This is a genomic window from Curtobacterium sp. MCBD17_019, assembly GCF_003234555.1.
Lineage (GTDB): Bacteria > Actinomycetota > Actinomycetes > Actinomycetales > Microbacteriaceae > Curtobacterium.
Window position 1 is genome coordinate 1 of record NZ_QKTT01000008.1, and the last position, 115343, is coordinate 115343.

The 115343-nt window shown below is 72.6% G+C and carries 98 protein-coding genes, 1 tRNA gene and 1 pseudogene (1 of these 100 running past the window's edge); 39 read left to right on the forward strand and 61 right to left on the reverse strand.

All coding sequences use genetic code 11. From position 1 onward, the window contains the following. Positions 1–289: 289 nt before the first annotated feature. From DEI82_RS08960 to DEI82_RS09030, 14 genes are all read right to left on the reverse strand, one after another. Complete coding sequence (locus DEI82_RS08960) at positions 290–1060, reverse strand: fumarylacetoacetate hydrolase family protein (protein WP_111013411.1); 771 nt, start codon at positions 1058–1060, stop codon at positions 290–292. Between the two features lie 9 nt (positions 1061–1069). Beyond that, complete coding sequence (locus DEI82_RS08965) at positions 1070–2272, reverse strand: branched-chain amino acid aminotransferase (protein WP_111036559.1); 1203 nt, start codon at positions 2270–2272, stop codon at positions 1070–1072. A gap of 44 nt (positions 2273–2316) precedes the next feature. Further along, positions 2317–3378, reverse strand: a complete 1062-nt coding sequence (locus tag DEI82_RS08970) for a 3-isopropylmalate dehydrogenase (RefSeq protein WP_111036560.1) — start codon at positions 3376–3378, stop codon at positions 2317–2319. Positions 3379–3406: 28 nt separating this feature from the next. Beyond that, positions 3407–4996, reverse strand: a complete 1590-nt coding sequence (gene serA, locus DEI82_RS08975; protein WP_111036561.1) for a phosphoglycerate dehydrogenase — start codon at positions 4994–4996, stop codon at positions 3407–3409. Between the two features lie 93 nt (positions 4997–5089). Next, positions 5090–5491, reverse strand: a complete 402-nt coding sequence (locus DEI82_RS08980) for a hypothetical protein (RefSeq protein ID WP_111013415.1) — start codon at positions 5489–5491, stop codon at positions 5090–5092. After that, positions 5488–5943 (reverse strand): hypothetical protein, encoded by a 456-nt coding sequence (locus DEI82_RS08985; RefSeq protein WP_111036562.1) that lies wholly within the window; start codon positions 5941–5943, stop codon positions 5488–5490. The genes DEI82_RS08980 and DEI82_RS08985 overlap by 4 nt, the downstream gene beginning before the upstream one ends. Further along, entirely contained in the window at positions 5940–7115 is a 1176-nt protein-coding gene (locus DEI82_RS08990; RefSeq protein WP_111009595.1) for a mannitol-1-phosphate 5-dehydrogenase, read from the reverse strand. Before DEI82_RS08990 ends, DEI82_RS08985 begins: the two co-directional genes overlap by 4 nt. A gap of 204 nt (positions 7116–7319) precedes the next feature. Beyond that, on the reverse strand, positions 7320–8345 hold the full coding sequence (ilvC, locus tag DEI82_RS09000) for a ketol-acid reductoisomerase (RefSeq protein ID WP_111009593.1): 1026 nt from the start codon (positions 8343–8345) through the stop codon (positions 7320–7322). A gap of 74 nt (positions 8346–8419) precedes the next feature. Further along, complete coding sequence (ilvN, locus tag DEI82_RS09005) at positions 8420–8926, reverse strand: acetolactate synthase small subunit (protein WP_111009592.1); 507 nt, start codon at positions 8924–8926, stop codon at positions 8420–8422. Next, the gene (locus DEI82_RS09010) at positions 8923–10743 is read right to left on the reverse strand and encodes an acetolactate synthase large subunit (RefSeq protein ID WP_111036564.1); all 1821 of its coding nucleotides are present in this window, start codon (positions 10741–10743) and stop codon (positions 8923–8925) included. The genes ilvN and DEI82_RS09010 overlap by 4 nt, the downstream gene beginning before the upstream one ends. Positions 10744–10820: 77 nt before the next feature. Further along, a complete protein-coding gene (gene ilvD / locus DEI82_RS09015; protein WP_111009590.1) occupies positions 10821–12515 on the reverse strand; it encodes a dihydroxy-acid dehydratase in 1695 nt (564 codons plus the stop codon). A 66-nt stretch (positions 12516–12581) separates the two neighbouring features. Further along, positions 12582–13358, reverse strand: a complete 777-nt coding sequence (gene otsB / locus DEI82_RS09020; RefSeq protein ID WP_111036565.1) for a trehalose-phosphatase — start codon at positions 13356–13358, stop codon at positions 12582–12584. Then, positions 13351–14940 (reverse strand): alpha,alpha-trehalose-phosphate synthase (UDP-forming), encoded by a 1590-nt coding sequence (gene otsA, locus DEI82_RS09025; RefSeq protein WP_111036566.1) that lies wholly within the window; start codon positions 14938–14940, stop codon positions 13351–13353. The genes otsB and otsA overlap by 8 nt, the downstream gene beginning before the upstream one ends. Positions 14941–15134: 194 nt before the next feature. After that, positions 15135–15899 carry a fructosamine kinase family protein gene (locus DEI82_RS09030; protein WP_111036567.1) on the reverse strand — a complete coding sequence of 255 codons (765 nt, stop codon included), beginning with the start codon at positions 15897–15899 and terminating at the stop codon, positions 15135–15137. Positions 15900–16017: 118 nt separating this feature from the next. Between DEI82_RS09030 and DEI82_RS09035 the strand changes: the two genes are divergently transcribed. Further along, the gene (locus DEI82_RS09035) at positions 16018–16986 is read left to right on the forward strand and encodes a magnesium transporter CorA family protein (RefSeq protein ID WP_220035637.1); all 969 of its coding nucleotides are present in this window, start codon (positions 16018–16020) and stop codon (positions 16984–16986) included. Between the two features lie 46 nt (positions 16987–17032). On the opposite strand, the gene DEI82_RS09040 is transcribed toward DEI82_RS09035, so the two are convergent. Further along, on the reverse strand, positions 17033–18190 hold the full coding sequence (locus DEI82_RS09040) for an SLC13 family permease (RefSeq protein ID WP_111036568.1): 1158 nt from the start codon (positions 18188–18190) through the stop codon (positions 17033–17035). Between the two features lie 95 nt (positions 18191–18285). Here DEI82_RS09040 and DEI82_RS09045 point away from each other — a divergent pair, with 95 nt between their 5' ends. Beyond that, positions 18286–18483: a hypothetical protein gene (locus tag DEI82_RS09045; RefSeq protein WP_111009585.1), complete on the forward strand. Its 198-nt coding sequence runs from the start codon at positions 18286–18288 to the stop codon at positions 18481–18483. Here the strand turns inward: DEI82_RS09045 and DEI82_RS09050 are convergent. Further along, positions 18458–19714, reverse strand: a complete 1257-nt coding sequence (locus DEI82_RS09050) for a mechanosensitive ion channel family protein (protein WP_111036569.1) — start codon at positions 19712–19714, stop codon at positions 18458–18460. The two genes, DEI82_RS09045 and DEI82_RS09050, sit on opposite strands and share 26 nt — an antisense overlap. 114 nt (positions 19715–19828) lie before the next feature. Here DEI82_RS09050 and DEI82_RS09055 point away from each other — a divergent pair, with 114 nt between their 5' ends. Continuing rightward, positions 19829–21385: an amino acid permease gene (locus tag DEI82_RS09055; protein WP_111036570.1), complete on the forward strand. Its 1557-nt coding sequence runs from the start codon at positions 19829–19831 to the stop codon at positions 21383–21385. Here the strand turns inward: DEI82_RS09055 and DEI82_RS09060 are convergent. Further along, positions 21382–22209: a DeoR/GlpR family DNA-binding transcription regulator gene (locus DEI82_RS09060; protein WP_111036571.1), complete on the reverse strand. Its 828-nt coding sequence runs from the start codon at positions 22207–22209 to the stop codon at positions 21382–21384. The two genes, DEI82_RS09055 and DEI82_RS09060, sit on opposite strands and share 4 nt — an antisense overlap. Positions 22210–22363: 154 nt before the next feature. Between DEI82_RS09060 and DEI82_RS09065 the strand changes: the two genes are divergently transcribed. From DEI82_RS09065 to DEI82_RS09085, 5 genes are all read left to right on the forward strand, one after another. Beyond that, the gene (locus DEI82_RS09065; protein ID WP_146242874.1) at positions 22364–23686 is read left to right on the forward strand and encodes an extracellular solute-binding protein; all 1323 of its coding nucleotides are present in this window, start codon (positions 22364–22366) and stop codon (positions 23684–23686) included. Beyond that, on the forward strand, positions 23683–24645 hold the full coding sequence (locus DEI82_RS09070; protein WP_111036573.1) for a carbohydrate ABC transporter permease: 963 nt from the start codon (positions 23683–23685) through the stop codon (positions 24643–24645). The genes DEI82_RS09065 and DEI82_RS09070 overlap by 4 nt, the downstream gene beginning before the upstream one ends. Before the next feature lie 2 nt (positions 24646–24647). Beyond that, a complete protein-coding gene (locus DEI82_RS09075; RefSeq protein ID WP_111013425.1) occupies positions 24648–25550 on the forward strand; it encodes a carbohydrate ABC transporter permease in 903 nt (300 codons plus the stop codon). Positions 25551–25689: 139 nt separating this feature from the next. After that, the gene (locus DEI82_RS09080) at positions 25690–26727 is read left to right on the forward strand and encodes an SIS domain-containing protein (RefSeq protein ID WP_111036574.1); all 1038 of its coding nucleotides are present in this window, start codon (positions 25690–25692) and stop codon (positions 26725–26727) included. 5 nt (positions 26728–26732) lie between these two features. Further along, complete coding sequence (locus tag DEI82_RS09085; protein ID WP_181435164.1) at positions 26733–27650, forward strand: ROK family protein; 918 nt, start codon at positions 26733–26735, stop codon at positions 27648–27650. Between the two features lie 84 nt (positions 27651–27734). Here DEI82_RS09085 and DEI82_RS09090 read toward each other — a convergent pair whose 3' ends face one another. Beyond that, complete coding sequence (locus DEI82_RS09090) at positions 27735–28325, reverse strand: TetR family transcriptional regulator (RefSeq protein ID WP_220037254.1); 591 nt, start codon at positions 28323–28325, stop codon at positions 27735–27737. Between the two features lie 75 nt (positions 28326–28400). Between DEI82_RS09090 and DEI82_RS09095 the strand changes: the two genes are divergently transcribed. Next, entirely contained in the window at positions 28401–29162 is a 762-nt protein-coding gene (locus DEI82_RS09095) for an SDR family NAD(P)-dependent oxidoreductase (RefSeq protein WP_111036577.1), read from the forward strand. Between the two features lie 22 nt (positions 29163–29184). On the opposite strand, the gene DEI82_RS09100 is transcribed toward DEI82_RS09095, so the two are convergent. The 4 genes from DEI82_RS09100 to DEI82_RS09115 all read right to left on the reverse strand — a co-directional run bounded on the left by DEI82_RS09100 (position 29185) and on the right by DEI82_RS09115 (position 32748). Continuing rightward, entirely contained in the window at positions 29185–29745 is a 561-nt protein-coding gene (locus tag DEI82_RS09100) for a hypothetical protein (protein WP_111036578.1), read from the reverse strand. 255 nt (positions 29746–30000) lie between these two features. Continuing rightward, positions 30001–30846 (reverse strand): FAD:protein FMN transferase, encoded by an 846-nt coding sequence (locus DEI82_RS09105; RefSeq protein WP_111036579.1) that lies wholly within the window; start codon positions 30844–30846, stop codon positions 30001–30003. Beyond that, complete coding sequence (locus tag DEI82_RS09110) at positions 30843–31325, reverse strand: FMN-binding protein (RefSeq protein ID WP_111036634.1); 483 nt, start codon at positions 31323–31325, stop codon at positions 30843–30845. The genes DEI82_RS09105 and DEI82_RS09110 overlap by 4 nt, the downstream gene beginning before the upstream one ends. 13 nt (positions 31326–31338) lie before the next feature. Then, entirely contained in the window at positions 31339–32748 is a 1410-nt protein-coding gene (locus tag DEI82_RS09115) for a ferric reductase-like transmembrane domain-containing protein (RefSeq protein ID WP_146242875.1), read from the reverse strand. 210 nt (positions 32749–32958) lie between these two features. Here DEI82_RS09115 and DEI82_RS09120 point away from each other — a divergent pair, with 210 nt between their 5' ends. The 5 genes from DEI82_RS09120 (at position 32959) to DEI82_RS09140 (ending at position 40636) form a co-directional block, all read left to right on the forward strand. Further along, positions 32959–33846 (forward strand): siderophore-interacting protein, encoded by an 888-nt coding sequence (locus DEI82_RS09120; protein ID WP_111036581.1) that lies wholly within the window; start codon positions 32959–32961, stop codon positions 33844–33846. Between the two features lie 62 nt (positions 33847–33908). Then, positions 33909–35627: a DHA2 family efflux MFS transporter permease subunit gene (locus tag DEI82_RS09125; RefSeq protein WP_258372021.1), complete on the forward strand. Its 1719-nt coding sequence runs from the start codon at positions 33909–33911 to the stop codon at positions 35625–35627. Between the two features lie 8 nt (positions 35628–35635). Continuing rightward, positions 35636–36544, forward strand: a complete 909-nt coding sequence (locus DEI82_RS09130) for an alpha/beta hydrolase family protein (RefSeq protein WP_111036582.1) — start codon at positions 35636–35638, stop codon at positions 36542–36544. 127 nt (positions 36545–36671) lie between these two features. Next, a complete protein-coding gene (gene cofG / locus DEI82_RS09135; RefSeq protein ID WP_111036636.1) occupies positions 36672–39131 on the forward strand; it encodes a 7,8-didemethyl-8-hydroxy-5-deazariboflavin synthase CofG in 2460 nt (819 codons plus the stop codon). Further along, positions 39128–40636 carry an NAD(P)/FAD-dependent oxidoreductase gene (locus DEI82_RS09140; RefSeq protein WP_220037255.1) on the forward strand — a complete coding sequence of 503 codons (1509 nt, stop codon included), beginning with the start codon at positions 39128–39130 and terminating at the stop codon, positions 40634–40636. The genes cofG and DEI82_RS09140 overlap by 4 nt, the downstream gene beginning before the upstream one ends. Before the next feature lie 14 nt (positions 40637–40650). Here DEI82_RS09140 and DEI82_RS09145 read toward each other — a convergent pair whose 3' ends face one another. The 5 genes from DEI82_RS09145 to cofD form a co-directional block, all read right to left on the reverse strand. Further along, positions 40651–42189 carry a reverse transcriptase family protein gene (locus DEI82_RS09145; protein ID WP_111036583.1) on the reverse strand — a complete coding sequence of 513 codons (1539 nt, stop codon included), beginning with the start codon at positions 42187–42189 and terminating at the stop codon, positions 40651–40653. 43 nt (positions 42190–42232) lie between these two features. Beyond that, the gene (gene cofC / locus DEI82_RS09150; protein ID WP_111036584.1) at positions 42233–42814 is read right to left on the reverse strand and encodes a 2-phospho-L-lactate guanylyltransferase; all 582 of its coding nucleotides are present in this window, start codon (positions 42812–42814) and stop codon (positions 42233–42235) included. After that, a complete protein-coding gene (gene cofE / locus DEI82_RS09155) occupies positions 42811–43647 on the reverse strand; it encodes a coenzyme F420-0:L-glutamate ligase (RefSeq protein ID WP_258372022.1) in 837 nt (278 codons plus the stop codon). Before cofE ends, cofC begins: the two co-directional genes overlap by 4 nt. Next, positions 43644–44615, reverse strand: coding sequence for a TIGR03557 family F420-dependent LLM class oxidoreductase (locus DEI82_RS09160; RefSeq protein ID WP_111009641.1), 972 nt, complete (start codon positions 44613–44615; stop codon positions 43644–43646). The genes cofE and DEI82_RS09160 overlap by 4 nt, the downstream gene beginning before the upstream one ends. Positions 44616–44770: 155 nt before the next feature. Next, a complete protein-coding gene (gene cofD / locus DEI82_RS09165; protein ID WP_111026169.1) occupies positions 44771–45787 on the reverse strand; it encodes a 2-phospho-L-lactate transferase in 1017 nt (338 codons plus the stop codon). Positions 45788–46124: 337 nt separating this feature from the next. Here cofD and DEI82_RS09170 point away from each other — a divergent pair, with 337 nt between their 5' ends. Then, positions 46125–47015 carry a DUF2382 domain-containing protein gene (locus DEI82_RS09170; protein ID WP_111036586.1) on the forward strand — a complete coding sequence of 297 codons (891 nt, stop codon included), beginning with the start codon at positions 46125–46127 and terminating at the stop codon, positions 47013–47015. A gap of 150 nt (positions 47016–47165) precedes the next feature. Continuing rightward, entirely contained in the window at positions 47166–47516 is a 351-nt protein-coding gene (locus DEI82_RS09175; protein WP_111026171.1) for a hypothetical protein, read from the forward strand. 16 nt (positions 47517–47532) lie between these two features. On the opposite strand, the gene DEI82_RS09180 is transcribed toward DEI82_RS09175, so the two are convergent. From DEI82_RS09180 to DEI82_RS09200, 5 genes and pseudogenes are all read right to left on the reverse strand, one after another. After that, positions 47533–48681, reverse strand: a complete 1149-nt coding sequence (locus tag DEI82_RS09180; protein WP_111036587.1) for an FAD-binding oxidoreductase — start codon at positions 48679–48681, stop codon at positions 47533–47535. 41 nt (positions 48682–48722) lie between these two features. Then, positions 48723–49672, reverse strand: a pseudogene (locus tag DEI82_RS09185) (endo alpha-1,4 polygalactosaminidase). A gap of 29 nt (positions 49673–49701) precedes the next feature. Further along, positions 49702–51039 (reverse strand): alpha-amylase family protein, encoded by a 1338-nt coding sequence (locus DEI82_RS09190; RefSeq protein ID WP_111036588.1) that lies wholly within the window; start codon positions 51037–51039, stop codon positions 49702–49704. Between the two features lie 60 nt (positions 51040–51099). Then, positions 51100–51792 (reverse strand): response regulator transcription factor, encoded by a 693-nt coding sequence (locus DEI82_RS09195; RefSeq protein WP_258372023.1) that lies wholly within the window; start codon positions 51790–51792, stop codon positions 51100–51102. Then, a complete protein-coding gene (locus DEI82_RS09200; protein WP_111036589.1) occupies positions 51785–53275 on the reverse strand; it encodes a sensor histidine kinase in 1491 nt (496 codons plus the stop codon). Before DEI82_RS09200 ends, DEI82_RS09195 begins: the two co-directional genes overlap by 8 nt. A gap of 218 nt (positions 53276–53493) precedes the next feature. Here DEI82_RS09200 and DEI82_RS09205 point away from each other — a divergent pair, with 218 nt between their 5' ends. Further along, positions 53494–53745, forward strand: coding sequence for an SHOCT domain-containing protein (locus tag DEI82_RS09205; protein ID WP_220035635.1), 252 nt, complete (start codon positions 53494–53496; stop codon positions 53743–53745). A 46-nt stretch (positions 53746–53791) separates the two neighbouring features. Here DEI82_RS09205 and DEI82_RS09210 read toward each other — a convergent pair whose 3' ends face one another. Both DEI82_RS09210 and DEI82_RS09215 read right to left on the reverse strand, forming a co-directional pair. Beyond that, positions 53792–54244 (reverse strand): MarR family winged helix-turn-helix transcriptional regulator, encoded by a 453-nt coding sequence (locus DEI82_RS09210; RefSeq protein ID WP_111013444.1) that lies wholly within the window; start codon positions 54242–54244, stop codon positions 53792–53794. Positions 54245–54446: 202 nt separating this feature from the next. After that, positions 54447–54522: transfer RNA gene (locus tag DEI82_RS09215), tRNA-Lys, on the reverse strand. Between the two features lie 99 nt (positions 54523–54621). On the opposite strand from DEI82_RS09215, the gene bcp reads away from it, so the two are divergent. Then, positions 54622–55092 carry a thioredoxin-dependent thiol peroxidase gene (bcp, locus tag DEI82_RS09220; protein WP_111009565.1) on the forward strand — a complete coding sequence of 157 codons (471 nt, stop codon included), beginning with the start codon at positions 54622–54624 and terminating at the stop codon, positions 55090–55092. Positions 55093–55102: 10 nt separating this feature from the next. Here the strand turns inward: bcp and DEI82_RS09225 are convergent, their stop codons facing one another. Beyond that, a complete protein-coding gene (locus DEI82_RS09225) occupies positions 55103–55477 on the reverse strand; it encodes a hypothetical protein (protein ID WP_111009564.1) in 375 nt (124 codons plus the stop codon). Positions 55478–55781: 304 nt separating this feature from the next. On the opposite strand from DEI82_RS09225, the gene DEI82_RS09230 reads away from it, so the two are divergent. Next, positions 55782–56030: a WhiB family transcriptional regulator gene (locus DEI82_RS09230; RefSeq protein WP_066515941.1), complete on the forward strand. Its 249-nt coding sequence runs from the start codon at positions 55782–55784 to the stop codon at positions 56028–56030. A 135-nt stretch (positions 56031–56165) separates the two neighbouring features. Here the strand turns inward: DEI82_RS09230 and DEI82_RS09235 are convergent, their stop codons facing one another. Next, on the reverse strand, positions 56166–57659 hold the full coding sequence (locus DEI82_RS09235) for a sensor histidine kinase (protein ID WP_111009563.1): 1494 nt from the start codon (positions 57657–57659) through the stop codon (positions 56166–56168). 139 nt (positions 57660–57798) lie between these two features. Here DEI82_RS09235 and DEI82_RS16385 point away from each other — a divergent pair, with 139 nt between their 5' ends. Next, positions 57799–58392 (forward strand): Rv3235 family protein, encoded by a 594-nt coding sequence (locus tag DEI82_RS16385; protein WP_220037256.1) that lies wholly within the window; start codon positions 57799–57801, stop codon positions 58390–58392. Between the two features lie 140 nt (positions 58393–58532). On the opposite strand, the gene secA is transcribed toward DEI82_RS16385, so the two are convergent. From secA to DEI82_RS09280, 8 genes are all read right to left on the reverse strand, one after another. Continuing rightward, the gene (gene secA, locus DEI82_RS09245) at positions 58533–61346 is read right to left on the reverse strand and encodes a preprotein translocase subunit SecA (RefSeq protein WP_111009562.1); all 2814 of its coding nucleotides are present in this window, start codon (positions 61344–61346) and stop codon (positions 58533–58535) included. A gap of 223 nt (positions 61347–61569) precedes the next feature. Further along, on the reverse strand, positions 61570–62271 hold the full coding sequence (gene hpf / locus DEI82_RS09250) for a ribosome hibernation-promoting factor, HPF/YfiA family (protein WP_111013447.1): 702 nt from the start codon (positions 62269–62271) through the stop codon (positions 61570–61572). A 90-nt stretch (positions 62272–62361) separates the two neighbouring features. Further along, entirely contained in the window at positions 62362–63054 is a 693-nt protein-coding gene (locus tag DEI82_RS09255) for a ComF family protein (RefSeq protein ID WP_111013448.1), read from the reverse strand. A gap of 101 nt (positions 63055–63155) precedes the next feature. Beyond that, positions 63156–64826 (reverse strand): LpqB family beta-propeller domain-containing protein, encoded by a 1671-nt coding sequence (locus DEI82_RS09260; protein WP_111036590.1) that lies wholly within the window; start codon positions 64824–64826, stop codon positions 63156–63158. Then, positions 64823–66475, reverse strand: coding sequence for an MtrAB system histidine kinase MtrB (mtrB, locus tag DEI82_RS09265; RefSeq protein WP_111036638.1), 1653 nt, complete (start codon positions 66473–66475; stop codon positions 64823–64825). Before mtrB ends, DEI82_RS09260 begins: the two co-directional genes overlap by 4 nt. A 72-nt stretch (positions 66476–66547) precedes the next feature. Beyond that, complete coding sequence (mtrA, locus tag DEI82_RS09270) at positions 66548–67225, reverse strand: MtrAB system response regulator MtrA (protein ID WP_111009558.1); 678 nt, start codon at positions 67223–67225, stop codon at positions 66548–66550. A 133-nt stretch (positions 67226–67358) separates the two neighbouring features. Next, positions 67359–68837, reverse strand: a complete 1479-nt coding sequence (gene ahcY / locus DEI82_RS09275; RefSeq protein ID WP_111036639.1) for an adenosylhomocysteinase — start codon at positions 68835–68837, stop codon at positions 67359–67361. A 105-nt stretch (positions 68838–68942) separates the two neighbouring features. Further along, the gene (locus DEI82_RS09280; protein ID WP_111009557.1) at positions 68943–69152 is read right to left on the reverse strand and encodes a DUF3499 family protein; all 210 of its coding nucleotides are present in this window, start codon (positions 69150–69152) and stop codon (positions 68943–68945) included. Between the two features lie 42 nt (positions 69153–69194). Between DEI82_RS09280 and DEI82_RS09285 the strand changes: the two genes are divergently transcribed. After that, on the forward strand, positions 69195–69647 hold the full coding sequence (locus DEI82_RS09285) for a metallopeptidase family protein (RefSeq protein WP_111009556.1): 453 nt from the start codon (positions 69195–69197) through the stop codon (positions 69645–69647). A gap of 14 nt (positions 69648–69661) precedes the next feature. Here DEI82_RS09285 and DEI82_RS09290 read toward each other — a convergent pair whose 3' ends face one another. The 5 genes from DEI82_RS09290 to manA all read right to left on the reverse strand — a co-directional run bounded on the left by DEI82_RS09290 (position 69662) and on the right by manA (position 76744). Further along, entirely contained in the window at positions 69662–71077 is a 1416-nt protein-coding gene (locus DEI82_RS09290; RefSeq protein ID WP_111036591.1) for a DUF5719 family protein, read from the reverse strand. Then, the gene (locus tag DEI82_RS09295; protein WP_146242876.1) at positions 71074–73908 is read right to left on the reverse strand and encodes a glycosyltransferase family 2 protein; all 2835 of its coding nucleotides are present in this window, start codon (positions 73906–73908) and stop codon (positions 71074–71076) included. The genes DEI82_RS09290 and DEI82_RS09295 overlap by 4 nt, the downstream gene beginning before the upstream one ends. 102 nt (positions 73909–74010) lie before the next feature. Further along, positions 74011–74334, reverse strand: coding sequence for a WhiB family transcriptional regulator (locus DEI82_RS09300; protein WP_111036593.1), 324 nt, complete (start codon positions 74332–74334; stop codon positions 74011–74013). Positions 74335–74537: 203 nt separating this feature from the next. Then, positions 74538–75500, reverse strand: a complete 963-nt coding sequence (gene galE / locus DEI82_RS09305) for a UDP-glucose 4-epimerase GalE (protein ID WP_111009553.1) — start codon at positions 75498–75500, stop codon at positions 74538–74540. Between the two features lie 38 nt (positions 75501–75538). Continuing rightward, on the reverse strand, positions 75539–76744 hold the full coding sequence (gene manA, locus DEI82_RS09310; protein WP_111009634.1) for a mannose-6-phosphate isomerase, class I: 1206 nt from the start codon (positions 76742–76744) through the stop codon (positions 75539–75541). Positions 76745–76812: 68 nt separating this feature from the next. Here manA and DEI82_RS09315 point away from each other — a divergent pair, with 68 nt between their 5' ends. Next, positions 76813–78195: an O-antigen ligase gene (locus DEI82_RS09315; protein WP_146242877.1), complete on the forward strand. Its 1383-nt coding sequence runs from the start codon at positions 76813–76815 to the stop codon at positions 78193–78195. Between the two features lie 52 nt (positions 78196–78247). Continuing rightward, positions 78248–79681: a hypothetical protein gene (locus DEI82_RS09320; protein WP_111036594.1), complete on the forward strand. Its 1434-nt coding sequence runs from the start codon at positions 78248–78250 to the stop codon at positions 79679–79681. Here DEI82_RS09320 and DEI82_RS09325 read toward each other — a convergent pair. After that, entirely contained in the window at positions 79635–80384 is a 750-nt protein-coding gene (locus tag DEI82_RS09325; RefSeq protein WP_111036640.1) for a polyprenol monophosphomannose synthase, read from the reverse strand. The two genes, DEI82_RS09320 and DEI82_RS09325, sit on opposite strands and share 47 nt — an antisense overlap. 129 nt (positions 80385–80513) lie before the next feature. Between DEI82_RS09325 and DEI82_RS09330 the strand changes: the two genes are divergently transcribed. Next, a complete protein-coding gene (locus DEI82_RS09330) occupies positions 80514–81809 on the forward strand; it encodes an O-antigen ligase family protein (RefSeq protein ID WP_111026185.1) in 1296 nt (431 codons plus the stop codon). Positions 81810–81882: 73 nt separating this feature from the next. Here the strand turns inward: DEI82_RS09330 and DEI82_RS09335 are convergent, their stop codons facing one another. From DEI82_RS09335 to DEI82_RS09345, 3 genes are all read right to left on the reverse strand, one after another. Next, a complete protein-coding gene (locus tag DEI82_RS09335; RefSeq protein ID WP_111036595.1) occupies positions 81883–83208 on the reverse strand; it encodes a hypothetical protein in 1326 nt (441 codons plus the stop codon). 150 nt (positions 83209–83358) lie between these two features. Next, positions 83359–85503, reverse strand: a complete 2145-nt coding sequence (locus tag DEI82_RS09340) for a hypothetical protein (protein ID WP_111036596.1) — start codon at positions 85501–85503, stop codon at positions 83359–83361. Between the two features lie 162 nt (positions 85504–85665). Continuing rightward, positions 85666–86688, reverse strand: coding sequence for a glycosyltransferase family 2 protein (locus tag DEI82_RS09345; RefSeq protein ID WP_111036597.1), 1023 nt, complete (start codon positions 86686–86688; stop codon positions 85666–85668). A 111-nt stretch (positions 86689–86799) separates the two neighbouring features. Between DEI82_RS09345 and DEI82_RS09350 the strand changes: the two genes are divergently transcribed. From DEI82_RS09350 to DEI82_RS09375, 6 genes are all read left to right on the forward strand, one after another. Beyond that, complete coding sequence (locus DEI82_RS09350) at positions 86800–89358, forward strand: glycosyltransferase (protein WP_220037257.1); 2559 nt, start codon at positions 86800–86802, stop codon at positions 89356–89358. A gap of 68 nt (positions 89359–89426) precedes the next feature. Next, positions 89427–90362: an ABC transporter permease gene (locus DEI82_RS09355; protein ID WP_111009546.1), complete on the forward strand. Its 936-nt coding sequence runs from the start codon at positions 89427–89429 to the stop codon at positions 90360–90362. A gap of 26 nt (positions 90363–90388) precedes the next feature. Next, the gene (locus DEI82_RS09360) at positions 90389–91633 is read left to right on the forward strand and encodes an ABC transporter ATP-binding protein (RefSeq protein ID WP_111009545.1); all 1245 of its coding nucleotides are present in this window, start codon (positions 90389–90391) and stop codon (positions 91631–91633) included. A gap of 2 nt (positions 91634–91635) precedes the next feature. Further along, positions 91636–92751: a glycosyltransferase family 1 protein gene (locus DEI82_RS09365; RefSeq protein ID WP_181435165.1), complete on the forward strand. Its 1116-nt coding sequence runs from the start codon at positions 91636–91638 to the stop codon at positions 92749–92751. After that, positions 92748–93614 (forward strand): glycosyltransferase family 2 protein, encoded by an 867-nt coding sequence (locus DEI82_RS09370; RefSeq protein ID WP_111009544.1) that lies wholly within the window; start codon positions 92748–92750, stop codon positions 93612–93614. The genes DEI82_RS09365 and DEI82_RS09370 overlap by 4 nt, the downstream gene beginning before the upstream one ends. Before the next feature lie 48 nt (positions 93615–93662). Next, positions 93663–94817 carry a glycosyltransferase family 2 protein gene (locus tag DEI82_RS09375; protein ID WP_111036598.1) on the forward strand — a complete coding sequence of 385 codons (1155 nt, stop codon included), beginning with the start codon at positions 93663–93665 and terminating at the stop codon, positions 94815–94817. Between the two features lie 93 nt (positions 94818–94910). Here DEI82_RS09375 and DEI82_RS09380 read toward each other — a convergent pair whose 3' ends face one another. Together DEI82_RS09380 and DEI82_RS09385 are read right to left on the reverse strand one after the other, a co-directional pair. Beyond that, positions 94911–96491, reverse strand: coding sequence for a glycosyltransferase family 39 protein (locus DEI82_RS09380; protein ID WP_111036599.1), 1581 nt, complete (start codon positions 96489–96491; stop codon positions 94911–94913). Next, positions 96478–98385, reverse strand: a complete 1908-nt coding sequence (locus DEI82_RS09385) for a glycosyltransferase (RefSeq protein WP_146242878.1) — start codon at positions 98383–98385, stop codon at positions 96478–96480. The genes DEI82_RS09380 and DEI82_RS09385 overlap by 14 nt, the downstream gene beginning before the upstream one ends. Before the next feature lie 109 nt (positions 98386–98494). On the opposite strand from DEI82_RS09385, the gene DEI82_RS09390 reads away from it, so the two are divergent. From DEI82_RS09390 to DEI82_RS09400, 3 genes are read left to right on the forward strand one after another with little or no spacing between them, the layout of a single operon-like run. Then, positions 98495–99424, forward strand: a complete 930-nt coding sequence (locus tag DEI82_RS09390) for a glycosyltransferase family 2 protein (RefSeq protein ID WP_375334619.1) — start codon at positions 98495–98497, stop codon at positions 99422–99424. Then, positions 99414–100967 carry a DUF2142 domain-containing protein gene (locus DEI82_RS09395; RefSeq protein WP_111036601.1) on the forward strand — a complete coding sequence of 518 codons (1554 nt, stop codon included), beginning with the start codon at positions 99414–99416 and terminating at the stop codon, positions 100965–100967. The genes DEI82_RS09390 and DEI82_RS09395 overlap by 11 nt, the downstream gene beginning before the upstream one ends. Continuing rightward, positions 100964–102604 (forward strand): DUF2142 domain-containing protein, encoded by a 1641-nt coding sequence (locus DEI82_RS09400; protein ID WP_111036602.1) that lies wholly within the window; start codon positions 100964–100966, stop codon positions 102602–102604. The genes DEI82_RS09395 and DEI82_RS09400 overlap by 4 nt, the downstream gene beginning before the upstream one ends. Before the next feature lie 77 nt (positions 102605–102681). On the opposite strand, the gene rfbA is transcribed toward DEI82_RS09400, so the two are convergent. Next, a complete protein-coding gene (gene rfbA, locus DEI82_RS09405) occupies positions 102682–103545 on the reverse strand; it encodes a glucose-1-phosphate thymidylyltransferase RfbA (protein WP_111009537.1) in 864 nt (287 codons plus the stop codon). A gap of 5 nt (positions 103546–103550) precedes the next feature. Further along, positions 103551–104156 carry a dTDP-4-dehydrorhamnose 3,5-epimerase family protein gene (locus tag DEI82_RS09410; protein ID WP_111036603.1) on the reverse strand — a complete coding sequence of 202 codons (606 nt, stop codon included), beginning with the start codon at positions 104154–104156 and terminating at the stop codon, positions 103551–103553. 107 nt (positions 104157–104263) lie between these two features. Here DEI82_RS09410 and DEI82_RS09415 point away from each other — a divergent pair, with 107 nt between their 5' ends. The 3 genes from DEI82_RS09415 to rfbD are packed head-to-tail and all read left to right on the forward strand — an operon-like array spanning position 104264 to position 107701. Next, positions 104264–105826: a DUF2142 domain-containing protein gene (locus DEI82_RS09415; protein ID WP_181435166.1), complete on the forward strand. Its 1563-nt coding sequence runs from the start codon at positions 104264–104266 to the stop codon at positions 105824–105826. 40 nt (positions 105827–105866) lie between these two features. Further along, a complete protein-coding gene (gene rfbB / locus DEI82_RS09420; RefSeq protein WP_111013465.1) occupies positions 105867–106853 on the forward strand; it encodes a dTDP-glucose 4,6-dehydratase in 987 nt (328 codons plus the stop codon). After that, the gene (rfbD, locus tag DEI82_RS09425; protein ID WP_111009533.1) at positions 106850–107701 is read left to right on the forward strand and encodes a dTDP-4-dehydrorhamnose reductase; all 852 of its coding nucleotides are present in this window, start codon (positions 106850–106852) and stop codon (positions 107699–107701) included. The genes rfbB and rfbD overlap by 4 nt, the downstream gene beginning before the upstream one ends. Before the next feature lie 94 nt (positions 107702–107795). Here the strand turns inward: rfbD and DEI82_RS09430 are convergent, their stop codons facing one another. Then, a complete protein-coding gene (locus DEI82_RS09430; RefSeq protein WP_220037258.1) occupies positions 107796–108890 on the reverse strand; it encodes a glycosyltransferase in 1095 nt (364 codons plus the stop codon). 63 nt (positions 108891–108953) lie between these two features. Here DEI82_RS09430 and DEI82_RS09435 point away from each other — a divergent pair, with 63 nt between their 5' ends. Together DEI82_RS09435 and DEI82_RS09440 are read left to right on the forward strand one after the other, a co-directional pair. Beyond that, positions 108954–109967 carry a lysylphosphatidylglycerol synthase transmembrane domain-containing protein gene (locus DEI82_RS09435; RefSeq protein ID WP_146242879.1) on the forward strand — a complete coding sequence of 338 codons (1014 nt, stop codon included), beginning with the start codon at positions 108954–108956 and terminating at the stop codon, positions 109965–109967. A 91-nt stretch (positions 109968–110058) separates the two neighbouring features. Beyond that, entirely contained in the window at positions 110059–111201 is a 1143-nt protein-coding gene (locus DEI82_RS09440) for a glycosyltransferase family 1 protein (RefSeq protein WP_111009531.1), read from the forward strand. A gap of 71 nt (positions 111202–111272) precedes the next feature. Here the strand turns inward: DEI82_RS09440 and purE are convergent, their stop codons facing one another. The 3 genes from purE to DEI82_RS09455 all read right to left on the reverse strand — a co-directional run bounded on the left by purE (position 111273) and on the right by DEI82_RS09455 (position 114994). Then, complete coding sequence (purE, locus tag DEI82_RS09445) at positions 111273–111740, reverse strand: 5-(carboxyamino)imidazole ribonucleotide mutase (protein WP_111009629.1); 468 nt, start codon at positions 111738–111740, stop codon at positions 111273–111275. 162 nt (positions 111741–111902) lie between these two features. Continuing rightward, entirely contained in the window at positions 111903–113609 is a 1707-nt protein-coding gene (locus DEI82_RS09450; protein ID WP_111036605.1) for a glycoside hydrolase family 6 protein, read from the reverse strand. A gap of 200 nt (positions 113610–113809) precedes the next feature. Further along, complete coding sequence (locus DEI82_RS09455; RefSeq protein ID WP_258372024.1) at positions 113810–114994, reverse strand: 5-(carboxyamino)imidazole ribonucleotide synthase; 1185 nt, start codon at positions 114992–114994, stop codon at positions 113810–113812. A 62-nt stretch (positions 114995–115056) separates the two neighbouring features. On the opposite strand from DEI82_RS09455, the gene DEI82_RS09460 reads away from it, so the two are divergent. Then, positions 115057–115343 carry the 5' portion of a GtrA family protein gene (locus DEI82_RS09460; RefSeq protein ID WP_111009529.1) on the forward strand. 193 nt of this gene lie beyond the right edge of the window, so 287 of the gene's 480 nt are visible here — the first part of the coding sequence; its start codon is at positions 115057–115059; the stop codon falls past the right edge of the window.

A 115343-nucleotide genomic window follows, 5' to 3' on the forward strand; every position in this document is an offset into this window, starting at 1 on the left:
CGCTCCGGGACACTGTCCCGGCCGCTCCGCCGCACCTTTGGGGTGACGAGTGATTACTTTACGCACCACCCCACCACCCAGCAAACCACCCCACATCCCGGGCGTGTCGCGAAGTTGTCGCATGCAACCGCCGGGCTGTCCGCTCCTGGTTCCGCGCCCCGATCGTGGTCTGCGGAGCCGCGAACGCCGCGACCCCGGCACCGTGGCGGTGTCGGGGTCGCGGGCCGGGTCGGCCGGCGTCGGGGCTCGGTTCGGCGGCGTCGGGGCTCGGTTCGGCTGCGTCCGCGGGTCAGCGTCGCGCGAGGACCGGGTTGGTCAGCGAGCCGATACCGGACACCGTGACCTCGACGATCTCGCCGTCGTTGATGGGGCCCACGCCCGCGGGGGTCCCGGTGAGGATGAGGTCCCCGGGCAGCAGGGTCCAGATCGAGGACACGAACTCGATGAGACTCGGGATGTCGTGTATCATCTCCGAGGTGGACGCCGCCTGCCGGATGTCGCCGTCCACGCGGGTCTCCAACCGGACGTCGGACGGATCGAGGTCCGTCTCGATGACCGGGCCGATCGGGCAGAACGTGTCGAAGCCCTTCGCCCGGGTCCACTGTCCGTCGCGGGCTTGGAGATCACGGGCGGTCACGTCGTTGGCCACGGTGTACCCGAGCACGACGTCCGCGAAGTCCTCGCGACGGACGTTCTTCGCCAGGGACCCGATCACGACGGCGAGCTCGCCCTCGTGGTCGACCCGCCCCACGTCCTGCGGCAAGCGGATCTGGTCGTTCGGGCCGATGATGGCCGTGTTCGGCTTGAGGAACACGATGGGGTCCTCCCCCGCGCGCTCATCCATCTCGGACACGTGCTCGGCGTAGTTGAGCCCGACCCCGATGACCTTCGACCTCGGGATCACCGGAGCGAGGAGCGTCGCGGTCCGCAGGTCCACCCGCTCCCCCGTCGTCTCGAACCCCTGGTACAGCGGGTCGCCCGCCAGGACCACGAGCGCTCGCTCGTCGAGGATGCCGTAACGGGGGTCCTCCCCCGGGGTGCTGAACCGTGCGATCTTCACGTGTCGACCCTACTGAGCCGCTGCCTCGTCGGTCCCGGACTCCGCGGAGCGGAGGGCATCGTCGCCCGCGTCGCCGACGGACGCCGCGCCCGATTCGGTGAGCTGCACCATCCACCCGTGCGGGTCGGGGCGTCGCCCGTACTGGATGTCGGTGAGCTCCTGTCGCAGGGACATCGTGAGCTCGCCGGCACCCTGGGTCGGGGACCCGATCGTGATGTCCTCGCCCCGCAACTCGGCGATCGGGGTCACGACGGCAGCCGTTCCGCACGCGAAGGCCTCGGTGATCGTGCCGTCGGCGACCCCGTCGCGCCACTCGTCGAGGGCGACGCGACGGCGCTCGACGCGCAGGCCGCGGTCCTCCGCGAGCTGCAGGATCGAGTCCCGCGTGATGCCCTCGAGGATGCTGTCGGAGTCCGGGGTGACGAGCGTGCCGTCGGACCGGACGAGCACGACGTTCATCCCGCCGAGTTCCTCGAGGTACCGCCCCTCGACCGAGTCCAGGAACATCACCTGCTGACAGCCATGCGCGTAGGCCTCTTGCTGCGGCAGGAGCGACGACGCGTAGTTCCCACCGGTCTTCGCCGCTCCCGTGCCGCCCTTGCCCGCGCGGCCGTACTGCGTCGACAGCCAGATCGAGACCGGCTTGGGACCCGAGGTGAAGTACGCCCCGGCCGGCGAGGCGATCACGTGGAATTCCACCTGCTGCGCGGCGCGCACCCCGAGGAAGGCCTCGGTCGCGATCATGAACGGCCGGAGGTACAGGCTCGTCTCGTCCGCCGACGGCACCCACTCGACGTCCGTCGCGACGAGGTGCCGGATGGCCGACACGAAGTCCTCGACCGGGAGTTCCGGCAGCGCCAGGCGTTCGGCGGACCGCTGGAACCGACGAGCGTTCGCCTCGGGTCGGAACCCCCAGACCGAACCGTCGGCGTGCCGGTACGCCTTGAGGCCCTCGAAGATCTCTTGCGCGTAGTGGAGCACGCTCGCGCTCGGGTCGAGCACGAGGGGCCCGTACGGATGGACGCTCGCGTCGTGCCAGCCGGACTCGACCGACCAGCGGATGGTCGCCATGTGGTCCGTGAAGAACTTGCCGAACCCCGGGTCGGCGAGGATGGCCGCCCGTTCGGCCGCCGCGCGGCGGTCGGCGGAGGGGACCGTCCGGAACGCCGTCGCGAACGCCGTGTCGGTGCTGGTGGGTGTCGTGCTGGTCATGGTCTCTCCTGGGGACGGAGCGGTCGGTTCGGCGGACGCCGGGGTCAGGCCGCGGTGGTACGCGCGACGGCCGCGACGATCGCGTCGCCGATCTCGGCCGTGGAGCGCGACGTCGCGCCGCGGCCCGCGATGTCCGCCTCGACCGCCCGCGTGATGGTCTCGGCCTCGGCCGTCCGACCGTGGTGGTCGAGCAGCAACGCGACGGACAGGATCGCGGCCGTGGGGTCGGCCCGCTGCTGACCCGCGATGTCGGGCGCGGACCCGTGGACCGGTTCGAACATGCTGGGGAAGGTGCCGTCCGGGTTGATGTTGCCCGAGGCCGCCAGACCGATGCCGCCGCTGATCGCGCCGGCGAGGTCGGTGATGATGTCGCCGAAGAGGTTGTCCGTGACGATGACGTCGAACACACCGGGCCGCTGGACCATGTGGATGGTCACGGCGTCGACGTGCTGGTAGTCCACGGTGACCTCGGGGTACTCGGCCCCGACGGAGGCCACGGTCCGCTGCCAGAGGTCGCCCGCGTGCACGAGGACGTTGCTCTTGTGCACGAGCGTCAGGTGGTGGCGAGGGCGACGACGGGCGAGGTCGAACGCGTACCGCACGACGCGCTCCACGCCGAACGCGGTGTTGAGGCTCACCTCGGTCGCGATCTCGGCCGGGGTGCCCTTGCGGATCACTCCGCCGTTGCCGACGTACGGCCCCTCGGTGCCCTCGCGGACCACGACGAAGTCGACCTCGCCGGGATCGGCGAGGGGGGAGGCGACGTCCGGGTAGACGCGCGTCGGTCGGAGGTTCACGTAGTGGTCGAAGGCGAACCGGAGGCGCAGGAGGAGACCGCGCTCGATGATCCCGCCCGCGAGCCGCGGATCGCGGGGGTCACCCCCGACCGCGCCGAGCAGGATCGCGTCGTGCCGGGCGATCGCGGCGAGGTCGTCGTCGGTCAGGACCTCCCCCGTCTCGAGGTAGTGCCCGGCCCCGAGGGTGTACTCGGTCCGTCGGACCGCGTCGGGCCCGACCGCGGCGTCGAGGACCTTGAGGGCCTCCTCGACGACCTCGGGGCCGATGCCGTCGCCACGGATCACGGCGAGGTCGATGGTGTCCGTCATGCGGGGCCTCCTGGTCGTGCGACCGCGGTCACAGGGTGATGTCGATCTCGCGCAGCGACTCGGCGTCGATCGCGGCACGGACGCGCTCGAGGATCGGGCTCGGCACGGGCGAGTCCACGGTGAGGACGCTCAGCGCCTGGCCGCCAGCGGCACGCCGGGCGATCTGCATCGCCGCGATGTTGATGCCCGCCTCCCCGAACTCCTTGCCGTACACCGCGACGATCCCCGGACGGTCTGTGTAGACCATGACGACGTGGTGCTGCGCGAGCGGGACCTCGATGTCGTAGCCGTTGACCTCGACGAGCTTGGCCACTTGCTTCGGACCCGTCAGGGTCCCCGAGACGCTGATCGCCGGACCGTCGGACTGGGCGCCGCGGATGGTCAGCACGTTGCGGTACTCGGCGGTGGCGGGGTCCGTGATGAGCCGCACCGTGATCCCGCGCTGCTCGGCGAGGAGCGGCGCGTTCACGTAGCTCACCTGCTCGCTGACGATGTTCGTGAAGATGCCCTTGAGCGCCGCGAGCCGGAGGACGCTCACGTCGAACCCGGCGAGCTCGCCGTGCACCTCGACGTCGACACTCGTGATCGAGGTGTCGGCGAGGCTCGCGAACACCTGCCCGAGCTGCTCCACGAGTGGGATGCCGGGTCGCACGTAGGGGTCGATGACACCGCCGGCGACGTTGACCGCGTCCGGCACCAGCTCGCCGCCGAGTGCGAGTCGGACGCTCTTCGCGACCGAGACGCCCGCCTTCTCCTGGGCCTCGTCCGTCGAGGCCCCGAGGTGCGGTGTGACGACGACGTTCGGCAGCGCGGTCAGGGCGTCGTCGGTCGGCGGCTCGGTGACGAAGACGTCGAGGCCAGCGCCGGCGATGGTGTTCGCGGTGAGCGCGCGCCGCAGGGCGGCCTCGTCGATCAGGCCGCCGCGGGCGACGTTGACGACGAACGCGGTCGGCTTCATGAGGGCGAGCTGATCGTCCGAGATCATCCCGACGGTCTCGGGGGTCTTCGGCATGTGGATCGTCACGAAGTCGCTCCGGCGGAGGAGGTCCTCGAGCGACACGAGCTCGACGCCGAGCTGCTGCGCGCGGGCCGGGGTGACGTACGGGTCGTAGGCGATCACGGAGACGCCGAAGGCCTGCAGCCGTGCGGTGATGAGGGCGCCGATGCGACCGAGGCCGATGATGCCGACGGTCTTCTCGTAGAGCTCGACACCCGTGTAGGCGGAACGCTTCCACGCCCCCTGCGACAGCGATGCGTGGGCCGCTGGGATGTGCCGGGCGAGGCTGAGGATGTGACCGACCGTGAGCTCGGCCGCCGAGATGATGTTCGACGTCGGCGCGTTCACCACCATGACCCCGGCAGCCGTGGCGGCCTTGATGTCGACGTTGTCGAGACCCACCCCGGCGCGGGCGACGACCTGCAGGTGCGGCGCAGCAGCGATCGCCTCGGCGTCGACCTTGGTGGCGGATCGGACGAGGATCGCGTTCGCGTCGGCCAGCGCGGCGAGGAGCGCGGGGCGGTCGGTGCCGTCCACGTTCCGGACGTCGAAGTCGGGCCCGAGAGCCTCGACGGTCGCTGGTGAGAGTTCTTCGGCGATCAGGACGACCGGCTTTGCCACAGGTGGGTTCCTTCGGGGAGGGGGCGGTGGGGTCGCGACGCGGGACGACGCGCATCCCATGCTATCGACGGGCCGAACGCGTTACGACGGGTGTCAGCCGCCCACGCGCAGCGTCGCGGAGACGTACTGGAGGACGTCGAACCAGAGCGCCGCGACCGCGCAGAACGCCGCGAGGAACACGACGACCGTCCGGACGAGGTCCGTGCGCCGAGTGACGAACCACGCCACCGCGTACAGGACGGGTGCGATGGCGACGTCGATGACGAGGGCCACCCAGGGCACGCTCGTCTGCAGTGCATCGCCCCCGTTGCGCCGGAGGAACGCGTTGTTCGCCGAGAGGGTGGTCGTCACGCCCACGAAGTTGCCGATCGCCTGCCACAGCACGTACGCGAACAGGACGGCGGCGACGACCCACACGACGACCTTGCCGAGCGTCACGCCCGTGGTGTCCGGAACGGCCGACGACGACGTGTCGTCCGAGGGCACCGCGCTCACCCGAAGCTCCTCGTCAGGACGAACGGCCACGGGAACAGCACGAGCGCCCCCGCGACGAGCCAGAGGACCCGCGTCCGCGGACGCCGGCCCTGCCCGAGCCACAGGGTGGCCGCGAACCACAGGGCCGGGGCCATGATCGCGAGGACCCGGAGGCCCTCGGAGAAGACGGCCGCCGCGGACGTGCCGGGATCGACCGGCAACGCGCCCGCACTGACGAGCCACGCCACCGTGTACAGCAGGTACACCCCACCGAGGACGCCCAGACCGACGAGCGATCCGGACGCGAGGGGCTCGTCACCGGTGCGGGCCCGCGGCGCCCTCGGTGTGCGCAGTTCGTTGGCCGGTGCGTCGACGTAGGTGGCGTCCTGCTCCGCACCCCAGCTCAGGGCCTCGGCGTCGTCGTGGTCCGCACCGCCGTCCGGCGGGGACCCGACGTCCTTCGGGGTGGTCATGACTCCAGTGTAGAAGCGACCACCGAACGGACCGCCGGGAACAGGGGGTGGCTCTCCATGAGTCCCGTGAGGATCTCGGTGAGGGCGTGGGCGGTCGCCCCCGACCGCAGCAGCGCGTGCAGCTCGAACGACTCCGGGTCGTCGGGGTCGTCGAACTCGAGGGCGACCCGGACGGCGCCGAGCAGGTGGTCGACCGGCATGCCGCGTTCCGCGAGCTGAGCGGCGGGACCGATGAAGCGCTCACGACGCCCGAGCTTGCGGAGCGGGTTGCGTCCGACCCGCGCCGTCGTGTCCGGGAGGAGCGGGTTGGCGATGCGGACGAGGTTCGCCTGGACGTACCGGCGGTGCTCCTCCGGGTCGAAACCGTGCTTCGCGACGAGCAACGCGGTGGTCTCGTCGAGGACGCCGTCGACCTCGGCCCGGACCAGGTCGTCCTCGAGGGCCTCGCGGATGAGCCGGATCCCGCGGACGAAGCCGTGGTAGGCCGCGGTCGCGTGGGCGGTGTTCACCGTGTAGAGCTTGCGCTCCACGAACGGCTGCAGGTCGTCCACCCACGTGACGCCCTGGATCGCCGGGGGCTCGGCGTCGACGCCGGAGAACGGCGTCCGCTCGATGACCCACTCGTAGAAGGGCTCGAGGACGACGTCGAGGCCGCCGGACTGTCCGAGCACGCCGGTCTGCTCCGGCACGATGCGGTCGATCGCGCAGTTCGCGAACACCGCGTCGATGTCGTGGTCCTCGAGGGCGGGCGATCGCCGGACGCTCGCGTGCAACGAGTCGGTGGCGTTGATGGCGTTCTCGCATGCCACGACGGTGACCACGCCCGCTCCGGCCGGCCGCGCGGCCAGTCCCTCGGCGATGAACGGCGCCACGAGGGGCAGTGTCCGCGCGCCGACCGCGGTCGTGACGACGTCCGCGCCGGCGATCGCCTCGACCACGCGGTCGCGCTCGCGCTTGCTGTTGAGGGCGGCGAAGCCCTCGACCACGCGGTCGATGGGGTCGTCACCGACCTCGTGGACGACGAAGCGGCCGGACTCGTTCAGGGCGCGGACGACGCGGTCGTCGACGTCGACGAAGGTGAGGTCGTACCCGCTGGCTGCGAGGAACTGGCCCACGAATCCGCGCCCGATCTTGCCGGCGCCGATGTGGACCGCCCGTCTCGTCACCGCCATCCGAGCATCTTCCCATGCCGGGAGGCCGCGACCGACCACGACGGACGACCCAGCGGGTGCGATCGGTGCGCCGAGGACGCCGGCCGGAGGGCGGCGTGCGCGGGGGTGCTGGAGGAGAGGAGCTGCATGTCGTTCGGGTCACGTCGCGAGGCGACGGTGCGCGTGGTGCGCACCGTCGCCTCCTCGTCGAGTGCTGGCAGGAGCCTAGCGGGCGGCCGAGCCGTCGACGTAGTCGCTGTCGGTCTGCTTCCACGCGAAGAGCTTGCGCAGCTCGCGACCGGTCGCCTCGATCGGGTGCCCCTCGCCCTTCTCGCGCAGCGCCGTGAACTCCGGCGCACCGGCGTCCTGGTCCTCGATGAAGCGCTTGGCGAAGGTGCCGTCCTGGATGTCGGCGAGGACCGCCTTCATGTTCTCCTTGACGTGCGGGTCGATCACGCGCGGGCCCGAGACGTAGTCCCCGAACTCGGCCGTGTCCGAGATGGACCAGCGCTGCTTGGTGAGCCCGCCCTCCCAGATGAGGTCGACGATGAGCTTGAGTTCGTGCAGGACCTCGAAGTAGGCGATCTGGGGCTGGTAGCCCGCCTCGACGAGGGTCTCGAACCCGTACTGGATGAGCTGCGAGGTGCCACCGCAGAGGACGGCCTGTTCGCCGAACAGGTCGGTCTCGGTCTCCTCCGTGAACGTCGTCTTGATGCCGCCGGACCGCAGACCGCCGATGGCCTTGCTGTAGCTCCAGGCGAGGTCCCACGCCTGGCCCGAGGCGTCGACCTCGACCGCGACGATCACGGGCACGCCCCGGCCGGCCTCGTACTCGCGGCGCACCGTGTGGCCCGGGCCCTTCGGCGCGACGAGCACGACGTCGACGCCCTCGGGGGCCTGGATGTAGCCGAAGCGGATGTTGAAGCCGTGCCCGAACACGAGCGCCTTGCCGTCGGTCAGGTTCGGCTGGATCTCGTCCGCGTAGACGTGCCGCTGCACCTGGTCCGGCGTCAGGATGACGATGACGTCGCCCCAGGCGGTCGCCTCGGCCGGGGTGTGCACGGTGAACCCGGCCTCCTCGGCCTTGCTGCGGCTCTTGGAGCCCTCCTGCAGGCCGATGACGACCTCGACGCCCGAGTCGCGGAGGTTGAGCGCGTGCGCGTGGCCCTGCGAGCCGTAGCCGATGACCGCGACCTTCTTGCCCTGGATGAGCGAGAGGTCGGCGTCGGCGTCGTAGACGATGTCAGTCACGGTGGTGGTTCTCCTTGTCGGTTCGGTGTGTCCGGTCCGGGGGTCCGCGGTGTGCCGCCCCGGGGTCATGTCGACTACGCGCGGGGGACGCGGTCGGTGATGCTCTTCGGGCCTCGGCCCATGCCGAGGAGGCCCGCCCGCGCGAGCTCCTTGATGCCGTACGGCTCCAGCACGCGCAGGATCGCCTGGATCTTGCCGGGGTCACCCGTGACCTCGATCACCAGGGAATCGGTCGCGACGTCGACGACGCGCGCCCGGAACAGGTTGACGGCCTCGAGTACCTGGGAGCGCGTCTGGTTGTCCACCCGGACCTTGACGAGCATGTGCTCCCGCTGCACGGACTGCGAGAACTCGAGCTCGACGATCTTGATGACGTTGACGAGCTTGTTCAACTGCTTCGTCACCTGTTCGAGCGGCAGGTCCTCGACGTCGACCACGACGGTGATGCGGGACAACCCCTCGACCTCGGTGGATCCCACCGCGAGGGACTCGATGTTGAACCCGCGCCGCGCGAACAGGCCGGCGACGCGCGTGAGCAGACCCGGCTTGTCCTCGACGAGGAGGGACAGGACGTGGCTCATGCGGGCCTCCCGGTCATGTCGGCGTCCTCGTCGTCCCAGCTCGGGGCGAGGTCGCGTGCGTGCTGGATCGCGGAGTTGCTGACCCCCTGCGGCACCATCGGCCACACCATGGAGTCGCGGCTGACGACGAAGTCGATGACCACGGGCCGGTCGTTCGTGGCGAGGGCGAGCCGGATCGCGTCGTCGATCTCGTCCTCGCGCTCGACGCGGATGCCGAGCGCACCGTAGGCGTCGGCGAGCTTGACGAAGTCCGGTACCCGTCGGGACGCGTGCCCCGTCTCGAGGTCGGTGAAGGAGTGCCGGCCGTCGTAGAACAGCGTCTGCCACTGTCGCACCATGCCGAGCGACGAGTTGTTGATGATCGCGACCTTGATCGGGATGTCGTTGATGACGCAGGTCGCGAGCTCCTGGTTCGTCATCTGGAAACAGCCGTCGCCGTCGATCGCCCACACGACGCGGTCGGGCTGCGAGACCTTCGCGCCCATGGCGGCGGGGACCGAGTAGCCCATCGTCCCCGCGCCGCCCGAGTTGAGCCAGGCGTGGGGGCGCTCGTACTGGATGAACTGCGCCGACCACATCTGGTGCTGACCGACCCCGGCCACGTACACGCCTTCCGGCCCGGTGAGCTCGCCGATGCGGCGGATGACGGCCTGTGGCGCGAGGAGGCCGTCCTGCGGGGCGGCGTACCCGAGCGGGAACTGCTCACGGAGCCGTCCGAGGCGCTCCCACCAGGCGTCGAGGGACGCGCGGTCGGCGACGGGGACGTCCTGCCACGCCGCCAGGAGGTCGGTGAGGACCTCTTTCGCGTCGCCCACGATCGGGACGTCGGCGAACCGGATCTTCGAGATCTCGGCGGGGTCGATGTCGACGTGCACCACCTTGGCGTCCGGCGCGAACTCGTCGATCTTGCCCGTGACGCGGTCGTCGAACCGGGCCCCGAGCGCGACGATGAGGTCGCTCTCCTGCAGTCCGAGCACCGCCGGGACCGTGCCGTGCATGCCCGGCATCCCGAGGTGCTGCGGGTGGGAGTCGGGGAACGCCCCGCGAGCCATGAGGGTCGTGACCACCGGGACGTGCGTGGCCTCGGCGAGTCGCAGCAACTCCGCCGACGCACCGGACCGGATGACGCCGCCGCCCACGTAGAACACGGGCTTGCTCGACTCGGCGATGAGCTGCGCCGCGGCCGCGATCTGCTTGCCGTGCGCCTTGGTCACCGGGCGGTACCCCGGCAGGTCGACCCGCGGGGGCCAGACGAACAGCGCCGAGTTCTGCTGGGCGTCCTTCGTGATGTCGACGAGCACCGGACCGGGACGTCCCGTCGTCGCGATCTGGTAGGCCGCCGCCAGCGTGCTCGGGATGTCCTCGGGCTTCGTGACGAGGAACGAGTGCTTCGTGATCGGCATCGTGATGCCGACGATGTCGGCCTCCTGGAAGGCGTCCGTCCCCATGAGCGTCGAGAACACCTGACCGGTGATCGCGATGAACGGAACGGAGTCCATGTAGGCGTCCGCGATGGCGGTGACGAGGTTCGTCGCGCCCGGACCAGACGTCGCGATCGCGACCCCGACCCTCCCGGACGCCGCCGCGTAGCCCTCGGCCGCGTGGCCGGCGCCCTGCTCGTGGCGGACGAGGACGTGGCGGATGGCCGTCGAGGCCATGAGCTCGTCGTAGAACGGGATGATCGCGCCGCCCGGCAGCCCGAAGACGTCGGTGATGCCGAGGTGTTCGAGGGACCGCAGGACCGCGCCGGAGCCGGTCAGGACCTCGGGTGCGCGCCGCGTCCCCGCGGCGGAGAGCGGAGTGGCTTCCGTGGGCATGGCACTTCCTCTGGTGTGGAGCGGCGCGGTCCGCGGGGACGGCGCCGCCGTCGTGGTGCGAGGGTGGAGGTCGGCGCTCAGCCCGTGACCGCGCCCTGGGCGGCGGACCGGACGAGCTTCGCGTACTTCGCGAGGACACCGCGGGTGTACCGCGGGGGAAGCGGTGCCCAGCCGTCGTGGCGGGCCTCCAGCTCGGCAGGGTCGACCAGTAGGTCGAGCGTGCGAGCGGCGATGTCGACGCGGATCTGGTCGCCATCGCGCACGAAGGCGATGGGACCTGCGTCCACTGCCTCCGGTGCAATGTGGCCGATGCACAGGCCGGTTGTGCCGCCCGAGAATCGTCCGTCGGTCAAGAGTAGTACATCCTTGCCGAGCCCCGCGCCCTTGATGGCGGCGGTGATCGCGAGCATCTCGCGCATGCCCGGGCCGCCCTTCGGGCCCTCGTAGCGGATGACGACGACGTCGCCCTTGCCGATCCGGCCCTCGGTCAGGGCGTCCATGGCGGCGCGCTCCCGGTCGAACACGCGGGCGGGGCCCTGGAAGACCTCGGCGTCGAAGCCGGCCGTCTTGACGACCGCGCCCTCGGGCGCGAACGAGCCCTGGAGGATCGTCAGGCCACCCGTGGCGTGGATCGGGTCGTCGAGCTTGCGCATGACCTTGCCGTCGAGCTCCGGCGGATCGATCTCGGCGAGGTTCTCGGCGAGGGTCTTCCCCGTGACCGTCAGGCAGTCCCCGTGCAGCAGACCCGCGTCGAGGAGCGCCTTCATCACGACGGGGATGCCGCCGTTGCGGTCGACGTCCACCATCACGTACTGGCCGAAGGGCTTCATGTCGGCGATGTGCGGGACATTCGCGCCGATGCGGTTGAAGTCGTCGAGGGTCAGCTCGACCTCGGCCTCGTGCGCGATCGCGAGCAGGTGCAGGACGGCGTTCGTCGAGCCGCCGAGCGCCATGAGCACGGTGATCGCGTTCTCGAAGGCCTCACGGGTGAGGATCTGCCGTGCGGTGATGCCGAGGCGGAGCATCTCGACCACGGCCTCGCCGGAGCGGTGCGCGTAGTAGTCCCGACGACGGTCGGCCGACGGCGGCGCAGCCGACCCGGGGAGGCTCATGCCGAGGGCCTCGGCGAGGGACGCCATCGTGTTGGCGGTGTACATCCCGCCACAGGCGCCCTCGCCCGGGACGATCGCACACTCGATCTTCTTCAGCTCTTCCTCGGTCATGGTGCCCGCCTTGCAGGCCCCCACACCCTCGAAGGAGTCGATGATCGTGACCTGCTTCTCCGAGCCGTCGGCCTGCTTGACGTAGCCGGGCATGACGGAACCGGCGTAGAGGAACACGCTCGCCAGGTCGAGCCGGGCCGCCGCCATGAGCATGCCGGGGAGCGACTTGTCGCAGCCGGCGAGGAGGACCGTGCCGTCGAGGCGCTCCGCGTTCACCACGGTCTCGACGCTGTCGGCGATGACCTCGCGCGAGACGAGCGAGAAGTGCATGCCCTCGTGGCCCATCGAGATGCCGTCGGACACCGAGATCGTGCCGAACTGCAGCGGGTACCCGCCGCCGCCGTGCACGCCCTCCTTCGCCCCCTGCGCCAGACGGTCGAGGGAGAGGTTGCAGGGGGTGATCTCGTTCCAGGACGAGGCGATGCCGATCTGGGGCTTGTCCCAGTCCGCGTCGCCCATGCCGACCGCCCGGAGCATGCCACGCGAGGTGGTGGCTTCGATCCCGTCGGTGACAGCACGGCTGCGGGGCTTGACGTCGATATCAGGCATGGAGCGAGTCTAGATGCAGTTGGTACACCAACCGGACGCGGGGCCGAGCGCGAGCGGACGGGAGCGTCAGCGGAAGGCGCGGGCGCGCGCCAGCGCCTGCAGCACGGGCGTCAGGGCAGCAGGGTCGGCGACGCGGTGCGCCGCGCGGGTCTCCCCCGGCCCGACCTTGATGCCGACGTCACCGGCGTCCTGGTCGAGCGCCCGGAAGCCGTCCTCGTCGGTGACGTCGTCGCCCGCGAACAGGACGCGGTCGGCGTCGAGGAGCGCACGCAGCCGCTCGACGGCGTCGCCCTTCGTGACGTCGCGCACCGCGAACTCGAGGATGTCCTTACCGTCGCGCACGTGGACGTCGGGGAACGCCGCGAGCACCGTCGCCCGGGCGTCCTCCACGGCCGCTCGGGCCTCGTCCGGACCGACGCGACGCGTGTGCACCCCGAGGCCCGCGGGCTTGTGCTCGATGTGGACACCGGGATGGCGTTCGGCGACCGCATCGAGGAGCGCGCCGATCCGATCCACGGCCGCGAGTTCGTCGGGCGACAGCGCGGCCTCGTCGTGGCCGTCCACCCGCCACTCGACGCCGTGCGACCCGACGAGGGACATGCCGTCGGGAGCGTGCGTCACCCGCGCCAACCCCGCGAGCGGGCGGCCCGAGACGAGGACGACGTGGGTGTCGCGTGCGCGGTCGAGGGTGAGCGCCGCGGCCCAGGAGCCCGGCAGGGCCGCCACCGCTGCCGGATCGTCCGCGAAGGGCGCGAGGGTGCCGTCGAAGTCGAGGGCGACGAGCAGTGACCGCGCCCCGCCCAGCCGCTCGATCGCGCTGTCGAGCGAGGGAGCCTCAGGCATCACGCGCGTCCACCGGCGTGGTCTGCGCGAGTTCGTCGACGTGCTCGTCACCGGGGTCGGTCGCCTCGGGGTCGATGCCGCCGCCCGGCGCGTGCCGATCGAGTGCCTCGATGAAGGACCGCGACCACCGCGCGACGTCGTTGTCCCGCACGCGCTTGCGCAGGGCGCGCATGCGGGTCGCGCGCTCGCGCTGTGGCATCTGCATCGCGCGCACGATGGCGTCCTTGAGCGCGCCGATGTCGTGCGGGTTGACGAGCAGGGCCTGACGGAGCTCGTCGGCGGCACCGGCGAACTCGGACAGGATGAGCACGCCCTGGTTGTCGAACCGGCTCGCCACGTACTCCTTGGCGACCAGGTTCATGCCGTCGCGGAGCGCCGTGACGAGCATGACGTCGGCGGCGAGGTAGAGCGCCACCATCTCCTCGCGCGGGTAGCCGTGGTGGAGGTAGCTGATCGGCTGGTGGCTGATCGTGCCGAGGTCGCCGTTGATGCGACCGACCGTGAGCTCGATCTCGTCGCGGAGTGCCTTGTAGGTGTCGACGCGCTCGCGGCTCGGGCTCGCGACCTGCACGAGGGTGGCGTCCTCGACGTCGATGCGGCCGTCCTCGAGGAGCTCGCCGAAGGCCTTGATGCGGTGTCCGATGCCCTTGGTGTAGTCGAGTCGGTCGACGCCGAGCAGGACCGTCTTCGGGTTGCCGAGTCCTTCGCGGATCTCGCGGGCACGGGCCTGGACCTCGGGCCGTCGGGCGATGTCCTCGTAGCTCTCGGCGTCGATCGAGATCGGGAAGTGCCGTGCCTCGACGTGCCGGACGGTGATGCCCCGTCGCGAGCGCGGGGCGTCCGGGTCGTCCACCGGGACGTCGACGATCGCACCCTTGGTCGTGTGGCCCTTGATGTGGCGCACGGCGCGGAGGAAGTTCGAGGCGTCGTCGTACCGCTGGAACCCGATGACGTCGGCGCCGAGTAGGCCGTCGATGATCTGCGACCGCCAGGGCAGCTGCGCGTAGATCCCGACCGGCGGGAACGGGATGTGGTTGAAGAAGCCGATCGTGACGTCGGGACGGAGTTCGCGGATGAGCTGCGGGACGAGCTGCAGCTGGTAGTCCTGCACCCACACGACGGCGTCCTGGTCGGCGACCGCCGCCGCGGCCTCGGCGAACCGCTGGTTCACGCGCCGGTACGCGTTCCACCAGTCGCGGTGGTACGTCGGCTGCTCGATGACGTCGTGGTACAGCGGCCAGAGGGTGTCGTTGCTGAAGCCCTCGTAGTACTCCTCGATCTCGGCGTCGGACAGCGGCACCGGCACGATGTGGATGCCGTCGTTCTCGAAGGGGTCGAGGTCGACGTCGGGCTGGCCCGCCCAACCGACCCACGCGCCGTCGTTCGCGCGCATCACCGGTTCGAGCGCGGTGACGAGACCGCCCGGGGAGTGCCGCCAGCCCTCGGTCCCGTCCTCGTCGACCACGCGGTCCACGGGGAGGCGGTTCGACACCACGACGAAGCCGAACCGGTCCGTCGAGGCCGTCCGGTCGGGGGTCGGCGTCGTGTCGGTGGGCTCGGCTTCCGGGGGGACTGCAGACATTGGTGCGGGCTCTCCGTTCTGGTCCCGCCGACCGGCGACGGGAGGCGCCGGACGTCGCACGGGCGCGGGAGGCGCTCGGCACCCGTCGCGGCGGCGGGCCGGTCCAGGCTAGCAGCGGGCATCCAGGCTGCCCGGGGCGGACGTCGGGCCGATGGAGCCGGGGCGGCGGCGGGGCGGACGAGGGGCGAGGGACGTCACCGCAGCAGCGCGGCCGTCCGCCGCGCGGCGTCGACGAGCGCGTGCCCGTACGACCGCCCGTAGCCGGCCGCGTGCACCGCGAGCGGGTGCAGCTGGTGCAGCGGGATCCGCTCCCGCCAGCCGGGACGGAGGGGCCGGTGCTCCTGGTACCCCGCCACGACCTCGTCGAGGTGCGGGCAGCCGAAGAGGTCGAGCATCGCGAGGTCGGTCTCGCGGTGTCCGCCGTGCGCCGCGGGGTCGATGAGCACGACGCCGCCCGGCGTGAAGACGAGGTTGCCGTTCCAGAGGTCGCCGTGCAGTCGCGCGGGCACGTCGTCGTCGTCGAGCGCCCCGTCCGCGACGGCCTCGAGCACCCTGCCGACGGCGGCGTGCTCGTCATCCGTGACACTGCCCGCCGCGCGTGCCAGGTCGAGGAACGGTGCAACGCGCTGCTCCGCGTAGAAGCGCCCCCACGACGACGACGGCCGGCAGGACTGCGGCCGCTTGCCTATGAAGGTCGGGCCGTCCCACCCCTCGGGCGGCGCGCCGAACGCCTCAGCGCGGGCGTCGTGCGTGCGGGCGAGGTCGTGGCCGAACCGGCGAGCGGCACCGGGCGACGGCCGGACGTCGGACAGCTCCTCGAGGTCGATGTGGCGCCGTCCGACGTCGAGCACGGCCGCGACCGCGACGCCGCCAGCGGCACCGAGCCACGTCAGTCCCGCCGCCTCCGCCGCGAAGAAGCCGTCGGGAGCGTCGGACCGCCGTTTCGTGAACACCGCCATGCGCCCAGCCTGCCCCGTCCCGGCGACCGACGAGGGCCTCCCGGTCGACACGGGTCTCGCCGTGGGCCCGGACGCGCCAGGCACCGGGCCGCACGTGGGCCTCAGTACGATGACCGGCATGGTGCGGACGCGGATGTGGCGGAACGGGACGGTCGCGGCCGAGGACTTCCCGGTGGAGGACGTGTCCGACCACCTCGAGCGTCCTGACGAGGTGGTGTGGGTCGACTTCACGGACCCGACGGCCGACGAGCTGGCGCGCATCGAGGACGAACTCGGCATCCACGCGCTCGCGAGCGAGGACGCACTCGAGCCGGGGCAACGGCCGAAGCTCGACCGGTACCACGGCGCCCTGTTCCTGGTGGCGTACGACGTGACGTGCTCGCGCGGCGGCACCGACCTGGTGACGCACGAGGTCAAGGCGTTCGTCACCGAACGCGCCGTCGTCACCATGCACGCGCCGGGCTTCGACGCGCAGGAGTTCGTGCGCCGCTGGGACGCCAACGACGACCTGGCCGGCCACGGTGCCGCGTTCCTCGTGTGGGGCGTCCTCGACGTGCTCGCGGACCACGCCACCGCGACCGTCGAACAGCTCGAGGACCTCATCGACCACCTGGAGGACGACCTGTTCGAGGTGTCCGCGCAGACGTCCCACATCCAGCGGCGGTCGTTCGCGCTGCGGAAGGCGCTCGGGACCCTGCGGCGGCTCGTCGGGCCGCAGCGCGAGGTGATCCAGACCCTCGTCCGTGGTGACGCGACGCAGGTCAGCGACGGACTGCGACCGTACTACCGAGACGTGGCAGACCACATCACGTCGGCCACGGAGCAGGTCGACCAGCTCCGTGAGTCGGTGTCGAGCGTGCTCGAGACGAACCTCAACCTCGCGTCGAACCGCATGAACCTGGTCATGAAGAAGGTGACGAGTTGGGCGGCGATCATCGCGATCCCGACCGCCATCACCGGGTGGTTCGGGCAGAACATCAAGTTCCCCGGCGAGGGCGCCTGGTCCGGGCTCGTCGCGTCCGCCGTGCTCATCGTCGTGTCCTCGGTCGCGCTGTACACCGTGTTCCGTCGGCGCGACTGGCTCTGACGCCGACGACGGCACGACCGGCCCACGCCGGGGGTGCCACCGGCGCTCAGCGGGCGACGAGGACCGCCGCGACGCCCGCCACGACGGTGAGCGGGGCGACGACGCACCCGAGCGCCGCGTAGCGACCCCACGACAGCGCGATGCCCTCGGCGCGGAGCCGTGCGTGCCAGAGCAGCGTGGCGAGCGACGCCCACGGCGTCACGAGGCACCCGGCGTTCACCCCGACGAGGAGCGCCGCGTACCGCACGGCCGCGTTGCCCGCCGCCGGCTCGAGCACGAGGTACGCGGGGAGGTTGTCGATCCCGTTCGCCGCCAGCGCACCCGCGCCCGCGAGCCCCAGCAGGGACCCGAAGCCGTCACCGCCGTGCAGCGCCCGGACGAGCGGATCGGTCGAGCCGGCTGCATGCAGTGTCTCGACGGCGACGAACAACCCCGCTGCGAGGATGAGCGGCTGCCACGGAACACGAGCGGGGCGGAGCACGTCGGGTCGGCGGACGGCGGCGACCACGATGAGGACCGCGGCCGCGGCGAGCGCCGCGACCCACACGGTGACGCCGGCGGTCAGCGCCACGACGAGGGCCGCGAGGACCGCGGAGGCCGCGACGAAGAACACGCGGTCCTCCGGTCGGCGCACGGGCGGGGGCGCGTACCCGCCGCGCAGCCGGTGACGGAACACGACGAGCAGCACGACGCACGGCACGAGGACCCCCGCGAGCGCCGGCAGCGCCATGAGCCCCGCGAACGCCGGCGGCCCCGCCAGTCCGATGCGCGAGACGGCGAGCAGGTTCGTGAGGTTCGACACCGGTAGGAGCAACGACGCGGTGTTCGCCAGCCACACGGTCGTGAGCGCGAAGGGCATCGGCGGCAGCTGGACCCGCCGAGCGAGGGCGATGACGATGGGCGTCAGGAGCACCGCGGTCGTGTCGATCGAGAGGAACACCGTGCACACGACCGCGAGCACGACGACGGCTGCCCAGAGCCCGAGGGTCCGGCCACGCCCGACCCGGGCCGCGAGGTCGGCCAGCCGGTCGAACACGCCCGCGTCCGCCGCGAGTTCGGCGACGATCGTGAGGCCCAGCACGAACGCCAGGACCGGGACCACCCGGTCGGCCAGCGCGAGGAGCGTGGGCACGGGCAGGACACCGACCACGACGCACACCGCTCCGGCGACGAGGAGCAGCGCCCCGATCGCGGCCTGACGCACGGGGCCTCCTGGTTCGTCCTGATCACCGTCCGCTGCGGACGGCGCTCCACCATACCCACGGGTAGCGTGGCCTGGAACGACACCAGGAGGCACACGTGCGGAAGTTCTTGTTCAACGGATCGGTGCTCAGCGCGCTCTTCAGCGGGTGGAGCGTCCTGCAGACGACGCGGAAGGGACCGCGCGACTGGCGCCTCGCCCTGACGTGGGTCGCGTGGCTCGCCACGACGATCGTCGCGGTCGGCACCGTCATCGAGGACGACCGGATGATCAAGGGCCGGCAGCAGGTCCGCTAGCGTCCCGCGGGTCGTGGGGCGCCCGCCGGGTGCGCTGCCACGCGGCGTCGGCGGGCGGGATCTGGTCCGGCCGGATGCCGGAGGTCTGGATCGGTCCCGTGAAGAGCGCGGCGCGGTCGCTGCCCTCGTCGCCCCCGAACAGGGCGGAGCTCGTGGCGGTGGACGGCTCGCGCCGCGACCGCGGTCGGTCCGGCGTCGGGTCGACCATCATGACCCGTTGCAGCGGCAGCGCATCGGGGTGCGTGCGCTGGATCCAGGCGATCATCTCCTCGCGGACGTAGCAGCGGAGGTCGAACAGGCCGGGTGCGTCGTGCGCCGTCACGAGGATCCGCACGTGCACGAGTCCGTTCACCGCGTCGGTGACCTGCAGGACCTTGGTGCGCCCGTCCCAGAGGTCCGTCGTCACCAGGATCCGGTCGAGCTCCGTCCGCATCTGGCCCGGGCTCACCCGCCAGTCGAGGTCGAAGTCGACGCTCCCGAGGAGCTCGCTGCTCGTCCTGGTCCAGTTCTCGAACGGCGTCGTCGTGAAGTACGTCGAGGGCAGCATGAAGCGCCGGTCGTCCCACAGGTGCACGACGACGTAGGTGAGCGTGATCTCCTCGATCCGGCCCCACTGCTGCTCGACCACCACGACGTCGTCGACCCGGACCGCGCCCGAGAACGCGAGCTGCATGCCCGCGAACACGTTGCCGAGGGTGGACTGCGCCGCGATGCCGGCGATGACACTGATGAGGCCCGCGCTCGCGAGCACGCTCGCGCCGGCCGCCTCGATCCCCCGGAACGTCAGGAGGATGGAGCCGACGGCGATGACGACGACCACGACGACGGTGAGCCGCCGGATGATGAGCACCTGCGTGCGGATCCGCCGCGCGACGCGGTTGTCCGGGACGTCCACGCGGTAGCGGTGCAGACCGAGGTCCTCGAGGAAGATCGCGAGCTCGCACGCCAGCCAGGCACCCGCCGCGATGGTCACGATGAGGAACCCGTGGGTGACGTCGTCCCGCCACGGGTACAGCCGGGCGTCCGGCCGGATGGAGGACGCGAACGCGGTCCAGAGGAACGCGACGAGCAGCACCGTCCGGGTCGGGTGCTTCGTGCGGCGCGACAGCACGGCCGCCCATCGGCCTCGGCGTGCGAGGGCTCGGAACACCAGGTGGAGGACGAGCGCCGTCGCCGCGGTCAGGAGCAGCGCGAACCCGACGGCGACGAGGAGACGGATGAGCGGTGCCATCCGTCCATGGAACCACGCTGACACGTGGCGACGGCTGGACGACGACCGTCGCGCAACCGTCGCTGCCCCCCTGGTCCGGGAGCACGTCCGGCAGCTCGTCGGTACGGTGGCGGGATGACCGCGCAGGACCACAGCGACACCGGACGGCCACCAGCGAACGACACCGGACGGGCGTCCGGCAACGACTTCGCCCACGAGCAGGAGGGGTTCCAGCACGGCCTGAAGCCCCGGCAGCTCCAGATGATCGCCATCGGCGGAGCGATCGGCACGGGTCTGTTCCTCGGCGCCGGCGGACGGCTGCACTCCGCCGGACCCGCGCTGGCGGTCGTCTACCTGATCGCGGGGATCTTCGCGTTCTTCATCCTCCGCGCGCTCGGCGAGCTCGTGCTGCACCGTCCGTCGTCCGGCTCGTTCATCTCGTACGCGCGCGAGTTCTACGGCGAGAAGTTCGCGTACGCGGCCGGGTGGATGTACTTCCTCAACTGGGCCATGACGTCGATCGTCGACACCACCGCCGTCGCCCTGTACCTGCACTACTGGGCGGGCACGCGCGCGATCCCGCAGTGGGCGCTCGCCCTGGTGGCCCTGCTCGTCGTGCTCGCCGCGAACCTCGTGGCGGTCAAGGTGTTCGGCGAACTCGAGTTCTGGTTCGCGCTCATCAAGGTCGCTGCGCTCGTGGCGTTCCTCGTGATCGCACTCATCTGGCTGTTCTTCGCGTTCCCGGTGCAGACCGGCGGCGCGAGCGTCCACACCGGCTTCTCGATCTGGGGCGACCACGGCGGGCTGTTCCCGACCGGGCTCCTGCCCGCGGTGCTCGTCGTGCAGGGCGTCGTGTTCGCCTACGCTGCGATCGAGCTCGTCGGCACGGCGTCCGGCGAGACGCAGGACACCGAGAAGGTGATCCCCCGGGCGATCAACTCGGTCGTGCTCCGGATCGCGGTGTTCTACGTCGGCTCGATCATCCTGCTGTCGCTGCTCCTGCCGTACACGTCCTACGAGGAGGGCGTCAGCCCCTTCGTCACGTTCTTCTCGTCCATCGGCAACCCGCAGGTCGGGCACGTCGTCGGATCCGTCATGAACTTCGTCGTGCTCACCGCAGCGCTGTCGTCTCTGAACGCAGGGCTGTACTCCACGGGCCGGGCGCTGCACTCGATGGGCATGAACGGCTCCGCGCCGAAGTGGACGACGAAGATGTCGAAGGGCGGGGTGCCGTTCGCGGGCATCCTGCTCACGGCCTGCTTCACGCTCGCCGGTGTCGTGCTCAACCTGTTCGTGCCGAGCCAGGCGTTCGAGATCGTCCTCAACGTGTCGGCGCTCGGGATCGTCACCGCGTGGGGCACGATCATGCTCTGCCAGATGCGACTCCGGGTCTGGGCCAAGCAGGGCCTGGCGAAGGAGCCGACCTTCCGGCTCCCCGGCGCCCCGGTGACGTCCTGGCTGACGCTCGCGTTCCTGGTGTCCGTGCTCGTGCTCATGGCGATCGACTGGCCGATCGGCACGCTCACGATCGCGTCGCTCGTGGTGATCATCCCGCTGCTCGTGGTCGGGTGGTTCCTCCAGCGCGACCGGATCCTCCGCATCGCGTCGCTCCGGGAGGGCGTCACCGGTCCGTACCCGGTCACGGGACGCGACCCGCGGGCACAGGTCCGCCGCCGCGAGGACCGCTCCTAGCCGGCAGCGGCCGCGGCGACCAGTTCCACGACGGGACCGGCCTGCGCGAGCCGGTCCCGGTCCTCCCGGCCGAGGCGGTCGTCGGTCACGACCGTGTCGGCGACGTCGACCGGTCCGATCACGGCGAACCCGGTCCGGCCGAACTTGCTCGAGTCGGCCGCTGCGATCACGGCGTCGCTGACGGCACACCCCTTGCGCTTCACCGCGGCGTCGTCCGGGTCCCACTCCATGAACCCCGCCTCGAACGACACCGCGCTCGCCGTCATGACGAAGTGGTCGAAGCGGTGGAGGCCGAGGTAGTCGAGCGTGTCGGGGCCGATGAACGACTGCTCGCCGTGCCGCACCGCGCCGCCCGGCATCCGGAGCCGCACGGTCGGCGAGGACGCGAGCTGCGCCGCGATCCGCAGGGAGAGCGGACACACGGTGACGACCCGGTCCGCGAGCGCCTCGGCGACGGCGAGGCCCGTCGAGCCCCCGTCCAGGAGGACCGTGTCTCCGTCCGCGACGAGCCCCGCGACCCGCGCGGCGATCGCTCGTTTGACCTCGACGTTGGTCTTCGCGCGTGCCGCGAACGGCGGCTCGTAGCCGCTCCCGACGGGGAGGGTCGCACCGCCGCGGACGCGCTTGACGAGCCCTTCCGCGGCGAGTTCGTCGAGGTCGCGCCGGACCGTCATCTCCGTCACGGAGAGCAGTGCGCCGAGGGCCGCCACGTCGAGTCGGCCGTCTCGGCGCAGCACCTCGAGGATCGCCCCGTGGCGCTGCTCCTTCGATGCACCGCCGCGGACGCTGCCGCTCCCGCTCCCGCTCCCGCTCCCGCTCTTCACGCTCGCACTCTATCGAGGTCGAGACCGAGATCGAACATGTGAACAGTGTGTTTCAACGGTTGTGCTGTTCGATCACGGAACGCTATGTTTCCGTTACTTGTTCATTCGAACTCTACATGTGTTCGTTCCCACGGTCATCGACGAGGAGACCCCGATGCGTTCCAGTCCCCGAACCACCCCGCCGAGGCGCCGACTGGCGGCGTCGGTGGCCTCCGCGGCCATCGGCCTGCTCGCGCTCACCGCATGCAGCAGCGGTGCGTCGTCGTCCGACGCGTCGGACGGCCGCATCCACCTGACCATGTACCAGCAGTGGGGCGGTGGACACGAGCAGGCCGTCCTCGACCGACTCATCGAGCGGTACGAGTCGCTGCATCCGCGCGTCGAGATCACCGAGACCCCCGTGACGAACAACGCGAAGATCCTCGCGTCGATCACCGGTGGGGACGCGCCCGACATCGTCGACCTGGGCAACTCGCTGCCGCTCGGCGGGTGGGCCGCGGCCGGCGCCCTGCAGCCACTGGACCGGTACATCAGGGCCTCCGGCCTCGACACGAGCACGTACATCCCCAGCGCGATGCGCGCGATGACCTCGAACGGCAAGACCTACGGTCTCCCGTTCCAGGTGTTCACCTCCGGCCTCATCTACAACACGAAGCTGCTGGCGGAGGCCGGGATCACGAAGCCGCCGACGACGCTCCAGGAACTCGCCACCGACGCCGCGAAGCTCACCGAGCGGAACGCGGACGGCACGATCACGCAGATGGGATTCCTGCCGACCTACCCGGGCCCCGACCAGGGCCAGACCTGTCCCCTCATCTCCTACGGCTACGCGTTCGGCGGCGGCTGGACGTCGTCCGGCGGCACCGCGACGCCGACGCGCGCCGCGAACGTCGCGGCCCTGACGTGGGAGCAGTCGTTCTTCAAGCGCTACGGAGTCGCGAACGTGCAGAACTTCATCTCGAGCGCAGGCTCGTACCTCACGAGCGGCGACCCGCTCGAGTCCGGCAAGCTGGCGATGATGTTCGACGGCCCCTGGTCCGTCCAGTACGCCTCGGACAACCGGTCCGCAGCTGCCGGTGACCTCCGGGTCGTGCCGCTGCCCGCCTCCTCGACCGCGCCGTCCCGCGCCGGCAGCACGTACGTCGACGCGAACGCCCAGGTGATCCCGACCGGCGCGGAGCACCCGAAGGCCGCGTTCGACTTCATCAAGTGGGAGACGACGAACGCGTCGGAGACCGCCAGCTTCTCGGACACCGTCGGCAACATCCCGCAGCTCAAGGACACGCCGTCGTTCGCGCTCGCGTCCGACCCGCAGTTCGCGAAGTACATCGGCATCGCGAAGAGCGCCAACGCACGGAGCTGGACCCAGACCGCGACGAGCTCGAACTACGGCACGCAGCTCTGCGAGGCGCAGGACAACGCGCTCCTCAACGGCCAGAGCGCGACGGCAGCGCTCGAGGCGGTGACGGGACGGTGAGCGGCATCGCCTCCATCGCCCCACGTCCCGAGTCCGAGGTGGCCGGGCAGCGCGTCCCCGCTCCCGCGCGGGCCCGTCGCCGCCGCGGCATCCACAGCGACGGACGCCGCGTGGTCTGGTACCTCGCACCCTGGTTCGTCGGCACGGTCGTCCTCGTCGCCCTGCCGACCGTGCTCGCGGTGTACTGGAGCTTCACGCGGTACGACCTGTTCTCGAGCCCGGAGTGGGTGGGCCTGCAGAACTACACGACGCTGTTCCACGACCCGGTGTTCATCAAGTCGGTCACGAACACGCTGTACATGACCGTCATCGGGGTCGTCGCCGGCACGGCCATGGGCCTCGGCTCGGCGGTGCTCCTGGCGGAGCAGGGCCGCACGAACACCGTGCTGCGCGCCGTCGTGTTCATGCCCGCCGTGGTCCCGCCGGTCGCGACGGGGATCGTCTGGACCTTCATCCTCAACCCCGAGTACGGACTCCTCGACGCGGGTCTCCGCGCCGTCGGACTCGCTCCGATCGGGTGGCTCAGCGACCCGGCCCACGCGAAGCTCGGGCTCGTCATGATGGTGCTCTGGGGCTCGGTCGGCCAGGTCATGATCACGTTCGTCGCCGCGCTGCACGAGGTGCCCGAGGACGTGCTCGAAGCGGCCTCGCTCGACGGAGCCGGACGGTTCCGAACGTTCTGGAGCGTCGTGTTCCCGACCCTGCGGCCCGTGCTGCTCTACAACGTCGTCATCGCCACGCTGTTCTACTTCCAGTTCTTCGAGCAGGCGTTCGTCGTCAACCCGTCGGACCTCGGCGCCCCCGGACAGTCCACGCTGACGTACGCGGTCTATCTCTACCAGCAGGCGTTCACGTTCCTCCGGATGGGAAGCGCAGCCGCGATGAGCGTGCTGCTGCTCCTCGCCTCGAGCCTCGTGATCGTCGTATTCTTCGCCATCAACCGTCGTCTGGAGCGCTGACCATGGCAACCGACCTCCTCGTCGCGCCCCGACCGACGGCCGCACCCCGGGCCTCCCGGACGTCCCGCCGGTTCACGTCCGGCGCACGACTCACCGCGGGGATCGTGCTCGCGATCCTGTTCCTGATCCCGGTCCTGTGGATGGTCACCGGCGCGTTCAAGGACACCACGAGCGTCACGGCCAGTCCCCCGCAGCTGCTCCCGCACACGTGGCACCCGGGCAACTTCGCCGACGCGATCACGTCCATCGACTTCTGGACGTACCTGCGCAACAGCGCCGTCGTGACCGTCGTCACGGTGATCGGGACACTCCTGGCGTGCGTTCCCGCGGCGTACGCGTTCGCCGTCTTGCAGTGGCGTGCCAAGGCGCCCGTGTTCGGCGTCGTGCTGTTCAGCATGATGCTGCCGTTCCCGGCGATCATGGTGCCCTGGTACCTCATCTTCAAGCAGCTCGGGATGATCGGGACGCTCGCCCCGCTCCTCCTGCCGCCGTTCGCCGCGCAGTTCGTCACGCCGGCGTTCTCCTCGGCCCTCGCGATCTTCCTGCTCCGCCAGTTCCTGCAGCAGATCCCCGGCGAGATCGTCGAGGCCGCGAAGGTCGACGGTGCGGGCAGCTTCCGCATCCTCGTGCAGATCCTCATGCCGCTCGCCCGACCGGTGCTCGTGACCATCACGATCATGACGGCGTTGAGCAGCTGGACGGCGTTCGTCGGCCCGCTCATCTTCCTCAACGACGCCTCGCTCGACACGCTCTCGCTCGGACTGCAGCAGTACCAGAGCCAGCACTTCACCGCCTACAACCTGCTCCTGGCGGCGTCGACGCTGTTCATCATCCCGGTGCTCGCCGTGTTCCTCGCCGGCCAGCGGTACTTCACTGCCGGCGCGACGCAGGGCGCCGTCAAGTAGCGGACCGCGCCTGCCCGACCCCGGCCCGCCGGCGGTCGTCCGGGAGGCCCGTCCCCCTTCCGACCCCGGGTCGCCGTCCCCCCTCGCCGGCCCGGTCCCCACCGCCGCGCGCCGCCGCGGCACGATCAGGAAGCTCCACATGACCGAGATCACCCCCTTCGAAGCCGACATCCTGGAACAGCCCGCGGCCTTGCGGCGCCTCGCCGCCGCCGGACCCGCCGCCGGCATCGAGCGCGTCACCGACCGACCGTGGGACCGCGTCGTGCTCACCGGTATGGGTTCGTCGCACTTCGCCGGCATCCCCACGTGGCGCGCACTCGTCGCGGCCGGCGTGCCCGCATGGAGCGTCGACACCGGACAGCTGCTCGACACCCCCGAGCTCGTGACCCCGTCGACCCTCGTCGTCGCGACCTCGCAGTCCGGGGCGAGCGGCGAGGTCGTCGAGCTGCTCGACCGCATCGGCGCTGGATCGATCAGGCCGGGCGCGGTCGTCGGGATCGCGGACGACGCCACGAGTCCGCTCGCCGTCCGTGCCGACGTCCACCTGGCGCTGAACAGCGGACCCGAGGCGACCGTGAGCACGAAGAGCTACGTCAACACGCTGGCCGTGCAGCGCGCGGTCGCGCTCGCACTCGGCGGTGGCGACACGGCGGGACTCGCCGACGACCTGACGAGGATCGCCGACACCGTCGAGGACATGCTGTCGCGGGTCGACCTCGGCGGGTTCGCCCGCGCGACGGTCGCCGAACCCGGGCGCCGTGTGGCCATGGTCGGCCGGGGCGACGACGCCGCGACCGCGCTCCTCAGCGGTCTCATCACGAAGGAGTCCTCGAAGGTGGCCGCGGAGGGCCACGTCGGCGGGCAGTTCCGGCACGGGCCGTTCGAACTCGCCGGGCCGGGACTGACGACCGTGCTCTACGGGGTCGACGAGTCCGAGGGCGGCGTCGCGCTCCAGCGGCTCGGCGCGGACCTCGTGGCCACGGGGGCTCGCGTGCTCACCGTCGGGACCAGCGCGGTGGACGGCGCGACCGCGGTCCCCGCTCCGCGCAGCGGCCCGGTCGAGGGACTCGTCACGGGCGCGGTCGTCGCCGAGTTCCTCGCCGTCGCGTTCGCGCGCGCGGCAGGGGTGGTCCCCGGAGCGTTCGCGTACGGCTCCAAGGTGACCACGGCACTGTGAGCGCCGTGCCCGACCTCCCCGCCTCCGTCCGCGTCGGCATCGACATCGGCGGCACCGGGACCCGGTTCGCCGCGATCGACGCAGAGGGCGTCGTGGTCGCACGGCACACCGTGCGCACGCCGGTCGCGGTCGACGCGGGTGCCGCCACGGCGTTCCTCGCCGACGGGATCGCCGTCGTCACCGCGGGTGCCGGCGGGCAGGTCGGGCCCGCGACGATCTCGGGCGTCGGGATCGGCGCCTCCGGCCCCGTCGACGCGGACGGCATCGTCCGCAACCCGCACACGCTGCCCGGGTTCTCGGACATCGCGCTCGCCCCGCTCGTCACCGCGGCCAGCGGTGCACCCTGCGTCGTCGAGAGCGACGCGGTTGCCGCCGCGGTCGCGGAAGCGACCGTCGGTGCGGGCCGTGGGGCGGCCGACCTGCTCCACGTGACGATCGGGACCGGTATCGGCGTGGCCGTCGTCCGGCACGGGTCACCCGTGCTCGGAGCGGACGGGTTCCAACCCGAGGCGGGACACCTCGACGTGCCCGACGAGGAGCCGGCTCCGTGTTACTGCGGACGGACGCGGTGTTGGGAGCAGACGGCATCGCGTTGGGCGCTCCAGCGGCTGGCCGGCGTCGAGGACGTCGGCGGGCTCGACCGACTGGCGGCGGCGGCGCTCGACGGGGTCCCGACGGCGCAGGCCGTGTTCGACCGGTACGGACAGCGCGTCGGGCTCGGTCTCCGCACCCTCGTGACGGTCCTCCGACCCACGCGCGTCGTCATCGGCGGCGGTGGTGCGCGGTTCCTCGACGCCTACCGCGACGCGACCGTCCGGACCGTCCGAGCCGTGGCGCTGCACGGCCTCGACCTCGACCTCCGCGCGACCGCGCTCGACGACGACGGTGGGGCGGTCGGTGCGGCGTTGCTCGCCGCGATCTGACGCCGACGGACTGCTGACCGAGGACGCCGACGGACTGCTGACCGACGCTGTCGGCCGGTGGTCACGTCCGGGTCCGGTCGGACCTCAGTCGTCCGCCGACCAGTCCCGGACGAGACCGGCGAGGGCGCGGTCCACGACGGTCGCGGGATCGCCGCCGTCCTGCCGGGCCCAGAAGGTCATCGCGGCGAACACCGCGGCGGCGATCGCGCTGGTACGGACCTCGAGGAGCAGCGGCGACGCGTCCGGTCCGAGCCGCCGGCGCAGCTCCCCGACGACGAGGTCACGGCCCGCGCCGAGCCGGGTCACCGCACCGGCCGACAATCGCTCGTGGTCCGCGATGAGACGCAGTCGCGCCCGCGTCACGGGGATGAGCGAGGACGGGAAGGTGAGCGCGGCCACGTACGCCGTCCGCATCGCCTCGTAGGGGTCGGCCCTGTCCGGCAGCGCGGCGAGCTCGGCGGCGATCCGGTCGGCCGCCTCGGCGGTCCCGCCCCAGACGAGGTCGTCCTTGGTCCGGAACACCCGGAAGAGGGTGCGCCGACTGACGCCAGCCGCCACCGCGACGTCGTCCATGGTCACCGCATCGAAGCCGCGCTCGGCGAACAGCCGGAGCGCGACCTCGGCGACGCGGTCGGGGTCCACCTCGACGGGACGGCCCGTTCTCGCTGCTGCCACCGGGCCTCCTTTTGGCACTGGGTGCTATAACTGCTTCCGGGCCGACCCGCGGCCCGTGTTCGACGAGGAGCAATCATGACGCAGACCATCACCCCGGGACGATTCGACGGGAGGACCGTCATCGTGACCGGCGCCGGTTCCGGCATCGGCCGGGCCACCGCCACCCGGCTGGTGCAGGAGGGCGCCCGCGTCGTCGCCACCGACGTCGTCGCCGACCGACTCGACGCCCTGCGCGGCGAGCTGGCCGGGCACGACGTCGTCACCGTGGTCGGCGACGTGGCGCAGGCCCCGACGATCGACGCCGTCATCGCGGCCGCCGACGGATCCGTGCACGGCCTGGCGAACGTCGCCGGCATCATGGACGCGTTCCTGCCGCCGGCCGAGGTCGACGACGCGACGTGGGACCGCGTCATGGGCGTCAACGTGACGGGGCCCATGCGTCTGACGCGCGCGGTGCTCGGGCTCATGATCCCCGCCGGCGCGGGCTCGATCGTCAACGTGGCATCGGAGGCGGCGTTCCGCGGTTCGGCCGCCGGCGTCGCCTACACGACGTCGAAGCACGCCGTCGTCGGCCTCACCAAGAGCGTCGCGTTCTTCTACGGCCCGAGCGGCGTCCGGGCGAACGCCGTCGCGCCCGGAGCGGTCATGACGAACATCGAGGCCCCGATGCGATCGGACTTCGCCGCCGGGCGTATCGGACCGATCATGCAGGTCACCGTGCCCCAGCCCGCCGAGGCGGAGCGGCTCGCGGCTGCGATCACCTGGCTGCTCAGCGACGACGCCGCGAACGTGAACGGCGCGGTCCTGCCGAGCGACGGCGGCTGGTCGGTCGTCTGACCCGAGGCGGCCGCCGGCGCGGTCAGGAGGACGTGCCGGCGTCACCGGCGTCGGCACCCGTTCCGGTTCCGGTGCTGGTGCCCGCGCCCGTGCCGGTTCCGGTTCCGGTTCCGGTTCCGGTGCCGCTGCCGGTGCCGGTGCCGGTGCCGCTGCCGGTGCCGGTGCCGGTGCCGGTGCCGGTGCCCGAGCCGCTACCCGACCCGGTTCCGCCCGGGAACTCCCCCGTCCCACCACCCGGCGAGCCGTACCCGCCGGTCCCGCCGCTCGGGAACTGCTGCGTCGTCGTGCCGGACGACCGATGCCCGATGACGTACCCGCCGACGCCACCGACGAACAGGGCCACGACCGCGACCGCAGCGACGACGGCCGGCCAGAACCAGCGCCGCGACGACCTGACCGCGGTCGGCGGCAACATCACGGGCGGCACGCGCACCGACGGCACCTCGCTCCATCCCGGGACGCCGCCACGCCGCTCCCCGCCGGGCCCCCGGGGCATCGGATCGGGCGCCGGGCGCTGGTCCACCCCGGGAGCGGGCGTGTGCTCCCAGTCGGGGCGTCGGTCCGTGTCGTTCGTGCTCGTCATGGCTGGTCTTCCTGATCGTGGTGCTCCCGGACCTCCGGGCGTGTGCAGCGCCGCGAAGCGCTTGGATCGATGACACCGCTCCCGCCTGTGGCACCCGTATGACGGCTCGGTGCGTCCGCTCCGAGAGCACGAACTGCCGGAACGGGCGTCGCTCGGTTCCTTGGCGGTTCCTTGGTCCGGGACGAACAGGATCGTTCCCGTCGCCCCTCCTTCAGCGGAAGCGACGCCCGCGCGGTGCTCGCGCCCGGTACCCCCTTAGGCGGCGTGGGCACCGCGCCGGGTCTGCAGCTGTCGGTCGAGCCCCCACGTCGCGGTCGTGCCGTCGGGCCGCACCGCGAGGACCACGCACCCGTGCTCGGACGCGGCGAGCGCGGCGGCGGTCGCACCACCGGCCATCACGGCCGTGGCGAGGACGTCCGCGGTCACGATGTCGGCCGCGACCACGCTCGCCTGGACGAACCGCTCGCTCGTCGACTGGTCGCCGAGCGGAGACCAGATGTGTGCGCCACGCTCCGCGGTCCCCGAGGTCGCGACGGCGCGGTGCCGGGCGAGGAGCCGCACGCGACGGATGAGCGACGATCGGTCGGCGGGGTCGACGATCCCCGCGGTCCAGGGGCGCCCGGTCATGGTCGTGCCGGCGACGAGGACGTCACCACCGATGTTGCACACCCACCCCACGGCGTCGAGGTCGTCGAGCACGGCGCCGACCCGCTCGATCGCGAGCGCCTTCACGATGCCCGCGAGGTCCACGGTGCCGTCGGGTCGATGGGGATCGAACGCGCCTCCCGAGCGGTTCCGCCAGTCGATCGCGAGCGCGTACACGGCTCGGTGCTCCGCGCTCGTGTCGCCGAGGCGGAGTCGGCCGTGGGCGACGGCGCTCGCCGGGGAGCGTGGGTCCCAGCGACTGAACTCGCGGTCGAGCCGGTCGACGACGGCGGTGATCCGGCCCTCCAGGCCGCGGGTGTCGCCGCGGGGTCCGTCGACCCGGATCGACGCCATCGTGCCCATCGTCGGCACGACGAGTCGCACGCCGTCGGGCGCGTCGATGCGTCTGACGCCGGCGCCGTCCCCGGTCGGTGTCACCGACCCGATCGACGTCATCGCGCCTCGTCGAGCGCCGCCTGCAGTGACTGCAGGTACGCGTCGCTCGTGTAGGTCGCGCCGCTGATGGTGTCGACGTCGGCGGACTGGGCACTGAGGACCTCGTCCTCGAGGAGCGGTGCCGCCTGCTCACTGATCATGACGGAGCGCTGCTCGGCGTCGGTGAGGTGGAGGGGTGTCACGGCCGTGATCTTGCCGCCCGACACCGTGACCTGCACCTGGACGTCGCCGTACTGGGTCGACACCGTGGAGCCGGTGAAGGTCCCGTCGGTGAACGTCGCCGTGCTCGTCGAGCCGGACGACGTCGAGCCGGACGACGACGAACCGGACGACGACGAGCCGGACGACGAACCGCCGTCGTCGCCACTGGCCGCCGGGGTGGTCGTGGTGGTCGTCGTGTGTGGCTGCCCGACCTCCCAGGACCCCAGGACCACGGCGACCGACGCGAGGACCCCGCCGATGAGTGCCCGTTTCCTCATGACCACCCTCTCCTCACCAGTCGAATCGTTCGCGGTGCAGCCGGTCCGCGGGCAGACCCGCGCGTCGGGCGTCCGCCTCGACGAGGTCCGACCAGCCGTCCGGTCCGCAGATGTACAGGTCGCTGTCCGCGATGCCCGGCCAGACGGTGCCCGCACTGACCCCGCGCGCCGTGTCAGCGGCCGCGAGCCACCCGTTGGAACCCGGGCCACGCGGTCCGATGCTCGTGTACACGCGGGCGCCGTGGTCGGTCGCCCACTGGAACACCTCGTCCCACAGGTACGTCTCGCGCTCGCTCCGGGCGCGGAGGAGGATCGTCACGGCGCCCCGGGGCACGTCGAGGTGGTCGAGGAACGCGCGGATCGGGGTGACGCCGATGCCGGAGGCAGCGACGGCGATCCGGTCGCCTGCCCGGACACGGTCGGTGAAGACACCGTACGGTCCGGCGAACGACACGCGCGTTCCGGGCGGGAGCGTCGCGAGTCGACCGCTCCCGGCACCGAGGGACCGGACGGTGATCCGCAGCCGCGTGCTCGACGGAGCCGCCGACAGCGACAGCGGATGGGCGTGCCACCAGGTCTCGCCGGACCAGAACCGCCAGATGAGGAACTGTCCGCCGCGCGCCCCGAGTCGGTCGAGCCGACGTCCGCGGATCCAGAGCGACACGACGTCGGGCGCGATGCGCTCGACGTGCTCGACCACCATGCGGTGCCGGACGCTCCGGATCGCGGGCAGGGTGAACCGGAACCAGCCGATCGCGCCGATCGCCGTCGCGTACAGGAGGATCCAGTACGTGCGCTGCCACGAGCCGTGCGCGAGCATGCCGCCGAGCGACAGCTGGTGTGGCAGAGCGATGAGCACCGCGACGTAGCTGAGGAGGTGGACGGCGTGCCAGCCCTCGTACGGCAGGTACCGTCGGACCGCGACGACGCTCGTCACGACCACCGCGATCATCGCCAGGATCGCGAGCAGCGAGAGGAAGACGTCGTACGTGGTGACGAGCGTCCACCCCTCGGCGAGGACATCGACGTGCGCCTCGAGCGCGTACCCGACGACGAGCAGCACCGCGTGGGCCAGCAACAGGTACAGGGACGGCTTGCCGAGGGACCGGTGCACGGCCATCGCGCTGTCGTGTCCCACCACGCGGTCGATCCACGGGATGCGGGCCGCGAGCACGATCATCACGAGCACGAGGTCGGTCCCGACGAGGCCAGCCGCGATCCCGAGGTCGGTGACGACGACACCGATGCCGTCCCACCGCACCGGGACCGCCGTGAGCCAGAGCGCGAGCGCCATGGCGGCCGACACCCACACCGCGACGACGAGCAGGTCGACGGTGACCTGGCGCGTCCGGTGCCGCCGGCGGAGCTGCCGCTCGGTGGGGCGCCGTGTGGGCGCTGCCCGCCCAACCGTCCCGATCGCCATGGGGTCTCCGATCCGCTGCGACGCCAGCGCCCTGCCGGTGGTCGTGGGATGATCGAACGGTCTCAGGCTGTGTCGATCCCATGAGCGGGCCGGGGGCGGGTTGTGAGAACGCGCGGGTTCTCCTCAGTGGCCGTACCCGCGCACGGCGGCTCCGAGAATCGACCGAGAAATGCCCGGTCACGCCGCGGATGTGCTGGGAGACTGCAGGTGATGACGAATCCCCCCGCACCCGCTGCCGCCGGACCCCAGCCGCGGCCAGCCCGAGCCCAGCACGTGTTCGTGGTCGACCGGACCGAGCGCCTCGGTCCGCACCTGGTCCGCGTGCACCTCGGCTGCCCCGCGTTCGACGACTTCGTCGCCGGGGCGTCGCCCGACCGGCTGGCCGCCGCCGACAAGTACGTCAAGCTCCTGTTCGCGCGTCCGGACCTCGGCCTCACCCCGCCGTACGACCTCGACGCGCTCCGCGGCCGACTCGCGCCCGAGGACATGCCGGTGCGCCGGACCTACACCGTCCGCGCCGTCGACCCGGTCGCCCGCACCATCACGATCGACTTCGTCGTGCACGGCGACGCGGGCGTCGCCGGCGTCTGGGCCGCGTCCGCACGGCCGGGCGACACCCTCGCGCTGTCCGGTCCCGGAGGCGGCTACTCCCCCACCGCCGACCCGGCGACCTGGCACCTCCTCGTGGCCGACGACTCCGCCTTGCCCGCCGTGGCCGCCGTCCTGGAGGCCCTGCCCGCCGCCGCCTCGGGACGCGCGTTCGTCGAGGTGGACGGCCCCGAGGACGAACTCCCGCTCGCGGCCCCGGACGGGGTCGTGGTGCGGTGGCTCCACCGCCGTGGGCCTGATGGAGCCGTCGCCGAAGCCGGGGCGCTGCTCACGGACGCTGTTCGCGGACTGTCGCGGCCCTCCCGGCCGGTCGCGGTGTTCGCGCACGGTGAGCGCGGCGCCATGCAGGCGATCCGAGCGATCCTGCAGGACGGCTGGGGAATCGAGCGCCGCGCGATGTCCCTGTCGGCATACTGGGCGCTGGGTCGCGCCGAGGACCGATTCCAGGCCGAGAAGCGCGAGCCCGTCGGGCAGATCTTCGCCGACTGACCCCGCACCGCCCGCCCGCCGGGCCGGGTGCGCACCGCCCATCCTCGATCCGAGAGCGACCCGTGACCGAACCGACCACCCGGCAGCCGTCCGCCGACGCCGTGCCCCGCCGCGCCTGGCAGGCGATGATCGTGCTCCTCGCGGGCATGTTCATCGCACTGCTCGACACCACCATCGTGAACGTCGCCCTGCCGACGATCCGCCAGTCGCTCGACGCGTCCGAGGCGACGCTGTCGTGGATCATCTCGGGGTACGCGCTCGCGTTCGGGCTGACGCTGATCCCGGCCGGACGGGTCGGCGACCGCATCGGGCACAAGTGGGTGTTCTTCTCGGGGCTCGCGCTGTTCACCGCCGCGAGCTTCGCGTGCGGCATCGCCTCGGACGCCGTCTGGCTGGTCGTGTTCCGCGTGGTCCAGGGTCTCGCGGGCGGCATCTTCGTCCCCGCGGTCACCGCCCTCATCCAGCTGCTGTTCCCGCCGCGGACGCGCGGACGTGCGTTCGCGATCATGGGTGCCGTCATCGGGGTGTCCACGGCGCTCGGGCCGATCCTCGGTGGTCTGCTCATCCAGGCGTTCGGGGACACCGACGGATGGCGCACCGTGTTCTACGTCAACGTGCCGATCGGGATCGCGACCCTCATCGCGGCTGTGGCGCTCCTGCCGGCCCGACGCGACCTCGACGTCCGCGAGGGCGCGAAGGGCGTCGACCTCGTCGGACTCCTGCTCGTCTCCGCGGGCCTCGTGGCGCTGCTCGTCCCGCTCATCCAGGGCCAGGACGAGGGGTGGCCGCTCTGGACCTACCTGACGCTCGCGGCCGGTGTCGTGCTCATCGCCCTGTTCGCGCTGTGGGAGCTCCGGATCAGCCGCCGAGGCGCGGCACCGCTCGTCCCACCGCACCTGTTCAGCCACGGGGCGTTCACGGGCGGCGTCATCCTCGCCCTGGTGTACTTCGCCGCGTTCACGAGCATCTTCTTCACGATCTCGCTCCTCTGGCAGAGCGGCCTCGGCCACACCGCGCTCGAGTCCGGGCTCGTCGCGACCCCGTTCGCCGTGGGCTCGATCGCCGGCTCGTCGCAGAGCGCCCGGCTCGTGGGCCGGCTCGGACGCAACGTCCTCGTGCTCGGCACGGCGCTCGTCACGATCGGGCTCGTGTGGTCCTGGCTCGTCCTGCAGCTCACGGACGCGTCCGACCTGACGAACTGGGAGTTCCTGGCGCCGCTGTTCATCGCCGGCGTCGGCAACGGGTTCTTCATCGCCCCGAACGTGCAGATCATCGTCGCGACCGTCGACCCCGCCGAGGCCGGCGCCGCGAGCGCGGTCGTCAACGCGATCCAGCGGGTCGGCGCAGCCATCGGCATCGCGGTGATCGGGTCGGTGCTGTTCGGGACGCTGACGGTGTCCGGCCGCTCGAAGGCCGCGCTCGCCACCGGGTTCGCCGACGCCGCGGCCCACGCCATGCTCGTCAGCGCGGCGTTCGCGCTGCTCGCGTTCCTGCTCGTGTTCGTGCTCCCGCGGGGGCAGCAGCCCGGACGGGGGCAGCAGCCCGGCCAGGGGCAGCAGCCCGGACGGGGGCAGCAGCCCGGGCAGGACGCGCAGACCGAGCCCAGGCCGCACGACGAGCACACGGCCGCCGCCGACCACACGGCCCCCGCCCAGCCCACGCAGCATCACGACCACACACCGGCCCACCTCGCATCGGGGGCCCCGACGGACGCCGGTGGCACACGGGTCCCGGCGGAGCACCACGCCCGCCACGTCGCGCCGCCGGACACCGGAGCCTGATCGTCCCCATGGCCGCACCCTCCGGATCCCGCCGCGCCGTCGTGACGCGCCGGTCACTCGTCGTCGGGGCGGTCGGCGTCGCCGCGGTCGGTGCCCTCGGTGCCGCCGTCGACCTCCGGGCGCTCCCCGGGCGGTCCACCCTGTACCGGGTGCTCGGCCTGGACGGCCACGCCGGGCGCATCCCGGACGTCCGTCCCGTCCCGACGAGCTCGGGCTCGTTCACTTCGCGCGCACGACGCGGTCGACGGGTGGGCTGGACGGTCGCGGCGCCGACGTCGGACCACGCGCTCCCCGTCGTCGTCGCGCTCCACGGGTACGGGGACGACCACGCGGACCTGTTCGGAGACCGGCTCGGCCTCGACCGGTTCCTCGCCGAGCACGTCGACCACGGTGGTGCGCCCTTCGCGATCGCCGCGGTCGACGGGGGCGACCGCTACTGGCACCGGCGGGCCGACGGTGACGACCCCGCGTCGATGGTGCTCGACGAGTTCCTCCCCCTGCTCGCGCGGCAGGGACTCGACACGGGCCGCCTCGGGTTCACCGGGTACTCGATGGGCGGGTACGGCGCACTGCACTTCGCGGGAGTGCTCGGGCGCCACCGCGTCCGCGTCGTCTCCGCGCTGTCCCCCGCGCTGTGGACCACCGCCGGGGACACCGCCCGCGGTGCGTTCGACGACCCGACCGACTTCGCCGCGAACACGGTGACGGGCCGGCAGCGCGCGCTCGACGGCATCCCGGTGCGGATCGACTGCGGCACCGGCGACGGATTCGAACCGGCGGTCCGGACGTACGTCGACGGATTCACCCGTCGTCCGGCCGGTGGGTTCGAGGCCGGCGGCCACGACATGGCGTTCTGGAGGCGCCTGGCACCCGACCACGTCGCCTTCCTCGGGCAGCACCTCACCTCGGCGACCTGACGGGCCGGCGGACGGCGGCGCCCGCCAGCCCGGCTAGCATCGGTGGAGTCACCGATCGGGCCTCGATTTGGGTCCGGGGTGCTCCGTCGAGCACCGGTCCGCCGCCCACGCCGTCCGGGAGCCCGCCATGACCGTGCCCACATCCGTGCCCGTCCCCACCGCCGTCCCGATCCCGGACTGGCGCGCCCCCGGTTCCCCGGCGCTCGACCGGGCCCTCGATCGCGCCGAGTCGGACGAGCCCATCGACGTGGACGACGCCACCGCCCTGCTCGGAGCCCGCGGTCGCGACCTCGACCGCCTGCTCGCCGTGGCCTCCCGGATGCGGGACGCCGGACTCGAGCGTGCCGGACGCGCCGGCGTCATCACCTACTCGAAGAAGGTGTTCCTGCCGATCACGCAGCTGTGCCGCGACCGCTGCCACTACTGCGTCTTCGTCGACACCCCCGGGGGCCTCGCCACGCGCGGCATCCCGACGTACATGGAGCCGGAGGCGATCCTCGCGATCGCCCGTGCGGGTGCGGACATGGGCTGCAAGGAGGCCCTGTTCACGCTCGGCGACCGCCCGGAGGACCGCTGGCGTGCGGCGCGCACGTGGCTCGCGGACCACGGGTACGACTCGACGCTCGACTACGTGCACGCGATGGCACGACTCGTCCGGGAGGAGACCGGGCTGGTCCCGCACCTCAACCCGGGCGTGATGTCCTGGGCCGAGATGCAGCGCCTCCGCTCTGTCGCGGGCTCCATGGGGATGATGCTCGAGACGACCGCGACGCGGCTGTGGTCCGAACCCGGCGGCGTGCACCACGGGTCCCCCGACAAGGACCCTGCGCTGCGGCTCCGGGTCATCGAGGACGCCGGACGCTCCCGCATCCCGTTCACCACGGGCGTCCTGCTCGGGATCGGCGAGGACCACCACGACCGCGCCGAGGCCCTGTTCGCCATCCGCGGGCTGCACGAGCGGTACGGGCACGTGCAGGAGACCATCGTCCAGAACTTCCGCGCGAAGCCCCGGACGGCGATGCAGAACGAACCGGACCTCGGTCTCGTCGAGTACGTCGCCGCCGTGGCCGTCGCGCGCGTCGTGATGGGGCCGGACACCACCGTGCAGGCGCCGCCGAACCTCACCGACGCGGCCGAGCTCGACCTGCTCGTCCGCGCGGGCGTCGACGACTGGGGCGGCGTCAGTCCGCTCACCGCCGACCACGTCAACCCGGAGCGGCCGTGGCCGGAACTCGACACGCTCGCGGACCTCACCGCCCGGTCCGGGTACACGCTCCGCGAGCGACTCACCGCCCACCCGCGGTACCTGGCCGACGCCGACCGCTGGCTCGACGACGCCGTCCGACCCGCTCTGGAGGCCCTGCAGGACCCCGTCACCCGGCTCGCGGACGAGCAGGCACCCGTCCGCGGTCGGTCCGCCACCCGCGACGACGGCGCGCCGGTGCGACTCGGGCGCGACGCGGCGGCACCGCCCGTCGGCGATCCCCGGGTCGACGCCGCACTCGCCGCGGCGACCGTCGCCGTCGGGACCGACCCGTCCGCGATCACGGACGAGGACGCCGCCGTGCTGCTCACCGCCCGTGGCGCGCAGCTCGACGCGCTCGCCGAGCTCGCCGACCGCGTGCGGGCCGCGGCGGGACTCGACGCCGTGACCCACGTCGTGAACCGCAACATCGACACCGCGCGGCTCGTCGGGGATGACCACGAGGCCGGGAAGGGGGACGGTCTGACCGTCGAGGACGTCGCAGCACTGGCCGCGGAGGCGGCGGCGCTCGGCGCCACGGAGGTGTGCCTGCAGGGACGACCCGACCCGGCCCTCCCGGCTGCCGTGTACACCGACGTCGTCCGCGCGGTCCGTCGCGCGGCCCCCGCCCTGTCGGTGCACGCCTTCCGGCCACCCGAGCTCGTCGACGGCGCGGCCCGTGCGGGGGTCGACCTGCCCGGGTTCCTCCGGATGCTCCGGGACGCCGGCGTGACGAGCGTGCCCGGCACGGCCGCCCGTGTCCTCGACGACGACGTGCGCGCCGTGCTCAGCGAGGGGCAGGACTCACCGGCGACGACCTGGTCCGAGACGATCAGCGCCGCGCACGCGGCCGGTCTGCCCTCGACCGCGACCCTGGTCTACGGGCATGTCGAGACGCCCGAACAGGTCGTCGCGCACCTCCGGACGATCGCGCGCGTGCAGGACCGCACCGGCGGGCTCACCGAGTTCATCCCGATGCCCTTCGTCCCGGCGGACGCACCCGCCGCGGTCGCGGCGGTCGCCGGGCCCGGTCCGACACCGTCGGAGTCCCGCGCGGTCATCGCGGTCGCACGGCTGCTGCTCGCGGGGCGGATCGACCACGTGCAGGCGGCGTGGACGAAGCTCGGGCTCGCGACGGCGGCCGACGTGCTCCGAGGTGGCGCGGACGACGTCGGCGGCGTCCTGCTCGACGGCGCGCTCCGACCGTCAGCCGGCCCGGAGGCGGGCCTCGTGCTCGAACGGCGGGACCTCGAGGCACTCGCGGCAGCCGCGGGACGTCCCCTGCGGGAGCGACGGACAGACTACGGGGCCGTGACGCGCGAGGGCGAGGGCTCCCCCGCGTGACCGGGCCGGTCGCACCGTCGCCCTGGCACACCCTGCCCGCCGTGGTCGACACGGTCGTGGTCGGGGCCGGCATCGGCGGGATCGCGGTGGCGTCGGGCCTGTTGCGGGCGGGACACCGGGACCTCGTCGTCCTCGAGCGCGCGGACGACGTCGGCGGGACGTGGCGTGACAACGTCTACCCCGGCGTGGCATGCGACATCCCCGCCCGTCTCTACGCGTTCTCGTTCCGCCCGAACCCCGACTGGAGCCGCCGGTTCGCGCCCGGCGCGGAGATCCAGGCATACCTGCAGGGCGTGGCCCGCGCCGAGGGCGTGACGCCCCACGTGCGCTTCGGCACCGAACTGCTCGACGCGCGGTGGCACGAGGGACCCGAGGACGCGGCCGGCTGGGTCCTCACCACGAGCCGCGGGGTGGTCCGGTGCCGCTCGCTGATCCTCGCGGCCGGCCGGCTGTCGGAACCCCGGCTGCCGGCCGTGCCGGGGCTCGATCGGTTCCCCGGCACCGTCGTCCACAGCAGCGCGTGGGACCCGAGGACGTCGGTGGCGGGCGCGCGGGTCGCGGTGATCGGTACCGGTGCATCGGCGGTGCAGCTCGTGCCGCACGTGGCAGTCGAGGCGGCACGGACGGTCGTGTTCCAACGCTCGGCGCCCTACGTCGTCCCGCGGAACGACGAGGCGGTGCCGACGACGGAGCGCGAGCACGCCGCGGCCGACCCGGCGTTCCTCGCGCGCGAGCGCGCCACGCTGTTCGACCAGGCCGAGGCTGGGCACGTCGCCCGCCGCGCTCCCGGTGCCGCCCGCGACGCCCTGCGTCGGCTCGCGCTCGACCACCTCGCCGCGCAGGTGCCCGACCCGGCGATGCGACGCGCGCTCACCCCGGACCACGAGATCGGGTGCAAGCGGGTCCTGCTCTCGGACGACTACTACCCGGCGCTGGCGTCCGGTCGCGCCGTGCTCGAGTCGTCGGCGCTCGTCGCGGTGGACGACACGGAGGCCGTCGCCGACTCGGGGCGCCGGCACCCGGTCGACGTGATCGTGCTCGCGACGGGCTTCGCCGCCACCGAACCGCCCGTCGCCCGACGCGTGCGGGGCCGCGACGGCCTGTTGCTCGCCGACCACTGGGGCGGCGGGATGACGGCCTGGGCGACGACCCTGGTGGCCGGGTTCCCCGACCTGTTCGTCGTCGACGGGCCCAACGCGGCGCTCGGCCACAACAGCGCCGTCGACATGATCGAGACGCAGGCACGGTTCGTCGTCGCGGTCCTGCGACGCGCGCGGGCCGACGGTGCGCGCACGGTCGAGGTGGACGCCGACGCCGAGCGCCGATGGACCGCGGACCTCGACGCGATGGCCGCGGGCACGGTCTGGCTGACCGGCGGATGCCGCAGCTGGTACGTCGACGAGCGGAGCGGCCGGCTCACCCTGCTCTGGCCGGGGACGGCGCGCGCGTTCCGGCGGACCCTCGAGCGGTTGGCCACCCAGCCGCTCCCCCGACGAGCGGCCTGAGACGCATCGCGCGCTCACCACGCGATCCGTTCGAACTCTGCTCGCAACGCCGCTCCGCGCGCCGGGTGCACCTGCTCCACCCAGCCGACCCGTCCCTCCAGATGGGCGCGGAAGTCGGCGTGGTCGCCGCGGTCCTGCGACGCCGGTCCGTACCGCACGCAGTTGTGCAGGACCGCTCGGAGGCGGTCGAGCTCGCGTCGGCCGACGCCGGGCACCGCGTTCACGACCACGCCCGTGACCGACTGGCGGACCCCCTGCCGCCGCACGCGCGTCTTCCGGGGGTTCAGCGCGTGCCCCTCGTCGGCGACGATCCGGTCGACGCCGCGCAGGAACGCGTCGGGTCGCGCGGCGATCGCGCCGTCGCCGCTGAACGCCAGGTCGTCCGCGTACCGCGTGTAGACGGCGTCCGCGGCCTGCGCCCACCCGGCGAGCCGGGCGTCGAGTCGGCGGAGCGACAGGTTCGCCAGCGCCGGCGAGGACGGCGCACCCTGCGGCAGGTGTGGCGTGGCGAGGGCCTGGCGGAGCGCCCACCGCTCGTCGAGGTCCCCGCCCGGCGGCATCGCGCGGAGCACCGCGTCCGGCACGACGTGCGTGCACAGTCCGGTGAGCACGTGCGCCACGGGTTCGGCGTACCCGACCCGGCGGAAGATCCCGTACACGCGGGAGGCCGGGACGGCCGCGAAGAAGGACACGAGGTCGGCACTCACGACGACGTCGTGCCCGACGTGGACCTCGGCACCGGACAACGCGCTGCGACCGCGCACGAAGCCGTGCACCGCGTCGGACAGCGGGAGGGGCGCCAACACCTGGTCGAGCACCACCCGCTGCATCGTCCGGAGCTGGTGGAGCGGCGCCTCGAGCAACCGTGGGGTCCGTCCCGGGCGCTGGACCCACCGGTGCTCGTAGTGGTGGAGCGGACTCCCGGCCGGGACCCGACGGTTCCACCCGCGGGTGTCGGCGAACCAGAGCAGCCGCTCGGTGGTGACACCGAGCAGCGCCGCGAGATCGGGCAACGCGTCGACGACGGGAACGTGCGCCGCGACCGGAGCCGCGACCACGGGTGCGACCGTGCGCACCCGGAGCCGCACGCGCCGGCGGGCTGTGAGGCGTGCGAACGCCGCGGTGAACGAGCGGTCGGACGCGAGGACCCCGGCCAGCCGACGCGGCGCGTCCCGTGGGGCGCGCGGGTACACGGCGAGGACGGCCGCGACCGCGGGCTCGACCAGACCCGGACGGCGTCCGACCGTCGTGGTGCCGGCGGCCGAGAGCTCCGCGGGTCGCCACGCCGACGCGGCCAGGAAGGCGTCCGCGAGCGCGATCGCCGTCTCGACGAGACCGGCCGACCGCTCCGGGGCGACGAGCCGCGAGGTCGGTGGCGGGTCGGCGTGCTGGTGGTCCCCGGACGACTCGTCGTGCCGTTCGGGAGCGTCAGCGCGCGGAGCGCGCCCGAGCTCCTGAGGCGTGTGTTCCTGGTCGATCCGCGTGCCCCGGGGTAGCCCCGGAGAGGATGCAGCAGCGCGTGCTCCATCCGCCTCGCCCGGGGACCACCGCACGGGCTCACCATAGTGCGCAGCGGGTCGTCGTGGTGGTGCGGGATCAGGACCGGGCGAACGCCGCCAGCGTCCGCGGCCCCAGGCCGGACCCGAGGGCGGCCAGGTGCGCGCGGGTGTCCACGTCACGTCGGAGGCCGGTGAGGCCCGGCAGGTCGAGCTCCGTGTATCCCTGGGCCCGATGGGCGCGGGCGGAGCCGCGTCCGAACCGCGGGCGGTGGTCGTGGCCGTGGAGTGCCGTGAGCAGGACGGTGCCGGTCCCGTCGGCGTCCGGCAGCACCGCGCGCGGGTACGGTGCCGCCGCCGCGAGCGCGGCACGGAGCTGCGCCGCGTCGAGTGCGGGCAGGTCGCCCTGGAGGACCGCGGTCGGGCCGTGTGCGCACGTCGCGACGCCCGCGAGCACCGCGGCGTCGAGGCCGCGGCCCGGGTCCTCGACCAGGGTGACGGCGAGGGCGTGGAACGCCGGCGCGGACGACGGGTGGGTCACGACCACGACCGGCGCGACCGTGGCGGCGACGGCGACCGTGTCGAGCGCGATGGCGAGGGCCTGCTCGGGCGTGGCCGCGAGTCGCGTCTTGGCCCCCGCCGTGCCCTTGACCGGGACGACGATCGTCCAGTCCGGGGTCACGGCACCTCGGTGGGCGGCAGGATCCGGTGGGTGCGGGTCTGCTGGGCCTGCTCGGCCGCGGCCGCGGCCGCTGCCAGACCGGCCTCGTAGCCGTCGCGGTGCGCCTCGCCGGAACCACGCCGGAACCAGTCGCGCTCGGCCGGGTACTGGAGCACCCGCGCGCCGGGCGCGTCGGCGTCGAGCAGGTGCCCGAGTCCGCGGACCACCGCGACCGGGAGGCCCGTCGCCTTGCCCTTGGCGAGGTCTGCCGCGGCGGCGATCTCGTCGCCGACCGCCGGAGCGGTCACCCCGAGTGGCCGTCCGCTCGCGTCGAGGGTCCCGGCGAGGTCGACGAGCAGCCGGACGCCACTCGCGCCGATCGCGACGTCGGTCTGCCCGGTGCGCCACGCCCGCCCGAGCGTGTCGGTGACGACCACGCCGAGGCGGAGGCCGAAGCGGGCCTCCAGGGCCGTGCGGATGCGGCGGGCGGAGGCGTCCGGGTCCTCCGGCAGACGGAGGACGGTGCCGTCGGCGGTGTTCGAGGCGTCGACCCCGGCGGCGGCACCGACGATGCCGAGCCGGTTCTCCACGATCCGGGTGACCCGCCCGTCGGGGGTGGGACGTTCGGCGACGACGCGGACGGTCTCCTCGGCGATCACGCGGTCACGATCGGCGGCGGGGGCCGTCCGCCCCTCGGCCTTCGACACGACCTTGCTCGTCACCGCGAGGACGTCGCCGTCGGCGAGCGCCTGCTCGGGGTCCGCGGCGATCGCGTCACCGATGAGCGCGGCGAGGTCGGCACCCGGAACGACCTCGGGCACGCCGCGGATGGCGAAGACGGTGAACCGGGTCACCTGGTCAGCTTCGGCAGGACCGCGTCGGAGAACACATCGATCCATTCTCGCTGGTTCCGCCCGACGTTGTGCAGGTAGATCCGGTCGAAGCCGAGGTCCGCGTACCGCTGCAACGCCCGGAGGTGCACGTCCGGGTCGCTCGAGATGACCATGCGGCCCTCGAAGTCCTCGGGGCGGACGAGCTTGGCCATCTGCTCGAACTCGAACGGCGAGCGGATGTCGGCCTTCGGGAACTTCATGCCGCCGTTCGGCCACTCGACCATCGCGTTCCGGAGCGCCTCCTCGTCGGTCGGCGCCCAGGACAGGTGCACCTGGAGGACGCGGGGCATGGTCGACGGGTCCTTGCCGGCCTCGCGCGCGCCCTCGTCGAACTTGGCGAACAGGCCCGCGATCTTCTCGAGCGGTGCCCCCACCGTGATGAGGCCGTCGACCGTCCGCCCGGCGCGCTTGGCGGTCACGGGACCGGCGGTGGCGACGAGGATCTCCGGCGGCACCTCGGGCATGGTCCACAGCCGGGTCGACTCGAGCTTGAAGAAGGTGCCGGAGTGCTTGACGTCCTTGCCCGCGGCCGAGGCCCGGAACAGCTTCTGCATGACGTCGATGGCCTCGAACATGCGGTTGATGCGTTCCGGCGTCTCGGGCCAGTACTGCCCGACGACGTGCTCGTTGAGCGCCTCGCCGGATCCGAGTCCGAGCCAGTGCCGGCCCGGGTACATGGCGGCGAGGGTCGCCGACGCCTGGGCCACCATCGCCGGGTGCCAGCGGAACGTCGGAGCCGTGACGCCGGGCCCCATGTCCCCCCGGGTTCGTTCGCCGATGGCGGTGAGCACGTTCCACACGAACGAACTCTGACCCTGCGCGGGGACCCACGGCTGGAAGTGGTCGGCGGCCATCACCCCCGAGAACCCGTGCTGCTCGGCGTACTCGCTCAGCGCGACGGCCTCGGTCGGGTGGAACTGCTCGAGCATGGCGGCGTAGCCGATGGTCGGTCCGGTCACGGGATGCGTCCTCCTGTCGTGGGGGCCCGTGCGCCTGATGCATCCGCGGTCCGGGCTCCGGCTCGATCGTACGGGCGGTCAGGTCATGACGCTGGCTGCGGATCCGCGACGACCATCCGCTCCGCTCACGCTCCCCGGGCCTCCAGGCCGAGTGCCAGCGCGGCCCGCGTCATGTCGGCCGTGGCGTCGTCGTCCGTCATCCAGAGCGGGACGGCCCGCGCCGGGAGCCCGTCGCGCTGGAGCTCCGCCGCCGCGTCGGCATCCACCTCGTCGACGAGCCAGGCGTCGAGCAGCCCGCCGTCCCGCCGGGCGCCGTAGTGCCGTGCGATCCCCGCGGCCGTCGCCTCGACGCCGGCCACCGCACAGCAGACGTCCGCCATGCCACGCACGGGTCGACCTCCGATCACCGGGGCGACGCCGACCACCGGACCCCGGGCCGCGGCGAGCGCCTCGCGGACCCCTGGCACGCCGAGCATCGTGCCGATCGACACCACCGGGTTCGACGGCGCGAGGAGCACGACGTCGGCACCACGGATCGCCGCCGCTGCCGCCGCACTGACCGACGCCCGTTCGACGCCCTGCTGCACGAACCCGTGCGTGGGGATCGCGGCGCGGTGGCGCACCCACCACTCCTCGAAGTGGATGCGGTCCCGGGTGCCGTCGGGACGGTCGACGTCGACGAGGGTCGGGACCTCGTCGTCGGTCACGGGCAGGAGCGTGACGTCGAGGGCCCACCGCGCTGCCAGCCGCGCCGTGGCCCGGGTCAGGTCGTCGCCGTCGCGGAGCATCGCGGTGCGCGCGATGTGCGTGCCGAGGTCGAGGTCGCCGAGCGTGAACCACGGCCACCCCACGCCGTAGGCGGTGAGCTCGGCGCTGACGCGTTCGGACTCACCGGCACGCCCCCATCCGCGCTCGGTGTCGTTCGCGTCGGCGAGCGCGTACATGACGGAGTCGAGGTCGGGGCACACGCGCAGGCCGGTGAGCCAGAGGTCGTCGCCCGTGTTCACCACGACCGTGACGTCGAGGTCCTGCTGCCGGGCGAGGTGCCGGACGCCGCGCGCGAACCGTCCCCCGCCGACGCCGCCTGCGAGCACGGTGACGGAACGGCGGGTGGGCACGGGTGTCGAGGTCGAGGAGGCCATGCGTCTGATCCTCCCAGGCACCGGGAACGCCAGGGAACGCGGATCGGTCCGGCACGGATCAGCAACAGGAGGAGCACGTCCCCCACATCGTCCGACATGCGTCGTGGTGCCGCGTCCCGGGCCGCAGAAGTGCGCGAGCGGCTCCGTTTGTCCCCCGTTCGATGGGTGGCACCCGGACATGCGGGACGGCACGGCCGAGAACGCGTTGCATCGCCTGCGTCGACGTCAGCCCGTACGGCGCGTCGCGATCACACCGGCGCAGGGCCCGACGTCCACGCGCTCCAGAGCAGACCGAGAAGCAGACCCGAGAAGCACCACCGACATCAGGGAGAACGCGATGATCGACACCACCACCATGAACGACATCTTCGACGCGACGGTCATCGACCGCGACGGCGACAAGGTCGGCACCGTCAAGCAGGTCTACGTGGACCAGAACGACGGTCACCCGCTGTTCGCCAGCGTCTCGACGGGACTCTTCGGCACCTCCGAGTCCTTCGTCCCGCTGGAGAACGCGAACTACAGCAACGGCACGTTGACGGTCGGGTACGAGAAGGCCAAGATCAAGGACGCCCCGCGGGTGGACGCCGACGGCCAGCTCGGCATCGACGAGGAGAACACCCTGTTCTCGTACTACGGCATCACCGGCGGCACCGGCACGACGGACACCTACGCGGGCACGGACACCACCACGACCGGCACCGACACCACGGGCACGGTCGGCACCGACACCACGGGCACGGTCGGCACCGGCACCACGGGCACGGTCGGCACCGGCACCGGCACCACGGGCTTCGAGGGCGCCGGCCACGACACCTCCGGCCCCGACACCGACGACGCCATGACCCGTTCGGAGCAGCACCTCCAGGTCGGCACGCAGCAGGTCCAGACCGGCCGTGCGCGCCTCCGCAAGCACGTCGTCACCGAGCAGCAGAACGTCACCGTCCCCGTCCAGCACGAGGAGGTCCGACTCGAGCGCGAGCCGATCACCGACGCGAACGTCGGCGCCGCGACCGACGGCCCGGAGCTCAGCGAGGAGGAGCACGAGGTGACCCTCAGCGAGGAGCGCGTCGTCGTCGACAAGGAGACCGTGCCGGTCGAGCGCGTCCGCCTCGGCAAGGACACCGTCACCGAGCAGGAGAACGTGACCGAGGACGTCGCGCACGAGGAGATCGAGCTCGAGGGCGACGGCGGCACCACCGGCACGACGGGCACCACGCGGAGCTGACTCCGCAGCACCGTCACCACGACGACGGCCCGCCACCCCTCGGTGGCGGGCCGTCGTCGTTCGTCGTGCAGGATGCGTCCGGACCGCACGGGACGTCGACCCCGAAGAGGGGCCTGCGCGGCACCTGGGAGGCGCCGGTACGGTCGCCGCATGGGGGAACTCCGTGACACCGCCGTCCCGTCCGAGCCCGCGGGAGCGGCGGCCCCGCCGTTCCGGTTCCGCCGCCCGCTCGGGTGGCCCGAACCGTCGGCGGAGTGGGTCGCCCTGCACCAACTGTGGGAGCCGCCGGAGGGCTGGTCCCCGGCACCGGGCCTCCCGGCCGCGCCACGCGGATGGCGCTTCTGGACGCGCGATCGCGCGGCGATGCTCGCGTTCCTCGGCCCGTCGTGGTCGACGGCCCGACGCGCCCTCACCGACGGCACGCCGACCACCGCGTTCGTCGGCGGCGTCGGCGGCGGGGACGCCGCGACGATCCGCGCGATCACCTGCGGCGGGGTCTGACCGGACGACCGGCGGATCAGCGCGCGTCGGTGCCAGGGACGCCATCGCGTCCGGGCGCGGTGTGCTCGAGCTCGGGTGCCGGTTCCCCCAGCACCCACCGGGCCACGGCGTCACCCAGCAGCGGGCCCATCGTCAGTCCGGCCGCGCCGTACCCCGTCGCGACGACGACGCCCGGCGCACCCGGCAGCGCACCGACGACCGGCATGGTGTCGTCGGGCAGGGGCCGCAGCCCGACCCGCGTCTCGATGAGCGTCGCGTCCGCGAGTCCCGGCGCGACCGCCAGCGCGTCCTGCAGGACCTGGAGCTGCCCGGCCGCGGTGACGCGTGGATCGAACCCGCTGCCGGTCTCGCGGGTCGCGCCGACGGCGACGCGCGAGTCGTCGAACGCCACGAGGTAGTGGTGCGACAACGGGTGGACGGAGGGCCAGGCGGACGTGTCGACGCCCTCGACGCGGAGGTGCGTGATCTGACCGCGCTGCGGTGCGACCGGGACGGCGGCACCCGTGGATGCGAGGAGGTCCCGTGACCACGCGCCCGCGGCGACCACGACGACGTCCGCCGTCGTGTCCGCGCCGTCGACGTCGACCAGCGGCCGGCCCTGCACGACGCGCACCGACCGGACGTGGCCGCCCCGCCGCACCGCGCCGAGGCGCTCGGCCGCCAGGAGGAGCGCATCACGGAGCGTGCGGCCGTCCACGCGTCCGCCGCCCTCGATGAAGAGCGCGTCGAGTCCCGTGGCGAGCGGAGGGAAGCGTCGTCGGGCCTGGGCGTTCGTGATGCGCTCCACCGCGCCGACGACCGACCCGGCGACGGCCGCCCGCGACCGGACCCGGGCCTCCGCGGCGTCCAGGAGGGCCGGGTCGGCGTTGACGACGAGCGCACCGCTCCGACGGTGGTCGGTCCGGGTCACGCCGACGCCGGCGAGCTGCGCGAGCAGGTCCGGGTAGAACGCGGCGCCCGCCGCGTAGAGGTCGAGGAACGGCCCGTCGACCGCGGACGACCAGGGCTGCAGGATCCCCGCACTCGCCGCGGTCGCCTGCCCGGTCGCGCCGTCGTCGACGACCGTCACGGCCACCCCACGGCGCGCCAGGGCGAACGCGGTGGCGGCGCCGGCGATCCCGGCTCCGATGACGAGGGCGGTGGCGGTGGTGTCGGAGCGGGGCACGGAGCGTCTTCCTGTCGGCGGGCGGGGGCGCGACGATGCTCTCACGAGCCGGCGACGAGACAGCGCCGGTACCGGTACGCCGCGTGCGAGGGCGTGACGAGGTCACGATCGCGGAGGATCGTCATGCGCGGCCGCGACGCGGAACGGCAGGCGGCGGCGAACGTCGTGCGGAGCGCGTCGCTGTACTCGACGTCGATCACCCGTCCGCCGTACACGCGGGTGTACGCACGGCACTCGTCGTAGCGCACGCACTCCTCGGCGACGGCGAAGTCGAAGCCCGCGACGTCCCGCCCCCGCGTGCCGAGGCCCGGCGCGTTCTTCTGCCCCGCGGTGAGGCCGTCCCGGTGCGCCACGTCGACCAGGAGCGCGCGGTGGCGAGGGCGTCAGCGCGGCTGAGGCGCCCGCGCGAGCGCGTCCACGAGTCGAGGTTGTCGAACTCGACGGCGTCGAACCCACGACGTGCACAGCGGTCCACGGTGCGGGACAGGACCCGGACGACGTCTCGACGGTGCGCCGCGGTCCCGGTGTCCAGGAGGACCTCGTCCGGCCACCCGGGATCGCTGACCGGTTTCCCCGATGCGGTCCGGAGGAGGTCCCTCGGGTGCTCGCGCCGCCACCACGCGGTGTCCTGGGGCTGGGTCTGGAACCCGTTGACGTAGCAGATCCCGTACGTGCCCGGTGCCGGATGCGCGGCGCTGTCCCGTTCGACGATCGTGACGCCGGCAGGCGGACGGTAGGCGCCGCCGAGCTGGTAGTCCGGGCGCCCGCGGGTCGGGAACGGCCGGACCGGCGGGGACGAACGCGTCGCGGTGGACGCGGGCGCCGCGACGGCGAGCCTCCCGACGCCGGGCCCCCCGACGCCGAGCCTCCCGACACCGAGCCCCCCGACACCGAGCCTCCCGATGGCGGCCGGCGCGGGTCGGTCCGACGGCGCGGCGGACGCCACGGACGGGGCGACCACCCAGCCGGCCACGACGAGCACGGCGGCCATGCAGGCTCGCCCGAAGACGCGACGAGCGGTCACCCGCCGAGCACCGCCCAACCGGAGGCCGCCAGTCGGACGCGACCGTGGTCGACCTCGCCCGCCCCCGCCTCGACCGTGGTCGACCCGGCAGCGGGCAGCGACACCGCCTCGTCGCCGATGTTGAGCGCGGTGACGACCGCGTCCGTGCCGATCGCCGTCCGGAGCACGATCGCCGTGTTCTCGAGGTGCACGATGTCCGTGTGCGCGCGGTGCAGCCACGGGTGGCGACGCCGCACGGCGACGAGTGCCTGGTGCGTGCGGAACGCGTCCCGGCCCTCCGGATCGAGGTCGGCCGGAGCCGGTGGCACGGGTGGGAACGCCGGGCGCACGGCGTCGTCGCCGCCGACCCGGGCCTCCTTGACGCCGCGGAAGGCGTACTCGTCGCCCGCGTACACACTCGGCACGCCGGCCACCGTGAACAGGACCGCGAGGGCGTGCGGCAGGTGCCGCGGACCGACCGCGGAGGTGATGCGCGTAACGTCGTGGTTACCGACGAACGTGCTCGGGACGAACGTCGACAGGAGCGCGTCGTGCCGGCGGATCGCGTGTGCGAGCTCGTGGCAGTTGCCGTCCGCGATGCCGTGCCAGATGCCCTGCCACAGCTCGTACTGGGTGACCGAGTCCATGGTCGAGGCCCGCACGACGGCAGCGGCGTCACCGTGGATCACCTCACCCGAGAACCAAGCGTCCGGGTGCCGCTCTCGCACGCGGGGCAACACCGCCGCCCAGAACGCGGGCGGCACGGCGTACGCGGCGTCGAGGCGCCAGCCGTCCACGCCGCGGTCGAGCCAGTGGCTCATGACGTCGACGACCAAGTCGACGGTCGCCGAGGAGCCGTGGTCGAGGGCGACGAGTTGGTCGTGTCCCTCGAACACGTCCGCGTCGACGCGGTCACCGGGACGCCACCCGTCCCAGCGCACGTGGAACAGTCCGGCGGTCGGGGCCGCGGGTCCGTCCTCCTCGAGCGCTCGGAACGCCGGATGCGCGCGCCCCACGTGGTTGAACACCCCGTCGAGCAGCACCCGGACGCCGCGGTCGTGCGCCGTGGCGACGAGACGGAGGAGGTCGTCCTCGTCCCCGAGCCGCGGGTCCACCCGGAAGTGGTCGAGCGTGTCGTAGCCGTGCGTCGACGACGCGAACACCGGTCCCAGCGCGATGCCGTTCAGCCCGAGGTCGACGACGTGGTCGAGCCACGCCTCGAGTCGGCCGAGCCGGTGCTCGACCGGGCGTTCCCGTGCCGACGGCGCGGGGGCCTCCGGCGGACGGATGTCGGCACCGACGAACCCCAACGGGTACACGTGCCACCAGAGGGCGTGCTCCACCCAGGACGTCATCGACCACCTCCGGTTCGTCGGCCTGGTCGACCCTACCGATCCGCGCTGGGGGCCACGCGGTCAGGAGCCGGACCAGCCGGGTGCGACGAGGCCCGTCTCGTAGGCGAACACGACGAGCTGCGCCCGGTCCCGTGCGCCGAGCTTCACCATCGCCCGGCTCACGTGTGACTTCGTCGTCGCAGGGCTGATGAACAGGCGTTGTGCGATCTCGCTGTTCGACAGTCCCCCGGCGACCCAGCGCATGACCTCGCGCTCCCGGTCGGTCAACCGGTCGAGTGCAGGGGTCAGTTCCGCCGGGGTGGCGTGCGTGGCGAAGGCGGCGACGAGGGACCGGGTCGCCCCCGGCGAAAGCAACGAGTCACCCGCGACCACCGTCCGGATCGCGCGAAGGAGCTCGGCCGGCTCGGTGTCCTTGACCAGGAACCCGGCCGCTCCGCCTCGGATCGCCTCGAACACGAAGGCGTCCTCCTCGAAGGTCGTGAGGACCACGACGCGCACGTCACGGAGCGCCGGGTCGGCACCGATGCGCCGCGTCGCCACGAGTCCGTCGACGCGGGGCATGCGGATGTCCATGAGCACGACGTCGGGGTGGTGTTCCACGGCGGCACGCACGGCGTCCTCGCCGTCGGCGGCCTCGGCGACGACGGTCATGTCGGGCTCGGACTCGACGAGCGCCCGCAGTCCGCCGCGGACGAGTGCCTGGTCGTCCGCGATCACCAACCGGAGCGGTGCCGCCTCGCTGGCGTCATCCACGGTGTGCCTCCTGTGCTCGCTCGAGGGCAGCGGTCCGTCGGTCCGAGATGTCCGTGCCCGTGCCCGTGCCCGTGGTCGTGGTCGTGGTCGTGGTCGTGGTCGTGCCGGTGGTCGGGAGCCGCGCGTGCACCCGCCATCCGCCACCGGTGACCGGGCCGGCTTCGAGCACGCCGCCGACCGCAGCCACCCGCTCCCGCATGCCGATGATGCCGTTGCCCGACGGACCGAGGCCGGCCTGGGCGCGGTCGAGGGTGTCCTGCGGGGCGTCCACCGAGGCCGACGCGGAGGACGCGGCTGACGCGGCCGGGTCCGGCTGTGCAGCAGTGCCCCTCCGCCCGCGCGCGTCGGGCAGGTCCTCCACGGTGACGTCGAGGACTTCCGCAGACGCGCCGACGACCACCGCGACACGATTCCACGGCGCGTGCTTCATGACGTTCGTCACCGACTCCTGCACGATGCGGAACGCCGTCCGATCCACGATGCGGTCGACGGCGCCGAGGTCGCCGTCGACGTCGAGCGTGACGTCGAGTCCGGCCGCCTCCGCGCGCAGGACGAGATCCCGGAGTCGATCGAGGCCGGGCACCGGGGACCGTTCGGGCACCACGACGCCCCCGTCCCCGGTCGCCTCGATCCCACTCCCGGTCGCCGCACCTGCGCCGCCGCTGTTCGTTCCCGCGTCCGGATCGTCCACCCTGCGGAGGACCCCGAGCACCGCGCGGAGCTCCACGAGGGCCTCGTGGCTGGCGTCGCGGATGCTCGTCAACGCGGCCCGGGTCGGGTCCGGCAGGTCGGCGCCGAGGTGCAGCGCCACCCCGGCCTGCAGGTTGATCAGCGACATGTTGTGCGCCACCGAGTCGTGCAGCTCGCGAGCGATGCGGACGCGTTCGTCCTCGGCGCGCCGCCGGACCGCTTCCGCGCGTGCGCGGCGGGCCTCGGCCGCGCGGAGCACGCGGACGCGAGCGAGCTCGCTGAGCGCGATCGTGAGCCCACCCCACGCGAGCATGACGGTGACCGTCCCCCAGGGCAGGACGGACGAACGCCCGGTCGCGAGGTCCACCCACGGGAGCGCGAACGCGCCGATCGCCACCGCCGCGGCCGCGGAACGTCGACGACCCGACAGCCACGCGTTCACCGCCGCCATGGTGAGGGCCGCGACGAAGGGACCCCGCGGGCTCACGAGGACCGCGTAGCCGAGGGTCGTCGCCAGCGTCACGCCGAGGACGACGACCGGCCAACGCCACCGGAACGGCAGGACGACCACCGCAGCGACGAGCATCGCGATCGCGAGCGGACCGGGTGCCGCCACGACGGCCTCCCCCGTTCCCGGCCCCCACGGCGGTCCCGGATGAGCAGGCACGGTGCCGGGCGTCGGCCCGGTCCAGCGCGACAGGACGAGGGTGCCGACGAGTTGCAGTGCCGCCACCGGGAGCACCCTGCCGACGCGCGCGAACCGCCGCCGCCCGGTCTCGGTGGGTCTCCTCATGCCCGGAAGCCTAGGTGCCGACCGGGGCGCCGTCGTCCGCCCGGGGAGGTGTCCGTGGACTCCTCCCTCCGGCGTGATGCGTGTGGAGGAACGACCTCGGGTACTGCCGTCGGGAGCACGTCCAGGAGCGTCCCCCGAGCGGACGACAGGACGACCGCGGAGCAGGAGCCTGGACCGGTCGCACCAGCGACGCCCAGCCACCGACCGAGGAGGTCACCATGACACCCGCACTCACCGCACTCGCCGCCGCACCGTCCTGGCACGGCGGCCCGCCCATGGCCCCGTTCGCCGTGTTCCCCGTCGTGTTCCTCGCGACCCTCGTCGTGCTCGCCCTCGTGTTCGGGGTCCTCCGCCGCGGGCCGTGGCGCGCTCGCTCCGACGCCCGGGCCGTCCTCGCGGACCGGTTCGCGCGCGGCGAGATCGACGCGACGGAGTACCGGGCGCGGTCGTCCGAGCTCGACCGACGTTGACGCCGCGGCACCGTGACGCACGCCGCGGTCGCCGCCGGTCCCGGGACTACGTCCCGTCTCCGCCCGCGGCGGCCGCGTCGGACACGACGCCCTGCGCCTGCTCGAGCAGCCCGGTCGCGAGGTCGTTCAGCACGAGGTACAGCCCGGCCCGGTGCTCGGCGTCGACGGCCCGCATGACCCCCTCGTAGCGGCGCCGGATCTGCGTGACGACGGCCTGACCCGCGGGTTCGAGCGTGAGCAGGGACCCGCGCCGGTCGGCCGGGTTCGGGATCCGCTTGATGAACCCGCCCGCCACGAGTCGGTCGAGCATGCTCGTGACCGCACCGGAGGTCAGCTCGAGGAACCCGGCGACCTCGGTCGGCGTGGACCGGGCCGTGTCGTCGATGAGCACGAGCGCCCGCAGCGCGTTCTCGTGCACGCCCGCGAGGAGGCTCAGCTGCCGCATGAGCGCGGCGTTCGCCCGCTGTACGGAGGTGAACGCCGCGATGAGGTCGGACACGTCCTCGTCCGCTGTTCCCACCCGTCACCCCCCCTTGCTCCCGCCCGGAGGTACGCACGCTACACCGAGTCCAGGTCGTCCTCGGCGCGACCCGCGAGCGCCGCGGTTGCCGGACGACGCCCCCGATCGAGGGGGACGACGGCCGCGCCTGGCAACGACGAAGCCCCGGACCTGCGGCTGATGCCGGGAGGCCCGGGGCTGGTGGTGCGCCCCCTGGGACTTGAACCCAGAACCCACTGATTAAGAGTCAGTTGCTCTGCCAATTGAGCTAGAGGCGCGTACCGTCGCGGCTCGCCGCAACGGAGAACAACAATAGCATGGGTCTCGGCCGCCACGGACCACGGGGCGACGCCACCACGTCGCGCAAGGAGTAGAGGATGACAGAACGTCTCGCCGCCGGGGCCGACGCCCCCGACTTCACCCTGCCGGACGAGCACGGCACGCCGACGAGCCTGCGCGACCTGCGGGGCCGGAAGGTCATCGTGTACTTCTACCCGGCCGCGTCGACGCCCGGATGCACGACCGAGGCCTGCGACTTCCGCGACAACATGAACTCCCTGCAGGGCGCCGGCTACACGGTGCTCGGCATCAGCAAGGACGACCTCCCCGCGCTGCAGCGGTTCAAGGACGAGCAGGCCCTGACCTTCCCGCTCCTGAGCGACCCGGACCTGACGGTCCACCGCGCGTACGGCGCGTACGGCGAGAAGAACCTCTACGGCAAGGTCACGACGGGCACGATCCGCTCGACGATCGTCGTCGACGAGGACGGCCGCGTGCAGCTGCCGCTCTACAACGTGAAGGCGACGGGGCACGTGGCCGCGCTGCGGAAGAAGCTCGGCCTGGACTGAGTCCCTGCCCTCAGCGCTCGAGGTCGCGGCGGGCGAGCACCGCCGTCGTCGCCGGTGCGAAGACGAGCACCAGGGCGAGCAGCGCTGGCAGGAGCAGCACCCACCCGATCGCCGGGACCCGGAACACGCCCTGGAACGCACCGACGGCGAGGGCGATCTGGAGGAACTGCCAGACGACGACCCCGCTCCGCACCCAGGAGCGGGCGCGGGCCAGTCCGAGCACCATCGCTCCCAGCCAGATCGCGGCGACGGCGGCGAGGACGATGAGCGCCAGACCGTTCACGACCGAGTCCGGCGGGGCGACCACGAGGTCGACGACGAGCACCACCGTGAGCACCGCCACGGCGAGGAACTCGAGCCCCACGACGACCGCGAGACCGAGCACGGTCGGCGTCCGGAATGCCGCGCGATCAGGTGATTCCCGATCAGCGGCACCCTCGGGGCGCTCCGGGCGTGGGGCATCCGACACAGCGTTCCTCCAGCTCTCGACCCTTGATTTGGCCATATCAGTATGGAACGATGTTCGAGGTCGATGGAACGCCACGATGACGTGTGCGCCTCCCGCAGAGTCTTTCTCTCCCCCACAGAGAATCCCCCCGCAGTGCTGCAGCCCAGCTGGCCCACGCCTGCACTTGATTCGCCACGGCCGTTCGTCGTGCGATTCGAAGCTATTTAAGGAGCATCAACACATGGATTGGCGTGACAAGGCCGCCTGCCTCACCGCGGACCCCGAGCTCTTCTTCCCGGTCGGGAACACCGGCCCGGCCGTCGACCAGATCGAGAAGGCGAAGTCGGTGTGCGCTCGGTGCACCGTCACCGAGACCTGTCTGCAGTACGCGCTCGAGACCTCGCAGGACTCGGGCGTCTGGGGCGGTCTGAGCGAGGACGAGCGTCGCGCGCTCAAGCGCCGCGCTGCCCGCGCACGTCGCGCCTCCTGACCGAGCGCACCCGTTCCGACGACGACGGCGCCCAGTCCCCCAGGGGACCGGGCGCCGTCGTCGTTCCACCCCACGTCGTCCTGCCGCGCCCGTCGTCCCTCGACTCGGAGCCCGCGCGATCCCGAGGCCGAAGCCCTACGACTGCTCCGACCACCGGAAGGGGATGCCGATGGTGACCTCGGTACCGCTGCCGACCAAGGTGTGCCAGTCGATCGTGCCGCCGAGTTCGCCCTGGATCAGGGTCCGCACGATCTGCGTGCCGAGTCCCGCACCGACCTTGCCCTCGGGGAGTCCGCGCCCGTTGTCGCGCACCTGCACCTCGAGGTGGTCCTCGAACCGGTCGGCCACGATCTCGACCTCGCCGTCACGGCCGTCGAGCCCGTGCTCCACCGCGTTCGTCACGAGTTCCGTGAGGCCGAGCGCCAACGGCGTCGCCGCTTCGCTCGGGAGCACACCGAACTCGCCCGTCTTCTTGGGGCGCACGGTCGTGTTGTGACTCGCCGCGACCTCGGTCACGAGCATGAGCACGCGGTCGAACACGTCGTCGAAGTCCACGTTCTGGCTGAGACCGGTCGAGAGCGTGTCGTGGACGACCGCGATGGCCGCGACCCGACGCATCGCCTGCTGCAGGGCCTCCCGGGCCTCCTCCGAATGCGTGCGACGCGCCTGGATGCGGAGGAGCGACGCGACCGTCTGCAGGTTGTTCTTGACGCGGTGGTGGATCTCGCGGATCGTCGCGTCCTTCGTGATGAGCTCGCGCTCCTGGTGCCGCTGCTCGGTGACGTCACGGCAGAGCACGATCGCCCCGATGCGCTCCCCGTGGTCGCGCAGGGGGATCGCGCGGAGCGTCACGGTCACGCCCTTCGCCTCGATGTCGGTGCGCCACGGAGCGCGACCGGTCACGACGAGCGGCAGGGACTCGTCCACGACGAGTTGATTCCCGAGCAGCCCGGTCGTCACCTCGGCCAGGGAGAGCCCTTCGAGCTCGCCCTCGAAGCCCATCCGGTTGAAGGCACTGAGGCCGTTCGGGCTCGCGAAGGTGACGACGCCCCCGACGTCGAGTCGCAGGAGTCCGTCGGAGGCACGAGGAGCACCCCGACGCGGACCGGTCGGTGCGCCGATGTCCGGGAAGTCCCCCGTGGCGATCATGCCGAACAGGTCGTTCGCGCTCGAGTTGAACGTCAGCTCCTGGCGGCTCGGCGTGCGCTGCTCGTTGACGTTCGAGTGGCGTGTGACGACGGCGATGGGCGCCTCCGTCGTCTGGGCGCTCGTGGCGGACAACCGACGCAGGACCGGGATCGCGCGCACGCGGGTCGGGGTGTCCTCGTACCAGTCGGGCTCCGCCGAGTCGACGATCTCGCTGCGTTCGAAGCACTGGGTGATCTGGTCGCGCCACTCGTCCCGCACGCCCTGCCCGACGACGTCGCGGTAGAACAGCGTCGCGGCGGACGACGGCCGCGCGTGCGCGACGGCCACGAACGAGCCGTCCTCCGCGGGCACCCACACCACGATGTCGGCGAACGACAGGTCGGCGAGGAGCTGACCGTCGCCCACGAGCAGGTGGAGCCACTCGACGTCCGCGTCGGTGGACCGGCCTTGGGCGAGAACGAGGTCACTGAGGGTCGACACGGAGCAAGTCTAGGTGGCCGCCTCCGGTCCTCCCTGCGACCGTCCCCACCTCGGTCCGGGGATTAAATGTCACATTCCAACGGTCAGTAGCCTGAGGGCGTGGCCGGGGAGGCCGCACCACCGCACCACGAGGGGGCTCATGGACGACCGTGCCGCACAGCGCACCGACGACGGACCGGAGGGACGGGGCACGCGCCGTCAGGGGCGGCACGCCCTGACCGAGCACGGAGCGCAGCCGGCTCCTCCGCTGCCCACGGCGCTCGACGGCGCGGTCCTCCGCCCCACGCCTCCCGGGCACGAGCCGGATCGCTCTGCCGAGCGCGCGGCGCGGCGCACCGCCGGGCCACGCCGGCTCCGCCGCGCCGACGCCGCACCGCAGCCCCCTCGCGCAGCGCTGCCGGACCCCACCCCCGTCGCGCGGGACCTCGCCCGCTGTGTCGTCGAGATCCTCGCCGGCGCCCGTGAACTCGACCAGATCGCGCGGTGGGTGACGGACGACGTGCACCGACACCTCCAGGTCCGCGTCCGGTTGGCGGCCCGCGCGCGGTCGGTACGCCGGACGGCGCCGCGCAGGCCCGTCTTCTCGATCGGTTCGGTGATCGTCCGCGAACCGAGCGACGGTGTCGCCGAGGCCACCGTCATCGTGCATGCACGGGCACGAACGCGTGCGGTCGCGATCCGCCTCGAGGGCCGCGACGGCCGATGGCGCGCGACCGCGGTCAGCGTCCTCTGACCACCGGTGCGGACCGCACCGGAGCGCAGGGCTGACCGGCGCGGGCCGCACCGGAGCGCAGGGCTCACCGGCGACGGGTGCGGGAACGCCGAACGGCGACGGTCCGAGGAGGACCGCCGCCGTTCCCGGAACGCTCCCGATCAGCTCTTCTTGGCCTGCGCCCGACGGTCCGCCCGGTTCGTCGGCGCCGTGTCGCGCTGCCCGAAGGCACCGCGCTGCCCGGACGCCGTCGCCGCAGCACCGAACGACGACCCCCGCTCGGGACCCGGGACCTGCTCGGCCTCGGCGACGGCCTGCTGCCGCTGCGCGAGTGCGGTCGCGGCCTGCTCGAGGCGACCGCTCTGGTCACGGACCTCGACCTCGCCGTCGATCGACGGTGCCGAGTACTCCAGCCCGGCGGCCTCCGAGTCCTCGCCGAGGCCCTTGGCGTCGATGACGGCCGTCTCGCCGTCACGCTGCACCTGGACCTCGAGGTTGAACAGGAACCCGATGGACTCCTCGCGGATCTGGCCCATCATGCTCTGGAACAGGGCATAGCCCTCGCGCTGGTACTCGACGAGGGGGTCGCGCTGAGCCATCGCGCGGAGACCGATGCCGTCCTTGAGGTAGTCCATCTCGTAGAGGTGGTCGCGCCAGCGTCGGTCGATCACCGACAGGACGACGCGGCGCTCGAGTTCGCGCATGGCCTCGTCGCCGAGGGCCTCCTCGCGCTTCTGGTACGCGAGCTTGGCGTCCGACAGGATCTCGCGGCCGAGGAAGTCGCGCGATGCCTTGCCCCGCGATCCGGCCTCGGTGATGACCTCGTCGATGGTGATCGACACGGGGTAGAGCGTCCCGAGCTCGGTCCACATCGCATCGAGGTCCCAGTCGTCCGGGGAGCCCTCGCCCGTGTGCGAGTCGATGATCTCGTTGACCACGCTCTCGAGGAACTGCTGCGACCGGTCGTGCAGGTCGTCGCCCTCGAGGATGCGGCGCCGGTCGTCGTAGATGGCCTCGCGCTGGCGGTTCAGGACGTCGTCGTACTTCAGCACGTTCTTGCGGATCTCGGCGTTCCGGGCCTCGACCTGGGCCTGCGCGGAGCGGATCGCACGACCGACGAGCTTGTTCTCGATCGCGAGGTCGTCCGGGACGTTCGAGCGGCCCATGAGGCTCTCGGCCGCGCCGGAGTTGAACAACCGCATGAGGTCGTCGGTGAGGGACAGGTAGAAGCGGCTCTCGCCGGGGTCGCCCTGTCGACCGGAGCGACCACGCAGCTGGTTGTCGATGCGCCGGGACTCGTGTCGCTCCGTGCCGAGCACGTACAGCCCACCGGCGTCGCGGACCTTCTCGGCCTCGACCTCGACCTCGGCCTTGACGCGGGCGAACACGTCGTCCCACGCGGCCTCGTACTCATCCGGGGTCTCGGTCGGGGACAACCCCTTCGCGTGCATCTCGGCGACGGCGAGGAACTCCGCGTTGCCGCCGAGCATGATGTCCGTACCGCGGCCGGCCATGTTCGTGGCGACCGTGACCGCACCGAGGCGACCCGCCTGGGCGACGATCGCGGCCTCGCGCGCGTGGTTCTTCGCGTTGAGCACCTCGTGCTTCACGCCGCGCTTGGCGAGGAGCTTGGACAGGTACTCGCTCTTCTCGACGCTCGTCGTGCCGACGAGGACGGGCTGGCCGTTCTCGTGCCGCTGCTCGATGTCGGCGGCGACCTGTTCGAACTTCGCGGGCTCGTTCTTGTACACGAGGTCCGTCTGGTCGTTGCGCTGCATCGGCCTGTTCGTCGGGATCGGGACGACGCCGAGCTTGTACGTCGACATGAACTCCGCCGCCTCGGTCTCGGCGGTACCGGTCATGCCGGAGAGCTTCTTGTACAGGCGGAAGTAGTTCTGCAGCGTGATGGTGGCGAGGGTCTGGTTCTCCGCCTTGACCTCGACGCCCTCCTTCGCCTCGATCGCCTGGTGGATGCCCTCGTTGTACCGGCGGCCCATGAGGATGCGACCGGTGTGCTCGTCGACGATGAGCACCTCGCCGTTCATGACGACGTAGTCCTTGTCGCGCTTGAACAGGGCGTCGGCCTTGATCGCGTTGTTGAGGAACGAGATGAGCGGGGTGTTGGCCGACTCGTACAGGTTGTCGATGCCGAGGTAGTCCTCGACCTTCTCGATCCCGGGCTCGAGCACGCCGACCGTGCGCTTCTTCTCGTCGACCTCGTAGTCGACGCCGGGACGCAGGCGCGTGGCGATCGTGGCGAACTCGGTGAACCAGCGGTTGGCCTCGCCCGAGGACGGTCCGGAGATGATGAGCGGCGTGCGGGCCTCGTCGATGAGGATCGAGTCGACCTCGTCGACGATCGCGAAGAAGTGCCCGCGCTGCACCATGTCCGACGCCTGCCACGCCATGTTGTCGCGCAGGTAGTCGAAGCCGAACTCGTTGTTCGTGCCGTACGTGATGTCGGCGGCGTACTGCTCGCGACGCTCGGCGGGCTCCTGCCCCGCGAGGATGCAGCCGGTGGTCATGCCGAGCGCGCGGAACACGCGGCCCATGAGCTCGGACTGGTAGCTCGCGAGGAAGTCGTTGACGGTGATGACGTGCACGCCGCGCGAGGCGATGGCGTTGAGGTACGCGGCCGTCGTCGCGACGAGCGTCTTGCCCTCACCGGTCTTCATCTCGGCGATGTTCCCGAGGTGCAGCGCGGCACCGCCCATGAGCTGGACGTCGAAGTGACGGAGCCCGAGCGTGCGCTTCGACGCCTCACGCACCGCGGCGAACGCCTCGGGCAGCAGGTCGTCCAGGGACTCGCCGTTCGCGTACCGCTCGCGCAGCTCACGCGTCTCGTCGCGCAGTTCCTCGTCGCTGAGGGTGGCGAAGTCGTCCTCGAGGTCGTTGATCGCCTCGGCGTAGGCCTTGAGGCGTCGGAGCGTGCGCCCTTCGCCGATGCGGAGGACCTTCTCCAGCACGTTGGTCAATCGAGACTCCTCATGGTGTCGTCTGGCGCTGATCGCTCGGGGCCTCCGGACGGCCGGTCGCGCGCGCCTGATCAGCCAGCCATGCTAGCAACCTCCGCGCCCGCACACCTGGGCAGCGGGCGCGGCCGGAGCCGATGGGTGCGCCCGTTCGCTCGGGGCGGACACGAGGGCCCCGACCGCACCGTGTGGTGCCGAGCGGGGCCCTCGTGGTCGTGCGCGGAGGTCAGACGGTCACGCCAGCGCGTTCGACCGTCGCGGCCTCTTGCTGGACGGGTGCGGCGTCGTCCAGGGCGATGACGCCGTAGTCCCAGCCCTTGCGGCGGTACACGACGCTGGGGCGTTCCGTCTCGGCGTCGATGAAGAGGTAGAAGTCGTGGCCGACGAGCTCCATGTAGTACAGCGCGTCGTCGACGGTCATCGGGGACGACGCGAAGACCTTCGTGCGGATGACGACGGGGTTGTAGGCGTCCTCGTCCGTCGCCTGGGCCTCGTCCGTCACGACGGGCAGGCTGCCGGTCGCGACCGTCTCGATGAGCGTGCCGTCGGCGGGCACGACGTCCATCGTGGCGAACCCGTCACCCGCCGCCTCGGCGACCGAGGTCGGGCGGTGACGGCCCCGGTGGACCTTCTTGCGGTCCTTCGCACGCCGCAACCGTTCGGCGATGCGGGCGAACGCCAGGTCGAACGCCGCGTACTTGTCGGACGCGGTCGACTCGGCGCGGATGAGCGGCCCGGGACCGATGAGGGTGAGCTCGACGCGGTCGTCGCCGCTCGCCCCGCTGCTCTTCTCGTGGTGTCGACTGACCCGGACCTCGAAGGCCACGGCACGATCGGCGAGCGCGTCGATCTTCGCGGACTTCTCCTCGGCGTAGGCGCGGAAACGGTCGGTGATCCCGACGTTCCGTCCCGTGATCGAGATGTCCATGGCGGCTCCCATCCAGACTCGGCGCGTCGCCTCCTCGTGGCGACTCCAGACGCCTTTCGAGCGAGCGTAGACCCGGGTGCACGCGACGATTCAGGGTCCGGTTCCAGCCTCCGACGGGGAGGACGGCTCCACGCTCGCCGTCGCCACGCACCGCACCACGCGGCCGCCCGCTGCGCGGACCGCCCGGATCGCCTCGGCCATGGTCACCCCGGTCGTCACGACGTCGTCCACGAGCACGACGGCGCGGTCGCGCACGTCCACCGCGCGGAGGGTGCCGACCGTCGCGGTCACCCGGTCCACCGCCGACAGCGACTTCTGGCCGCCGTCGCGCCTGCCACGGGCCCGCGGGTCCGGCACTCGTCGGAGCACGCGAGCGGTCCGGAAACCACCGCGACGGAGCAGGACGACGACCGGGTCGAATCCCCGCCGCCGACGTCCCGCCCGCGAGGACGGCACCCGGACCACGACCGCGTCGGGCGCCTCGGCGAGCGCCCCCCGGAGTGCCCGCACGGTGGGGCGGGCCAGCGGTCCGACGACGTCGAGCCGTCCGTGCACCTTGAACGCGAGCACGAGGGCCCGGGCCGTCCCGCGGTAGGTGAACGGGGCGTCGAGCCGGACGCCGGCCACGAGCCGGACGCACGACGGGGTCGCGGCGAGGTCCTCGAGACACGCGTGACACACCGGGCGGTCGTCACGCCCGCAGACGACGCACGACACCGGCAGCAGCACGCCGAGCGCCTCGATCGCCGCGTCCCGCCACCGGTCGGCTTCCCGCTCCCCCATGCCTCGATCGTCGCGCCGCGGCCGCGTGACTCGGCGCCGGATCCATCAGTCGGTGGACGGCGGTCCGGACGGGAGCACCTGGGGAGGACGGGCCTCCCGGCCTACCGCTGCGTGCCGAGGACGGCCGCCGTCACGCCGCTGTCGTCCCAGCCACCGCCGCTCTCGGCGAGCACACGGCCGTCGGTCATGCGCAGCAGCAGCGAGTCGGACGCACCGCCGACGATCGTCGTCGCCGAACCGGACGGGCGGTTGAGCGTCGTCGAACGCCCGCCGATGGTCGACGACGTCACGGTCGAGCCGGTCGCGGTGGAGCCGAGCGACGCCACCTCGAGGTCGCTCTGCCACGTCGCGTCGACCGGGGTGCCCGCGGCGACCGGCACCCGGACGGGTGCGCCGAGCGCGGTCGGCTGCTTCTGCGAGTTCCGGAGCACGCCCATGACGTACAGGGCGGCACCCTCGTCGGTGTCGATGAGCGCGAGTGCCCGGGTGGCGTCCCGCGACACGCGGAACGCGACGAGTCGGCCGTCGGGCAGGCTCGACGAGATCGGGTGCGGATCGCCCTCGAGCCCGTACGCGACGACCGACCGGGGGTCCGCCGCCTGGGCCGACCACACGAAGCCCTCGTCGTCGATGGACGGCGCGACGAGACCGCTCCGCGTGTCCACCTGCACGGGAGCGCTCGAGCCGGACCGGACGGCGTCCACGCCGTCCACCGTGCCGACCGCGGCGGAGGTGCCCGCCGCCGTCACCTCGAGTGACGTCGGGTCGAGGCCGCGGATCTTGTCCGCGATGCCGGCGAGTTGGTCGACGGCTCCCGCGGCTGCGTTGCCGACGGCGTTCTTCGCGACGACGAGCGGCCGGGCGTCGACGTCGGGGTCGCGTTCGGCGTTCGTGCCCGTCGAGTCGGGCACGTCGAGGCTCGTGCCCTCGACCGTGATCGTCACGGACGAGATGCTCGCGACCGACGCCAGACTCGCGGTGAGCTGCTCGCGCATCCGGACCTTCTCGACCGTGGTCGCTTTCAGCGCGTCACTCGTCAGGTCGACCTGGGCCGACCCGCTCTCGATCGTCACGGCGTTGAGGGACAGCTGCGTGCCCTCGGGGAACGCCGTGACGACCGCTCCCTTGAGCCACTCGCTCGGCCCGGCGAGCAGCGCGCTCGCGATCCGCGTGCTCGTCGACGACCGGGCGAGGAACCACCGTTCCTCGGGCACGAGGTAGTGGTACGTCGGGTCGTAGAAGTACAGGGCGTGCGCCTGGAACACCGACTCGAAGCTGACGGGCGACAGGATGATCCCGCCGGGCGCGTAGCTGATCCGCCACTGCCCGTGTTCCTTGCGGAACTGGAACGTCAGCGTCGACGTCGCGTCGCTGTCGGCCTGCGTGTACTCGCCGTCGGCATCCACCGTGGCCGACACCGTCATGATGTACGAGAGCCGACGGTCCCCGGTGCGCGCGACGGTGCCGCTCCCCTGGCGGACGGTCACACTCTGCCGCGGGTTCCACCGCTGCGCGAACCCCGTCGTCAGGAACTCCCGTGCCACCGCGTAGTTGTCCTGGGCACCGGTGGCCGCGTCGATGAACTGTCGGAGGACGGTCTCCTGGTCCGAGCCCTTGACCGGCCCGTTCGGGCGGTAGTCGACGCCGGACGGCGCCTGGTCCTCGACGCGGCCGCCCTTCTGCACGGCACCGCCGGTCGGGATCGCGGCGCAGGCGGTGAGCACGACGAGCACGAGCGTCGCGACGAGCGCGGTGAGGACGCGCCGGGTCACCGCTGCGGCCCTCCGTCACCGTCGGCGGGGACGGCCGGGAGGCGCGGCTCGTCCTCCAGGTCGTCGAGCGCGGGCAACGGGATCACCGACCGCGTCACCGCGTCGCCGGCGCGGCGCGGGAGCGTCAGCACGAACACCGATCCGACCGTCGGCCGCGACCAGACGTCGATCCGCCCGCCGTGCAGGTGTGCGTCCTCGAGGCTGATCGCGAGCCCCAGGCCGGTCCCGCCGATGGTCCGCTGTCGACTCGGGTCGGCCCGCCAGAACCGGTCGAACACGCGCTCGACGTCCTGCGGGGGCATCCCGACGCCCTGGTCGCGCACGGCGATCGCGACCGTGTCGGCGTCGCTGTCGACCACGACCTGCACCGGCTTGGCCTCGCCGTGCTCGATCGCGTTCCCGACGAGGTTGCGGAGCACGCGCCGGATCCGTCGTCCGTCGGCCTGCACGACGACGTGGCCGCCCGGTGTGGCGACCTGCAGCTCGACTCCGGCCGACTCGGCGAGCGGCCGGAACTCGTCGACGATGTCGGTCGCGAGCGCCGCCGGCACGACCGGCTCCGTCTCGAGCTGCACCGCCTGGGCGTCGTACCGCGAGATCTCGAGCAGGTCCGCCAGCAGCAACTCGAACCGGTCGATCTGGGTGTGCAGGAGCTCGCTCGACCGGGCCACCGCTGGTTCGAACGCGTGTCGGGCGTCGAACAGGACGTCGCCCGCGAGCCGGATGGTCGTCAGGGGCGTGCGGAGCTCGTGGGACACGTCCGACACGAACCGCTGCTGCACGCGGGACAGCTCGGCGAGCTGGGTGATCTGCCGGCTCATCACGTCGGCCATGCCGTTGAAGCTCGTGGCGAGGATCGCGATGTCGTCCTCGCCCCGCACGGGGATGCGTTCGTCGAGTCGGCCGGCGGCGATCTTGCGGCTCGTCTCGGCCGCGACGCGTACCGGGCCGACGACGAGGCGGACGACGAGCGACGTGACGAGCGCGATGAGCACGACGAGCGCCACGCCGCCGACGGACAGCGTCTGCGACACGAAGTCCAGCGTCTTCTGCGCGTCGCTGAGGTCGTAGACGAGGTACAGCTCGTACTGCCCGGCGCTCGGGATCTGGAGCGTCGACCCGACCGCGAGCCCCGGTTCCCGTCGTCCACCGTCCTCGAGCGCGACCGCCTGCAGCCGGAGCGCACCGGAGTCCTTCGCGACGGCCTTCCGCAACTCGGGCGTGATCACCGAGTCCGGGAAGTCGGGGCTGGCGATGTTCTGCAGCGTCTGCGTGGTGGACTGCCCCGGGGTGCGGAGGATGGCGATGCTCGTGCCGCCGGGGCTCGTCGTGGTGGTCAGGATCGAGGTCTGCGCCTCGTTCTGCAGCGTCTCGAGCTCGACCTGGTTGTTGTCCTCGGCGGCGGTGGCGGCGTCGAAGATGTTCTGGGCGAGGACCGTCGCACGTTCCGACTCGGCCTCGATCTGGTCCCGCCGTTGGGCGTAGACGTTGTTCGTGATGCTCAGGGTGATCGCGGTGCCGATGACGCTGACCGCGAGCCCGGTCGTCAGGACCGTGATGGCGACCGCGCGGAACAACAGGGACCGTCGCCAGAGGAACGCGACGGCGCGCCACCCCCGCCGGATCCATCGCCGGGTGCGCCGCCACACCTGCCGGACGGTGACCACCCCGGGGGACGTGACGGATGTCGGCGTCGCACGGGCCGCGGGCCTGGCCAACGGCTAGCCCTGCGAACCCGCCCGGTAACCGACGCCGCGCACGGTGGTGACGATGCGCGGGTTGTCCGGGTCGTGCTCGATCTTGGCGCGCAGCCGCTGCACGTGGACGTTGACCAGTCGCGTGTCCGCCTTGTAGTGGTACCCCCACACCTGCTCGAGCAGCATCTCGCGCGTGAACACCTGGTTCGGCTTCTCGGCGAGGGCGCGCAGCAGGTCGAACTCGAGCGGGGTGAGTGCGATCGGGGTGCGGCCGCGGCGGACCTCGTGCCCGGGGACGTCGACCGTGAGGTCCCCGACGGTGAGGACGGCCGCGTCGCTCGCCACCGGGCGCAGGCGCGTGCGGATGCGCGCGACGAGCTCCTTCGGGTTGAACGGCTTGACCACGTAGTCGTCGGCACCGTTCTCGAGGCCGGACACGACGTCGGCGGTGTCGCCCTTGGCGGTGAGCATGATGATCGGCGTGCCGCTCTCGGCACGGATCCGGCGACAGACCTCGATCCCGTCGACACCCGGCAGCATGACGTCGAGCAGCACGAGGTCCGGTCGCGTGCTCTGGAAGGCCTCGAGCGCGTCGGTGCCGTCCTCGCTGAACTCGAGCTCGAACCCCTCGGACCGGAGGACGATCCCGATCATCTCGGCGAGCGCCTGGTCGTCGTCGACGACGAGGATGCGCGGGCTCATGGTCCCCCTCAGGATCGGTGGTGCCGGACGTGGCGACGCGCCCGTGCTGCCACCATAACCGAGGGACCCGGTCACGACGGCCGGGCGCGGCGGGGCGGCTGTCCGCGGGGATCGCCGCCGCGCCGCCGGGACGTCAGTAGCGGTAGTGCTCGGGCTTGTAGGGGCCCTCGACCGGCACGCCGATGTAGTCGGCCTGTCGGGCGTCCAGCGTGGTCAGCTCGACGCCGAGCGCGTCCAGGTGCAGTCGTGCGACCTTCTCGTCGAGGTGCTTCGGCAGCACGTACACGTCGGTCGGGTACGCCTCGGGTCGGGTCCAGAGCTCGATCTGCGCCAGCACCTGGTTCGTGAACGAGTTGCTCATGACGAACGAGGGGTGGCCGGTCGCGTTGCCGAGGTTCATGAGCCGCCCCTCGCTGAGGACGAGGACGCTCCGGCCGTTCGGCAGGCGCCACTCGTGCACCTGGGCCTTGATCTCGATCCGCTCCGCCCCCTCGAGCCGCTCGAGTCCGGCCATGTCGATCTCGTTGTCGAAGTGGCCGACGTTCGCGACGATCGCCAGGTGCTTCAGCCCGAGCATGTCGTCGACCGTCACGACGTCCACGTTGCCCGTGCAGGTCACGACGATGTCGACCTGGTCGAGGACGGACTCGAGCCGGGCGACCTGGAAGCCGTCCATGGCCGCCTGGAGCGCGCAGATGGGGTCGACCTCGGAGACGATGACGCGGGCACCCTGTCCGCGGAGCGCCTCGGCCGCGCCCTTGCCGACGTCGCCGTAACCGACGACGAACGCGACCTTGCCGCCGATGAGGACGTCGGTGGCCCGGTTGAGGCCGTCCGGCAGCGAGTGCCGGATGCCGTAGCGGTTGTCGAACTTCGACTTCGTCACGGAGTCGTTGACGTTGATGGCCGGGAACCGGAGGACGCCGGCGCGCGCGAGCTCGTACAGACGGTGCACGCCCGTCGTGGTCTCCTCGGTCACCCCGCGCAGCTCGGCCGCGATCCGGGTCCACCGGTCGGGCGAGGTCGCGAGCGACTCGGCGATCGTGCGGAGGACGACGAGACGCTCGGCCGCGGCGTCGGACGCCGGTTCGGGGACGGCTCCGGCGGACTCGGCGTCCGCACCCTCGTGCACGAGCATCGTGGCGTCGCCGCCGTCGTCGAGGATCATGTTCGGCCCGATCCAGTCGGCGCCCTCGGCCGCGGCCTCGGCCGACCAGTCGAAGATCCGGTTCGTGCACCACCAGTACTCGTCGAGGGTCTCGCCCTTCCAGGCGAACACCGGGACACCGGCGGGGGCGTCCGGGGTGCCCGTGGGGCCGACCGCGACCGCCGCGGCCGCCTCGTCCTGCGTCGAGAAGATGTTGCAGCTCGCCCAGCGCACGCGGGCACCGAGCGCGACGAGGGTCTCGATGAGCACGGCCGTCTGCACGGTCATGTGGAGCGATCCCGCGATCCGCGCACCCGCGAGCGGCTGCGACGCGCCGAACTCCTCGCGCAGTGCCATGAGGCCGGGCATCTCGTGCTCGGCGAGGCGGATCTGGTGTCGGCCGGCCTCGGCGAGCGTCAGGTCGGCGACGCGGTGGGGCAGCGCGGTCTGCATGTCGGTGGGCATGACCACCAGTCTCCCACCCTCCGGCCGGGAGGCACGTGGCGGGCTCGCACCGCGCCTCCCGTCCGGCGGGCGGTGGCGACCGCCGGGCGACGGACCCGGCCGTCGTCAGTCGCGCCCGAGGGGCGCACGGCGCACCACCTGCCACCCCCGTGGGACCGAGAGGCGTTCGGCGTGCCGGCCGCAGAGGTCGTACCCGTGCGGCTCGACCCGGATCGACAGCGGTCCCACGACGACCATGGAGTCGGCGTAGTCGTACGTCAGGGTCGCCACGGCCCCCGCCCCGCAGGCGACCTTGCTGCAGATCCGCACGTCCATCTCCCGCCCAACCTACCGGGCGCCCGGCAGTACCATGGCCGCATGGTCCGCCGACGCCCCCTCGTGACGCCCGTCGACCGGGCCCGCGGTCGCTCGCGGCACGGCCGGGGCGGGCGCTCGTCGGTCACCGGGCCCGACCTCGCGCCCGTGGTCACCCGGGCCGAGGCGTTCGACCGCATCGTCGGCGACACGGCGCACTACCTGGTCGAGCTGTGGCCCGACGAACTGCGCGGCGTCGTGTTCCAGGTGGCGGACATGCCGTCGACCGCGACCGCACCCGACCCGGCGGACCGCACGGTGCCACGCTGGCGCATCGACCGACGGCCGGACCGCGTGACGATCTACCGGATCCCGGTCGAGCGGCTGACGCACCTGCCCGAGAAGGACGACGTCGACCGCCGGATCGTCGTCGAGACCGCGGTGTTCCGGGCGGTCGCGGAGCTCCTCGACAAGGACCCCTGGGACCTCGCCCCGGACCGGTACCGGCACCTCTGACCCCGTCCCGCCGATCAGGGGTAGACGGTGATCGGCGTCGACGCGGTGGCACCCGGGCGCAGCGGGAACCCGGCGATCCCGGCGTCGCCCGCGTAGGACACTCCCGCGACCAGCCCACGGACACCGCGGAGCGTGAGCGCGGTGCTCGTCGGCACCGTCGTGTCCGCCGTCGTCCCCGCGGCGACCGTGACGGTCGTGCGCTCCCCGCCCGCCGCCATGGTCACCGTGGCGTCGGAGGTCGTGGGGTTGACGAGCGTGAGGCGGGCGCCGGGACCGTCGACGACGTCGACGAGGGTGGTGCCCGTGAGCGTCGGCGCGGACGCGAACCACCCGAGGTCGGTCCGGCCGTCGGTCGTCGGCGTGCTCGTCCGGGCCCCGGCGACGATCGGCACGTCCGCGGTGACCGTCACCGTGTACCGGCCGTCGGTGAAGTCGTCGAGGGGCACGTCCGTCACGACGCCGCCGTCCGCCGTGGCCTGGACCGTGGTCCCACCGCCGTCCGCGGTCGTCAGGGCCATGGTCAGGTGCGCACTCGCGTCACCCGGCACGAACACGCGGACCACCGGTGCTGCGTCGGCGGTGTCGTCGCCGTGCTGCGCGCCGTCCGTGTCGCGGAGCACGACCCCGGGGATCGTCTGCGTCCGGGACGGTGTCGCCGCCGCCTGCACGACGTCGGCCCCACCCGGGGTGAGGGTCCGCACGATGCTCTCCTGCATGGTGGCGACGATCTGACCGCCGGAGGACGTCACGTGCACGACCGGCGACGCCGCGTCGGAGACGAACCCCGCCAGCGGCACGACCTTCTGCGTGTTCGGCGCGACGACGATGCCGGTGGTGCCGGGCGCCGACACCTTGCCCGTCGTCGTGAAGACGTCGAGGTCCACGGTCGCGTTGACGTCGGTGGGGTTCGCCAGGGTGACGATGCTCGTCCGACCGGTCTCGGTGGAGCCGCCGACGAGCCAGGTCGACGTCGACGGGTCGTCGCACGAGGCGGCGGCGAGGCCCGCGACCTCGTCACCGTCGGCCTCCTGGATGCCGCTCCCGGCGACGGTCGGGGTGGTGCGCCCGGCGCGTGCCGTGACGACGGTCGGGTCCGAGCCACCGCTGCTCGCGGCGGCCAGGGTCGACCGGTGCACCTGTCCCGTGGTCGACGCCGCGGCGACGGTCTCGTGGCCGACCCGGGAGGCCGTGGTCGCGTCCGCACCGGACGCGTCGGCCAGCTGGAGGAGGCCGCCCGCGCACACCCGGGAGGCGTCCGCGGGGACGGGGGTCACGGTCCGCCCGGCGGGTCGCGCCGTGATGCCGGTGAGGTCCGCGGCGTGCGCGGCGCCGATGGTGCCCGCAGCGACGAGCACGGCGACGAGCGCGGCGCTCCCCCGGACCGCCCATCGCCGTCCGTTCCGCTGACCGTTCGTGGGCTGCTGGGTCATTCGCGCTCCTCGTCGAAGGTGGTCGCGGGTTCGTCGGCCTCGATCACGTGCGACACCGCCCGCCGTCGACGCGGCCCCGTGGGGATCGCGAGGAGTGCGGTGGCGCCGAACACGACGCCGAGGACGACGAGGAACAGCGCGTGGGCGGCGGACGCCGCGGCGGTGCCCGTGGCGGGCCGGTCGACGCGGCCGTCGTAGCTCCACAGGACGCCGGTGCCGGTCGCGCCGATGCTCGTGAACCGGGCGTCCTGGCCGATGGAACCGGCGGCGCGGTCGTGCAGTGCCTCGGCGGCCCGGGAGTCGGGTCCGTCCGCGAGCAGGACGAACCGCACGCCGAGCCGGCGGAGGTCCTCGCGCGGGTCGAAGCCGCTCCGACTGGCGAGGTTCGCCGCGAGCGTCGTCAGGCGCCGGTCGTCCGGACTGAGGCGGTGGGCGGTGGCCTGGACCGTCGACTGGTCGTCGAGCGTCGCCCCCTGCCCGCGCTCCAGGGACACCCCGAGCGTGCCGTCGCGCTGCGGGGTCAGGACGAGCGTGCCGACGTCGGGGTTCGTCCGTGCCTCCGCGTTGACGTAGGCGCTGATCACGCGCCCCGTGGTCGGGCTGATCGCCGCCGTGCCGAGGTACAGACCCGCGAACACCGGCGCGACCGTCACGCCCGTGAGCACCGCGGCGACGAGTCCCAGACCGGGCGCGAGTCGCGGCAGCGTGTCGAGCCCGACCACCGCGGCCACGACGAGCGCGAACCAGGACACGCTGAGACCGCTGCCGGGCCACACGATGGTCGTGGTGGACCCGACGCCGGACAGCGCGAGGTGCGTGGCGCCGAAGGCCGTGAGGTACCCGACGAGCGCGAACCCGAGCGCGACCGCGGCGAGGTGCCAGCGTCGGCCGAGCAGCGCACCGATGGCGGTCGCGCCGACCGGGAGCGCGAGCACCGCGAGCGCGATCGGGAGGACCGTGGTGGCGAACCCGGCGGCGTGCGACGCCGTCGTCCACCCGTTCCAGTCCGGGAGCGGGGATCCGATCGCCAGCTGGAGCGCCGACGGCGCCCGGGTGGCGTCGGGCACGCCGGGGTCGGCGAGGACGCCGAGCGGCGTTCCCGCGCGGAGCTGCGTGATCACGAGGGGGGCGAACAGCACGACCGCGGGCAGCGGGATCGCGATGCGCCGGAGGAGGTGCCGCCAGCCGAAGGCGAGGGACGCCAGCCACGTCAGCACGAGCACCGGGATGAGCGACGGGGCGCTCGCGAGCACGGCTGCGAACAGCAGCGCGGCACCCGCGGACGACGCCCAGGACCGATGGGCGCCGAGGAGTGTGAGGAGCAGCCACGGCAGGAGCACGTGCGCGATCACGGCGCCGACATGCCCGCTCATCACGGCCGTCACGAGCGACGGCGAGAGCGCGTACAGCGTCGCACCGACGACCGGCACCCAGACCCGCGTCGTGAGCCGGCGCGACGCGAACCACCCGCCGAGGGCCGACAACGGCACCGCGAGCAGCATGACGAGCACGATCGACGTGGACGGTGACCAGAACGTGAGCGTGCCGAGCACCGCGAGCACCGCCGCGAACGGGTCACTCGGCCCCGTGAACCCGGTCCCGATCGTGTGCCATCCGTACCCGACGTTCTGCCAGAGCCGACCGACCGTCGTGCTGAGCGGCAGCAGCCCCCCACCCGTCAGCGCGGGTGCCCCGAGCAGCGGGCCGAGCAGCACCGCCGTGACGACCGCGGCGGCGAGGACGGTCCACAAGCCGCCGTCGCCGAGGAACGACGCGCGGGGCACGGCGGCGTCCTCGACCCGGGCGAGCTCGAGGTCGCGCGCGGTGACCCGGTGCTCCCGGACGCGGCCCAGACTCACGCGGAGCGGCTCGACGGCGGCCCAGCCGACCCGGCGGTTCCGCGCGAGGGTCCGACGTGCCCGTCCCACGCCACCGCCGAAGGCCACGGCGACGGCGGCACCGATCTCGGCACCGACGGCACCGGGGTGCTTCGCGACGAGGCGCCCGACGCTCCGGACGATCGCGAGCGGCACGAGCGACAGCCAGTGGAGCCAGAGGACCGCGGGCGGTGCGTACACGAGACGCCGGTGCAGCTGGGCCTGCCGCCGGAAACGGAGGCGACGGGTCTCGGACACCGACCGTCGTCCGAAGTCCTCGGGGCCGCCGGCGCTCGTCACCCGGGCCTCGGGCACGACGCTGACGCGGTGGCCGGCGAGCCGCGCCCGGACGCAGAAGTCGAGCGCGGCGTCGACGTGCGGCAGTCCCGGGTCGAAGCCGCCGAGCGCGGTCCAGACGGAACGGCGGACGAGCATCCCGGCGACACCGACGCCGAGCACGTCCGCGTGCGCGTCGTGCTGTCCCTGGTCGAGCTCGTCGGCGACGAGGACCGTCGACCGTCCGAAGCGGGTCATGCTCTCGCCGAACTCCCGGATGCGCGTGGGCTCCTGGGCGACCATGACCTTCGGCCCGGCGACCGCGACGGACGGCGCGATCTCGACCGCAGCGAGGAGCTCGGCGAGCGCGGTCGGCGCGGGGGCGTTGTCGTGCCCGATGAGCCACAGCCACTCGTCGACGGACTCGTCGGGTGCGGCGTGCGGTGCGACGCGCTCCCCCTGGGCCACCGCCTCCCCGAACGGCCGACCGGCCGGGATCCGTGCGAGCTGCGCGGACCCGCCGAACGAGAGCTCGTCGGTCGAGCCGTCGGTGGACCCCACGTCGACGACGACGAGGGCTTCCGGGGGGCGGGTCTGGGCGGCGAGCGCGTCCAGGGTCCTGTCGAGGAACTCCGCGCCGTTGGCGCAGACGAGGATCGCGGTGACTCTGGGCTGCATGACGCCGGTCACTCTACGTCCGGTCCGGAGCGGCTCCCGGGAGGCGCGGCGCGCGTTTCGGAGACCGCTCCCGCCGAAGCGGATCCGGTGCCGACGACCGGACTACGCGCGCTTGCGCAGCTTCCGTCGTTCGCGCTCGCTCATGCCGCCCCAGATGCCGAACCGCTCGTCGTTCTCGAGCGCGTACTCGAGGCACTGGGAGCGGACCTCGCACGAGGTGCAGATCTTCTTGGCCTCGCGCGTCGAGCCGCCCTTCTCCGGGAAGAACGCCTCGGGGTCGGTCTGCGCGCACAGCGAGTCGACCTGCCAGGCGAGCGGGTTGTCCCCCTGGTCCTCGCCGGCACGACGGACCCCGGAGACGCCGAGGTCGACGGGGTCGACGTGCCAGTCGTCCGGGACGCCGGACCGGAAGTCGGAAGCGTTCACCCTGATCACCCCTTGCTCCACCGCTGAACGGTCGTGTTGGCCACGGTCGCGGCGAGCGCCGCAGCACTAATTACACAGGTGTGATTCGCTGAGGTCAAGTCGGCGGATCATAAAACCGTCGACCTCGTATCGAAGGTCATGTCCCCCGTTCTGGCGTGTCGCGCGGCGCGTCGTCCGTGGTGTACGGGGCCGCCGGACGGCGGTCAGGAGGCGTTTCGGCGGGCCTCCCAGGCGCTCGTCACCATCTCGTCGAGCGAGTGGCGCATGGCCCAGTCGAGGTCGCGCGCGGCGAGTTCGCCGGTCGCGACGATGCGTGCCGGGTCACCCGGACGGCGGGGCGCGACGGTGGGCTCGAAGTCGATCCCGGTGCCCCTGGCCATGGCCGTCATGATCTCGCGCACGGACACACCGTCACCGCTGCCGAGGTTGTACGCACGCTCGAGCCGGTCCCCCGCGTCGAGGCGCTGGGCGGCCACCGCGTGCGAGTGGGCGAGGTCCGCGACGTGGATGTAGTCACGGACGCACGTGCCGTCGGGCGTCGGGTAGTCGTCGCCGTTGATCCGCGGCGTCCGTCCGGCCAGCAGCGCGTCGAACACGAGCGGGAACAGGTTGTGGGGGCTCGCGTCGTACAGATCGGGTCCACCGGAACCGACGACGTTGAAGTACCGCAGGCTCGTCGTGCGGAACCCGGCCGCGACCTCCATGTCGTGGAGCAGCCACTCGCCGATGAGCTTCGACTCGCCGTACGGGGACTCCGGCGCCTTCGGGGTGTCCTCGACGACGACGTCGACGTCGGGGGTGCCGTACACCGCCGCGCTCGACGAGAACACGACCCGGTCGACACCGCGGTCCGCCATCGCACCGAGCAGCGTCGCCATGCCGGTGACGTTCTGCTCGTACGTGTGGAGGGGACGCTCGACCGAGACGCCCGCGTACTTGAACCCCGCGACGTGCACGACACCGGTGACACCGTGCTCGTCGATGGCGTGCCGCACGAGGTCGCCGTCGAGGATCGTGCCCTGGACGAACGGCACGTCCTCGGGGACGAACGACGCGAAGCCGCTGGAGAGGTCGTCGAGGGCGACCGTCTCGAGCCCCGCGGCCCGCAGGGCGCGTACGACGTGGGAACCGATGTACCCGGCACCGCCGGTGACCAACCAACTCATGGCGCTACCGTACCGGGACGGCGCGCCCCGACCGCGGCTCAGGCGGGGGTGGCGATGAAGACGGTGGCGGTGCCGCCCCCCGCGGCGTCGGTCTCGACGGTGACCGTGCCCTCGTCGGGCGTGACGTAGCACGACTCCCCCCGGCGCAGCATGGTCGCCGACCGTGCTCCGACGAGGGTCGCGGCGCCCTCGGTGCAGATCGCGATGGACGGTCCGCCGAGCGGCACGACCCCGCCGGCGCCCAGCCCGGCCGTGGCGCCGGCGCTCGACACGCGGACGAGTGCGAACCCGACGCCCGCGGGTGCGAACCGGTCCACACCCGGCGCGACGGGCTCGGGCGTGAGCAGCGGCGGCGGCCCCGGCGTGAAGTCGAGCACGTGCAGCAACTCCGGCACGTCGACGTGCTTCGGCGTCAGACCACCGCGCAGGACGTTGTCCGACGGCGCCATGAGCTCGATGCCGAGGCCCTCGAGGTAGGCGTGGATGTTGCCCGCCGGCAGGTAGAGGGCCTCGCCCCGGGCGAGCGAGACCCGGTGCACGAGCAGGGCGACCGCGACGCCCGGGTCGTCCGGGTACGACGCGGCGAGGTCGACGACGGTCGCGGTGTTCGGCGTCGGGTCCTCGACGGCGGTCGCGAGTTCCCCGAGCACACGCACGAGGGAGCGCGCGTCGTCGTCCGCGGTGACGAGCCAGCGGACGGTCTCCTCGAGGCCCTGGTCGCGCAGCCGGTCGGCGAGCGGCGCCGTGCGACCGGTCCCGCCGTCGATGCGGACGATGTCGGCGAGCGCCTCGTCCACCGGGCGGAACCCGCTCAGGGCCTCGAACCGCTCGCTCAGCGCGACGACGAGCTCGGGCTTCGGGTACGGGTCCTTGTAGTTGCGCTCCGCGGCGTCGACGGGGATCCCCGCCGCCTCCTCGCGCGCGAACCCGTCGCGGGCCTGCTCGGGCGTGGGGTGCGCCTGCAGTGACAGCGGTGCCGCGGCGGCGAGCACCTTGAGCAGGAACGGGAGGCCCTCGGCCCCGCCACCGAGCGCGGCGTCCGGTTCCTCGCGGATCCAGTCGGCGAGGGTGTCCGCACCACCGACCATCGCCGGGTTCACCACGACGCTCGGGCTGCCCGGGTGCGCTCCGAGCCAGAGTTCGGCCTGCGGTTGACCGGTGACGGTGCGGCCGAGGAGTTCGGGGATCGCGGTGCGGGAGCCCCAGGCGTAGTCGCGCGGGGTGTTCGTGATACCGAGGAACATGGCTCCGACCATATCGGCAGGGGCCGACGGCAGTGGTCCCGGGCCCGCGGCCCGGTAGCCTCGTCGTCGTGACGAACACCTGGCCGTGGACCCGCGGACGCGTCCCGGAGCGTGAGGCGTTCGGCTTCGCCGCCACCGTGCTCTTCATCGTCTTCACCGGCGACGGCATCCCGAACACCATCAGCTGGATCGGATGGGCGGTCGTCTGCGCCGGCGCGGGTGCCTGGGGGGTCGCGATCGCGATCCGGGCCCGGCCGTCGTTCCGGCGCACGCCGAACGCCCTGTGGGTGTACATCGCGTGGTGCCTCGTGAGCGTCGCGTGGTCGCACTGGCGGGTCGCGACGACCGCGAGCATCGCCGCGCAGCTCCTCTGCGCGCTCATGGCGGTCGTCATCGCCTCGACCCTGAGCTGGCGGCGGATCCTCGACGCGCTGAGCCTCGCACTCCGCTGGGTCCTCGCCCTGTCCCTCGTGTTCGAGGCGGTCGTCGCGGTCCTCGTCCGCCACCCCGTCTACCCGGTGTGGACGCACTACGGTGGCCGGCACGTGCCGGCCGCGTTCGCGTTCTCGCGGGCGGAACTGTTCACCGGCGGACGCATCCAGGGCCTCCCGGGCAACGCGAACCTCCTGGCCATGGTGGCGTTGCTGGCCGCGATCGCGGTCGGCGTGCAGCTCGCCGAGGGGCGCATGCGGCGCGTGCGCGCGACCGGGTGGCTCTCCGTGGCCGCGGTGGTGTTCCTGCTCACCCGCTCCTCCACGGTGGTGGCCGCCGCGGCCGTGACCGCGCTCGTGCTCGCCGGTGCGCTCGTGATCCGTCGCGTGCCCACCGGACGACGGACCCCGCGGTACCTCGCCGGGCTCGCGATCGCGGTCGTGCTCGCCGGCCTCGTGGCGCTGCTCTGGCGGCCGGTGCTCGCGCTGGCGGGCAAGAGCCCGGACCTGACCGGACGCGGGGAGATCTGGCGGGCGGTGTGGGGCCTCGTCGAGCAGCACCCCGTGCTCGGGTGGGGGTGGCTCGGGTACTGGTGGCCCGCCATCGAGCCGCTGAACCACCTCGCCGTGCGCAACGGCGTCACGTACCTGCAGGCGCACGACGCGTTCCTCGACGTCTGGATGCAGACCGGCGTCGTCGGGGTGGTCCTGTTCGGCCTCGCCGTCCTCACGACGCTCGTGCGGTCGTGGGCGAGCGCCACGGCGTTCAGCTACGACGCCGACCACCGCCCGCGGGCGTTCGCGCCGGTCTCGCTGCTCGCCCTGCTCGTCGTGGTGGCGCTCCTCGTGCAGAGCGTCACGGAGTCCCGGCTCCTCTACGAGGGCGACTTCATCCTCTTCGTGCTCGTCGCGGTGAAGACCCGGATCGTGGCCGTCGGCGACGAACCGCCGTCGATCGGGGACGGACCGCGTGTGCCGGTCCGCAGCCGGTCCTTCCGTCGTGCCGCGGCCGGCCGCTGACCCGCGACCGGCTACGGTTGACGCCGACCCCGCCCCCGTCCGAGAGGACCCCATGACCGCGCCGGCCGTCCTGCGCTCCCGTCCGCACCCGCTCGAGGTCGTCGGCATGGTGCTCGCCACCGTGCTCCTCACGGTCCTGAGCGCCGCGGACAAGCTCACCTGCTCCAAGGGCGTCTTCGCCTCGAACGGCGCGAGCACCGACCCGTACCAGGACGTCGTCCGCAAGGCCTGCTACTCGGACGTGCTGTCGCTCTGGGGCAGCCGGGGGCTCATCGCGCACCTCGTGCCCTACGTGCACGGGACGTACACGGCCGACCCGCCGGCGGTCCACGGCGGCACGGTCGAGTACCCGGCACTGACGGGCCTGTTCGTCTGGCTCACCGCACTCCCGGTGTCCACCGACGTCGGGTTCCTGCTCGTCACCACCTGCGTGTTCGCGGTCGTCGGCGTGCTCGTGACGCTCCTCCTGGTGCGTGTCGCCGGTCGGCGGGCCTGGGCCTGGGCAGCGACGCCGCCGCTCGCGCTCTACGCCCTGTACAACTGGGACGTCTTACCCGTCCTGATGACCGCGCTCGGGATCGCGCTCGTCGTCGCGGGCCCGCGGCGCTGGTCGCCCACCACCCGCGTGCTCCTCGCGGCCGCCGCGTTCGGGGTCGGCGGCGCGCTCAAGCTCTACCCGATCATGTTCGTGCTCCCCCTGGCCCTCGCGGTGCTCACCGACGGACGCGGTCGGACGATCGGTCGGCGTCTCCTCCGGGCCCTCGCGCCCATCGGCGTCGCGGTGGGGGTCGTCGCGGTCGTCAACGTCCCGCTCGCGGTCGTCAACTTCACCGGGTGGTTCTCGGTCTTCCGGTTCCAGGCCGCCCGCAACATCGATCGCGCGACGCTGTCGATCTGGTACTGGGGGCTCCGTCCGTGGTCCGACGACGGCACCGAGCACATCCAGCACCTCATGAGCGCGGCGTCGACCGCCGCGACCGCCGTCGGCATCGTCGTCGTCGTGGTCGTGAGCCTGCTGCTCGCACGCGGCGGTCGGCCCTACCCCTGGCTGCAGACGAGCGCGGCGCTGCTGTGCGTGTACATGGCGTTCAACAAGGTGGACTCGCTGCAGTACACGCTCTGGCTGCTGCCCTTCTTCGTCACGGTGCGGATCCGCGTCGGTTGGATCGCCGCGTACCTCGTGGCCGACCTGTGCGCGTTCGTCGGGTGGTTCCGGTGGCTGTACTACCTGACGCTCGGGCATCCGGCCGGGACCACGTGGGCCGACCAGGCGCTCGCACTCGGCGTCTGGGGACGGGCGGTGCTGCTCGTCTGCATGGTCGTCGCGTTCCTGGCGTCACCGACGGCGCGCCTGCGGGGCACGGCGGACCCAGCGCTGCCGGAGCGCGGCTGGACGGACCGAGTGGCGGACACCGGGGACGGCGGCGCCCACGCGGAGCTCAGCGGCGCCGACGCCCGAACCGGCGCTGCAGTCCCCACTGCGTGACCCGCGCCATCGCCTCGAGCACGATCGCTCGGCTCATCTTCGAGGTGCCGAGCACGCGGTCGCGGAACTCGATGGGGCGCTCGACGATGCGGCCCCCCGCGTCGTGCACCCGTAACGTCATGTCGACCTGGAAGCAGTAGCCCTTCGAGTCGATGGTGTCGAGGTCCATCTGCGAGATCGCGTCGGCGCGGTACACGCGGAAGCCGGCGGTGATGTCGTGGACGTCGAGCCGCAGCATCCACCGTGCGTACCAGTTCCCGCCGCGGCTCAGGAGCTCCCGCGACCGCGGCCAGTCGACCACCGATCCCCCCGTGACCCAGCGCGACCCGATCGCCAGGTCGACGCGGGCGGCGGCGGGTGCGTCGGCGACCGCACGGACGAGGTCCGGGAGCGCGGACGCCGGGTGCGACCCGTCCGCGTCCATCTCGACGAGCAGGTCGTACCCACGCTCGATCCCCCATCGGAACCCCGCGACGTAGGCGGTGCCCAGGCCGAGTTTGCCGCTGCGGCGCATCAGGTGCACGCGATCGTCCCCCGCCGCGATGGCGGCCACGATGTCCGCGGTGCCGTCGGGGCTGCCGTCGTCGACGACGAGCAGGTGCGCCTCGGGCACCACCCCGAGGACCCGTTCCGTCACGGCGGTGATGTTCTCCGCTTCGTCGTAGGTGGGGACGATGACGAGCGGACGGACGGACGACGGCATGGTGCGGACGGACTCCTCGGACGCGAGCGTGGACGGTCGAGCGTATCCCATGCTCGGTCACGCGCCCGGGAACGGCCGCCGTGCCGCGTGGTCCGGGCCGCGGCGCTCCGGGTACGAGATGATTGGTCCGTGAGCTCAGCACCCGGACGCCGTGTCCTGGCGCGCCGGTACGTGTCCGCGTGGATCGGGTTCTCCGCCGGCGGCCGGTTCTCCCAGGCGCTCGCGACCGTGATCGTGGTGTTCGCGTTCGGGTCCCCGACCGTCCACGTGCTCGTCGGCGCGGCCGGCACCGGTGCGGTCCTCGTGTCCCTGGTGGTCCTGGCCGGTCTCAGCCTGCTCGGGCAGCGCTACCGGATCGACTGGCACGGCGTGCTCCCGTTGAGCCTGCTCGGCCTCGTCGGGTACATGGCGCTCAGCGTCCTGTGGAGCACGTACTCCTGGTCGTCCCTGCGCGGGTTCGCGTCCACGATCGGGTTCGTGTCCCTCGGGCTGTACCTGGCGCTCGGACGCGACCTCGTGCAGGTGGTGCGCGCCTCGGGCGACGCGCTCCGGATCCTCGTCGTGACGTCACTCGGGCTCGAGGTCCTGAGCGGCCTCGTGCTCGACGTCCCGATCCCGGCGCTCGGGATCACCGGCGACATCGCCTACGGCGGCCCGATCCAGGGCGTCGGCGGCACCCGGAACTTCATGGGGTTCATCGCGGGCATGGCGCTCGTGACGTTCGTCATGGAGATCCTCACGCACAGCGTCACCCGGTGGCGGGGCATCGCGTCGGCCGCGCTCGCCCTCATCACGCTCATGCTCGTCCAGTCCCCGATCACGGGCATCGCCATGATCGCACTCGCGGTGGCGGCGCTCGCGATCGTCGCGCTCCGCCGGGCACCGCTCCCCCGCCGTCCCGGCATCAACGCGGCGCTCGGTGTGCTCCTCCTCGCCGCCGTCGTCACGGGGATCGCGCTGCGTCACCCGTTGCTCCGCGGGATCGGAGCGGCCGAGGGCACCGCCACCCGCATCGCCCTCTGGTCGCGGATCCGGATCCTCATCGAGGCGTACCCGATCCAGGGCTGGGGCTGGGTGGGCACCTGGCCGACCGACGTGTTCCCGTTCGACACGCTGCTGACCGAGTCGGGTCGCCCGTTCGGTTCCGGCCTCAACGCCCTCGTCGACGCCTGGTTCCAGATCGGGCTCGCGGGCATGCTCGTCCTCGTCGCGACCGCCGGACTGGCGTTCGCGCGTGCCTGGGTCACCGCCACGACGTTCCCCGGGGTCGCCTACGTGTGGCCCGCCGTCGTGCTCGTCCTCATCGGCGTGACGAGTGCGGCCGAGAGCTACCTGCTCCACGGCGCGGGGTTGATGATGTTCGTCACCGTGCTCGTGATCACCGCGCGACGCCGGTCCTGGCGCTCACGCCTCCGGCGCCCCTGAAGCCCGTGCACCGGTGCCCCCGCGGCGTCCGCCGGTGCGTGGGTGCACGCGCCGTGGGTGCACCCGTCGTCGGCTAGTGCTCCAGCCAGGTGCACGGCACTGCCGCCACCCACCCGGTCGGGGCCTCGAGGAGTCGTGCCGGCTGCGCGGGTCGGACGTCGCACTCCGCGGTCCACGCCGTCACCTGGTCCGACCACAGCGGCCCGGCCTCGCGCTTCTGGCCGTCGACGGGCGCGTTCAGAGCGAACGCCACGGCCACCCCGGCGGCGACGACTCCGGCCACGGCGAGGAGGCCGACCCGCAACACCCGACGCCGTGCCGCGACCGCGCGGGCCGCGAGGACGTCGGCGGCGACGAGGACCGCGGCGAGCAGGAACATCGAACTCGGCGCACCGTAGCGGATCGTCCAGACGGTCCGCAGCTGCGCGGTCGTGTACTCCGCGTACTCGTAGACCGTGTTGGCGTTGAGGTACACCGACCCCGCCCAGACGAGGAGCGAGCCGTACAGCAGCACGACGATCGCGCCGCGCTGCCACCAGCCGCCGAGCACCACGCCGAGCACGAGCAGGGCGAGGACGAGCAGCGCCGGCACGACGAGGACCACGAACCCGTGGATCGCCGCCTCCGTCCCGACGTCCGCGATGTTCCACGTCGCGGTGCCGCCGACGACCTCGAGGAGGTAGCCGACGACCATGTCGGCCACCGAGACGGGCACGTGCTCCGAGGCGGTCCGCGCGTTGGACAGCGTCGTCAGGACCTGTGCACCGGTGCCGATGACGGCACCGGCGACGACGGGCCACTTGCGACGTGAGCGGATCCCGACGAGGAGCACGGGCAGGAACGCGATCGACTGGATCTCCGAGAGACCGATGAGCACCGCGACGACCGCCAGCACGCCGGAGTGCCACCACGACCGGACGACGACCCCGAACACCCACGGGGCGAGGAACAGGAGGTACGAGTGGATGTTGGCGGCGTTGCCGGAGATCTCGATCGGGGCCAGCGGGAGCAGCACGGGCACGAGACCGAGGAGCACCCGAGCCACCCAGGACCGGACGACGGCGCCGGACAGGACGAACACGCCCGCGCCCGCGGCCGCGGCGACGGCACAGCAGAGGGCCGTGTCGACCTCGGCGAAGCGGCCGGGTGACGCCACGTGCTCCGCGAGGGCGATCACGGCACGCGGGACGACGTGCAGGTACCCCTGGTAGGGCACGAGGAGCGACCCGACGGTGCCGTGGGTGAACAGGTCCTGCAGGAAGAAGCGGCCGTCCTCGGCCCAGAGCGTCCCCCGGCTCTCGGGAGTGAGCCGGAACCACGCGACGAGCGTGCCGACCGCCCACAGCGCCACGGCGCCGATCGCGACGACGACAGGGTGGACCGTCCGGTTCCTGAGCACCGCACGATCATGCCAGACCGCTCACCCGCTCCGTCGCCACGGCACGGCGAGCGTGTCCGGCGGCCTCACCCGCGTGGGGCGAGCGTGTCCCGCGGCCTCACCGGCGCGGGGCGGGCCGGTCTCCCGCGGCCGCATCCGCGCACGCCGCGGTCAGCGGACGGTGACGGTGCTGCAGCCGAGCGTCGGGTTGCTGCCGCCGGTCGCGTCGATCGCGTAGACGCACACCCGGTGGCTGCCCTTCGCGGCCGGGACCGTGGCGTCGAACCCGTGCGCCGTGCCGATCCCGCTGAAGGAGCGGGCGACGTCCGGTCGGCTGGTCGACGCGGTCAGCGCGGTCGCGCGGGTGTCGACGTACACGTGGACCGCGATCGACGTCGTCGGTGCGTCCGGATCGAACGTCCACCCACGGACGTGGACGCCGCCGGTCACCGCCGCGACCTGGTCGAGGCTCCCCTTCGGGGCCTGGTTGACGACCGAGACGGTCCGACAGCCGAGGCTGGTGTCCGATCCGGCGCCCGTGTTCACGGCGGTCACGCAGACCGTGTGCGACCCGTTGCCGGCCGGCAGCGAGGTCGAGAACCCGTGTGCGGCCCCGTACACCGGGTAGAGCCGCGCGACGTCCGAGCGTGACGCGGAGGCCGTCACCCGCTGCGCCTTCCCGTCGACGGTCACCGTGACGGCCACCGGACCGGTGGTGTCCCCGTCGAGGGCCCAGCCCGCGACCGCGACCGAGTTCGTCGTGGTGGTCACGCCGTCGAGCGACCCCGTCGGGCTCGAGCCCGGGACGTGCACGGTGCTGCACGACCCGATGAGCGCGTTCGAGCCCTCGTCGACGTTGATGCCGTAGACGCACACGGTGTGGGTGCCGGCGGTCGCCGGGAGCGTCTCGTCGAACCCGTGCGCGGACCCGAGCCCGGAGGCGCGACCGACGTCGGAGCGCGCGCCGGACGCGAGGGTGGTCGTGTGCGTGTGGTCGACGTAGACGGCCACGCGGATGGAGTCCGACGTCTGCGGATCGAGCGTCCACCCGCGGACGCGGATGCCGCCCGGCGACGCCTGCGCCTGGTCCACCGCCCCGATCGGGGACGCGCTCGTCACGGTCAGCGTCCGGCACCCGAGCGCCGTCGTCTGGCCGCTGCCCACGCCGACCGCGGTCACGCACACCTGGTGACTCCCCGCGGCGGCGGCGAGCGTCCCGGAGAAACCGTGGTCCGAACCCCGGCCCGGGTAGGCCCTGCCGACGTCCGCGCGCGTCTGGTCGGCCGTCATCGTCGTGGGGCTGCCACCGTCCACCGTGGCCCGGACCCGGATCGGGTCGTTGACGTCGCCGTCCATCGCCCAGCCTCGGACGCTCAGCTCGTCGAACCCGCCGGTCGCCCCGTCGAACGACCCGACCGGCGACGCCGCGCCGGCCGTCGGGTCGCCGAACCAGTCGTTGTACAGGCGCCAGAAGTTCCGGTTGCCGTACGCCGAGCACGCGTCCCCGGTGCCGTAGAGGTTCGCCAGCGCCGCCGCGTTCGGCGTGTACGGCGTGTAGTAGTAGAGGTCGGCGGTCGCCTGGTCGGTGATCGTCACCGACTTGGTGCCGCACGAGGTCGGGACGTCGTACTGCACCGCGGCGGTCGTGCCGGGTGCGTACCAGGTGAAGTACTTGCTCGTGCCGGCGGGGTTCGCGTACCGCTTCCACTGCCAGGCGGCCCAGTACACCTGGTTGCCGACCCCCGAGTACGCCGGGTCGCAGGCGCCGTTCGTCGTGTCCGGGCAGGCGTAGCCCATGGCCCGCGAGAGCACGCCCGACGAGGGCTTCTGTGCGGTGCTGCCCGACACGAGTCCCTGCTCCTTCTGCAGGGTCACGAGGATCACCTTGGGGCTGATGCCGCACGCGACCGCCACCCGGGTGATGATCGTCGCCGCGCTCAGGCCCGATCCGCCGGTGACCGCCCCGCACATGGGGTCGGCGGCGTGCGCGTTCAGCGACGACGTGCCGACGTTGAGGCACGAGGTCGACTTGCACGTGCCGATCTGGTCGTCGAGGAACGACTGGACCGCCGACGCGGACATCGCGTCCCCGTCGAAGAAGTTGGCGTCCGAGATGATGTTCCCCGCCTGGAACGACGACCCGCTGAGCGCGCGGGCGGCTTCCTCCCCGGGCGAGCGCGGTGCGACCTGGAACCCGACGAGCACGGTGGCCAGGGCGAGCACCGCCATGACCGTCGCCAGGAGCTTGTTCACGTCGTCGGTCTCCTCTTCGCCGGTGGCGTCGGTGCTGGTCCGGTCCGCGGGCACGGCGATCATCGGATGAGGTCGCTAGACCACATCAGGTCCTCAGGGTCACTTCAGGCTACGGGAACCACTCCAGTCACACAGCCCCCGATCCGTCCCCCGAACGGGCGGCACGACGGAACGGCCGGGAGGCTCGACACACCTCCCCGACGCCGCTGCGGCGGGAGGGTGTGCTCAGTCCGCCTCGAGGAGCTCCTCGACCCGCCGACGGTCCGCACGGGTGGCGCCGTCGTCGCGACGGGCGCGACGGGCATGGCGGACCAGGCCCGGGGCCTCCCGGACGAGACGCCACCACTGCGCGGGCGTGAGCTGTGCGCGGTCGGGGCGCGCGAGGTCGAGGAGGGCGCGCACCGTGGTCCGGAGGACCACCCGCAGCGTCGTGCCGGCCGTCGCGTTGCGCAGGACGACCGCGAGCCGGTTCCGGATGCTCTGGTAGCGGACCAGGGGTGAGTCGCTGCCCGAGCTCGCCGCGTGCCGGTGGACCACCACGGCGTGCGGCGCGTGCCCGATGTCCCACCCTGTCAGGCGCAGCCGCCACGACACGTCGACGTCCTCGTAGTACATGAAGAGGTGCGGATCGAACCCGCCCACCTGGTCGAGCGCCTCGCGACGGATGAACGCGGCGCCGCCGCTGAACCCGAACACGGGGGTCGTCTCGCGCGGCCCCTCGATCGGGGCGAGCCAGTCGCGGTCGCGGCCGTTGCCGCTCCGGGACAGCACGACGCCCGTGCCGTTGACGAGGTGGACGCCGCCCTCCGAGCGCCGCCAGCGTGCCCCGTCGGGCGCGACGAGGTCGTCGGGGCCGCGGCCGTCCGGGTCCGGGCGGAAGGTGCCCTCGAGCAGGGCGGTCGCGGCGACCGCGGCGGTGCGGGGACCGGCCGCCTCGAGCGCGGCCACGCCGTGTGCCAGGAAGCCGTCGTCGGCGACCGCGTCGTTGTTGAGCAGGGCCACGACCGTTCCCCGTGCGGCCGCGATCCCGGCGGTCACCCCGCCCGCGAACCCGCTGTTCCGGTCGATCGGCACGACGACCACCCGCGGCAGGTCGCGACGGAAGCGGGCGACGTCGGCGTCGCGGGCCTCGTTGACGACGAGCACCACCTCGACGTCGTGCTCGCTGCGCTGCGCGAGGACGGACTCCACCGCGCGCACGGTCAGGTCGGCGCGGTGCCAGTCGACGACGACGACCGAGACGAGCATCCGACCATCATCCCGCACCACCGGCGGTCTCCACGGTCCCGCGCCGGGCGGCTGGCTATACTCGCCACGGCCAGTGCGCCACGACCGCCGTCGACATCTGGAGATCCCGTCTTGACCGTCACCACCACGGGCACCGTGTCCGTCGTCATCATCAACTTCCGCGGCACGGACGACACCCTGGAGTGCGTCGCGCGGTTGAACGAGGTCGACTGGCCCGCACGCCAGCTCGAGATCGTCGTCGTCGAGAACGGCTCCGGCGACGACAGTGCGACCCGCCTCCGGGCGGCCCTCGGCGACCAGGCGAACGTCAAGCTCGTCGTGTCCGACGAGAACCTCGGGTTCACCGGCGGCAGCAACCTCGGCGCCCGCACGGCGACCGGCGAGTTCGTGGCGTTCCTCAACAACGACGCCAAGCCGGACCCCCAGTGGATCCGCGAAGGGCTCGCCGCGTTCGCCGCGAGCCCCCGCATCGGCGCGGTCGCCAGCAAGGTCCTCGACTGGGACGGCACGGCGATCGACTTCGTCGAGGCCGGGCTGACCTGGTTCGGCATGGGCTACAAGAACCACACGACCGAGCCCGACGACGGCCGGTTCGACCGCGAGAAGGACATCCTCTTCGGCACGGGGTCGGCGCTCTTCGTGCGCCGGGCGCTGTTCCTCGAGATCGGCGGGTTCGACGAGGACCTGTTCATGTTCTACGACGACGTCGACCTCGGGTGGCGGCTGAACCTGTACGGCTACCGCGTCCGCTTCGCGCCGAACTCGACCGTGTACCACAAGCACCACGGCTCGATGAAGAGCTTCGGCGAGTACCGCGAGATGTACCTGCTCGAGCGCAACGCGCTGCACATGCTCTACAAGAACCTCGACGACGCCAGCCTCGGCACGATCCTCCCCGCGGCCCTCGCCCTCCTCGCCCGTCGCGCCGTCGCCAAGGGCGAGCTCGACAGCGAGTCGTACGACCTCCGCCGCTTCACCGGGGCACCGGACGAGCACGAGCCGACCACACCGGTGTCGAAGGACACCGTGGCCGGTCTGTTCGCGGTCGACCAGTTCGTGGCCGACCTGCCGAAGCTCCGGCAGAGCCGGGCCGAGGTGCAGTCCCGTCGGGTGAAGACCGACAAAGAGGTCTTCCGGCTCTTCGGGAACATCTTCCACCCGCTGTTCGGCAACGACTACTACCTCGAGGGCTTCACCGCCATCCAGGACGCGTTCCAGGTGAACCGGCCGATGATGCGCAAGCGCGTCCTCATCATCACGGGCGACGCGCTCGGCGAGAAGATGGCCGGCCCGGGCATGCGGGCGTGGAAGATCGCCGAAGCGCTGAGCGAGCACAACGACGTCCGCCTCGTCACCTGGAACGTCGCCAACCGGGCCTCGGACCAGTTCGAGGTGCACCGCGTCCGTCTGCAGGACGAGCGCGCGATGAAGGTGCACGAGGAGTGGGCCGACGTCATCTTCTTCCAGGGCTTCGCACTGCGGCACTTCCTGACGCTGCAGGCCTCGAACAAGATCATGGTCGTCGACCTCTACGACCCGATGCACCTCGAGCAGCTCGAGCAGGGGCGCGAGATGGGCGACGCCGCGTGGCGGAACCAGGTCCTCGTGACCACCGAGGTCGTCAACGAGCAGCTCCAGCGCGGCGACTTCTTCCTGTGCGCCTCGGAGCGGCAGCGGTTGTTCTGGATCGGGCAGCTCGCGGCCGTGGGTCGCGTGAACCCCGACACCTACGCGCAGGACGAGAACCTGAAGTCCCTCATCGCGATCGCACCGTTCGGCATGGACTCGACGCCGCCGCAGCACACCCGCAAGGCGATCCGCGGTGTCGTGCCCGGCATCGGCGAGGACGACAAGGTCGTCATCTGGGGTGGCGGCATCTACAACTGGTTCGACACCCCGACCCTGGTCGAGGCCGTCGCGAAGGTCGCCGAGCGCCACGACGACATCCGCCTGTTCTTCCTCGGTGTCGCGCACCCGAACCCCGACGTGCCCGAGATGGCCATCGTCGCGAAGACCCGCGAGATCAGCGAGAAGCTCGGGCTGACGAACAAGCACGTGTTCTTCAACGAGCAGTGGGTCGCGCTCGACGACCGCCAGAACTACCTGCTCGAGGCCGACGCCGGCGTCTCGACGCACTTCGCGCACGTCGAGACGACGTTCTCGTTCCGCACCCGGATCCTCGACTACATGTGGGCGAACCTGCCGATCGTCACCACCGAGGGCGACAGCTTCGGCGACCTCGTGGCCGCCGAGGGCATGGGCGTCTCCGTCCCGGAGCGTGACGTCGACGCCCTCGCCGACGCACTCGAGGCGATGCTCTACGACGAGGCCGCCATCGCCGAGGCCCGAGCACAGGTCGCCCGGGTCCGTGCGGACTTCACCTGGGAGAAGGCGCTCGCGCCGCTCATCGAGTTCGCGCACGACCCGTACCCGGCTCCCGACCGCGCGAACGCCGCTGTCGAACGGGAGCGCACGGGCGGAGGCGTCGTCATCCCGCAGATCGGCAAGTCGCGCGAGCAGCGGTTCCACGAGATCGCGAACAGCCGACACGGGCTCCGCCGCGACGTCATGCTCGCGAGGCACTACCTGACCGACGGCGGCGTCCAGGAACTCGCGGGCAAGGTGCGCAACCGTGTCTCGACGATGCGCGCGAGCAAGTACGGACGCTGAGTGCGTGGCGGTGCCGGCCGGATCGGCGCGAGGTATAGTTTCCTGTTCGTCCGACGAGTGAGGTACACATGAGCACGACCATCGCCGACCGGACCGTCGCCGACCGGACCGTCGCCGACCGGTTCGCCCGTCTCCGCACGGAGCAGCTGGTGCCCGCGGGCCGGACCGCCGGGGGTACCTGGGGGTCGGTGCGCGAGATCCACGGTCAGCGCCAGCTCCTGGACCTCCTGATCCGCCGCGACCTGAAGTCCCGCTACAAGGACAGTGCACTCGGGTTCGCTTGGTCACTCATCCGGCCGCTCGTCCAGCTGGGGATCTACTGGCTGATCCTCGGCAAGATCCTCGGCTCGTCCCGGGCGATCCCCGAGTTCGCCATCTACGTGTTCGCCGGGCTGACCCTGTACGGACTGTTCAGCGAGATCGTCTCCGGCGCGACCGGCTCCGTCGTCGCGAACGCGGGCCTCCTCAAGAAGGTCTACGTCCCGCGCGAGATCTACCCGCTCTCCGCGGTGGGCGGCGCGCTGTTCAACTTCGGGATCCAGATGGTGATCCTGCTCATCGCGACGGCCGCGTTCCGGTCCTTCCCGATGAACGAGGGGATCCTGTTCTTCTTCCCCGCCACGCTCGTGATCCTGATCTGGGCCACCGCCATCGGCCTGCTGTTCTCGGCACTCAACGTGTACCTGCGGGACATGGCCTACCTGGTCGAGGTCCTGATGATGCTCTTCATGTGGGCGTCCCCGATCGTCTACTCGTGGCAGATGGTGCACGACCGGGCGATCGCCGCGGGGATCAGCTGGATCCTGCCGATCTACGAGAACAACCCCGTCACGCTCGCCATCCTCGGCTTCCACCGCGCCTTCTGGACCGCCGGCGGTCCCGAGCAGTACCCGGACCACATGCTCCTCCGCCTGGTGATCGCCGGTGTCGTGGGACTCGTCGCGCTCTTCTTCTGCCAGCGGGCGTTCGCCCGACTGCAGGGGAACTTCGCACAGGAGATCTGAGTCCTCGGGACCGAGAAAGGCAGCACATGTCGATCGACAACGACCTCATCGCCCCGAGCGAGACCGAGGACGCCGTGTTCGAGGACGCCCCGACCGTCGTCAGCATCCGGAACGTCTCGAAGCGCTTCGTCATCCGGAAGGACAACTCCCTCAAGGAACGGATCGTCACGCTCGGTCGCGCCGGGCGCCGACACAGCGAGGACTTCTGGGCCCTCAAGGACGTCAACCTCGACATCCCGGCCGGGACGACGATCGGGCTGCTCGGGCCGAACGGATCGGGCAAGTCGACCCTGCTCAAGGTGATCGGCGGCATCCTCGAGCCCAGCACGGGGTCGGTCGCTCGACGCGGGCGCCTCGCCGCGCTCATCGAACTCGGTGCGGGCTTCCACCCGGACCTCACCGGCCGCGAGAACGTGTTCCTCAACGCCGCGATCCTCGGTCTCACGCAAGAGGAAGCCGAGGAGAAGTTCGACGACATCCTCCGGTTCAGCGGCATCGGCGAGTTCATCGACACGCAGGTGAAGTTCTACAGCTCGGGCATGTACGTCCGGCTCGCGTTCGCCGTCGCGATCCACACCGACCCGGACGTCCTCCTCGTCGACGAGGTCCTGGCCGTGGGCGACGAGCAGTTCCAGAAGAAGTGCCTCGACAAGATCCGCGAGTTCCAGCAGCAGGGTCGGACGATCATCCTCGTCAGCCACTCCCTCGGGCAGGTCCAGGAGCTCTGCGACCACGCCGTCGTCCTGCACCACGGCGAGGTCAAGTTCCAGGGGTCCGCGCGGCACGCCGTCAAGAACTTCCGCGAGATCCTCGAGGGTCGCCGCGTCGCCGAGGCCGAGGCCGCGGGCGAGGAAGCGACGCCCGGCAAGGTCGAGCGCGTCGAGATCGCCGCGCCGGGCCGAGCACCGGGCGAGGAGCTCCAGCCGGGCGACGACCTCGTCATCCGGATGACCGTGTCCCACACGTCGCCGCTGGAGGAGTGGAACTCGGGGTTCAAGATCGAGAACCAGCACGGCCACCTCGTGTACGGAACGGACAGTCGCAAGATCGGTTTCACGCACCAGCCGCTGCACGGTCGGACCATCGTGGAGTACCGGCTCCGGGACATCCAGTTCGGTGGTGGCCCGTACTTCATCCACTGCTTCCTCGCCAAGAAGACCGGGGAGCACATCGCGATCCTGCGCGAGGCGGCCCGGTTCGTCATGGCCGACGACGACCGTCACGCCGGGATGACGCGGGTGTCGACCGTCGCACGCGAGATCCCCGCCTGACGGTGGTCGACCTCCCGGTCCTCGTCGACGCGACCAGTCTCCCGCCGAACCGCGGAGGCGTGGCGCGCTACATCGTGGGCCTGTTGCGCGGCCTGGCCGAGGACGGCGTGGCGGTGGGCGTCGTCGTGAAGCCCGACGACCTGTCGTGGCTCCGATCGGTGGCGCCGTCGCACCGCTACGCGGTCGCGCCCGCCGCCGTGGCGCGTCGTCCGGTCCGACTGCTCTGGGAACAGGTCGGGCTGCCACTCCTGGCCCTGCGGGCGCGGGCACGGGTGCTGCACTGTCCCCACTACACGTTCCCCCTCGCCGCTGGCCGCAGGTCCGTCGTCACGCTGCACGATGCGACCTTCTTCAGCGACCCCGACGCACACGGGGCCCTGAAGCGCCGGTTCTTCCGGCTGTGGACCCGACTCGCCCGCCGTCACGCGCGGGCCACGGTCACGCCGAGCGCCGCGACGGCCGCGGAGATCGCCCGCTTCGTGCCCCACACCGCGGTCCCCAACGTCGTCGCGCACCTCGGCGTCGACCCTGCGGTGTTCCACGAGCCGACCTCGGAGGCCGTGCGCTCGTTCGCGGCCGAGCACGACCTCGACACCGGCGAGGGCTGGGTCGCGTTCCTCGGGACCGTCGAGCCCCGGAAGCAGGTCGCCGCCCTCGTCGCCGCACACGCCGAACTCCCGGACGCTCCCCCGCTCGTCGTCTCCGGCGGCCTGGGTTGGGACCCGACGGCTCGGGACCTGCTCGAACGCGCGGGGAACCGGCCCGGCGCCCGCCTCCGTCACCTCGGTTTCCTGCCCAACGACCATCTCGCCGCGTTCCTCGGCGGCGCGACCGTCGTGGCGTACCCGAGCACCGGCGAGGGCTTCGGGCTCCCGGTCCTCGAGGCCATGGCGTGCGGTGCCGCCGTCCTGACGACGCGCCGTCTGGCGATCCCGGAGGTCGGAGGCGACGCCGTCGCGTACGTGGAGCCCACGGCGGACGCCATCGCCGCGGGTCTCGCGGGCCTGCTCGCCGACCCGGCGCTGCGCTCCGCCCTCGCCACCGACGGCCGACAGCGTGCGCAGACCTTCACCTGGCGCGCGTGCGCTCGCGTGCACGAGGAGGTCTACGCGGCATGACGACGACCGAACGACGCACGGCCCACGTCGGGATCGTGACCGTCAGCTACAACTCCGGCCGCTACCTGACCGACTTCCTCGCCTCGACCGGTGCGTCGTGCTCCGGCCGCGTCCCGGTCGTCGTCGCGGACAACCGGTCCGACGACCTGGCCGGGCTCCGCGCGGCGACGGAGGCGAGCGGTGCCGTGTTCCTGGAACTCGGCACCAACGCCGGGTACGGCAGTGCGGTGAACCGCGCCGTGGCCGCGCTCCCCCCGGACGTCGACTGGGTGCTCGTGTCGAACCCGGACGTCGTCCTCGCGCCCGGCTCCGTCGACCGCCTCCTCGCGACCGGCTCGGAACGAGCGGACATCGGCGCCGTCGGCCCGGCGATCGTCGAACTGGACGGGACCGTCTACCCGTCAGCGCGCGCCGTCCCGTCGCTCCGGAACGGGCTCGGCCACGCGCTGTTCGCCAACGTCTGGCCCCGGAACCCGTGGACCGCCCGGTACCACAGCGACCGCGACGGCGCCCGACGACGCGACGCCGGCTGGTTGTCGGGGGCGTGCCTGCTCGTGCGCCGCAGCGCCTTCGAGCGCATCGGCGGGTTCGACGAGCGCTACTTCATGTACTTCGAGGACGTCGACCTCGGCTACCGGCTCTCCAGAGCCGGCTTCCGGAACGTGTACGAGCCGGCGGCTCGCGTCACGCACGTCGGGGCGCACTCCACCCGTGGCGTGTCCGAGCGGATGCGCCGCGCACACCACGCGAGCGCGTACCGGTTCCTCGCCTCGAAGTACCACGGGTGGTACCTGTGGCCGCTGCGCGTCGCGCTCAGGCTCGCCCTGGGTGTCCGCAGCAGGATGCACGGTTCGACCATCTGACCACGTCGGCCTCCCAGGCCGACCCGACACCTCCCCGGGACTCCACCGATGAAACTCGCAGTCACGCTCATGGTCCGCGACGAAGCGGACGTCATCCGACCGTGGTTGGACCACCACCTCGCACAGGGCGTGGACGTCTTCGTCATCACCGACAACGGATCGGTCGACGGCACCCGCGAGGCCCTCGAGGCGTTCGCGGCGTCCGGCGTCGCCGAGGTCGACCTGCGACACGACCCGGTGCACCGGAAGCAGCAGAGCGAGACCGTGACACGGATGGCCCGCGAGGCGCACACGCTGCACGGTGCCGACTGGGTCGTCAACGCGGACGCCGACGAGTTCCTGTTCGCCAAGGACCGCAGCCTGACGCTCCACGAGGTGTTCGAACGGCTCGACCCCGCGGTGAACGCGTTCGTCGTCCCCGTCGTCAACATGGTCGGTCCCCTCGCTCGGCGCGGCGGCGGTCTGTCGCGGCTCCTGTGGCGCGACGAACGCTCCGCGTCCGAACTGCACGCAGCGGGCCTCATCTCGCAGCCGTCGGGGAACGCGATCCACGTCGGACACCCGGACGTCGCCGTCGTCCAGGGCAACCACCTCGTGACCATCCCCGCGGGCGAGGCCCCCGCCGAGGACCTCGCGCTCGAGGTCCTGCACTTCCCCTGGCGATCGTGGGGGCAGTACGAGCACCGCGTCGAGATCGCCGGTCGCGCGTACGAGGCGAACCCCGACCTCAACCCGAGCCCGAACCACCACGGGATGCGTGACTACCGGCGCCTCCAGGAGGGCGTCCTGCTCCACTACTACGCGCTCCGCCACGTCACCGAGGCGGAAGCCGAAGCGGGGCCGTTCACCCGGGACGACTCCCTCGTCCGCTCGTTCGCCGACCGCGGGACGCCGCTTGCCGACGGCGAGGACGAGGTCGTCCCGGAGGACGAGTTCGTCGACCTGCGCCGGGTCGGAGCCGCGTTGGCGGCGCGCGATGCCGAGGTCGACCGCCGCGAGACCGAACTCGGACGCGTCCGCGAGAACGTGCGGCTGCTCGAGTCGACGGTGCAGCACCAGCAACTCCGGATCGACGCCGTCGAGCAGCTCGCGAACCACCGGGAGGCCGAGCTCCAGCGCATGCGGGCGCGGCGCGTCGTGCGTATGGCCGACCGTGCGGGCGACGTGGCCCGGTCGGTCCGGTCGCGCATCCGCGCGCACTGACACCCGCACTGACACGCGGTCGTCCTCGCTGCGACGCGGAGGTGCCGGAGACGCCGGAGACTCCGGAGACGCCGGAGACGCCGGACGCGACGCTCAGGCGCCGTCGGGTCGTCCGCCGCGGTCGGCGTGGACGTCGGGCTCGGAACCCGCGTCGACGCCGACTGCCGGCGGCCGCCGGAGGCGGAGCACGACGGCCGCCACCACCATGAACGCGAAGACGACGAGCGAGACGACGTAGTCGCCACGCGTGGCGGTCAGCGCGATCGCCGGGCCGACCGGGGTCACGAGCCCGACGGCGCTCGAGTAGGCCACGACGGCGCAGATCGACCAGAGCACCGTCAGGACCGTGCCCGCGATGCGCCCGAGCGCGGTCAGTCCGATCGCCCCGACGATCGCGGTGACCGGGACGAGCGGGAGCGCGTAGCGCGTGTTCGGGGCGCCACCGCCCATCACGAACCGGACCTCGAGGAACACCGTCAGCACGACGACCGCGACCATCATCGCCGCGAGCCACCACCCTGCCGGGACACCCCAGAGCGGCCGCCCGACGACCCCGGCGACCTCGGCCGGCTGCGCATCGGCGGCGGCGGCGCCGTGATGGCGTCCGCGTGCACGCAGCGTGCGGACGAGGACGACGACACCGACGACCGCGGCGAGCACGAGCGGTGCGAGGAGCAGGACCCACGTGAGCGGGCTCGTCGTCGGCAGGCCGGCCCGGTACACGGCGAACAGCTGCTCCCAGAACCCCTTGTCGGTCACGACGGACGACGCGGTCCGGTCGTGCCGACCGAGGTGCGCCGCGGCCCAGGCCGGGTGGCTGCCGGCCACGTTGCCGGTGAGCGCGCGATTGCGGAGGTAGAACCACCCCGCTCCGAGCGCGGCGACGACACCGACGACGACGGCCGCCAGCACCCGGCGCCCCCACGCCCCGCGCGCGGTGACGGCACGGGTCGGCGCGACGAACAGGGCGACGACGAGGCCCAGGAGGAAGACGGCGAACACGAGCCGACTCAGCATGCCGCCCACGCCGACGAGCGCCGCGGCGACGACGAGCCGCGTCGTCAGGCCGGTCCGCAACGCCCGCGCCGCCAGCCCGATCGCGAGCGCGCAGAACGTGACGTTGACGAGGTCGTTGTAGATCGCGCCACCGACGAGGATGAGCATGCCGGTCGACGCGGTGGCGAGCGCGGCCACGACCGCGACGACGCGGTCCCCCGGACGCACCTGCCGCGCGGCCCACCACGTCGCGAGCACCGTCGTCCCCGCGATGAGCGCGTCCTCGAACCGGCCGGCGATCACCGCGATGTAGAGGTGGTTGCCGTCGATGAGCGGTCCGACCACGGGCGCGAGGAGCGCGTAGAACAGCGGCGGGTGCTGCGAGACCCACTGCACGGGCGGGACGGCCCCGAAGGCGGGGTGGAACTGGATCCCGCGCTCGAAGACCGGGAGGTGACCGTGCCACACCTCGTAGGCGTAGTCGAGGTGCGCGGTCTCGTCGGCCGTCGACAGCGGCCCGTTGCTCAGCGCACGGGCGACCGAGGCGAGCACGACGAACACCACGGCGGCGACCAACCCGGCGACCTCGAGCCGCGCGTCCCGCCGCGCCCGTCCCTCCCGGCGTCGCTCCCGCGTCGCACTCCGGGGTCCCTCGGCCCACGACTCAGCTGCGGACACGGAGGACCTCCTCGATCAGGACGGCGGCTCGACGGTCGAACGAATGGTGTTCGGCGAACACCGCGGCACGCGCCGATCGGATCATCTCGTCGCCGGGTTGCGCGGCCGCGACGACGCGCCGCAGGTCGTCCGGGCCGCCGGCCGTGACCACGACGCTCGGTCCTGCGACCTCGCGGATGCCCGGCACGTCGTCCGACACGACGATGGCCCCCGTCGCGGCGGCGTCGAAGAGCCGGTTCGACAGGAACCCACCGTCGGCCATGTCGGGCCAGTGGTCGTTGAGCACGACCCGAGCGCTGCGGTAGGCGTCGGGCAGGCGGTCGTTCGGGAGGAACGCCCCGCGGACCAGGGGCGCCACCGGTGTCGCGTCCCACCCGGATCCCCACACCGTCAGGTCGAGGCCGGCCGCCACCGCGTCGGCGACGACCGGCCGGACGGTGTCGCGGGTCTTGCCCACGAAGAGGACGTCGCTGGCGAGTTCGGGATCGGACGGTCCGGGTGCGAACCGCGCGGGGTCGGTGGCCTGGAGCAGCGTCCGGACGGGCAGTCCCGTCCGGGCCGCCGTGGCGTCCGCCCACCGAGCGCCCGCGGCGAAGCGCAGGTCGAACCGGGCGAGCTCCGGGTCGGTGACGAGGTCGGGGTGACTGATCACCCAGAGCACGTTGACGGCGCCGGGGACGACCGGGGTGTCGTCGAGTCCACGGAGCACGAGGCTGACGTCGTCGAGGTGCTCGGAGCGCGGACGGACGTGCCGGTCCCGCGCGTCGACCACGACCTCCTGACCTGCTCGCCGCAGGGCGGCCGCGAGGTCCTGGGCGAAGAACAGGTCGCCCCAGTCGTCACCGCGGGGGCCGGCGTGGGCCGCGATCTTGAGCGACCAGCGCAGACGGACGGCGCGATCGGTCGCGTGCACGGCCCGCACGAGCCACGGCACGGGGACGCGCAGCGCGACGGGACGCCCCGCAGGACCGGCGTCGACGCGTGCGATGGCGAGACCGCGCGCGGCGAGGGTCGTCGGCGTCCAGGCGTCCGCTCGGTCGTCCCACCCGCGGACGACCGCCTCGGCGTCGGTGTCGAGGCGCCGCGGTGTCTCGCGCGCGTCCCGGTACACGCGTCCGACCGGCACGGCCCGCACGGCCCCGCCGTGCACGTCCGCAGCGGCACGTGTCCAGGCGGCGAGCGTGACCTGTGCGTCGATCGTGCGCGGCGGGATCCCGACTGCGCTCGTGTGGACGGCGAGGACGGGTTCGTCGGCGGCGAAGACCACCGTGCCCGCCTCGCCGACGTCCTCGACCGGGAACCCCTCGAGGACCGGCCACGTGGGCCACCCTGGACGGATCAACCCGGCACCCGCGCTCGCGACGAGGTCGTCGCGGGTGCGCACGACCGCCTGGACCACCGCGGTGTCCGGCGTGAGCGCGTCGAGGAGGCGTCCCCACGCCTCCGGCTCGGCGTCGAGCGCCGCGTCGACCACGAGCAGACGCGCTCCGACCACGGCCGGGAGCGCGGCGGCGACGGCGCCGCCGACCGTCGCGTGCACGCGCTCGTCGACGCCCTGCCACCCCTGCGGGACGCGCGGTACGGGATGTGCGGTGGCGGGTCCGGCGTGGACGTCGTACGTGGCCAGGAGCACCTGCGCGGCGTCGACCGACGCTGCGGCCGCGTCGAGGGCGGCGGCGCGGTCGGCGAGCGACGTCCGGACGTCGGCGAGCACGAGGACGGTGGTCACGTCGGCGCGGAGCGCCGCACGGTCCACGCCGCGCTGGTCGATCTCCGTCGCGATGCCGAGCACGACGGGTGCGTGCCCCGCGTCGGGTGGGCTGACGTCACGACCGGCCAACAGGCGTCGAGCGACACCCGCAGCGACGCGAGCTGGTCCCCGGGTCAGCGCCATGCGTCCGAGGGTAGTGCCCGCGCGCCGCCGACACCGTTCCGGTCACGACCTCCGCTAGGATCGACAGCGCTGTCCAGAGCCCGAGGTGTTCCGAATTTTGAAACTGTTCGTGCAGATCCCCGCCCTCAACGAAGAGGCCACGATCGCGTCCGTGATCGATTCGATCCCCCGCGAGATCCCCGGCATCGACGAGGTCGAGCTGCTCGTGATCGACGACGGCTGCTCCGATCGCACCGTCGAGGTCGCGCGCGAACACGGCGTCAAGCACTTCGTGCACCACACGACGAACATGGGTCTCGCGCGGTCCTTCCGGGACGGCGTCGACTACGCGCTCCTGCACGGCGCCGACATCGTCGTGAACACCGACGGCGACAACCAGTACCCGCAGGCCATGATCACCGAGCTGGTGCAGCCCATCCTCCGGCGCGAGGCCGACATCGTCATCGGTGACCGGCAGACCCGCACCATCGAGCACTTCTCGGCCTTCAAGAAGAGCATGCAGCAGTTCGGCAGCTGGGTCGCCAGCCGCGCGGCCGGCCTCGACCTGCCCGACGCCGCGAGCGGCTTCCGCGCGTACTCCAAGTACTCGCTCATCCGGCTGAACATCGTGACGCGCTTCAGCTACTGCATGGAGACCATCGTCCAGGCCGGGTACAAGCGCCTCGCGATCGCCAGCGTGCCGATCACCACGAACCCGAAGACCCGCGAGTCCCGCCTGTTCAGCAACATCTGGCAGCACATGTTCCAGTCGGGGTCCGCGATCGCCCGGGTCTACCTGATGTACCGACCCATGGCCCTGTTCGCCTGGATCAGCGTGCTGCTCGCCGTGTGCGGGCTCATCCCGTTCGTCCGGTACCTCGTCCTGCTGGCGGTGGACGGCGGGGGCAACCACCTGCAGTCACTCATCCTCGGCGTCGTCCTCGTCATCACGGCCCTGCTCTCGATCGTGATCGGCGTGGTCGCCGACCTGACACGCCTGAACCGGACGTTGCAAGAGGAGACACTCGACCTCCAGAAGCTCGCCCGGTATGGCGATTGACGCCCCTCCGATCACCCGTCGCGAGCGCATCGCCGTCGTCGCGCTGACGGTCGCGTTCGGGCTGGTACTCGCGCTGTGGGCGGTCCTGACCCCGCTGTTCCACACGCCGGACGAGGCCGCTCACGTGGACGCCGTGGTGCACGTGGCGCGCGGCGACGGCTGGGCGGCACCCGGGCACCTCCGCTACGAGGGCGCGACGGTCCAGGCGCAGGCGCTCGTGGGACACGTCCCGACCGACCAGGGCCCGACGTGGGGCGCGCTGGAACGCCGGTACACGCACGAGACCGGCGTGAACCAGATGACGCAGCACCCGCCGACGTACTACGTGCTCGCGGCCGGTGTCCTGCACCTCGTGCACTACGAGCACCTCCGGTACGACCTCGTCGTGCTCACCCTGCGGCTGTTCGACGCCCTCCTCGTGCTCGCACTCCCCCTGCTGGCGTGGGCGACGACCCGACGGCTGACGGGCTCACCCGCCGCGGCGCTCGTCGGCGGGGCAGCCGTCCTCGCGGTGCCACAGGTCGCACAGATCGGTGCCTCCGCGAGCAACGACCCGCTCGTCATGCTCGCCGGTGCGCTCGTCACGTGGCTCGGGGTCCGGGTCGTGACGGGCGACGTCCGACGCCGCACGCTCCTGGCGCTGTCGGTCGCGCTCGGACTCACGGTCGCGTCGAAGGCGACGGGTCTGCCCGCGATCCCGTTCGTCGCCGTCGCCGCGTTCTGGTCCGGGGTCGGTGTCCTCCGTCCCGCGGTGCGCGCGGTCCGGGCGCTCGTCGCGCTCGCCGTCGCCGGGGTGCTCGGCGGCTGGTGGTGGCTCCACAACATCGTCGTGTACCACGCGCTCCAGCCGAACGGACTCATCGCCCTCCGTCCGGACGAGCCCTGGACCGGCGGGGCGACGCCGAACTTCGGCCAGTTCTTCAACAGCGAGTGGACGGGCCTCGGACCGACGTTCTGGGGTGACTTCGGACGCGCTCAGTTCCCGATGACCCCGGTGCTGACGGACCTGCTCACGATCGTCGGGATCGGCGGGATCGTCGTGTGGGGGTTCCGGCGCGGCCCCGCGCTCCGCTCGGCGATCGCGCTCGCGGTGTTCCCCGCGTTCCTCGTCGCGACCCAGCTGCTCAACAACTGGCAGAGCTACGACCGCACGCAGTTCATCGGCGGCGTGCAGGGCCGGTACTTCTTCCCGGGCATCGTGGCCCTCGTGGCGTTGAGCGCGCTCGCGTGGCGACGCGCCGTCCTGACGCCCGCAGGTCGCGCCCGGTTCGGCCGGGTGGCCCTGGTGACGGCCGTGCTCGTGGCCGCGTACGGCGTCACCGTCGGGTACCGCGGCTTCTGGGAGAAGAACCAGTTCCTCGTCACGCAGGACGGCCTCCACCGGCTCGCGAGCGTGAGTCCCGTCGGCGGCGCCGGCGTGACGGTCCTCACCGTGCTCCTCGGCGTCGCCCTCGTCGCGGCGGCCGTCACCACGTGGTGGGCGATCCCCGCAGCCGCGGCGGCGCGGACGCGCGCGGCGCGGAGCGAGGAGGTCCCGGTATGACCGCCGCCGAGCGCCTCCCGGCCACCGCGGTGGTCGTGCCGCGCCCCCGGGTGACCCGGCGCGAGGTCGTGGTGGTCGCGGTGGTCACGCTGGCGTTCGCGCTCCTGCTCGTCGTGTGGGCGCTCGTCACCCCGATGTTCCAGGCCCCGGACGAGGCCGCCCACGTCGACGCCGTGCTGCACCTCGCGCTCGGCGGCCACTGGGACGCCCCCGGGCAGCTGCACTACCTCAACGCGACGCGTGCCGCGGTCGACTCCGCCGCGTCGACCCCGCCCCTCCAGCGGCCCACCGTCGGTGCCCTCCTCGCGGCGCACCCTGGCGAATCGGTGCTCGTGGACCAGATGTCGCAGCACCCGCCCACCTACTACCTGGCGGCGGCGGTCGTCCTCCGGATCCTCCACCTCCACGACCTCCGGTGGGACGTCGCCGTCGTCGTGCTCCGCCTGGTCGACGCCCTCCTCGTCGCGCCGCTGCCGGTCCTGGTCTGGGCGACGGTCCGGCGGCTCACGCGGGCGCCGCGACTCGCAGCGGTCGCGCCGTTCGCGCTGTTCGCGGTGCCCCAGCTCGCGCAGATCGGTTCCTCCGTGACCAACGAGGCCCCCGTGTTCCTCCTGGGCGGCCTGCTGACGTGGTTCGGCGTCCGGATCCTCACCGGTGACCGGCGCTGGTGGACGACACTCGCGCTCGGGCTGACGTTCGCCGTGCTGGCGTCGGTGAAGGCCACGGGCCTCCCGGCGGTCCTGTTCGTCGCCGTCGTCGTGCTCGCCGCACGCGCCCTCCCCTGGCGGGCACGGCTGGCCCGCGCCGGGGTGGCGCTCGCGATCGGCGTGGTGCTCGGCTCCTGGTGGTGGGTGCACTGCCTCGTCGCCTTCCACACCCCGCTGCCGAACGGTCTCGCCGGTCTCACCCCGGTCACGCCGTGGCCGCCCGGCTCGACGCGGAACCTGGGACTCTTCGTCGACCAGCAGTGGGACGGACTGACGCGCTCGTTCTGGGGCGAGTTCGGCGGCTTCCAGTTCCCGATGACCCCGATCCTCACCGACCTCCTGTCGCTCGTGGCGCTGCTCGCGATCGCGTGGTCGTTCACCCGCCGGTTCCCGCAGCGCGGTGCCGTCGTCGCACTCGGCGCGCTGCCTGCGGCCGTGCTCCTCGCCGTCGTCGCGTACGACTGGCGGTCCTACGGTGGCCTGCACCAGATCGGCGGGACCCAGGGGCGGTTCCTGTTCGTCGCACTCGTCGCGGCGATCGCGATGAGTGCGGTCGCCTGGTCCGCGCTCGTGGTCCGGCCGGTGCTCCGTCGCCGGGCCGCCCGGGTCCTCGTCGTCGCGGCCCCGGCCGTTGGTGCGTACGGCTTGAGCGTCGCCTACCGGGGCGAGTACGAGCAGACGAACCTCGGGATCACGCGTCCCGGGCTCGCGCACCTCGCGTACACGACGCCGCTCGGGTCGCACGCCCTCGCCGTGGTCGGCGTCCTCATGGCGGTCGCGGTCGTCGTCGCGGTGGTGCTCGCGTGGCGCTGGTGCGGGCTCGGGTCCGGTCGGGACACGACCGGCCGGGAGGCCCCGCGCACCCCGGTCCCGTCGGTCACCGCCACGGTCCCCGCGACCGCGACCGACCGCCTCCCGGACGTCGACTGACGGAGCGCGGGACGCGACGACGCCCCGGCTCCTGGCGGAGGTCCGGGGCGTCGGGGTGCCGCGCGACGGGGCGCGCGTCAGGCGTCGAGGAGGCGCTGCAGGTACACGCCGTACCCGCTCTTCGCGAGCGGTGCGGCGAGCGCGGCGAGCGCGGCGTCGTCGATCCAACCGTTCCGCCAGGCGATCTCCTCGATGCAGCCGATCTTGTGGCCCTGCCGGTCCTCGATCACGCGCACGTACTCCGACGCCTGCATCATCGACTCGAAGGTGCCGGTGTCGAGCCATGCGGTGCCACGGTCGAGCACCTGGACGTTGAGCGCACCGGCCTCGAGGTACCGCTCGTTGACCGTCGAGATCTCGAGCTCACCGCGGGCACTCGGCTCGATCGTCTTGGCGATCTCGACGACGCGGTGGTCGTAGAAGTACAGCCCCGGCACGGCGTAGTTCGACTTCGGCTCGGCGGGCTTCTCCTCGATCGAGATCGCGCGGAAGGCGTCGTCGAACTCGACCACGCCGTAGGCCTTGGGGTCGGAGACGTGGTACGCGAAGATCGTCGCGCCGTCGATGTGGGTGTTCTTGCGGAGGTTCGTGCCGAGGCCGACCCCGTGGAAGATGTTGTCGCCGAGGACGAGCGCGACGCTGTCGTCCCCGATGAAGTCCTCGCCGATGACGAACGCCTGCGCGAGGCCGTCGGGCGAGGGCTGGACCGCGTACTCGATCGTCATGCCGAGCGCGGAGCCGTCGCCCAGGAGCGCACGGAACTGGTCGTTGTACTCCGGCGTCGTGATCACGAGGACCTCGCGGATCCCGGCCATCATGAGCGTCGACAGCGGGTAGTAGACCATCGGCTTGTCGTAGATCGGCATGAGCTGCTTCGAGATGCCCTTGGTGATGGGCCACAGCCGCGTGCCGGAACCGCCGGCGAGGATGATGCCCTTCATCGCGATCAGGCCCCCTTCAGCAAGTCGTAGAACGACCGGGCGTCCGCCCACTGCGGCAGCAGCCCCTGTGCCTCGGCCTCGGCGAGCGTCGGCGCCTCGGTGTCCTTCGGGGACAGCAGCAGCTCGCCCGCCTCCTCCGGGAACGCGAGCCCGATGGCCGGGTCGACCGGGCTGATGCCGTGCTCGCGCGTGGGCTGGTAGACGTCCGTGACGAGGTAGGACACCGTGGCGCCCTCCGTCAGTGCGACGAAGCAGTGCCCGAGCCCCTCGGACAGGAAGATCGCCCGCCGGTCCTGGTCATCGAGGAGCACCGAGTCCCACTCGCCGTACGTCGGCGAGCCGACCCGGATGTCGATGACGAAGTCGAGGACAGCGCCGTGCGTCGCCGTCACGTACTTGGCCTGGCTCGGCGGGATGTCCGCGAAGTGGATGCCGCGGACCGTGCCGCGCTTCGACACGGACGTGTTCGCCTGCTTGAGGTCGATCGAACGGCCGGTGGCCTCGGCCAGGCGGTCGAAGCGGTACCACTCGAGGAACACGCCACGGTCGTCCCCGAACTGCTTCGGCGTGATCTCGTAGCTGTCGGGGATCTTCAGTTCGCGGATCTGCACCCCGAGAGCGTAGCAAGGCACCGGTTCGCGCCCTCGCCCGGGAGCGGCGCGGCGCGGGTCGGCGGGGCGGTAGCCCATCGGTAAGCTCGCCGACGATGGAGGTCCGGATGCCAGTCACCCGCACGGAGCGCTGGACGATCGGCTCGATCACCGCGGCGTTCACCCTCCTGCTCGTCGTCTGGGCGCTCCTCACGCCGCTCTTCCAGGCGCCCGACGAACTGCCGCACACCGGTGCCGTCGTGGCGATCGCCACGGGTGAGGGCTGGCCGGCGCCGGGCGCACTGCGGGTGTCGAACGCGCTCCTCGCGGCCCGCGCCGAGGTCGCGACGACCGCGCCGGCCGACCGGGGCACCTGGGCCGAACTCGTCCGTGCCGCCCCCGGTGCGAGCGCCGGGGCGGACCAGATGACCCAGCATCCACCGACCGCCTACGCCCTGGCGGCCGTCGTGCTCCGCGTGGTCGGGTTCGAGGACCTGCGGTGGGACCACGTGATCGTCGTCCTCCGCCTCCTCGACGTCGCACTCGTCGCGCCGCTGCCCATGCTCGTCTGGGCTGCCGGCCGTCGCCTCACGCGGTCCCGGCGGTTCGGCCTCGTCGCGGCTGCGGCCCTGGCGGCCGTGCCGCAACTGGCCCAGATCGGTTCCTCGGTCACGAACGACGCGCTCGTGATCCTGCTCGGCGCGGTCGTGACCTGGCTGGCGGTCCGAGTGGCCACCGGCGATCTCCGGTGGCGCACCACGGTCGCACTCGGCGCCGCCCTCGGCGTCCTGGTGGCCACGAAGGCGACCGGGTTCCCCGCCGTCCCGCTCGTCGGCCTCGCCTTCGTCGTGGCCACCACGGCTCGTCTCCGCGTACGGCTGGGACGTGCGGCGGTGGCCCTCGCGATCGGCGCCGCGCTCGGGGGCTGGTGGTGGGTCCGCAACGTCGTGCGCTACGGCACCGTCCAGCCGAACGGGCTCGCCGGCACCTGGACGGCGTCGCCGTGGGTCCCGGGCCAGCAGCGCGACCCGGGGTTCTTCCTGTCGAGCGAGTGGTCCGCGCTCACGACGTCGTTCTGGGGTCGGTTCGGACTCCTCTCGTACCCGATCGACCCGGTCGTCGTGGTGGCGCTCACCATCGCCGGACTCGTCACCGTGGTCGCCGCGGTCGTGCTCCGGTCACGGTGGCGTGGACCCGTGCTCGCGCTCGTGACGTTCCCGGCGGTGTCCCTGCTCCTCCTCCTGGCGAACAACTGGCAGTCGTACGGTCGGCTGCACCGGATCACCGGGGCGCAGGGGCGGTACTTCTTCGTGGCGCTCGCCGCGCTCCTGCTCGTCGCCGCCGTCGGCGGACTCCGTCTGCTCCCGGCGCGCTGGTGGCCCGTCGCCGGTCGGGTCGTCGCGGTCGGGGCGCCCGTCATGGCGGTCTACGGACTGTCCGTCGCCTACCGCGGCTTCGACGAGGGCGCGGCGCTCCGTGTCACCCGCGCCGGCCTCGCCCACCTCGCCGCGACCACCCCGCTCGGTGCGCCGGTCCTGCTCGCGGCCGTGTGCCTCCTGGCCGTCGCCGGGAGCGCGACGGTCGTCGCGGTGTGGCGATCGGCCGGCCGCGGGAGCGACGTCGGAACGACCGCCGTCGGCGCGGGGCCGGACCGCCCGTCGCTCCGACGAGCCCCCGCGGCGTCCCGCTAGAATCCTCGGCGACCCTCCGCCAGACCGTTAGGAACAGTCCGTGAAGATCCTCGTCACCGGTGGAGCCGGGTTCATCGGCTCCAACTTCGTCCGACGCACGCTCGAGGACGCCTACCCGGGCCTCGAGGGCGCCGAGGTCGTCGTCTACGACGCGCTGACCTACTCCGGCAACGAGCAGAACCTCGCCCCGGTCGCCGACTCCCCGCGCTACACCTTCGTGCACGGCGACATCACCGACGCGGCCAAGCTCGACGAGGTCGTCCCCGGCATCGACGCGATCGTGCACTTCGCCGCCGAGTCGCACGTGGACCGTTCCGTGCGGGACTCCGGCGTCTTCGTCGAGACGAACGTCGTCGGCACCCAGCGCCTCCTCGACGCGGCCCTGCGGCACCGCACCCAGCGCTTCGTGCACGTCTCCACCGACGAGGTCTACGGCTCGATCGCCGAGGGCTCGTGGACCGAGGACCGGCCGCTCGAGCCCAACTCCCCGTACTCCGCGTCGAAGGCCGGCAGCGACCTGCTCGCGCGCAGCTACCACCGCACCCACGGGCTCGACCTGTCGATCACACGGTGCTCGAACAACTACGGCCCGTACCACTTCCCCGAGAAGGTCATCCCGCTGTTCGTCACGAACCTCATCGACGACCAGCACGTCCCGCTGTACGGCGAGGGCGACAACATCCGCGACTGGCTGCACGTCGACGACCACACGCGCGGCATCGCCATGGTCCTGACCCGGGGCCGCGCGGGCGAGATCTACAACATCGGCGGCGGCACGGAGCTCACGAACAAGGAGCTGACCCAGCTGCTGCTCGACGCCACGGGCAAGGACTGGTCGTACGTCGACCGCGTGGCCGACCGGCTCGGGCACGACCTCCGCTACTCCGTCGACATCTCGAAGATCCAGGCCGAGCTCGGCTACGAGCCCCTCGTGCCGTTCGAGCAGGGCCTCGCCGACGTCGTGCAGTGGTACCGCGACAACCGCGCGTGGTGGGAGCCGCTCAAGGAGCGTGCGGCGCTCGCATGACCCGGTACCTCATCACCGGCGCCGGCGGCATGCTCGGCCAGGACATCCAGCAGGCGCTCCTCGGGCGGGCGGTGACCGCGCTGACGCGTGCCGAACTCGACATCAGCGACGGCAGCGCCGTCGGTGCCGCGGTCGAGGGCCACGACGTCGTCATCAACGCGGCGGCGTACACGAAGGTCGACGACGCCGAGACCGACGAGGCCACGGCGCGGCGCGTCAACGCCCAGGGCGCCGAGATGCTCGCCCGGGCCGCGGTCCAGTCCGGTGCCCGGCTCGTCCACGTGTCGACGGACTACGTGTTCGACGGCACGGCGACGACGCCCTACGCCGAGGACACGCCGACCCACCCGGTGAGCGCCTACGGTCGCACGAAGGCCGAGGGCGAGGCGTTCGTCCGCTCCGTCGCCCCGCACTCGTCGTACATCGTCCGGGGCGCGTGGCTCTACGGCGCCGGCGGCCCGAACTTCGCCAAGACGATGCTCCGGCTCGCGGCGTCGCACGACACGGTGAGCGTCGTCACCGACCAGGTCGGCCAGCCCACGTGGACGGGCGACCTCGCACGGCAGATCGTCGCGCTCCTCGACGCCGACGCTCCCGCCGGGGTCTACCACGGCACGAACAGCGGGCAGGCCTCGTGGTTCGAGTTCACGAAGGCGATCTTCGCCGAGGCCGGCCTCGACCCGGAGCGCGTGCTCCCGACGGACAGCAGTGCGTTCGTCCGTCCGGCACCGCGTCCGGCCTACAGCGTGCTCGGGCACGACGGCTGGGCGGCGGCCGGGATCGCGCCGATGCGCGACTGGCGGGACGCCCTGCACGCCGCCGCGGCAGCGGGGGTCCTGACGGCCTGAGGGTCGCCGGGCGCCGTCGCGGCCCGGCGCCGTCGCGCCCGGCGCCGCCCGGGGCCGTCGCGCCCTGGGCCATCGCGCCCTGCGCCGACCGCGTTCAGCGCCGGGCGAGCCGCTCCTCGAGCGGGGCGACCACCGCGGCCGGTCGGAACCCGGCGGCACGGCTCCGGGCGGCCCTCCGGAGCGCCGCCAACCGATCACGGTCCTCGGCGAGACCGCGCAGCGCCGCGCCGAGCGCGTCGGCATCCCCGGGCGGCACGAACAGCGCGTCCTCCCCCAGCATCCGTCGCTGCGGCGGTGTGTCGCTCGTGACGATCGCGGTGCCCGCCGCGGCGCACTGGTACACCTTGTTCGGCACCACCCGGAGCGCCTTGTCGGTCGTCCCGAACACGCCGAGACCGACGTGGTGCGCGGCGACCACGGACGGCAGGTCGGCGGCCTCCACCCAGGGCGTCCAGGTGACGTCGGGTCGGTCGCCGACGGCCGCGCGCGTGGCGTCGAGGTCTTGACCGGCCCCGACCATGGAGACCTCGACGAGCCCCTCGGGGAGGCCCGCGAGCGCGTGCCCGATCACCGCGGCCCCTTGGAGGGGCGTGAACAGTCCGAAGAACACGACGCGGACGGGTCCGTCCCCGGGCTCGGGCGCGGGCTCGACCGCGGACCACTCCGCGGGCGCGCCGACGGGCACGACGACCGCCTTCGACCGCAGCGCGGCCGGCACGAGGTCCCGGTGTTCCTCGGTGTCGAGGACGATGACGTCGGCGATGGTGAGGGCGGCGCGGTCGAGCCACCGGAGGGCGCGCTGGACGACGCCACCGCCGACGCCGCGGTCGGCCGCTGTGTCCGCGGCGAAGATCAGGTGGTCGAGCACGATGGTGGTCCGGGGGAACAGCGCTCGCGCCAACCAGACGTCGAAGTGCCCCAGGTACCCGACGAGCAGTGCGTCGGGACGACCGGCGGCGCGGACCCGCAGTGCCCGGACGGCGAGCCGGCTCCACGACGACAGCAGCCGCACGGCCATCCGGACCGCCCCGGTCCGCGACCCGAGCATGGCCACGCGGTCCCGGGTGCTCAGGCCGAGCGGCACGTTCGCCTCGACGACCCGGTGGCCCCGGGCGCGGAGGCCCTCGACGAGGACCGTGACGCGCGGGTGGTTCGCCGCCTGGTACGTCCCGAATGCGAGAATGCGCACGTGGCCTCGTGTCCTCCCTGCCCGGGCCGATGCGTCATCGGCCGCGAACTACCCTAGGTGATCATGACCACGAGCCCCGAGACGCCGCCCGCCCCGCGACGCAGCCGCCGGACCGTCATCCGCGTCGTCGCCCTCGTGCTCGCACTGGCGCTGTGCGTGGCGTTCCTCGTGCCGCGCGCGGACGACATCGCCGCCGCCTTCGCGCGGCAGCGTCCGGCTCCGCTCGCGCTCGCACTCCTGCTCGGGTTCGCCGCGACGTGGGTGACGTTCCTGTCCTGGCGGAGCCTCCTGGCCGGCGCGGGGCACCGCCTCCCGCTCGGTGCCGCGCAGCGCGTGTTCTTCCTGTCACAGATCGGCAAGTACATCCCGGGCTCGGTGTGGCCGATCGTCGCGCAGGCGGACCTCGGCCGCGAGCACAAGGTGCCCGCGGCCAAGAGCGTCGCCGTCGGCATGCTGACCCTGCTCGTCAGTTGCGGTGCCGGCGTCTGCGTGGCGGCCGTCACGATCCCGTTCGTCGCCCCCGGCGCCTTCCGGACCTACTGGTTCGTGCTCCTGCTCGTGCCCATCGTCGTCGCCGCACTCCACCCGTCCGTGCTCGGCTTCGGCATGCGCCTGGCCTCACGGGTGACGCGTCGGGAGCTCGGTCAGCTCACGATCCCCTACCCGACCCTGGCCCGCGCGTTCGGGTGGGCGGCGCTCGCCTGGGGGCTGTTCGGCACGCACATCGCCCTCGTCCTGTCGCCGCTCGCGCACCTCCGCCCCGGCGTGTTCCTGCTCGTGATCGGCGGCTACGCGCTCGCGTGGCTCGTCGGCTTCGTCGTGTTCTTCCTGCCGGCCGGGCTCGGCGGGCGGGAGGCCACGCTCACCGCGCTGCTCGTGGCGGGCGTGCCGCTCGCCAGCGGGACCGCGGTGAGCGTCGCGGTGATGTCCCGGGTGCTGCTCACGGTCGTCGACGTCGTGTTCGCGGCCGTGTTCGTGCTGAACCGGCGGCACCGTCCCGTGCCGCCCGTCGCGGTCCCGACCGAACGGGACGACCTCGGCGCGCTCGGCTCTCGCGGAACTCCAGGGCAGCACTGATAGGTTCGTGCGGCCTGCCGGGGACGTCCGCGGGCCGAGCGAGACCGGGTCCGACGCGTCGTCGGCGAACTCCAGGAGACCGAACAGCCCCATGACCACCCTCCGCGTGATCGTCGACCAGATCGTGGCCCCGGTGCCGGGCGGGATCGGGCGGTACGCCGAGGAACTGACGCGGGAACTCATCGCCACCGCACCGGCGGGCTGCGACGTCGAGGGCATCGTGTCGGCCGTCGACGCCGGGGACCTGGCGCACATCCGGACGCTCCTGCCGGGCCTGGCGGACCTCGAGCGCCTGTCGCTGCCCCGCCGCGAGCTCTCGCTCGCCTGGCAGGGCGGGTTCGCCCACGGCGCCAGCCGCGGGATGGTGCACGCGCCGAGCGTGCTCGCCCCGTTGGTCAAGCACGACCGTGGTCTGGAGCCGGGCCGGCAGACGGTCGTCACGGTGCACGACGTCGTGCCGTGGACCCACCCCGAGACCCTGACGCCCCGCGGTGTCCACTTCCACAAGGCGATGGTGAAGCGCGCGTACAAGTACGCGGACGCCGTCGTGGTGCCCACGCACGCGGTCGCGGCCGAGCTCAACGAGATCCACCGGTTCGAGGACCGCCTCCGCGTGATCGGTGGAGCGCCGAGCGGGCGCCTCCGGGTCCCGGTCGACGCCGACGTGCGGGCCGAGCGCCTGGGCCTCCCGGAACGGTACGTGCTCGCGGTGGGGACGCTCGAACCGCGCAAGGGCCTCGGGCACCTCATCGCGGCGATGGCGCGCCCCGATGCTCCCGCCGACCTCCCGCTCGTCATCAGCGGTCCGGACGGCTGGGGCGACGTCGACGTGGCCGGCACGGCCGCCGCCGCGGGCCTCGCCCCGGACCGCGTCAAGGTCCTCGGACGGATCGAGGACGCCGACCTCGCGGTCGTCTACGCCCGCGCGTCGGTGTTCGTGTTCCCGAGCCTGGCCGAGGGCTTCGGCCTGCCCGTGATCGAGGCGATGAGCCTCGGCACGCCGGTCATCCACTCGGACGCGCCAGCCGTGCGCGAGGTCGCCGCGGACGCCGCGGTCGTGGTCGACACGAACCCCATCGAGACGTACCCGGAACGGCTCGCCCACGCGATCTTCCAGGTCGTCGGCGACCAGGCGCTCGCCGCGCAGCTCCGGGTCGCCGGTCCCGACCGCGCGCGCATGTTCGATTGGCGCGACTCGGCCGCCGAGGTCTGGCACCTGCACGCCGACCTCTGAGCGGCACGCGCGGGAGGCCCGTCACCGGACTCGCCGCGTCGCCCGGGACGCCGTGGTCGGCCCGGCACCCCTCAGAGCTGCGCGCGGAGCGCTGCCGCCTTCTGCTCGACGAGGTCCTCGAGTCCCGCGGCGTAGTCGGCCAGACGCGCCGAGACGGCGGCGTCGGCGGAACCGATGATGCGGGCCGCGAGGAGCCCCGCGTTGGCCGCGCCGTTGATCGAGACGGTCGCCACGGGTACTCCCGCGGGCATCTGCACGATCGACAGCAGTGAGTCGAGGCCGTCGAGCCGCGCGAGCTGCACGGGGACGCCGATGACGGGCAGCGTCGTCACGGCGGCGAGCATGCCGGGGAGGTGCGCCGCACCACCCGCGCCGGCGATGACGACCTGGATGCCGCGACCGGCGGCCTCCCGACCGAACCGCATCATCTTGTCGGGCGTGCGGTGGGCGGAGACGACGTCCGCCTCGAACGGGATGCCGAGCTCGGTCAGGATCTCGGCGGCCGCGCGCATCGTCGGCCAGTCCGAGTCGGATCCCATGACGATCGCGACGAGCGGGGTCGGCGGTGCGGTGGTGTCGGTCACGGGTCGATGTTACCGGCGCGGGACGGGCCACCCGGCCGCGATCCGTCCGTCCGTTCGTCCGTCCGTCCGCGCGTCGAGATGGCCGCGCCGGCACACCGGCCACCGCGGTCGGTGGGCCTACCGGCTCGTGTTCGGCACCGTGACGGTCTTGCACCCGAGACTCGTGTCGGCGCCACCGCCGACGCTCACCGCCGTCAGGCAGACCCTCCGCGACCCGGCCGCCGCGGGGACGAGTGCGGTGAAGCCGTGGGACGCCCCCGCGCCGTACACCCGCGCGACGTCCTTCCGCGTCGTGTCGGCCGTGAACGTGGTCGTCGTCGACCCGATGGCGGCCCGGACGGTGAGGGCGGTCCCGGTCTGGTCGCCGTCGAACGCCCATCCGGCCACCCGGATGCCACCGGCCACGCCGGTCGCCGAGTCGAAGGACCCCTTCGGGCTGACGGACGGGACGGTCACGGTCCTGCATCCGAGGCTGCTGTCGCCGCCGCCCGCGACCCCGGCCGCGCTCGCGCAGACCGCGTGCTTCCCGCTCGTCGCCGGGACGGTGGCGGAGAACCCGTGCGCGGCCGTGACGCCGTAGGCGCGCGCGACGTCGGGCCGGGTGACGTTCGCGGTGATCGTGGTCGCCGCGCCGTCGACGGTGATCCGGACGGACAGGGGCGTTCGGGTCGCGTCGGGATCGAAGGCCCATCCCTGGACGGTGACACCGGCCGTGACCGCGGTGGCGCGGTCGAACGACCCCTTCGGGGCGGATCCCGCGGGCGCGGTCGTGCCGCCGTTGCCGGAGCTCGCGCTCACGGTGCCGTTCGGGTCCAGCACGGCGTTCGCGACGAGGGCCCGGGCGTAGCTCGGGTACCACTCGCCCGCGGCGGGCGCACCGCCACAGGAACCGTCGCTCGCGCCGGGGGTCTTCACCCACAGGAGGGCGTCGAGCGCCGTGCCGTCGTCGACGACGCGCGGGGCCGCGCCGAGTCCGGCTCCGGGCCCGTTGCACCAGGTGCCCCGCCAGCCCTGCCCGTTGCGTGACGTGTCGATGACGTAGCGGGCGCCGCCCGTCGCCGCGGAGACCTGCTGGTCGTAGGCCTGCTCCTGCGCGGTCGGGTAGTAGTTCGCGACGTTGCTGAAGAAGCCGCGCGCATCGGCGACACCCGCGGAACGGAGGCGCTGCGCCATGGTGGCCGGGGGGACCCAGTTCGAGTTCCCCCCGTCGAGGTACGCCGGGACCCCCGCGGCGGTGAAGGCGCTGACCTCGTGCGACAGGAGCGCGTACCGGCTCGTCGCCTCGTCGGGGCAGCTGCTCAGCATCGCGAGGGAGTCCGGCTCGACCATCACGGCCGCTCGCTTCCCCCGCAGGGTCGATGCGATGAGGTCCACCCACCGCGTGTACTGCGTCGCGGTCATGCCGCCGGACGAGTAGCCGCCGCAGTCGCGGTTCGGGATCGCGTAGGTGACGTAGACGGGCGTCGTGCCCGCCCCGGCCGCCGCGGCCTCCGTCGAGGTGAGGAGGTCGACGAGCTGCGCGTTCGAGTACCACTCGCCCAGCCAGATCGCGACCGGGTACTGCGCGATGGCGCGGGCGGCCGCGGCCCCGCTGCTGTCGCCCGCCGCCGCGAGGCTGCTGGCCGCCTGGGCCGCCTGGCTCGTGGGCTCGCGGTACGGTCCGCCGGCGAAGACGCCGCTCGACGCGGCGCTGTGGACCGTGGCGGCGGTGAGGGGTGTGCCCGACGCGGCCGACGCCGCGGACACGGGCACGACGGCGATCGAGACGACCGCGGCGGCGGCCGCGACGATCCCGGCGGTCGCGGCGCAGAGAGAGCGGAGCATGGACGTTCCTGACGGCGTGGTGGGCGCGGTCGTGCGTCGGGGACGCACGGGGTGGAACGTGCGTCGGGAGCACACGTGACTGGCTGTTGTCCATGACAACAGCAGTGGTCACCCCTGTGCACCGCCCAGTCCGGGGGATCCCCCATCGGGGGACGGCGCCGGTCGGGAGGGACGGCGCCGGGCCGTCGCGCGGCCGCCCGTCAGTCCTCGAAGTGCGCTGCGGCCGCCCGGGCACGGAACACGACGTCGTCGACGTCGTCGCCCGTGACCGTGACGTGGCCGATTTTCCGCCCCGGCCGCGGCGCCTTGCCGTAGAAGTGGTACTTCGCCTCGGGGAACTCGGCGAGTGCGGCGGGGTAGCGCGCCGCGAGGTCACCGTCGGCCGGCCCGCCGAGCACGTTCACCATGGCCGCGATGGGCGCGTGCATGCCCGGCGCTCCGAGCGGCAGGTCGAGGACCGCGCGGAGGTGCTGCTCGAACTGGCTCGTCGTGGCACCGTCGATGGACCAGTGCCCGGTGTTGTGCGGCCGCATCGCGAGTTCGTTGATGAGGATCCGCTCATCGTCGGTCTCGAACAGCTCGACCGCGAGCACGCCCGTGACGTCGAGCTCCTCGGCGATGCGGACGGCGATGTCCTCGGTCGTGTCCGCGATCCGCCCCGCGCTGCCCGGCGCCGGCGCGATGACCTCGGCGCACACGCCGTTGCGCTGGACGGTCTCGACGAGGGGCCACGGGACGACCTCGCCCGAGGGACGCCGCGCCACGGACTGGGCCAACTCCCGCGTGAAGGCGACGAGCTCCTCGACGAGCAACGCGTCACCCGAGGCGGTCTCGGCCAGGGCGGTGAACCAGTCGTCGGCCTGGTCGGACGCCGTCACGACGCGGACGCCCTTGCCGTCGTACCCGCCACGGGCGGTCTTGACGACCGCGCGGCCGCCGTGGGCGTCGAGGAAGGCGCCGAGTTCGGCCGCGTCGTGCACGGCGGCCCAGTCCGGCACGGGCAACCCGAGCGACGACAGCCGCGTGCGCATGACGATCTTGTCCTGCGCCACGGCGAGGGCGGCGGGGCCGGGACGCACGGCCACGCCGGCGTCGACGAGCGCGGCCAGCACGTCCTGGGGCACGTGCTCGTGGTCGAACGTCACGACGTCGACCTCGCGCGCGAAGGCGAGCACGGTCGCGGCGTCGTGGTAGTCACCCGTGGCCGTCGCGGCGATCGAGGCCGCCATGCCCGGCTGCTCCGCGAGCACCCGGATGTCGAGGCCGAGTTCCACGGCCGGGGGCACCATCATCCGGGCCAGCTGTCCGCCACCGATCACGCCGACGCGCAACGCCATGTCCGTGTGTTCCCTCCACGACGACCGGGACCGATCCCAGAGCGTCATCTAGACTCGCGGCGGCCGTTCTCGCATCCGCCGGCCACAACTCTACGGAACCGGGAGGGCCCGTGCGGCGTCTCTTCGCACAGCTCGCGCGCTTCGGCATCGTCGGAGCAGTCGGGTTCGTGGTCGACACCGGCCTGTTCAACCTCCTCCGCCTCACCGTCCTCGCCCCCGAGCACGTGCACGCCGGTCCCTTCTTCGCCAAGCTCATCTCGACCACGGTGGCGATCCTCGTGAACTGGGTCGGGAACCGCTACTGGACGTTCCGACACCAGCGCCGTTCCGTGGCCGTGCGTGAGGGCATCGAGTTCGTCGTCGTGTCACTCGGCGGCATGCTCATCTCCCTCGGGTG

Coding starts and splice junctions, on each gene's coding strand:
- DEI82_RS08965 (WP_111036559.1), bottom strand. CDS start 2,272: ATGACCAGCACGACACCCACCAGCACCGACACGGCGTTCGCGACGGCG.
- DEI82_RS08970 (WP_111036560.1), bottom strand. CDS start 3,378: ATGACGGACACCATCGACCTCGCCGTGATCCGTGGCGACGGCATCGGC.
- DEI82_RS08985 (WP_111036562.1), bottom strand. CDS start 5,943: ATGACCACCCCGAAGGACGTCGGGTCCCCGCCGGACGGCGGTGCGGAC.
- DEI82_RS08990 (WP_111009595.1), bottom strand. CDS start 7,115: ATGGCGGTGACGAGACGGGCGGTCCACATCGGCGCCGGCAAGATCGGG.
- ilvN (WP_111009592.1), bottom strand. CDS start 8,926: ATGAGCCACGTCCTGTCCCTCCTCGTCGAGGACAAGCCGGGTCTGCTC.
- DEI82_RS09010 (WP_111036564.1), bottom strand. CDS start 10,743: ATGCCCACGGAAGCCACTCCGCTCTCCGCCGCGGGGACGCGGCGCGCA.
- ilvD (WP_111009590.1), bottom strand. CDS start 12,515: ATGCCTGATATCGACGTCAAGCCCCGCAGCCGTGCTGTCACCGACGGG.
- otsB (WP_111036565.1), bottom strand. CDS start 13,358: ATGCCTGAGGCTCCCTCGCTCGACAGCGCGATCGAGCGGCTGGGCGGG.
- otsA (WP_111036566.1), bottom strand. CDS start 14,940: ATGTCTGCAGTCCCCCCGGAAGCCGAGCCCACCGACACGACGCCGACC.
- DEI82_RS09030 (WP_111036567.1), bottom strand. CDS start 15,899: ATGGCGGTGTTCACGAAACGGCGGTCCGACGCTCCCGACGGCTTCTTC.
- DEI82_RS09035 (WP_220035637.1), top strand. CDS start 16,018: ATGGTGCGGACGCGGATGTGGCGGAACGGGACGGTCGCGGCCGAGGAC.
- DEI82_RS09050 (WP_111036569.1), bottom strand. CDS start 19,714: ATGGCACCGCTCATCCGTCTCCTCGTCGCCGTCGGGTTCGCGCTGCTC.
- DEI82_RS09055 (WP_111036570.1), top strand. CDS start 19,829: ATGACCGCGCAGGACCACAGCGACACCGGACGGCCACCAGCGAACGAC.
- DEI82_RS09065 (WP_146242874.1), top strand. CDS start 22,364: ATGCGTTCCAGTCCCCGAACCACCCCGCCGAGGCGCCGACTGGCGGCG.
- DEI82_RS09075 (WP_111013425.1), top strand. CDS start 24,648: ATGGCAACCGACCTCCTCGTCGCGCCCCGACCGACGGCCGCACCCCGG.
- DEI82_RS09080 (WP_111036574.1), top strand. CDS start 25,690: ATGACCGAGATCACCCCCTTCGAAGCCGACATCCTGGAACAGCCCGCG.
- DEI82_RS09095 (WP_111036577.1), top strand. CDS start 28,401: ATGACGCAGACCATCACCCCGGGACGATTCGACGGGAGGACCGTCATC.
- DEI82_RS09100 (WP_111036578.1), bottom strand. CDS start 29,745: ATGACGAGCACGAACGACACGGACCGACGCCCCGACTGGGAGCACACG.
- DEI82_RS09105 (WP_111036579.1), bottom strand. CDS start 30,846: ATGACGTCGATCGGGTCGGTGACACCGACCGGGGACGGCGCCGGCGTC.
- DEI82_RS09110 (WP_111036634.1), bottom strand. CDS start 31,325: ATGAGGAAACGGGCACTCATCGGCGGGGTCCTCGCGTCGGTCGCCGTG.
- DEI82_RS09115 (WP_146242875.1), bottom strand. CDS start 32,748: ATGGCGATCGGGACGGTTGGGCGGGCAGCGCCCACACGGCGCCCCACC.
- DEI82_RS09120 (WP_111036581.1), top strand. CDS start 32,959: ATGACGAATCCCCCCGCACCCGCTGCCGCCGGACCCCAGCCGCGGCCA.
- DEI82_RS09130 (WP_111036582.1), top strand. CDS start 35,636: ATGGCCGCACCCTCCGGATCCCGCCGCGCCGTCGTGACGCGCCGGTCA.
- cofG (WP_111036636.1), top strand. CDS start 36,672: ATGACCGTGCCCACATCCGTGCCCGTCCCCACCGCCGTCCCGATCCCG.
- DEI82_RS09160 (WP_111009641.1), bottom strand. CDS start 44,615: ATGCTCGAGCAGTTCCACCCGACCGAGGCCGTCGCGCTGAGCGAGTAC.
- cofD (WP_111026169.1), bottom strand. CDS start 45,787: ATGGCCTCCTCGACCTCGACACCCGTGCCCACCCGCCGTTCCGTCACC.
- DEI82_RS09170 (WP_111036586.1), top strand. CDS start 46,125: ATGATCGACACCACCACCATGAACGACATCTTCGACGCGACGGTCATC.
- DEI82_RS09175 (WP_111026171.1), top strand. CDS start 47,166: ATGGGGGAACTCCGTGACACCGCCGTCCCGTCCGAGCCCGCGGGAGCG.
- DEI82_RS09190 (WP_111036588.1), bottom strand. CDS start 51,039: ATGACGTCCTGGGTGGAGCACGCCCTCTGGTGGCACGTGTACCCGTTG.
- DEI82_RS09200 (WP_111036589.1), bottom strand. CDS start 53,275: ATGAGGAGACCCACCGAGACCGGGCGGCGGCGGTTCGCGCGCGTCGGC.
- DEI82_RS09205 (WP_220035635.1), top strand. CDS start 53,494: ATGACACCCGCACTCACCGCACTCGCCGCCGCACCGTCCTGGCACGGC.
- bcp (WP_111009565.1), top strand. CDS start 54,622: ATGACAGAACGTCTCGCCGCCGGGGCCGACGCCCCCGACTTCACCCTG.
- DEI82_RS09230 (WP_066515941.1), top strand. CDS start 55,782: ATGGATTGGCGTGACAAGGCCGCCTGCCTCACCGCGGACCCCGAGCTC.
- DEI82_RS16385 (WP_220037256.1), top strand. CDS start 57,799: ATGGACGACCGTGCCGCACAGCGCACCGACGACGGACCGGAGGGACGG.
- hpf (WP_111013447.1), bottom strand. CDS start 62,271: ATGGACATCTCGATCACGGGACGGAACGTCGGGATCACCGACCGTTTC.
- DEI82_RS09255 (WP_111013448.1), bottom strand. CDS start 63,054: ATGGGGGAGCGGGAAGCCGACCGGTGGCGGGACGCGGCGATCGAGGCG.
- mtrA (WP_111009558.1), bottom strand. CDS start 67,225: ATGAGCCCGCGCATCCTCGTCGTCGACGACGACCAGGCGCTCGCCGAG.
- ahcY (WP_111036639.1), bottom strand. CDS start 68,837: ATGCCCACCGACATGCAGACCGCGCTGCCCCACCGCGTCGCCGACCTG.
- DEI82_RS09280 (WP_111009557.1), bottom strand. CDS start 69,152: ATGGACGTGCGGATCTGCAGCAAGGTCGCCTGCGGGGCGGGGGCCGTG.
- DEI82_RS09285 (WP_111009556.1), top strand. CDS start 69,195: ATGGTCCGCCGACGCCCCCTCGTGACGCCCGTCGACCGGGCCCGCGGT.
- DEI82_RS09290 (WP_111036591.1), bottom strand. CDS start 71,077: ATGACCCAGCAGCCCACGAACGGTCAGCGGAACGGACGGCGATGGGCG.
- DEI82_RS09295 (WP_146242876.1), bottom strand. CDS start 73,908: ATGCAGCCCAGAGTCACCGCGATCCTCGTCTGCGCCAACGGCGCGGAG.
- galE (WP_111009553.1), bottom strand. CDS start 75,500: ATGAGTTGGTTGGTCACCGGCGGTGCCGGGTACATCGGTTCCCACGTC.
- manA (WP_111009634.1), bottom strand. CDS start 76,744: ATGTTCCTCGGTATCACGAACACCCCGCGCGACTACGCCTGGGGCTCC.
- DEI82_RS09320 (WP_111036594.1), top strand. CDS start 78,248: ATGACCGCGCCGGCCGTCCTGCGCTCCCGTCCGCACCCGCTCGAGGTC.
- DEI82_RS09325 (WP_111036640.1), bottom strand. CDS start 80,384: ATGCCGTCGTCCGTCCGTCCGCTCGTCATCGTCCCCACCTACGACGAA.
- DEI82_RS09340 (WP_111036596.1), bottom strand. CDS start 85,503: ATGATCGCCGTGCCCGCGGACCGGACCAGCACCGACGCCACCGGCGAA.
- DEI82_RS09345 (WP_111036597.1), bottom strand. CDS start 86,688: ATGCTCGTCTCGGTCGTCGTCGTCGACTGGCACCGCGCCGACCTGACC.
- DEI82_RS09355 (WP_111009546.1), top strand. CDS start 89,427: ATGAGCACGACCATCGCCGACCGGACCGTCGCCGACCGGACCGTCGCC.
- DEI82_RS09360 (WP_111009545.1), top strand. CDS start 90,389: ATGTCGATCGACAACGACCTCATCGCCCCGAGCGAGACCGAGGACGCC.
- DEI82_RS09370 (WP_111009544.1), top strand. CDS start 92,748: ATGACGACGACCGAACGACGCACGGCCCACGTCGGGATCGTGACCGTC.
- DEI82_RS09375 (WP_111036598.1), top strand. CDS start 93,663: ATGAAACTCGCAGTCACGCTCATGGTCCGCGACGAAGCGGACGTCATC.
- DEI82_RS09385 (WP_146242878.1), bottom strand. CDS start 98,385: ATGGCGCTGACCCGGGGACCAGCTCGCGTCGCTGCGGGTGTCGCTCGA.
- DEI82_RS09395 (WP_111036601.1), top strand. CDS start 99,414: ATGGCGATTGACGCCCCTCCGATCACCCGTCGCGAGCGCATCGCCGTC.
- DEI82_RS09400 (WP_111036602.1), top strand. CDS start 100,964: ATGACCGCCGCCGAGCGCCTCCCGGCCACCGCGGTGGTCGTGCCGCGC.
- rfbA (WP_111009537.1), bottom strand. CDS start 103,545: ATGAAGGGCATCATCCTCGCCGGCGGTTCCGGCACGCGGCTGTGGCCC.
- DEI82_RS09415 (WP_181435166.1), top strand. CDS start 104,264: ATGCCAGTCACCCGCACGGAGCGCTGGACGATCGGCTCGATCACCGCG.
- rfbD (WP_111009533.1), top strand. CDS start 106,850: ATGACCCGGTACCTCATCACCGGCGCCGGCGGCATGCTCGGCCAGGAC.
- DEI82_RS09435 (WP_146242879.1), top strand. CDS start 108,954: ATGACCACGAGCCCCGAGACGCCGCCCGCCCCGCGACGCAGCCGCCGG.
- DEI82_RS09440 (WP_111009531.1), top strand. CDS start 110,059: ATGACCACCCTCCGCGTGATCGTCGACCAGATCGTGGCCCCGGTGCCG.
- purE (WP_111009629.1), bottom strand. CDS start 111,740: ATGGGATCCGACTCGGACTGGCCGACGATGCGCGCGGCCGCCGAGATC.
- DEI82_RS09450 (WP_111036605.1), bottom strand. CDS start 113,609: ATGCTCCGCTCTCTCTGCGCCGCGACCGCCGGGATCGTCGCGGCCGCC.
- DEI82_RS09455 (WP_258372024.1), bottom strand. CDS start 114,994: ATGACGCTCTGGGATCGGTCCCGGTCGTCGTGGAGGGAACACACGGAC.